Annotated in this window: 103 protein-coding genes and 2 pseudogenes (2 of these 105 running past the window's edge); 60 read left to right on the top strand and 45 right to left on the bottom strand. The window is 54.1% G+C overall.

Annotation, left to right across the window (positions count from 1 at the left end; translation table 11 throughout):
• Both GN112_RS27550 and GN112_RS27545 read left to right on the top strand, forming a co-directional pair.
• On the top strand, window positions 1–550 hold the 3' portion of the coding sequence (locus tag GN112_RS27550) for an enoyl-CoA hydratase-related protein (protein WP_155313103.1). Its footprint begins 245 nt before the window's first position; 550 of the gene's 795 nt are visible here — the last part of the coding sequence; the start codon falls outside the window, past its left edge; its stop codon occupies window positions 548–550.
• A gap of 62 nt (window positions 551–612) precedes the next feature.
• Window positions 613–1482 carry a 3-hydroxyacyl-CoA dehydrogenase family protein gene (locus tag GN112_RS27545; protein WP_155313102.1) on the top strand — a complete coding sequence of 290 codons (870 nt, stop codon included), beginning with the start codon at window positions 613–615 and terminating at the stop codon, window positions 1480–1482.
• A gap of 381 nt (window positions 1483–1863) precedes the next feature.
• Here GN112_RS27545 and GN112_RS27540 read toward each other — a convergent pair whose 3' ends face one another.
• Window positions 1864–3369 carry a sigma-54-dependent Fis family transcriptional regulator gene (locus tag GN112_RS27540; RefSeq protein WP_231717152.1) on the bottom strand — a complete coding sequence of 502 codons (1506 nt, stop codon included), beginning with the start codon at window positions 3367–3369 and terminating at the stop codon, window positions 1864–1866.
• A 394-nt stretch (window positions 3370–3763) separates the two neighbouring features.
• On the opposite strand from GN112_RS27540, the gene GN112_RS27535 reads away from it, so the two are divergent.
• Genes GN112_RS27535 through GN112_RS27525 form a run of 3 tightly spaced genes read left to right on the top strand, consistent with a single transcriptional unit; the run spans window position 3764 to window position 6254 of the window.
• The gene (locus GN112_RS27535; RefSeq protein ID WP_155313100.1) at window positions 3764–3964 is read left to right on the top strand and encodes a hypothetical protein; all 201 of its coding nucleotides are present in this window, start codon (window positions 3764–3766) and stop codon (window positions 3962–3964) included.
• Window positions 3965–3996: 32 nt separating this feature from the next.
• Window positions 3997–5268: an efflux RND transporter periplasmic adaptor subunit gene (locus GN112_RS27530; RefSeq protein WP_155313099.1), complete on the top strand. Its 1272-nt coding sequence runs from the start codon at window positions 3997–3999 to the stop codon at window positions 5266–5268.
• On the top strand, window positions 5265–6254 hold the full coding sequence (locus GN112_RS27525; protein ID WP_155313098.1) for an efflux RND transporter permease subunit: 990 nt from the start codon (window positions 5265–5267) through the stop codon (window positions 6252–6254). Before GN112_RS27530 ends, GN112_RS27525 begins: the two co-directional genes overlap by 4 nt.
• A gap of 68 nt (window positions 6255–6322) precedes the next feature.
• On the opposite strand, the gene GN112_RS34620 is transcribed toward GN112_RS27525, so the two are convergent.
• Window positions 6323–8227 (bottom strand): IS1634 family transposase, encoded by a 1905-nt coding sequence (locus GN112_RS34620; RefSeq protein ID WP_155309797.1) that lies wholly within the window; start codon window positions 8225–8227, stop codon window positions 6323–6325.
• A 129-nt stretch (window positions 8228–8356) separates the two neighbouring features.
• Between GN112_RS34620 and GN112_RS27515 the strand changes: the two genes are divergently transcribed.
• The 10 genes from GN112_RS27515 (at window position 8357) to GN112_RS27470 (ending at window position 18738) form a co-directional block, all read left to right on the top strand.
• Entirely contained in the window at window positions 8357–10432 is a 2076-nt protein-coding gene (locus GN112_RS27515; RefSeq protein WP_155313097.1) for an efflux RND transporter permease subunit, read from the top strand.
• Window positions 10429–11199 carry an enoyl-CoA hydratase/isomerase family protein gene (locus GN112_RS27510; protein ID WP_155313096.1) on the top strand — a complete coding sequence of 257 codons (771 nt, stop codon included), beginning with the start codon at window positions 10429–10431 and terminating at the stop codon, window positions 11197–11199. Before GN112_RS27515 ends, GN112_RS27510 begins: the two co-directional genes overlap by 4 nt.
• Window positions 11200–11318: 119 nt before the next feature.
• Window positions 11319–12671 (top strand): TolC family protein, encoded by a 1353-nt coding sequence (locus GN112_RS27505; protein WP_155313095.1) that lies wholly within the window; start codon window positions 11319–11321, stop codon window positions 12669–12671.
• Between the two features lie 141 nt (window positions 12672–12812).
• On the top strand, window positions 12813–14162 hold the full coding sequence (locus tag GN112_RS27500; RefSeq protein WP_155313094.1) for an HD-GYP domain-containing protein: 1350 nt from the start codon (window positions 12813–12815) through the stop codon (window positions 14160–14162).
• Window positions 14163–14197: 35 nt separating this feature from the next.
• Entirely contained in the window at window positions 14198–14971 is a 774-nt protein-coding gene (locus GN112_RS27495; protein ID WP_155313093.1) for an ABC transporter ATP-binding protein, read from the top strand.
• Window positions 14968–16116, top strand: a complete 1149-nt coding sequence (locus tag GN112_RS27490) for an MlaE family ABC transporter permease (protein ID WP_155313092.1) — start codon at window positions 14968–14970, stop codon at window positions 16114–16116. Before GN112_RS27495 ends, GN112_RS27490 begins: the two co-directional genes overlap by 4 nt.
• A gap of 96 nt (window positions 16117–16212) precedes the next feature.
• Window positions 16213–17250 carry an MlaD family protein gene (locus GN112_RS27485; RefSeq protein WP_155313091.1) on the top strand — a complete coding sequence of 346 codons (1038 nt, stop codon included), beginning with the start codon at window positions 16213–16215 and terminating at the stop codon, window positions 17248–17250.
• A gap of 4 nt (window positions 17251–17254) precedes the next feature.
• Window positions 17255–17887 carry a PqiC family protein gene (locus GN112_RS27480; protein ID WP_155313090.1) on the top strand — a complete coding sequence of 211 codons (633 nt, stop codon included), beginning with the start codon at window positions 17255–17257 and terminating at the stop codon, window positions 17885–17887.
• 318 nt (window positions 17888–18205) lie between these two features.
• Window positions 18206–18466, top strand: a complete 261-nt coding sequence (locus GN112_RS27475; protein WP_155313089.1) for a type II toxin-antitoxin system RelB/DinJ family antitoxin — start codon at window positions 18206–18208, stop codon at window positions 18464–18466.
• Window positions 18466–18738 carry a type II toxin-antitoxin system YafQ family toxin gene (locus GN112_RS27470; protein WP_155313088.1) on the top strand — a complete coding sequence of 91 codons (273 nt, stop codon included), beginning with the start codon at window positions 18466–18468 and terminating at the stop codon, window positions 18736–18738. The genes GN112_RS27475 and GN112_RS27470 overlap by 1 nt, the downstream gene beginning before the upstream one ends.
• 105 nt (window positions 18739–18843) lie before the next feature.
• Here the strand turns inward: GN112_RS27470 and GN112_RS35450 are convergent, their stop codons facing one another.
• Window positions 18844–19032 (bottom strand): hypothetical protein, encoded by a 189-nt coding sequence (locus tag GN112_RS35450; RefSeq protein ID WP_197743422.1) that lies wholly within the window; start codon window positions 19030–19032, stop codon window positions 18844–18846.
• A 402-nt stretch (window positions 19033–19434) separates the two neighbouring features.
• On the opposite strand from GN112_RS35450, the pseudogene GN112_RS35575 reads away from it, so the two are divergent.
• Window positions 19435–19792, top strand: a pseudogene (locus tag GN112_RS35575) (transposase); the annotation flags it as partial.
• A 332-nt stretch (window positions 19793–20124) separates the two neighbouring features.
• Here the strand turns inward: GN112_RS35575 and GN112_RS33880 are convergent.
• The 3 genes from GN112_RS33880 to GN112_RS27445 all read right to left on the bottom strand — a co-directional run bounded on the left by GN112_RS33880 (window position 20125) and on the right by GN112_RS27445 (window position 24408).
• Window positions 20125–21432: a histidine kinase N-terminal 7TM domain-containing protein gene (locus GN112_RS33880; protein WP_155313086.1), complete on the bottom strand. Its 1308-nt coding sequence runs from the start codon at window positions 21430–21432 to the stop codon at window positions 20125–20127.
• 127 nt (window positions 21433–21559) lie between these two features.
• The gene (locus GN112_RS34615; protein ID WP_231717151.1) at window positions 21560–22510 is read right to left on the bottom strand and encodes a transposase; all 951 of its coding nucleotides are present in this window, start codon (window positions 22508–22510) and stop codon (window positions 21560–21562) included.
• A 221-nt stretch (window positions 22511–22731) separates the two neighbouring features.
• The gene (locus GN112_RS27445) at window positions 22732–24408 is read right to left on the bottom strand and encodes an IS1634 family transposase (RefSeq protein ID WP_155310853.1); all 1677 of its coding nucleotides are present in this window, start codon (window positions 24406–24408) and stop codon (window positions 22732–22734) included.
• 697 nt (window positions 24409–25105) lie between these two features.
• On the opposite strand from GN112_RS27445, the gene GN112_RS27440 reads away from it, so the two are divergent.
• Window positions 25106–25543, top strand: coding sequence for a hypothetical protein (locus GN112_RS27440; protein WP_155313084.1), 438 nt, complete (start codon window positions 25106–25108; stop codon window positions 25541–25543).
• A 251-nt stretch (window positions 25544–25794) separates the two neighbouring features.
• Window positions 25795–26367, top strand: coding sequence for a hypothetical protein (locus GN112_RS27435; protein WP_155313083.1), 573 nt, complete (start codon window positions 25795–25797; stop codon window positions 26365–26367).
• Here GN112_RS27435 and GN112_RS27430 read toward each other — a convergent pair.
• The 5 genes from GN112_RS27430 to GN112_RS27410 all read right to left on the bottom strand — a co-directional run bounded on the left by GN112_RS27430 (window position 26361) and on the right by GN112_RS27410 (window position 32999).
• Window positions 26361–26729: a PilZ domain-containing protein gene (locus GN112_RS27430; protein ID WP_162459145.1), complete on the bottom strand. Its 369-nt coding sequence runs from the start codon at window positions 26727–26729 to the stop codon at window positions 26361–26363. The genes GN112_RS27435 and GN112_RS27430 overlap by 7 nt on opposite strands.
• Window positions 26730–26854: 125 nt before the next feature.
• A complete protein-coding gene (gene rapA / locus GN112_RS27425) occupies window positions 26855–29674 on the bottom strand; it encodes an RNA polymerase-associated protein RapA (protein ID WP_155313081.1) in 2820 nt (939 codons plus the stop codon).
• Window positions 29675–29929: 255 nt separating this feature from the next.
• Window positions 29930–31075: a TRAP transporter substrate-binding protein gene (locus tag GN112_RS27420; protein ID WP_155313080.1), complete on the bottom strand. Its 1146-nt coding sequence runs from the start codon at window positions 31073–31075 to the stop codon at window positions 29930–29932.
• Window positions 31076–31140: 65 nt separating this feature from the next.
• Entirely contained in the window at window positions 31141–32466 is a 1326-nt protein-coding gene (locus GN112_RS27415; RefSeq protein WP_155313079.1) for a TRAP transporter large permease, read from the bottom strand.
• Window positions 32466–32999, bottom strand: a complete 534-nt coding sequence (locus GN112_RS27410; RefSeq protein ID WP_155313078.1) for a TRAP transporter small permease subunit — start codon at window positions 32997–32999, stop codon at window positions 32466–32468. Before GN112_RS27410 ends, GN112_RS27415 begins: the two co-directional genes overlap by 1 nt.
• Window positions 33000–33289: 290 nt before the next feature.
• On the opposite strand from GN112_RS27410, the gene GN112_RS27405 reads away from it, so the two are divergent.
• The 8 genes from GN112_RS27405 (at window position 33290) to GN112_RS27370 (ending at window position 46319) form a co-directional block, all read left to right on the top strand.
• Window positions 33290–35167 (top strand): bifunctional acetyl-CoA hydrolase/transferase family protein/GNAT family N-acetyltransferase, encoded by a 1878-nt coding sequence (locus tag GN112_RS27405; RefSeq protein WP_155313077.1) that lies wholly within the window; start codon window positions 33290–33292, stop codon window positions 35165–35167.
• A gap of 93 nt (window positions 35168–35260) precedes the next feature.
• Window positions 35261–37228, top strand: a complete 1968-nt coding sequence (locus GN112_RS27400) for an ASKHA domain-containing protein (RefSeq protein WP_155313076.1) — start codon at window positions 35261–35263, stop codon at window positions 37226–37228.
• A 538-nt stretch (window positions 37229–37766) separates the two neighbouring features.
• Window positions 37767–39074: an acetyl-CoA decarbonylase/synthase complex subunit delta gene (locus tag GN112_RS27395; RefSeq protein WP_155313075.1), complete on the top strand. Its 1308-nt coding sequence runs from the start codon at window positions 37767–37769 to the stop codon at window positions 39072–39074.
• Between the two features lie 2 nt (window positions 39075–39076).
• Window positions 39077–39493: a hypothetical protein gene (locus tag GN112_RS33875; RefSeq protein ID WP_176603547.1), complete on the top strand. Its 417-nt coding sequence runs from the start codon at window positions 39077–39079 to the stop codon at window positions 39491–39493.
• Between the two features lie 41 nt (window positions 39494–39534).
• Complete coding sequence (gene cooS, locus GN112_RS27385) at window positions 39535–41568, top strand: anaerobic carbon-monoxide dehydrogenase catalytic subunit (RefSeq protein ID WP_155313074.1); 2034 nt, start codon at window positions 39535–39537, stop codon at window positions 41566–41568.
• Window positions 41569–41607: 39 nt separating this feature from the next.
• The gene (gene acsB / locus GN112_RS27380) at window positions 41608–43821 is read left to right on the top strand and encodes an acetyl-CoA decarbonylase/synthase complex subunit alpha/beta (RefSeq protein WP_155313073.1); all 2214 of its coding nucleotides are present in this window, start codon (window positions 41608–41610) and stop codon (window positions 43819–43821) included.
• A 107-nt stretch (window positions 43822–43928) separates the two neighbouring features.
• The gene (acsC, locus tag GN112_RS27375) at window positions 43929–45266 is read left to right on the top strand and encodes an acetyl-CoA decarbonylase/synthase complex subunit gamma (protein ID WP_155313072.1); all 1338 of its coding nucleotides are present in this window, start codon (window positions 43929–43931) and stop codon (window positions 45264–45266) included.
• Window positions 45267–45422: 156 nt separating this feature from the next.
• Window positions 45423–46319, top strand: coding sequence for a dihydropteroate synthase (locus tag GN112_RS27370; RefSeq protein ID WP_155313071.1), 897 nt, complete (start codon window positions 45423–45425; stop codon window positions 46317–46319).
• Window positions 46320–46437: 118 nt separating this feature from the next.
• Here the strand turns inward: GN112_RS27370 and GN112_RS27365 are convergent, their stop codons facing one another.
• The 5 genes from GN112_RS27365 to GN112_RS27345 all read right to left on the bottom strand — a co-directional run bounded on the left by GN112_RS27365 (window position 46438) and on the right by GN112_RS27345 (window position 50810).
• Window positions 46438–47217 (bottom strand): 2Fe-2S iron-sulfur cluster-binding protein, encoded by a 780-nt coding sequence (locus GN112_RS27365; protein WP_155313070.1) that lies wholly within the window; start codon window positions 47215–47217, stop codon window positions 46438–46440.
• A 3-nt stretch (window positions 47218–47220) separates the two neighbouring features.
• The gene (locus tag GN112_RS27360) at window positions 47221–47670 is read right to left on the bottom strand and encodes a CBS domain-containing protein (RefSeq protein WP_155313069.1); all 450 of its coding nucleotides are present in this window, start codon (window positions 47668–47670) and stop codon (window positions 47221–47223) included.
• A gap of 52 nt (window positions 47671–47722) precedes the next feature.
• Entirely contained in the window at window positions 47723–47935 is a 213-nt protein-coding gene (locus tag GN112_RS27355; RefSeq protein ID WP_155313068.1) for a hypothetical protein, read from the bottom strand.
• Window positions 47936–47967: 32 nt separating this feature from the next.
• Window positions 47968–50124, bottom strand: a complete 2157-nt coding sequence (locus GN112_RS27350) for an FAD-dependent oxidoreductase (RefSeq protein ID WP_155313067.1) — start codon at window positions 50122–50124, stop codon at window positions 47968–47970.
• Between the two features lie 170 nt (window positions 50125–50294).
• Window positions 50295–50810 (bottom strand): 4Fe-4S dicluster domain-containing protein, encoded by a 516-nt coding sequence (locus GN112_RS27345; RefSeq protein ID WP_155313066.1) that lies wholly within the window; start codon window positions 50808–50810, stop codon window positions 50295–50297.
• Window positions 50811–51468: 658 nt separating this feature from the next.
• Between GN112_RS27345 and GN112_RS27340 the strand changes: the two genes are divergently transcribed.
• The 6 genes from GN112_RS27340 (at window position 51469) to mutY (ending at window position 57954) form a co-directional block, all read left to right on the top strand.
• A complete protein-coding gene (locus GN112_RS27340) occupies window positions 51469–52632 on the top strand; it encodes a sulfite exporter TauE/SafE family protein (RefSeq protein ID WP_155313065.1) in 1164 nt (387 codons plus the stop codon).
• Between the two features lie 295 nt (window positions 52633–52927).
• Window positions 52928–53338 carry a hypothetical protein gene (locus GN112_RS27335; protein WP_162459144.1) on the top strand — a complete coding sequence of 137 codons (411 nt, stop codon included), beginning with the start codon at window positions 52928–52930 and terminating at the stop codon, window positions 53336–53338.
• Between the two features lie 71 nt (window positions 53339–53409).
• A complete protein-coding gene (locus GN112_RS27330; protein WP_155313063.1) occupies window positions 53410–53892 on the top strand; it encodes a hypothetical protein in 483 nt (160 codons plus the stop codon).
• Window positions 53892–55412 carry a two-component system sensor histidine kinase NtrB gene (locus GN112_RS27325; RefSeq protein WP_231717150.1) on the top strand — a complete coding sequence of 507 codons (1521 nt, stop codon included), beginning with the start codon at window positions 53892–53894 and terminating at the stop codon, window positions 55410–55412. The genes GN112_RS27330 and GN112_RS27325 overlap by 1 nt, the downstream gene beginning before the upstream one ends.
• 3 nt (window positions 55413–55415) lie before the next feature.
• On the top strand, window positions 55416–56816 hold the full coding sequence (locus tag GN112_RS27320; protein ID WP_155313061.1) for a sigma-54-dependent transcriptional regulator: 1401 nt from the start codon (window positions 55416–55418) through the stop codon (window positions 56814–56816).
• Between the two features lie 61 nt (window positions 56817–56877).
• Window positions 56878–57954, top strand: coding sequence for an A/G-specific adenine glycosylase (mutY, locus tag GN112_RS27315; RefSeq protein WP_155313060.1), 1077 nt, complete (start codon window positions 56878–56880; stop codon window positions 57952–57954).
• 43 nt (window positions 57955–57997) lie between these two features.
• Here mutY and GN112_RS27310 read toward each other — a convergent pair whose 3' ends face one another.
• The 5 genes from GN112_RS27310 to GN112_RS27290 form a co-directional block, all read right to left on the bottom strand.
• Window positions 57998–60703 (bottom strand): PAS domain S-box protein, encoded by a 2706-nt coding sequence (locus GN112_RS27310; RefSeq protein WP_162459143.1) that lies wholly within the window; start codon window positions 60701–60703, stop codon window positions 57998–58000.
• Window positions 60704–60910: 207 nt separating this feature from the next.
• Window positions 60911–61402 (bottom strand): SoxR reducing system RseC family protein, encoded by a 492-nt coding sequence (locus tag GN112_RS27305; RefSeq protein WP_162459142.1) that lies wholly within the window; start codon window positions 61400–61402, stop codon window positions 60911–60913.
• A 227-nt stretch (window positions 61403–61629) separates the two neighbouring features.
• On the bottom strand, window positions 61630–62478 hold the full coding sequence (hisG, locus tag GN112_RS27300; protein WP_155313057.1) for an ATP phosphoribosyltransferase: 849 nt from the start codon (window positions 62476–62478) through the stop codon (window positions 61630–61632).
• Window positions 62479–62584: 106 nt separating this feature from the next.
• Window positions 62585–62848 carry a phosphoribosyl-ATP diphosphatase gene (locus GN112_RS27295; protein ID WP_155313056.1) on the bottom strand — a complete coding sequence of 88 codons (264 nt, stop codon included), beginning with the start codon at window positions 62846–62848 and terminating at the stop codon, window positions 62585–62587.
• A 331-nt stretch (window positions 62849–63179) separates the two neighbouring features.
• Window positions 63180–63578: a helix-turn-helix domain-containing protein gene (locus tag GN112_RS27290; RefSeq protein WP_155313055.1), complete on the bottom strand. Its 399-nt coding sequence runs from the start codon at window positions 63576–63578 to the stop codon at window positions 63180–63182.
• A 495-nt stretch (window positions 63579–64073) separates the two neighbouring features.
• Here GN112_RS27290 and GN112_RS33700 point away from each other — a divergent pair, with 495 nt between their 5' ends.
• From GN112_RS33700 to GN112_RS27260, 7 genes are all read left to right on the top strand, one after another.
• A complete protein-coding gene (locus tag GN112_RS33700; protein WP_162459141.1) occupies window positions 64074–64601 on the top strand; it encodes a hypothetical protein in 528 nt (175 codons plus the stop codon).
• A gap of 1 nt (window position 64602) precedes the next feature.
• Window positions 64603–66192, top strand: coding sequence for an apolipoprotein N-acyltransferase (lnt, locus tag GN112_RS27285; protein WP_162459140.1), 1590 nt, complete (start codon window positions 64603–64605; stop codon window positions 66190–66192).
• A 106-nt stretch (window positions 66193–66298) separates the two neighbouring features.
• Window positions 66299–67397, top strand: a protein-coding gene (gene prfB / locus GN112_RS27280) for a peptide chain release factor 2 (protein WP_231713965.1) whose coding sequence is annotated in 2 segments (ribosomal slippage) — window positions 66299–66367 and window positions 66369–67397 — 1098 coding nt in all. Because the reading frame shifts where the segments join, the coding sequence is not laid out codon by codon here.
• A gap of 8 nt (window positions 67398–67405) precedes the next feature.
• Window positions 67406–68023: an HD domain-containing protein gene (locus GN112_RS27275; protein WP_176603546.1), complete on the top strand. Its 618-nt coding sequence runs from the start codon at window positions 67406–67408 to the stop codon at window positions 68021–68023.
• Window positions 68017–68661, top strand: a complete 645-nt coding sequence (gene thiE, locus GN112_RS27270) for a thiamine phosphate synthase (protein WP_155313053.1) — start codon at window positions 68017–68019, stop codon at window positions 68659–68661. Before GN112_RS27275 ends, thiE begins: the two co-directional genes overlap by 7 nt.
• A 25-nt stretch (window positions 68662–68686) precedes the next feature.
• Window positions 68687–69694 carry a potassium channel family protein gene (locus tag GN112_RS27265; protein WP_155313052.1) on the top strand — a complete coding sequence of 336 codons (1008 nt, stop codon included), beginning with the start codon at window positions 68687–68689 and terminating at the stop codon, window positions 69692–69694.
• A gap of 47 nt (window positions 69695–69741) precedes the next feature.
• On the top strand, window positions 69742–70833 hold the full coding sequence (locus GN112_RS27260) for an NAD(P)H-dependent oxidoreductase (RefSeq protein WP_155313051.1): 1092 nt from the start codon (window positions 69742–69744) through the stop codon (window positions 70831–70833).
• A 35-nt stretch (window positions 70834–70868) separates the two neighbouring features.
• Here the strand turns inward: GN112_RS27260 and GN112_RS27255 are convergent, their stop codons facing one another.
• The 4 genes from GN112_RS27255 to priA all read right to left on the bottom strand — a co-directional run bounded on the left by GN112_RS27255 (window position 70869) and on the right by priA (window position 76634).
• Window positions 70869–72446, bottom strand: coding sequence for a SidJ-related pseudokinase (locus GN112_RS27255; RefSeq protein WP_155313050.1), 1578 nt, complete (start codon window positions 72444–72446; stop codon window positions 70869–70871).
• A gap of 53 nt (window positions 72447–72499) precedes the next feature.
• Window positions 72500–73123, bottom strand: a complete 624-nt coding sequence (locus GN112_RS27250; RefSeq protein ID WP_155313049.1) for an HAD family hydrolase — start codon at window positions 73121–73123, stop codon at window positions 72500–72502.
• A gap of 98 nt (window positions 73124–73221) precedes the next feature.
• Entirely contained in the window at window positions 73222–74010 is a 789-nt protein-coding gene (locus GN112_RS34935; RefSeq protein ID WP_268815390.1) for a DUF1573 domain-containing protein, read from the bottom strand.
• Window positions 74011–74168: 158 nt separating this feature from the next.
• On the bottom strand, window positions 74169–76634 hold the full coding sequence (priA, locus tag GN112_RS27235; protein WP_231717149.1) for a replication restart helicase PriA: 2466 nt from the start codon (window positions 76632–76634) through the stop codon (window positions 74169–74171).
• A 210-nt stretch (window positions 76635–76844) separates the two neighbouring features.
• On the opposite strand from priA, the gene GN112_RS27230 reads away from it, so the two are divergent.
• From GN112_RS27230 to GN112_RS27220, 3 genes are all read left to right on the top strand, one after another.
• Window positions 76845–77150 carry a hypothetical protein gene (locus GN112_RS27230; RefSeq protein WP_155313047.1) on the top strand — a complete coding sequence of 102 codons (306 nt, stop codon included), beginning with the start codon at window positions 76845–76847 and terminating at the stop codon, window positions 77148–77150.
• A 123-nt stretch (window positions 77151–77273) separates the two neighbouring features.
• Entirely contained in the window at window positions 77274–77900 is a 627-nt protein-coding gene (gene upp, locus GN112_RS27225; protein WP_155313046.1) for a uracil phosphoribosyltransferase, read from the top strand.
• Between the two features lie 88 nt (window positions 77901–77988).
• Window positions 77989–78561, top strand: a complete 573-nt coding sequence (locus GN112_RS27220; protein WP_155313045.1) for a cob(I)yrinic acid a,c-diamide adenosyltransferase — start codon at window positions 77989–77991, stop codon at window positions 78559–78561.
• Between the two features lie 92 nt (window positions 78562–78653).
• On the opposite strand, the gene GN112_RS27215 is transcribed toward GN112_RS27220, so the two are convergent.
• Window positions 78654–78842, bottom strand: coding sequence for a CooT family nickel-binding protein (locus GN112_RS27215; RefSeq protein ID WP_155313044.1), 189 nt, complete (start codon window positions 78840–78842; stop codon window positions 78654–78656).
• Window positions 78843–79076: 234 nt separating this feature from the next.
• Between GN112_RS27215 and GN112_RS27210 the strand changes: the two genes are divergently transcribed.
• Both GN112_RS27210 and GN112_RS27205 read left to right on the top strand, forming a co-directional pair.
• A complete protein-coding gene (locus GN112_RS27210) occupies window positions 79077–79568 on the top strand; it encodes a rhodanese-like domain-containing protein (RefSeq protein WP_155313043.1) in 492 nt (163 codons plus the stop codon).
• Window positions 79569–79737: 169 nt separating this feature from the next.
• The gene (locus tag GN112_RS27205) at window positions 79738–81414 is read left to right on the top strand and encodes a HEAT repeat domain-containing protein (protein ID WP_155313042.1); all 1677 of its coding nucleotides are present in this window, start codon (window positions 79738–79740) and stop codon (window positions 81412–81414) included.
• A 66-nt stretch (window positions 81415–81480) separates the two neighbouring features.
• On the opposite strand, the gene GN112_RS27200 is transcribed toward GN112_RS27205, so the two are convergent.
• Window positions 81481–82428: a universal stress protein gene (locus tag GN112_RS27200; RefSeq protein ID WP_155313041.1), complete on the bottom strand. Its 948-nt coding sequence runs from the start codon at window positions 82426–82428 to the stop codon at window positions 81481–81483.
• A 328-nt stretch (window positions 82429–82756) separates the two neighbouring features.
• On the opposite strand from GN112_RS27200, the gene GN112_RS35445 reads away from it, so the two are divergent.
• From GN112_RS35445 to GN112_RS27170, 7 genes are all read left to right on the top strand, one after another.
• On the top strand, window positions 82757–82840 hold the full coding sequence (locus tag GN112_RS35445) for a hypothetical protein (RefSeq protein ID WP_414736153.1): 84 nt from the start codon (window positions 82757–82759) through the stop codon (window positions 82838–82840).
• Between the two features lie 87 nt (window positions 82841–82927).
• On the top strand, window positions 82928–84292 hold the full coding sequence (gene rsxC, locus GN112_RS27195; protein ID WP_155313040.1) for an electron transport complex subunit RsxC: 1365 nt from the start codon (window positions 82928–82930) through the stop codon (window positions 84290–84292).
• A gap of 42 nt (window positions 84293–84334) precedes the next feature.
• Window positions 84335–85312, top strand: coding sequence for an RnfABCDGE type electron transport complex subunit D (locus GN112_RS27190; protein ID WP_231713962.1), 978 nt, complete (start codon window positions 84335–84337; stop codon window positions 85310–85312).
• A 12-nt stretch (window positions 85313–85324) separates the two neighbouring features.
• On the top strand, window positions 85325–86008 hold the full coding sequence (locus GN112_RS27185) for an RnfABCDGE type electron transport complex subunit G (RefSeq protein WP_155313038.1): 684 nt from the start codon (window positions 85325–85327) through the stop codon (window positions 86006–86008).
• A complete protein-coding gene (gene rsxE / locus GN112_RS27180) occupies window positions 86001–86621 on the top strand; it encodes an electron transport complex subunit RsxE (RefSeq protein WP_155313037.1) in 621 nt (206 codons plus the stop codon). Before GN112_RS27185 ends, rsxE begins: the two co-directional genes overlap by 8 nt.
• Before the next feature lie 15 nt (window positions 86622–86636).
• Complete coding sequence (locus GN112_RS27175) at window positions 86637–87485, top strand: electron transport complex protein RnfA (protein WP_155313036.1); 849 nt, start codon at window positions 86637–86639, stop codon at window positions 87483–87485.
• On the top strand, window positions 87473–88384 hold the full coding sequence (locus GN112_RS27170; RefSeq protein ID WP_155313035.1) for an RnfABCDGE type electron transport complex subunit B: 912 nt from the start codon (window positions 87473–87475) through the stop codon (window positions 88382–88384). The genes GN112_RS27175 and GN112_RS27170 overlap by 13 nt, the downstream gene beginning before the upstream one ends.
• 10 nt (window positions 88385–88394) lie before the next feature.
• Here the strand turns inward: GN112_RS27170 and GN112_RS27165 are convergent, their stop codons facing one another.
• Window positions 88395–89135 carry a 16S rRNA (uracil(1498)-N(3))-methyltransferase gene (locus GN112_RS27165; RefSeq protein ID WP_162459139.1) on the bottom strand — a complete coding sequence of 247 codons (741 nt, stop codon included), beginning with the start codon at window positions 89133–89135 and terminating at the stop codon, window positions 88395–88397.
• 203 nt (window positions 89136–89338) lie between these two features.
• Here GN112_RS27165 and GN112_RS27160 point away from each other — a divergent pair, with 203 nt between their 5' ends.
• Both GN112_RS27160 and GN112_RS27155 read left to right on the top strand, forming a co-directional pair.
• Window positions 89339–91276: a DUF294 nucleotidyltransferase-like domain-containing protein gene (locus GN112_RS27160; RefSeq protein WP_155313033.1), complete on the top strand. Its 1938-nt coding sequence runs from the start codon at window positions 89339–89341 to the stop codon at window positions 91274–91276.
• Window positions 91277–91282: 6 nt separating this feature from the next.
• The gene (locus GN112_RS27155) at window positions 91283–92044 is read left to right on the top strand and encodes a 3'-5' exonuclease (protein ID WP_155313032.1); all 762 of its coding nucleotides are present in this window, start codon (window positions 91283–91285) and stop codon (window positions 92042–92044) included.
• Between the two features lie 204 nt (window positions 92045–92248).
• On the opposite strand, the gene GN112_RS27150 is transcribed toward GN112_RS27155, so the two are convergent.
• The 11 genes from GN112_RS27150 to nifA form a co-directional block, all read right to left on the bottom strand.
• On the bottom strand, window positions 92249–92644 hold the full coding sequence (locus tag GN112_RS27150; RefSeq protein ID WP_155313031.1) for a hypothetical protein: 396 nt from the start codon (window positions 92642–92644) through the stop codon (window positions 92249–92251).
• A gap of 43 nt (window positions 92645–92687) precedes the next feature.
• On the bottom strand, window positions 92688–92990 hold the full coding sequence (locus tag GN112_RS27145; RefSeq protein WP_155313030.1) for a (2Fe-2S) ferredoxin domain-containing protein: 303 nt from the start codon (window positions 92988–92990) through the stop codon (window positions 92688–92690).
• Between the two features lie 111 nt (window positions 92991–93101).
• Window positions 93102–94364: a radical SAM protein gene (locus GN112_RS27140; protein ID WP_155313029.1), complete on the bottom strand. Its 1263-nt coding sequence runs from the start codon at window positions 94362–94364 to the stop codon at window positions 93102–93104.
• 17 nt (window positions 94365–94381) lie between these two features.
• Window positions 94382–95746 (bottom strand): nitrogenase component 1, encoded by a 1365-nt coding sequence (locus GN112_RS27135; protein WP_155313028.1) that lies wholly within the window; start codon window positions 95744–95746, stop codon window positions 94382–94384.
• An 11-nt stretch (window positions 95747–95757) separates the two neighbouring features.
• Window positions 95758–97110 (bottom strand): nitrogenase iron-molybdenum cofactor biosynthesis protein NifE, encoded by a 1353-nt coding sequence (gene nifE / locus GN112_RS27130; RefSeq protein WP_155313027.1) that lies wholly within the window; start codon window positions 97108–97110, stop codon window positions 95758–95760.
• A gap of 16 nt (window positions 97111–97126) precedes the next feature.
• Window positions 97127–98509, bottom strand: coding sequence for a nitrogenase molybdenum-iron protein subunit beta (nifK, locus tag GN112_RS27125; RefSeq protein ID WP_155313026.1), 1383 nt, complete (start codon window positions 98507–98509; stop codon window positions 97127–97129).
• 187 nt (window positions 98510–98696) lie between these two features.
• Window positions 98697–100373 carry a nitrogenase component I subunit alpha gene (locus GN112_RS27120; protein WP_155313025.1) on the bottom strand — a complete coding sequence of 559 codons (1677 nt, stop codon included), beginning with the start codon at window positions 100371–100373 and terminating at the stop codon, window positions 98697–98699.
• An 11-nt stretch (window positions 100374–100384) separates the two neighbouring features.
• Window positions 100385–100765, bottom strand: coding sequence for a P-II family nitrogen regulator (locus GN112_RS27115; RefSeq protein WP_155313024.1), 381 nt, complete (start codon window positions 100763–100765; stop codon window positions 100385–100387).
• Entirely contained in the window at window positions 100762–101118 is a 357-nt protein-coding gene (locus GN112_RS27110; RefSeq protein ID WP_155313023.1) for a P-II family nitrogen regulator, read from the bottom strand. The genes GN112_RS27115 and GN112_RS27110 overlap by 4 nt, the downstream gene beginning before the upstream one ends.
• 74 nt (window positions 101119–101192) lie before the next feature.
• The gene (gene nifH / locus GN112_RS27105) at window positions 101193–102017 is read right to left on the bottom strand and encodes a nitrogenase iron protein (protein WP_155313022.1); all 825 of its coding nucleotides are present in this window, start codon (window positions 102015–102017) and stop codon (window positions 101193–101195) included.
• A gap of 459 nt (window positions 102018–102476) precedes the next feature.
• Complete coding sequence (nifA, locus tag GN112_RS27100; RefSeq protein WP_155313021.1) at window positions 102477–104072, bottom strand: nif-specific transcriptional activator NifA; 1596 nt, start codon at window positions 104070–104072, stop codon at window positions 102477–102479.
• A gap of 474 nt (window positions 104073–104546) precedes the next feature.
• On the opposite strand from nifA, the gene GN112_RS27095 reads away from it, so the two are divergent.
• The 4 genes from GN112_RS27095 to GN112_RS27080 all read left to right on the top strand — a co-directional run bounded on the left by GN112_RS27095 (window position 104547) and on the right by GN112_RS27080 (window position 109304).
• Window positions 104547–105332 (top strand): IclR family transcriptional regulator, encoded by a 786-nt coding sequence (locus tag GN112_RS27095; RefSeq protein WP_155313020.1) that lies wholly within the window; start codon window positions 104547–104549, stop codon window positions 105330–105332.
• A gap of 198 nt (window positions 105333–105530) precedes the next feature.
• Complete coding sequence (locus tag GN112_RS27090) at window positions 105531–106061, top strand: (2Fe-2S)-binding protein (RefSeq protein ID WP_155313019.1); 531 nt, start codon at window positions 105531–105533, stop codon at window positions 106059–106061.
• Window positions 106054–108333, top strand: coding sequence for a xanthine dehydrogenase family protein molybdopterin-binding subunit (locus tag GN112_RS27085; RefSeq protein WP_155313018.1), 2280 nt, complete (start codon window positions 106054–106056; stop codon window positions 108331–108333). The genes GN112_RS27090 and GN112_RS27085 overlap by 8 nt, the downstream gene beginning before the upstream one ends.
• Complete coding sequence (locus GN112_RS27080) at window positions 108333–109304, top strand: FAD binding domain-containing protein (protein ID WP_155313017.1); 972 nt, start codon at window positions 108333–108335, stop codon at window positions 109302–109304. Before GN112_RS27085 ends, GN112_RS27080 begins: the two co-directional genes overlap by 1 nt.
• Window positions 109305–109310: 6 nt before the next feature.
• On the opposite strand, the gene GN112_RS27075 is transcribed toward GN112_RS27080, so the two are convergent.
• Entirely contained in the window at window positions 109311–110156 is an 846-nt protein-coding gene (locus GN112_RS27075) for a creatininase family protein (RefSeq protein ID WP_162459138.1), read from the bottom strand.
• 317 nt (window positions 110157–110473) lie between these two features.
• Entirely contained in the window at window positions 110474–111832 is a 1359-nt protein-coding gene (locus GN112_RS27070) for a transposase (RefSeq protein ID WP_155310081.1), read from the bottom strand.
• Between the two features lie 111 nt (window positions 111833–111943).
• Between GN112_RS27070 and GN112_RS27065 the strand changes: the two genes are divergently transcribed.
• Window positions 111944–112174: an AbrB/MazE/SpoVT family DNA-binding domain-containing protein gene (locus GN112_RS27065; RefSeq protein WP_197743420.1), complete on the top strand. Its 231-nt coding sequence runs from the start codon at window positions 111944–111946 to the stop codon at window positions 112172–112174.
• A gap of 3 nt (window positions 112175–112177) precedes the next feature.
• Window positions 112178–112570 (top strand): type II toxin-antitoxin system death-on-curing family toxin, encoded by a 393-nt coding sequence (locus tag GN112_RS27060; RefSeq protein ID WP_155313015.1) that lies wholly within the window; start codon window positions 112178–112180, stop codon window positions 112568–112570.
• 235 nt (window positions 112571–112805) lie between these two features.
• On the opposite strand, the gene GN112_RS27055 is transcribed toward GN112_RS27060, so the two are convergent.
• Window positions 112806–113090 (bottom strand): chromate resistance protein ChrB domain-containing protein, encoded by a 285-nt coding sequence (locus GN112_RS27055; protein WP_231717262.1) that lies wholly within the window; start codon window positions 113088–113090, stop codon window positions 112806–112808.
• A gap of 57 nt (window positions 113091–113147) precedes the next feature.
• Between GN112_RS27055 and GN112_RS27050 the strand changes: the two are divergent.
• Window positions 113148–113366, top strand: a pseudogene (locus tag GN112_RS27050) (hypothetical protein); the annotation flags it as partial.
• On the opposite strand, the gene GN112_RS27045 reads toward GN112_RS27050, so the two are convergent.
• The 3 genes from GN112_RS27045 to GN112_RS34605 form a co-directional block, all read right to left on the bottom strand.
• The gene (locus tag GN112_RS27045) at window positions 113363–113818 is read right to left on the bottom strand and encodes a creatininase family protein (protein ID WP_155313012.1); all 456 of its coding nucleotides are present in this window, start codon (window positions 113816–113818) and stop codon (window positions 113363–113365) included. The pseudogene GN112_RS27050 and the gene GN112_RS27045 sit on opposite strands and share 4 nt — an antisense overlap.
• A gap of 169 nt (window positions 113819–113987) precedes the next feature.
• Window positions 113988–114122 carry an acetyl-CoA hydrolase/transferase C-terminal domain-containing protein gene (locus tag GN112_RS34610; RefSeq protein WP_231717148.1) on the bottom strand — a complete coding sequence of 45 codons (135 nt, stop codon included), beginning with the start codon at window positions 114120–114122 and terminating at the stop codon, window positions 113988–113990.
• A 20-nt stretch (window positions 114123–114142) separates the two neighbouring features.
• Window positions 114143–115343 carry the 3' portion of a hypothetical protein gene (locus tag GN112_RS34605; RefSeq protein WP_231716904.1) on the bottom strand. 56 nt of this gene lie beyond the right edge of the window, so 1201 of the gene's 1257 nt are visible here — the last part of the coding sequence; its start codon lies beyond the right edge, outside the window; the stop codon is at window positions 114143–114145.

Here is a 115343-nt window from a genome sequence, read left to right as displayed (position 1 = left end):
GCTGCCAGTGGAAGTTGGTTGGCAGACCGTGTCCCATCTGATCCGGACCATTCCCAAGCCGGTCATCGCCCGGGTGAATGGCTACGCCATCGGGGGCGGGCACGTATTTCAGGTTGTCTGCGATTTGTCCATTGCCGCCGAAACCGCCAAACTGGGCCAGGCCGGGCCCAAGGTCGGCAGCTTCGATCCGGGATATGGAACCGGTGATCTGGTAAGGGCGGTCGGATTAAAGAAGGCGAAGGAAATTTGGTATATGTGCCAGCTGTACACGGCCCATGAGGCACTTGAGATGGGGTTGGTCAATAAGGTGGTGCCCCTGGATCAGCTGGACAGCGAAGTTGACCAATGGTGTCAGGCACTTTTGGAAAAAAGTCCCACGGCCCTTAAAATGCTCAAATATGCCTTCCACGCAGAAACCGACGGGGTTGGGGGAATCACCAATCTGGGTGTTGGCGGATTGAGTATGTATTATGGAACCGATGAATCCCTGGAAGGCAGAAATGCCTTTATGGAAAAACGAAAACCCGATTATTCCAACTATCGTAAATAAAAGGGATGGAAAAATATAGTTCAAGCGGTCTTTATCCCAATGTGCCGCGAAGGAGGCAATCCATGAAGATCCAGAATATATTCGTTGTTGGTTCCGGCCTGATGGGCAGCGGGATTGCCCAGGTTTTTGCCCAAGCCGGCATGACCGTGATCCTCAGTGATGAAAACCGGGAAGCGTTGCAAAAGGCTCAAGAAAATATTGCCTGGTCGGTGGGCAAGCTTGTCGAAAAGGGTCGGCTCAAGGAACCACAGGATACCATTCTCGAACGGATTCAACCCTCCGGCGATTTGAAAAAGGCCGAAAATGCGGACCTGGTGGTTGAGGCGGTTTTCGAAAACATAGACCTCAAGCAGGATATTTTTCGGCGTCTGGATGAGATCTGCAAACCGGATACATACCTGGCCAGCAACACCTCCTCAATACCGATTACCGAACTGGGGGCGGTTACCCGGCGTCCGGAAAGGGTGTTGGGGCTCCATTTTTTCAGCCCGGTTCCCATGATGCGAGCGGTGGAGGTGGTCAGGGGCGTGAGTACATCCGAGGAGACCATGCTGATGGGGGCCGCCGTGGTTCGGGAATTGGGCAAGGAGCCCATCCGGGTGGAAAGCGATCTGCCGGGTTTTTTGCTCAACCGAATCAACCTGGTGAGTTACGTCGAAGCCATCAAGCTTCTGGAACGAGGCGTGGCGACGGCTGAAGATATCGACAAAGGGGTCCGGCTGGCGTTCGGCCGGCCAATGGGTCCGTTTGAAACCGGGGATGTCGTGGGGCTCGACGTCTCTTGCAATGCGCTGAAATCGATATACCAGGAAAGCCGTGAAGATCGTTATTATCCGCCCCAGCTTTTGAGACGAAAAGTGAGAGCCGGGCAGCTTGGCAAAAAGAGCGGTCAAGGGTGGTACCGGTACGATGAAAATGGTCAGCGTTTGTAGGCGCCACCATAGTCGGCTATCTTTACCCACGGCCGTTCTTTTTTAAAAATGGAAGACAACGGCCAGGGTTGGTCGGCGGCGGTCTGATTGTTCCTTGGGTGGCTGGTCGGTGGTCAAATCCCTTCGCCGCAACGGGACTCGCGAAAGGGGCGATGCACATATCTTGGGCTCCGGCGATTTCATTAGTTGAATGAAGTGAGAAATGTCCTTGGTGTTTCGGACCATGGCGTCGTATTCGGATTGAATTATCCCTTAAACCGCTCTTTTCGGCCCCCAAAACATCGATTTAAGGCCGAAAAACGCCTTTGTCTTTAACCTGAGCCGTCGTCAATCAAGCAACCAGCTTGGTTTGACCTTTATGCCCCCATGGAACCCTTCAGTTTACGAATGCCGCTTATTAAAATTCATGATTCTTGTTGCCAGACCGTTTTTTCCACAGGGAATCCCTAGCTTTCTCATGCGCCCACGCAAGGTGCTGGGATTGATCTTGAGCAATCTAGCCGCTCCCTTACCGCCTTCTATCCTTCCCCCTGTTTGGCTAAGCGCCTTTAGTATGTGAGCCGTAACGGCTTCATCCATCGATAACATTCTGCCAGTTGCAGGACGTAGACTCGGGGTGCCAATGTAATTTTCCGGCGCGACGGTTTTGTTAAAAGGTAACGGGTCTATTTTATTTTCTATCCCGCCTTGAATCAGGGTACGCTCCACGAAGTTTTCGAGTTCCCGAACGTTTCCTGGCCAATAATAGGACTGAATTTCTTCCATAGTCTCTTTGGAAATGATGGGCAGGTTGTCTATCCCTAATTCTCGTGATTTGTGTTCAAGGAAATGACTGATCAAAGCAGGAATATCATCTACTCGATGGCGTAGGGGAGGAATCGTTATGGGAAAAACATTCAAACGGTAAAACAGATCTTCGCGAAATGTGCCGGATTTAACCATCGCCTCCAAGTTCTGGTGAGTGGCACTGATGATACGGACATTTACCGGAATAGTCTCCGTCCCCCCCACCCGTTCAATCTCATGCTGCTGAAGAACTCTCAGTAGGCGTACCTGAGCGGCCGGAGGCAACTCCCCCACTTCATCCAGAAAGATCGTTCCATTGTTTGCGCGTTCGAAACGTCCCCGCTTGCTTGATATCGCTCCGGTAAATGCACCCTTCTCATGCCCGAACAGTTCGCTGTCTATCAGGTTTTCCGGGATCGCACCACAATTTACCCGGATGAAGGAATTGTTTTTTCGCTTTGATGAATAATGAATCGCGTTGGCGATTACCTCCTTGCCGACACCGGTTTCGCCCAATAAAAGCACCGGGCTATTCAACAGCGCAACCTGCTGCACCATCTCCATTACCCCACGAAGTCCAAACTCAGCGCCAATAACAGTATCTCCAGTAATTTCCATCATTTGATTCCGAAGATAGTTATTGTCGTCGGCTAGCATATCTTTAAGACGCAAGATCTCTTGGTGTTGCAGGATATTGGATATCGCGATGGCAAACGGTTCGTGAAGCAAGGATAACAAGTCAGCATGGGATTGATCGTAGCGGTTCTTGCCTTCTACAAAAAGATGAAAGAGACCGAGGCGTGTTTTCTCCAACCAAAGTTCCATACTCAGGTGGGAGGTGTTCTCAGGCCAAAGCATGGAAAAAAGGCTCCTTTTGGGTTCCCCCTCGTTGTTGATATCGTTGATGATTTGAATCTGGTTCTTATTCATCCATCGTTTTTTCAACCATCCCCAGTACGCCTTCGGGATCACCATTGTTTTACTAGGTTTGGCGATGTTTGACGGCCATATCGCTGAAAGCATTCGTCCTACATTCAAATCTGGATCATACAGCGAAAAGAACATACCGGAAACCGGTATGTGATGTTTGATGTATTCCATGAATCGCCTTAATGCCGTTTCAGTATTAAGGCTGCTGAAAATTTGCAGTGTGGCCTGTCGGTAAAATTCGTTTCCATTAACCATTGTTGTCTCGCCTCTTGCATTGAAAACTATCTTATTTGAAAGATTATGCCACGAATCCGTTTTATTTGACAAAATAAATTTTGTATTTAACAGATTAAAATCAATGTTTTATATAACCACTTGAATACTATAGCAAATTAAAAATGGCATGATTTTGGCTGTAATGAATCAGTAAAAAATGTTTTTCAGATGGAAAGATAATATCATGGATCGGTTGGAAATCATTCATCTACGAGGCCACTCACACCGGGAAAAAAAAGATCCCATTGTGGCTTTCAGGCAGCTGTCAGTTCCCAGAAGAATCAACAATTTGAAGGAGATATCGCTTTTTCAGGATCATGCGCTGGAAAATGATCTGAAGATCATTATCCGCTGGCAGGGCTGCACAGAACATACAGGCAAAAGCCCGTTGGGTCTGCAACTGGCGGCAGCGTTTTCCGAATTCGGGCAGATCCGCCACACGGCCTGGGAGCCTGTGATGGGTTACCTTACACAAAAAGCAAAAAGTTGAAGGTTTTTTATATCATAAAGGGATTACCCGCCATGAATGATCGTATTTTAAAGCTCGTCGGTTTACTAACCGTCCTTGCATTTCTGGGATGTTCCGGTTCATCCCATAAGGACCAATACGCCCCTGAACCCGTCCGGCCGATCAAGGCAATGGTGGTTAGCACTTCTCCGAGTAAAGATATTCGGACATTTCCCGGAATCGTCAGAGCTTCGCGCGAGGCCGAACTGGCCTTTCGCGTCGGCGGCCCAGTGGTTGAATACGACATCCATATCGGGCAAAAAGTGACCGAGGGCAGCGTCATCGCCCGTATCGATCCACGGGATTTCGAGGTCGAGGTTTTACAGGTGTCGGCCGAGCTGGAACAGGCGCGGGCCAACCTGAAAGCCATGAAAAAAGGGGCCAGGGCGGAGGATATCGCTCGGCTGGAGGCCGAAAAAATGGCTGCTGCGTCCAGAATGGAAGAAGCTCAAATAAACTTTCACCGGCAGCAAAACCTTTTAATGGAGTCCGCAACCGCCAAAGCCCAGTATGACAACGCCAGAACCGCTTTGGATACGGCCAGAGCCAATCTGGAAATAGTAGACCAGGAATTGAAGAAAGCTCGACAAGGAGCGCGAATAGAAGATATCGAGGCGGCCGAGGCTCATATCAAGAGCCTTACAGCAAATCTCACAGCCGCACGTAACGCCCTGGCCGATACCACTCTGGTGGCCCCTTTTGATGGTTACATCAGTCGAAAATACATAGAAGCACATGAAAATGTGCCAGAGGGACAACCAGTCGTGGCCTTTCTGGATTATTCGAACATGGAAGTCAAAACGAGCCTGCCGGAAACCATCATTGCCCGTCGAAGGGACATCACCGATCTGTACTGCACACTGGACAGTTTCCCGGGACGAACGATCAAAGCTGCCATCAAAGAGATCGGTAGAAAGACTGACTCCGCAAACCAGAGCTATCCGATGACAGTGGTACTCGATCAATCTGATGCAAGCATAGCTGAATCAGGTATGGCTGCCACTGTCCATCTCGTTTTGGAAAACATTAATCCAACAGCTGCGATATTTATGCCCACCGTAGCCCTTTTCTCCGATGGAAACGGCAATACCTGCGTCTGGCGGATCGATCAAAAAGAGATGCGGGTATCAAAGACACCGGTAACCGTCGGTAACTTGCGTGGCGATACCATCCAGATTGTTTCCGGGTTACAAACCGGTGAAATGGTTGCCACCGCAGGAGCCAGGTTTCTACGGGAGGGCCAAACAGTCCGCATTATTATCGACACCGAAAAGGAGCCGGTTTGAAAATAACAGAATATACCATTTCCAAAAAAACCGTCGCCTATTTTTTAATCCTGCTCATCATTGGGGGTGGTATATGGTCCTTTCAGAAACTTGGCAAGCTCGAGTTTCCCACATTTACGATCAAAACCGCCCTTGTCTCAACAGCGTACACCGGCGCATCGGCCGAAGAAGTGGAACAGGAAGTCACCGACCGGCTGGAGATCGCTATTCAGGAAATGTCCCAAGTCAAAGAAATACGTTCCCTCTCCAAAACCGGCCTTTCAATCATTTATGTCGATATTAAGAATAAATACGATTCCAGCGATATTCCCCAGATCTGGGATGAACTGCGCCGCAAGATTTCAGACGCCCAGTTATATCTTCCAAATGGTGCCGGTCCCTCAGTCGTCAACGATGATTTCGGTGATGAATACGGTGTGTTCTTTGCTCTGACCGGAGAAGGCTATACCTATGAGGAACTGAAGGACACGGCCGATTTTCTCAAACGGGAACTGCTTCTGGTCGAGGGTGTGGCCAGTGTAGAGTTGTGGGGTAACCAACAGCAAGTCGTTGAATTGGAGCTATCGAGAGCCCGTATGGCAGAATTGGGAGTATCCATCGGCTCTGTCCTCGACACTCTCAACAAGCAGAACCAAGTATCCGATGCGGGACGAGTAGAGGTCGGCAATGCCGATATACGAATCATCCCAACCGGAATATTCCCTTCGATTGAGTCATTGGGGGATTTGCTGGTGAAAAGTGATGACGCCGGCAATCTTGTATTTCTCAAGGATGTGGTCACCATCCGCTCCGGTTACCAGGACCCTTCGGATTGGTTGTTGCGATTCAACGGTCAACCCGCCATTGGCCTGGGGGTGTCGACTGTGGATGGTGGCAATGTCGTACACATGGGTGAAGCTGTGCGTCAACGCATTCAAGAGTTGATGACCAATATTCCCATTGGCATGCAACTGGAAACGATAGCCTATCCCATCTTTTCCGCTTGAATTTAATATTTACTGTAATTTCTAATAGTTGAGTCATACGCTAAGGCGTTTATGGCACTACTTATTTTTTATACCTCATATTTTACCACTTTTCCTGGACTATGAGGCACACCCAGTGCATCATAAATTTTTAGTTGACGAGACTCTGCTTTTGTGCTTTTTCTAACATGTATTGTCTCGCCATTTTTACTTCTCATTACTGCTGTTGTTCGATTTTGGCCGTCTAATTCTTTTCTCAAATCGGACCAACTTGTATGAATCCCATTTTCTTTAAGTCTAAACCTGATTGTATGAACGTGGTGATAAGCTAATAATGTGATAAAGAGATGTCCTTTTACTCTCCTCGTTATTTGATGAAACACCGGCCGTAAACCCAACTCCGATTTTAAACTTCGAAATACAGCTTCAAGATCAGTCAACATCGTATATGTACGCCAAAGAATAGTTTCATCCAGATCGTTCAAGTTTGTTCTCAAACAATAAACGCCTGGATTTGAATCTGAAGAGTCAGAATTTTTTTTTATCTTCCAGGTAATCTTTGTCGCCTTCTTTGATCCTTTATCTTTATGGATGGTAATCTCATAATTTTTAGCAGCTTTGGTATATTTTTGTTTCAGCCGTCCTACTTTTTCAACAACCTTCTCATAAATCTTTAGCCGACCTTTTTGATTTAAACCATCGTTCAATGATTTTAAGTCTGCTTCAAATCTTTCTGAAAATCGATTTTGAATGCTCTGATCCTTTTTTTCTCGCTCACTTGAATGACAATAAATTTCAGTCTCTTCTGTTTCCTTGACATATTTTTTGTACGCTTTAACAATGTAATCCTTATCTCTTTTTACTTCAACAGCTTTATCATGATCAAATTCTCTATATCTTTTCCTGCTGACAACAAGGTATCGGTAATGATTCGCCTGCAACCATTGTACATTATCGTTTGTTGCTATCCCGGCATCCATTACGACAACTGGTTTCTTTTTATCAAAAACACTCATCTGCTTATCGTCTTCTAATGAACTTTCTGATGGTTTATTCAAGCTTGAAATCATTTCTTCCAGTGTTGATGGCTCACTAACGTTTCCGGAAAATATTTTACTTCTTCTTGGAAAGCCGCTACTGTCCAAAACTAAAGCCAAAGTTACCAAGGGACAGTCTGAGCGTTTTTCTTTTGATTTTCCATGCTTGCCAAGTTCATTATACTTACAGCTTCCCTCAAAAAATGTGTTTGTCAAATCATAAAGTGTAATTATTTCTTCAAAACCAAACAAAAAACGTTCTCGGTTGTATAAATGCCTTTCAATCGCTTCTTTGTCTTTGTAAATACGGTCAGATATTTCATAGATTCGTTTTAGCGACATACTTTCATAGTCATAGCCGATTAATTCGCCTAAACCGCTTCGATTTTGCAGCCAGTAATGCGTTGATAACTCACTGCCGGGAACCGCCATTCGACCAACTATACTTCCGATTGCAGCTGCTATTTGATGATTATTATATCCAAGACCTTCAAATATTTTATCCAATTGTAATTTGAGAAATGTTTCATGTGATACATGTTCAATACTAACGCTACGCGGTCTTATAAGTTCAAGACTATCGATATCAATCAAACGGTAATCGGGGGCATCTATACTATCGTTTTTGTCTGTATTGTTGTTTTGACTCGACCGGGTTTGTATGATTTGTGCAGCATAATGCTGTGCGGCTTGCTCAATTTTTTCCGGCAATTTAAACAAACTTGATTGACCATTAATAATTCCCTCAACACGACAAGCAATATCTGGCCATTGTTCTCGTGGAAAAGGAAAATTTTTACCGAGATTTATAATAGTGCGCTGCTTCACCTTATTTCCAACTCTAACTGATTCAACAAGGCGATGAGTGAAATATGTTTCGCCATCTTTTTTGCTCTTAATTGTTGTTCGTCGGATATACATGCCATCTTGAATTACAGAAAAAACACCGATTGTCAATACTTCGGTGAATTTTATGGCACTACTTTGGCCGGTAAAATTTCAACATATTGTAATTATAAATAAAATAATTTCATATGTAGTAAAAAACGCGGTTTTTCAGCAATTTTCCGGAAAAAAGTGACAAAGATGGGCTATCAGTCGGATTTGGTAGCCGCCTCGGTCAAGTCTTTTTTAATCGAGCTGGTGGAGGCGGTGGTTATTGTCATTTTGGTGCTGTGTATCACGATGGGGCTATCCAGTGGTTTACTGATGGGAGCTATATTGTTGCTCACTATTTTCGGCACGTTGATCGGCATGAAATTAATGGCAATCGATTTCCAAATGATTTCTTTGGGGGCATTAATTTTGGCACTGGGCATGCTCGTTGACAACGCCATCGTTGTCACCGAGGGAATCCTGGTCAAGTCCCAACAAGGTATGAGCCGCCGGAAAGCGACCCTGAACACGGTATCCCAAACGGCATGGCCGTTATTGGGGGCAACCTTCGTTGCCGTCCTGGCATTTGCCGCCATCGGTACATCTCAGGACACCACCGGGGAGTTCCTGAAAAGCCTTTTTCTGGTAATGGCGATTTCCCTCTTTTTAAGCTGGGTATTGGCGATTACATTAACACCACTGTTTTGCGTTCAGTTCCTGCCCAAAGCAAAAACGAACCGTACGGCGGATCCTTACACCGGCAAGTTGTATCAATGGTACCGCAATATCCTGGTCATATGTTTGCGGCATCGCATCCTTTCACTGGTCATCTTGGCAGGTACTCTTGTGGCAGCCCTTGTAGGCTTCAGCCAAGTGGAAAAAGATCTGTTTCCACAGGACAGCCGAAACCAATTCATGGTCAATTATTGGCGGCCGGAGGGCACGCGGATTGAGGAAGTCTCTAAAGATCTCGGCCAACTTGAACATCTTCTAACCAAATTTGACGATATCACCGCGACAGCAACCTTCGTCGGCCAGGGTACCTTGCGCTTCGTGCTGACCTATGAGCCGGAAATGCCGAATACAAGCTATGGTCAGATTCTCGTAACCGTCAAAGACTCTGAACATATCGATCGATTGATATCTGTCCTTCGTCGGGACCTGCCCGATCGGTTTCCCGACGCCCGCATTGAATTGAAAAAATTTCGGCGTGGGCCGGGTGAAGGTGCCCAGATTCAGGCTCGTTTCATGGGACAGGACATCTCGATCCTACGGAAATTGTCGAATCAAGCCGAAGCCATTATGGCTGAAGATCCTTTGGCCATCGACATCCGTAATGATTGGCGTCAGCCCGTGTTGACTTTTCGGCCACAGATCATCGAAGCTGCCGCGCGGCGTTTGGGGATCACCAGACCCCAAGTCGCCGATTCCCTGGCCATGAACTTCTCGGGCAAGGTTGTTGGAATCTATCGTCAGGAAAACACCCTGATTCCAATCAAAATACGGGCACCAAAGGAGGAACGTGAATCCGTGGATAGACTTCATGATGTCGTCGTTTTCAGTCCGGATACGGGAAGCGCCGTTCCACTGCAGCAGATTTCCAGCGAACTGAAAACCAAATGGGAGGATCCCATTATTCGCCGACTTGACCGGCGACGAACCATAACTGCGGGGTGCAATCCGCTTCATGGAACCGCTGATACGCTCCTTTCCAAGTTGCGGCCGAAAATAGAGGCGATCCCGCTTCCACCTGGTTATGCGCTGGAATGGAGCGGAGACTATGAAGACACAATCGATGCCCAAGAAGGATTGTTTCAAATGGTGCCGGTGTTTTTCTTGGCCATGGTCTTTACCGTGGTCGCATTGTTCAACGGTGCCCGGCAGACAATCATCATCTTTCTCTGCCTGCCATTGGTGAGTGTCGGGGTCACAGCCGGATTGTTGATCACCGGCCAACCTTTCGGATTCATGTGCATCCTCGGATACCTGGGGCTTTCCGGAATGATCATCAAGAATGCGGTTGTGCTCATCGATCAGGTCGATGCCGAGATTCGTTCAGGGAAGGATGCTTATGCGGCAATACTCGATTCTGCTGTCAGCCGTCTGCGTCCGGTTTCCATGGCCTCGATTACCACGGTGCTAGGCATGCTCCCTCTGCTGCAGGATATTTTTTTTGTGGGCATGAGTGTCACCATTATTGGGGGGCTGACCTTCGGGACTGTACTGACACTTCTGGTCATACCCATCCTATATGCTCTTTTTTTTAAAGTTTGGAGGACAATATGAAGGCATCGACATCGGAACTGAATTGCGAAAATGACTACTTCCGTGTGCATTGCTATGGACCCCTTGCCGTTTTTCGTTTCAAGGGTAACTTCCTACTCAATTTGACCATATTGAAAGCCAAGGAGAGTATTTTATCGTCTTTTAGCAGATTCGCAACCCATCCCGAGTTAAAAATAGTGATCATTTTGTCCAATCCGCGCAAAGCCAGAAGAGAAGAATTCCTTTCTTTTTTTGATATGATCAAATCCTCACGATTATCCAAAAATGCAATTCTGCGGCTATATCGAACCATCGATGAAGTTATTTTGCACATCATCGAATCGAATCTTTTTTTTATCAATGCCAATTGCGGGGAAATCTTGCCGATGAACACCAACATAGCCCTGGCATGTGATTATCGAATCATCGGTGAAAATACTGTATTTCAAAATCCGGCACTTGAATTGGGGCTGGTATCCAAGGGCGGTGGGGTATGGTTCCTAAAAAATAGCCTGTCAAAAGGCAGGTTATACGATCTGCTGTTATCCACGCAACAGATTACCGCAAAAGAGGCCATTGCCATGGGACTGGCCGACATCTGTGTGCCTGCCGCCCAACTTGAAAGCAAAGCGTTTGAGATTGGACAACAATTTGCAAAGCAGCCGATTTCATCCATAAAGCTCGCAAAACGATTAATCAATCATTCCATGATTCGTCTTTCTGATTATCTGGAGTATGAAAACTGTCAGTTGATGGAAGTGATGCATGAAAGAAGAATATTCAAATAGTCTTCTTGAATTATCATCTTCTCGATAGGCGTATTGGTTAATAACTATACACAAGTTCTCAGGTAACTTGCAGACAAATATATAATGCAAAGATTAGAAGGGCCGGATTGGAAAATGAAATGATGAAAAAAACAATTTTAGCGTGGCTGGTCGGGACCATGATTTTTTTCGCCAGTTCGGCAAAGGCAGATAAGGCCGCCATTGATCGACTAACCGTATCCAAGGCGGTTACCCATGCGCTGGCAAACAATCCTATTATTCGGGAAGCGGACGAGCGAATCCACGCGGCTATAGCCAGCGTAAAAAGCAGCCGCGCAGATTTGCTGCCAGAAGCATCATTGAACTATAGCTATCAACGCCAGCGGGATGCACCGATCATGATGTTTAATGGCAATGTGATTCAGACTGCTCATCGGCGACTGTATAATTGGAACGTAACTGTAATCCAACCATTATTCTCTGGTTTCGCACTTGCTTCAAAATTGAATATATCCAAGCTGGATGTTACTGCCCGGCAATTGGAGAAAGAGCAGACTGTTCTGGATTTGATCCGGGACGTTAAAAGTGCTTGTTACCGCCTGTTGCTATCCAATCGGCTATTAAAGGTCAGCGACCAGGAAATTGATGCGCTGTCTGCACATCAGCGAAATGCTGAGCTTTTTTTCAGAGAAGGACTGGTCCGGCCCAACGACGTCCTTCAGGCACAGGTTGCACTTGCCAATTCGATTCAGCAACGGGAAAAGGCCATTGCCGAGGTGAAAAAGGCCGAAGCCCGTGTAAACCGTCTTCTGAATCGCCCCCTGGATGAAGCCATTCAATTAATGGATATAGCTTCTTTTTCTAAATCAATGTCGTTGCTTAATGGTAAGGCCTTGAGTCAGGAAGCATTAACCAACCGTCCGCTCATAAAATTACTGGATATCAGTCTGGAGCAACTTCGTCAGTCCCTGCGAATAGCGAAAAGTGAATGGTATCCCACGATTTCTCTATTGGGTCAGTATGACCAGAGCGGAGACAATCCCGGTGCCACGCAAAACGATTATACCAATGACCACAATACCAGCATAGGCTTCCAGGCCCAATGGAAATTCTTCCAAAGCGGAAAAACGCGTGCCGAAACCGATCGTGTACGCCGTCAGATCAAAGCTCTCGATGCAGGAATCATAAGATATCAAAACCAAATCCGCGAAGAGGTACGTAATGCGATATTGGATTGCCATACCGCCCACAAAAATATCGCTACAGCCAGGGCTGCGCTTCATCAGGCAGTGGAGAATTGGCGGATTACGGTCCTGCAATACAAGCAACAGGTCTCTACCGCGACTGATGTACTTGATGCAAGGGCTTTTCTAACCCAGGCGGAAAGCAACTATTTTCTTGCTAATTATGACTATCTTGATGCGGTTGCAGGTCTTAACCGGGCCATTGGCAAAAAAAGGGTTAGGAATGGAGCTGAAATAAATCGCCCCTAATAGCGCCGGGCTTGGGTTCGTCTTCAAGGCGCATCAACGGTTGCATACTCAAACTATTGAACTCTATTCGAGTATGTTTGAACACATACCCAATTCTATGAAAGTAACTACTGAAATCAAAAAGCCTGCCATAGATACCGCTTGATTAACATCAAATACAAAGAGTCACATGCTTTTATGGATTCGTTTACCAAACGTCGAAAATGGTGTTACCTGAAAACATCAAAAATTAATAATGTCTGGAACAACATTATTTCCAACTTCCTTTTCCGGATGATGATTAGCGGTGTACTGCTATCCGTATTTTGGGGTTGGTTGGTCTATGTCTATCAAACCAATCAGGTTGAAAAAGAATTGTTCTTTCAGTTGAAAAAAGCAAGCCAACGCCTTATAAAAGAAAAAACTGTGCCCTTCGAAAAAATAGACAATTTTGAATTTGAACATTTTGTTGATTTTTATATCCATCAGCTTGCCGATTTTCGTATGGTTATATTGGACATATACAGCATCAACGGTCAACGTATTTTCCACTTCAACAACGGCTTTAAAAACTTAGAAAAATATAAAGGAATTCTTCTAACTCAATCACCACATAGTAAGGACTATAAATACAATATATTTAAATTGGGAGGCGAGATTTATTTTCAGACTTTTAACCCCATATACAAGGGCGAACAACACCTTGGCGCTATTAATATCATCGTTGCGGTGGGAAAACAGATCGTGCATCAATTCAGAAAAGCAATGATCGTAGCAATACTTCATGCAATCGGTACAATATCGACAATGACATTGGTTTTATTTCCTCTGATTTATAGTTCGTATAAAAAGCTTCAACACAATCAAAGTGAACTGACAAAAAGTCACCTTCAAACCATAAAGGCACTTGGAAATGCCATTGCCGAGCGAGATAGTGATACAGATGCACACAATTATAGGGTTACTTATTTAAGCTTAGGTCTGGCTGAACGATTGAATTTATCAGATCGGTTCATGAGATCACTTGTCAAAGGCGCATTTCTTCATGATATTGGAAAGATTGGCATTCGCGACAACATTTTACTGAAAACTTCAAGCCTTTCCAATGAGGAAATGGCTATTATGAAAACTCACGTTGAACAAGGAGTTAAAATCATAAACAACATTCCTTGGCTGGAAGATTCGATAGACGTTATTCGTTTTCACCATGAAAGATATGACGGAAGTGGATATCCTTCAGGAATTCGTGGCGAACAAATACCTATCGTCGCCCGTATATTTGCTGTGGTGGATGTTTTTGATGCCTTAATCTCTAAACGGCCATATAAACAAGCCATATCATGCAACGATGCGATTGAAATCCTAAAACAGGATCACCTAAAATTTGATCCATTGGTATTATCCATCTTTTTGGAAATTTCAAAATCCCAATGCAATAATGCCATCACAATGGAGAAGGAAGAGTTGGAAATGCACTTGACTAAAAAAATATCTAATTATTTTGACGTATAGTTATTGGAAATATGAAGTTAAGGGAGGATAATTCGATGGCGGCAAAAAAAGGACCGCACATCGTGGTCAAAAACATGACCCTGGTCTATGGCAGTAATGTGGTTCAGAGAGACGTCAACTTCACCGTCAACCGCGGAGACGTGTTTATCATCATGGGCGGCAGCGGCTGCGGCAAAAGTACGACCATGCGAGGCCTCACCGGACTTAAACCGCCCTTGACCGGAGAGATCCTCTACAATGGGGTTAACTTCTACGGCTCAAGCGACGCCCAAAACCGGATTCGCCGGAGCTTTGGCGTGATGTTTCAGAGCGGTGCCTTGTGGAGTTCCATGACCCTGGCCGAGAATGTGGCCCTACCGCTGGAGCAGTACACCGACCTCAATCCCGGCCAGGTCCGAAAGATCGTTTCGTTAAAGCTGTCGCTGGTCGGATTAAGCGGCTTCGAGGATTACTATCCATCCCAGATTAGCGGCGGTATGCGCAAGCGGGTCGGCGTGGCCCGGGCCATGGCCATGGACCCGGAGGTCCTGTTTTTCGATGAGCCGTCGGCGGGCCTTGACCCGGTCAGTGCCCGCCTTCTCGACGACCTGATCCTGCAACTCCGGGACAGCCTCAAAACCACCATGGTTGTGGTGACCCACGATCTGGCCAGCATCTTCTCAATCGGCAGCAACTCGGTTTTCCTGGACTCCGAGACCAAGACCGCCATCGCCCACGGCGACCCGAAGAAACTGCTGGTAAAATCCAACGATCCCAAGGTAATTAATTTCCTGACCCGCGGCCAGGGAAGGAAGGCGGCGGGCGCATGAAAACAAAACCTGCCCAAACGACGGCAGCATTGGCCATCGAGCAGCCTTCCGCGGACACGCTGTCGCTGAGACTCTCCGGAAGCTGGCGCATCGGCGAACGGATCCCTTCCATTGATGAAGTCGGTTGCCAGCTTTCCGCCATGGGGAGTGTCAGGGAAGTTATGTTCGACGCCACCCATTTGACCGACTGGGACAGTGAATTGCTCGTCTTTCTGACCGACCTGAAAGGACAATTGGCCGAACACCGGGTCGAGCTCAACCCCACTGGCCTGCCCGACGGCGTCGGCAAACTTCTGACCATCGCATCGGCCGTCCCCGAGAAAAGTGGCAACGGTGGCGAATCGCCCAACGATTCGTTTCTGGTTCGGGTGGGCAAAGATACGACCGATTTCTTTCGCACCGTTTCAGAAATGCTGGCCTTCATCGGCGGTGCCGTGCTCGCATTGATCAGGCTGCTGATCGGCAAGGCCGATTTTCGACGGGTTGATTTCGTATTGCTGCTGCGTGAATGCGGTGCCGACGCCCTGCCCATCGTAAGCATGATCAGCCTGCTGGTGGGGCTGATCCTGGCTTTCGTGGGCGCCATCCAGCTGATGATGTTCGGTGCCCAGATTTACGTGGCCGATTTGGTGGGCATCGCCATGGTCCGCGTGCTGGGGGCGGTGATGACCGGCATTATCATGACCGGGCGTACGGGAGCCGCCTTTGCCGCCCAGTTGGGCACCATGCAGGTCAACGAGGAACTGGACGCGCTGGAAACGCTGGGCATCTCACCCATTGATTTTCTGGTGCTGCCGCGCCTGCTTGCCTTGACGTTGATGATGCCTCTGCTCTGTCTTTACGCAGATCTGATGGGTATTTTGGGAGGGATGATGGTCGGTATCACCATGCTTGATATCAGCGTGGTCGAATACTACGAGCAAACCAAAAATGCCATCGGGATGACCAATTTGTGGATCGGCCTGTTTCACGGCGTGGTGTTCGGCGTCTTGGTATCCCTCTCCGGTTGTCTGCGCGGCATTCAATGCGGCCGGAGCGCATCGGCGGTGGGTCAGGCGACAACATCGGCGGTGGTAACCGGGATCGTGAGTATCGTCGTCGCCACGGCCTTGATCACGGTGCTGTGCAATATTATCGGCATTTAACTTAACCATAGAGCAGAGAGAAATGAGGTTACCGGCAACCTTAACCCCAACACCCTACCTGCTCGGCCGATACCAACTCGCCAGGGGAGCGTGAATATGAATGATACGTTAAGAAACCAATCGGTTATTGGTGCATTTGTCGTTGGTGCGGTCTTGCTTGCAGTGGTGGGTGTGATCGTTTTAGGCAGCGGCAAGCTGTTTCAGGATGTTGAAAAATTTGTCTTGTACTTCGAGGGATCGGTAAAGGGGTTGAACGTCGGAGCGCCGGTGACGTTTCGCGGCGTTAAGATCGGCAGCGTCACCGCCATCACCATAAGCACCAACCCGACGACACTGGAGGTTCGCATCTCGGTAATGATCGAGATCGAGAAGGCCAGGATCGATAGAACGGTTGAAATGCCCGATGCCGGATCGGAAGACATTAAACTCCTGATTGAGAAAGGATTGCGCGCCAAGTTAGACCTTCAGAGCATGGTCACCGGTCAACTGCAGATCAATCTGGAATTCCTGCCCGATGAACCCGCCCGTCTCTCCGGGTTCAAGCACCAGTATATGGAAATTCCCACAGTACCCACTACGTTCGAGCGTTTTGCCAGAAAATTTGAGAGGTTACCCATCGAGGACATGGTAAACACGGCATCATCGTCCCTGCAGGCCCTGGAAAAATTACTCAACAATCCGGCATTGCCGGAAATGGTCAGCCGTTTAAGCCAGATTAGTGCCAACCTGGAAAACTGGACTGCGAACCTTGGCCAACGAACCACGCCGTTGGTGGATTCGTTGCAGCTGATCGCCGACCACGCCGATCAACTGATTCTCCACATCGATTCCCGGCTCCAGCCACTGGCCCGTGATGCCGATCAGGCGTTGAGCAGCGTGAAGACGGCTGCCGAAAAGATGGGCCGTGCGGCCGACGAATTCACCGACCTCGCCGAAGGTGCCCAACCGACCATCGACCAGACCCTTGCCAATGTGGCCGACCTGACTTCCGCAAACAGCAGGGAACGCAACGAACTGCGCAACGTACTTAAGGAACTGTCCGAGGCGGCTAGATCCATCCGTTTGTTGGCAAGCTATCTGGAGCGGCATCCCGAAGCGCTGATCACCGGTAAGGGTAGACCCAATAGGAGGTGAAAAGATGAACGTTTGTATGGCTCGATTCAAATGGACAGCAACAATCATTTTTTGTTTGAGCATCGTCGCCTGCGTGGGTAAGGTCTCGGCACCAACCCAATTCTACATGATCGATCCGGTGCCACCGACATCGGCCCATCCGGTACCGGTTTCCGGGAGTCTGACTGTGCGGGTGAACCTCGACCCGGTCGAAATCCCCGAATATCTGAACCGTCCTCAGATCGTCACCCACCTGGATCGCCCCGAATACCAGATCGACGAATTCCATCGATGGCTGGAACCGCTGCGAGACAACCTGACCCGCGTGATTGCCGAAAATCTCTCGGAAATGCTGGGCACCGAGGGCATCGACGTCGTGAGCATGTCCCTACCCGTGGAAACGGATTTTAGCGTCGTTGTTCAGATCCTGCGGCTGGATGGAAAGATCGGTCAATTCATGGTGCTGGTGGCCCGCTGGTCCCTGTTCGACCGGACGGATAACACCCTGTCAATGACCAAACGTTATGTCATCCAGGCCGCGATGGACGACGACAGCTATCAGAGCCTGGTCAAGGTTCATAATCGCCTCATCGAATCCCTGAGCCGTGAAATTGCCTCCGGCATCCGGCCCATTGTGCTGCACCCTACCGGACCGTGACGGGAAAAGGAATTAGCCGTCTGAGTTTAGTGCTTGGTTCTGCCCGTCATATTGAGGAGACCATTGAATGATCCTGATGACAGATTTATTAGCTCTGTGACAGTGACAGATCATAAGTAAACGCATCTTGGCACTAATGCCTAACAGGCACACAACAACCGCTCTTGGCGGATGCCGGGAGTAATGCCGCCCTTTGAATGTGACAATTTTACACCGGCGCCGCACAGCCGGAACGTTGGGCCTTCTGACGAATATAGAATTCCTTGACAATGTACCCCATTTGAGCTACATTTATTTAAACTTAAATGGAGGCCAATCATGGGAAAAACTTCCACTATCAGAGCTCGGATTGAACCAGACTTAAAGGGTAAAGCTGAGCACATATTTAAGCAGCTTGGACTAACCACAACCCAGGCAATTACCTTGTTTTATAAGCAGGTTGAACTTAAAAAAGGGCTGCCTTTCGACGTAGCTATTCCAAACGAAATTACACGTAAGACGTTTTCCGATACAGATGCCGGACGTGACCTGATCATTTGCAGCGACACTGACGATATGTTCAAAAAGTTGGGCATCTGATGCTCACCCCTGTATATACCAGACAGTTTGAGCGGGATACCAAGCGGATGAAAAAGCGAGGGAAAAACCTTGATAAGCTGAAGATAATCATCAGATCTATAGTCTCGGAAGAACCACTTGACGCGATTCATCGGGACCATAAGCTAATTGGCAATTGGAAGGGGCGACGGGAATGCCATATAGAAACGGATTGGCTGTTGATCTACATGGTTGAATCCGATCGCGTTGTATTCGAGCGAACCGGAACACACTCAGATTTATTCCAATTATAAAGAGTATTAATGCCCATCGGAATAGGGAGTAGCCTCGCGGCTACCCCCTCCCACACCACCCGGCATACGGATCGCGTACCAAGGCGGTTCGGCTGATCAGGAAGGTTATTGAGCAGGCAGGAATAGTCCTCGTTCGAAGAAGTAACGGTTTGGTAGAGCAAAAAAGGTCGGGTCCCAGATCTGCTCCAGCATCTGAGCGATCGCCTGTTGGATAAGCCGGTCCAATACCGTGGGAATACCAAGCAAACGGATACCGCCATCGGGTTTATCGATCTCCTTCCTTCTGATGTTCATAAGTACACGCCTCCTACTGATCATTTTCATTTACCCGTACCATTCGGTCCGGACACCGTTCGGTACGTAAGCGCCGAGTATACGAGCACTGCCTATGATGGATAGAGGACTTAGGCGATTGGCGGAAAAGAATATACCAGTATGCGCAGGATTTTCATTCGTATTCAAGGCGGGCTTTTTTACGCATAGTGGGGCTATGAAATACGGGGACGTTGTCGACAAACTATACAAAATGCCGCTTTGTTTTCAACTTAAACCTTCACCAATTAAGCATCCAGCTTGGTCCGCCCCCCTATCTGAAATACGGGGACGTTGTCGACAAACTATACAAAATGCCGCTTTGTTTTCAACTTAAACCTTCACCAATTAAGCATCCAGCTTGGTCCGCCCCCCTATCGGTAACAGTTGCGGGCATTGGCCAAGCGTTTACCAAAACAAATCTACTCCATTTTTTTCTGTGCGTTGCCGGTAACCTCAAGGATTTTGGATTGAACCCCAAGCATCAGGGGGCCGAAATCGGAATGACCATGGTGCTGCATACCAACAGTCGAAGCCTGAATTATCATCCCCATATTCATGTGATTGTGCCCGCTGGCGGCATCATCCGATCAAGGAAACAGTGGAAAAAGAAAAAGGGGAACTACCTGTTCAGACAGAAAAACCTCTCCAAGGTCTTTCGTGCCCGCTTCTTGGCGGAACTGAACAAATGCGGCTTGCCCATTCCAACAGCCCCTGCGAATGGATCGTCGATTGCCCCCGGTGCAAATCGCCCATGGCGGTCATCGGGTTTCGGTTGGAACCGGGATAGTCACAACATCGGCAAAAGCCTGCCGTTCACGATGAATACAGGAGGACTCACCAACTTTATGAAAAATGTCGATGACCGCCATGCCTGCTCAAGGCCGTCGCATAAGTACGCCCAAAAAAAGCTTCGATTTTCAAAGAACTGTATTCCCAGCCTTCTTCCGAAAAAGATATTTCCTTTATAAATAGATCCACCAAGAAAGTCATCAGCTTTCGTCATGACACACTAGCGCAGCGGATGTTAATTTGCCTTGTTGGGCGAGTTAAATATTACTTGTTATTTTCCTTTCAGGGTTTATCTACGAATTCCGGATACAATTTCTTCATACATTCCGGACAAATTCCATGGCTAAAATCTGCCTCAGAATGATTTCGAATGTAGACGGCTACATCGTGCCAATACCCCTCATCATCACGAACCTTTTTACAATTGGCACAAATAGGAAGTAGACCCCGCAATACCTTTATATTAGAGAGAGCGTCTTGAAGCTCCTTAATCAAACCTTCTCGTTGAGACTCAATTTGCTTTTGCTCGGTGATATCTCTTGCGATAATCACATATCCTGCGACCGATCCGTCCCGATTCCATAGTATTGATACGGCCACACTCACAGGGACCTTTTTGCCACTTTTTGTGATCAGTATCCCTTCCAGGTTTCTAACGGGCTTCTTTTTGATTGTAACGGTTGAAATTGATTTTCCGTCTATCATTGCTTCTGTAAAAAAAAATTGTTCTGTAACGTCTCCCGACAATATGCTTGTGACAGGTCTTCGAATAAGGTCCTTCTCATAATATCCCAGGGAATCTGTCACTGCCCGATTAATAGACAAGATCTTCCCTCCTGGGTCCAGAAGTATAAAATTGTCCGATATAGTAGCCACAATATTATTTGCCGCAGTTGCCGGATTAATCGCAAATAAATCATACTTCCAAATAGCAAAGCCGATGAACGATGCTTGCAAGGTTGTACCTATGGTCGTGAGTTCAGGTATCTGGACATTGAACATGGGTAAGAAGAATTGAGAAATATTGGCCAATACAATGGGAGAGATGATGCCCATGGCCACTAGAAAGGTTTGTCTTTTTTCATTACGATTATGAGTCTTGACTAAGTGGTAAAGGATAAGAATGATATCGCATGAATTAATGATAACTAACCAAAGTATAACAATATTACGTGGAATAGAACTAGGCGCTAAAACTGGCGCATACCCCCATGGCATCTTGATCATAGAAGCAAACATATAATTATGAAACAGGAGTGATATTGATATAGCAATAACAGAAATATAGAGTGCGGCCAACACCCATTTTTTTTGTAAAAAGAAGACTCTTCCTGTGTATAATACTGCAAAATGCAATCCTACTGGTATGACTACAATGACAAATACATAGATCTTAAGCCATAAAAAAGCATCATTTACATCTGATGCCTGACGAAACATGAATTCTGTGAATCCCCAATAAGCATTGAAAAGACACAATATGAAAAATAATTTATGAACAGGTTTTTTACTGCTATGGAAGTATACGATATTACCAATAAACATGCTTAAAAGGCCACTGAAGAAAGAAACCGCAGAAAACATAAACATGGGAATAATCCTATCTCAATTTTATAATGAGATTTTTCAACCCAATCGCCCAACGGGCTGCTGTGGGGCGCACGCTTTTTGTGTATTATGGGGACGTGTATTATGGGGACGTTGTTTACAAATTATACTAACTTTTACGTCGCAAAATTTGAGCAACGCCTGATGTGGTCAACCCCAATTTTCTGCCTGTTTCAGCCATTGATAGGCCAATCTTATTGACCAGCATAAGTGCCAATTGACTTCTTTTTGATGAGACCGCTCGCCGCCGGCTGCCGCTGTGAAGTACATCAATAGAAATATTGTGCTCGAGGCAATAATCTTTAATAAGCTTTTCCGCCCTTTCTATCAGATCATCGGCGGCCAATTGCCGCCGAACCTTTTGCTCAGCCTCATTGATAACTTGCGCGACGAAATCGCCAGATCCCAAAATACGTGCATCACCTTTTTCCTGGGCACCGCTGCGACGTAAGGATTTGACAACCGACCATCCTCCCAGGGAGCGAATCAGGCCACCGCCAACCAACTCCGGTCGTTTTCCCTGCGCTATGCCTTTTTGCATAAATTCACGGTAAGCTCGCTTAGCCCTGCCCTCTGTCCGTCCGAACCATTTCAAAACATAATTTCGATCCTGCCAAGCGGCATCGCATCTGCCCATTACCACTCCATGGCCACACCACGGGTGGCGATCCAATTTTGATAGACTTTCCACGATACCCGCGCGCAGTGGATTTAGATGGATATATCGAACTAGTTCCGTAAAGTAGGAGTCTTCTTCACAGATGATTGATTTATACCGGTTTTGAAAAAGATGACCGTAGCGATGATGACGGCGATTGTAGAAAATCGCGTAGCCGGTCAGCAATCGCCGCATAAAGGTCGAGATGCCTGAAAGGCCGCTGCGCATGAGGATATGAGCATGATTATCTAACAAGGCCCAGGCATATATCGCTGTGCGGCTTTCTTCGGCAAGCCGTCCCAAACGACTGACAAAGCTTTCTCGATCCAGATCATCATCAACGATGTCACGCCGTTCGATGCCGCGTAAAATAACATGGTGAAGGGTTCCCGGTGTGTCCAATCGTGCGCCACGTGGCATATCAAACAGCCTTTTGGAAATCGATATTGGTAGAAGCTGAAAAAGGCCTATAACAGCGTTCTGTATAGTTTGTCAACAACGTCCCTAATTACGCCTTGGATCACCTATTCAACTGAACCAGTGCCAAAAGCATTTTAACTTACATTTCGCATGGCGGGCGAATAATTTTTTAATTTTCTTATGTTTTTGTTTTTTAAAATCAATCAGGTAGCTTTAAATTGCCACCAGCCATCTTGAAAATAATTGTAGATCGCCTCGGGTATCTCCAACAACCGGTTGATAAGTTTGTGCATGTCACCGATTCCCTTCACCACTGATTGTATACATACGCCATTCCGGATTATCTGCGAGAAGTGGACATTACGATAGAAATAACGGATGTTATTCCAAGTCGGCTTTTTTGTATTCATCCCTTGGGGTAATATGGGCAGCTTGTCTATCTCCTCGGCTGTCATATTCATCCGTATCTTTCGTTCGATAAGGGACACAATCATCAAGGCTATAAAATATAAAAAGAGCATGGCTTCAATACGGTGCTCCTTTTTTAAAAAAACAGGCGCTACTTCCAGAATCGATTTTTTGGTATACATCCGTTTTTCAAGGAATGGTTGGTTTTTATATTTTCCTAATACCTCACTGGCTTCAAGCTGCGTATTAGTAATCAAGGGAAAAACGCCATCAGTTCGCGATGCTTCGGTAAGAGATTGTTCGTTTAACTGCCACTCAATGCGGTGGGTATATTTCCATTTATTTTTGTAGATGCTTTGTGGAGACGGTCTGCCGGGAGATACTTTCACCTTGATCTGTTTGCGATCGGTTACTATCCGGACCTCTACAAACTCTTTAACATCCTTGACAATCTTATCGATAGCGGCCTTGATTTCCCTTTTGGTTTTCAAATGATACGCATTGAGTTTAGGTGACAGGCTTTCTAACTGTTCAATGGCCTTATCGATCTTTTTCTGTCTTTTGGCTTCGTCCTCTTTTTGTTTGGAACTGCTGTGAACAAAAATGACCCGAAAGCCTTCTTCGGTCAGTTCGGTCTCATAGGTGCGGTAAACGGTAAACTCACCTTTCTTCCGTGAGTTTTCAACGCTAACGGCGTCTTCCCAAGGCACTTCGTTTTTTTTCAGATATTTGATGAACTGGATGTATTCCTTGTGATTCTTCGGAACGATGGTGATAAACAGCCCTCCTTCACCAGCGATGTGCTTTAGATTCTTTTCGGTTTTCAACTTGCAGTCGGCGATGTAAATGAAATCCTCTTTTCCCAACAATGTGCGCAGGCCGTTCCAGTTGGGAATATGGGTCACATCATCGGTCGTATTCCCGTCAAATAGCTGATAACTGAGTGGAACATGTCCGTCCGCCGTGATATTCAGACCAAATACAACTTGTTTGCAATCGGGTCGAAAATCCTTGTTGTGCCCATGCTTAAGCTTGACCGCTTCCGGATCGGGAGTTTTGTATTTGCCGATGAAAGTCACGGATGTGCTATCATTATGTATTTCCTCCGTAAGTAACTGGTGTACCGATATGGCATTGCAAGAAGCCTCGGTCATCAGCGTATGGCGGTCTGCATGAAATAATGCTGATAGTGCCCTGGCAAGACGATCATCGTTAAAAAAATTTGGCTCGACCGGTTCTGTTACAAGTCCATCTGTATATTGGCACAACCATTCTTGAATCTTGTATAGTGGTTTGTTGTCACATATGATGTTGGCAATTAAGATACACAAGCTTTGCGCATGCTCCGCAAGACTTCCGTCGGATGCCGGAACATACTTGGAAAAAAGGTTGAAAAGGTCAAGCTGATCCATGAAATACTTGACCATTGGCAATACATCAACTTGCTTGAATCGAGTTTCAAATTGCTCCATAACGCCTCCGTAGTCTCGGTTATGAGGCGCTTGGATATAGATGAAGGAATCATTTTACCAGCCTCATACATTGTATGCATAACAGATAAGGCCGGAATTGTCCAGTGCTTATTTAATTCATTTTTTCAATATGTTATAGACTTGCCCCGCCTTGAGCAATAAATTTGATAATTACCGTTTCACTCGTGCGAAATGTAAGTTTTAATAAGCACCGATGTCATTTTAACCGCCGCAGCTTTTTTTTATAAGTACCTTGACGATCTTTTCGAAAAAGAACAATTGCACCCCTTCATCGCTGTCCATTTATAGGTTATCGGGTTTGCCTGTTTTCAGGTTTTATCGCTTCGCAACACATAGGTATGAGGTCCGCCATGAAACGGTCAAAGGCAGTTATCATATAATAATTCGAAAAACAGGCTGCGACCCTAACAAGCCGTCATTGAACCGTTTTACCGGAAATTCGGTGACAAAGCGATTGGTCAGATCACATCGGATGAAATTCTAACGTTGAAAAGATCGGACTTGCCGAGTATTATCTGAATCGTCAGGAAGATACACAAGTGCAAAACACTCTTGAAAAAATACGAGATCTGGCAGGACTGTCCCAATGTGGAGATCTTTCAGGTGAGCAAGGCACAATCATTTTTTAGCGTTGTTGGAACATATTTTACGTGATGCAATCAGTTGGGAACTACTTATGTCTGAATTTTCGAAATTGATTGAAAAACTTAAACTTATTGAAGCCCTCTATTCTGGTGCAACCACCCCTGGCGAACGCTCCGCTGCTGAAAATGCAAGACAAAGAATTAGGAAGAAGATTGAACAGCACAAAGAGATGGATCCGCCTCTCGAGTATAAATTTAGCTTGCAAAATATGTGGTCCAGAAAGCTCTTTGTTGCCTTACTGAGACGTTACAACGTAAAGCCGTACAGGTATTATCGTCAACGACATACTACTGTAATGGCTAACGTTTCTAAAACGTTTGTGGACAAGACCCTATGGCCTCAATTTCTCGAACTCGATAAGGAACTTACTGCTCACATAAACGATACCGCTGAGAAAATAATCAATGAAGCTGTCTTTGGTGACAGTTCAGAGGCAGAAGAAATCAGAGCAATTGCTCATGAAGGATAGCATAACCACACAATGCACAGGATTATAGCATTCAAGATAATGTTTTTGGGCTACGTTATCGGTCGTCGCGGTATGGTTTATACAGCTTCCTCCCCTCTGGTCTTGCTAAAAACATTATCTTAAAGAGTATAGCAGGCCCGGGTGACGGTAACCCACTCAGAGGCAGGTGTTAACGTGCCGTTTTTAAAGTCAGCATCCCCTGCTCTCCAGTAATGGCGGGCGCTGGGCAATGAACCCAACCGGAGACCCAAATGATGCTCAAAATCAACCAACACCGGCTTGTATGGCCGTTTTTTCTTATCGCCGGGCTCCTGCTTTCGGGGGCCATCGACCGGCAGACCCGGGATGCGCTCAAGGTCCAGCACATCTTGAAAACCATCGAACGCCAGCCGCCCCAGACAGACGACAAGGAGCGCACGGCCGAAATCACCCAGTCGGAACTCAACGCCTACATCGCCTGGCGTCTGGCCCATGAAACGAACACGGTGATCAACACCATGACCGTGGATCTTCTGGACAACAACCATGTGACCGGAAAGATTCGTTTCGACGCCGCCCGGCTGAACCTCGATGCGGTCCTGGGGGAGGCTCTGGATTTCGATTTCAAGGGGGTCCTGGTCAACGGCGACCGCAAAGCGCGTCTGGATCTGATCGCCCTGTCGCTTTGCGGGCAGCCGGTCAAACCGCAGGTGCTGGCTTTCGTGCTGCAGGCCGCGGCCCTTTACTACGGTTCAGCGGTCAGCGGCCTGAATGACTGGTATGAACTGCCCCCGGGGGTCCGGCGGATTGGGGTAAGAAAAAAGGGCGCCGTCTTGTACTATTGACCGCTTTTGCGCTCGCTCTCGTGGACAATTTCAGGGAAACGCCCCTCCTTGCAGATCAGTCCCTCGATGGGATGGTCGAACACCACGGAAAAGCCCTTGGGTCCGCTCCGGACCACCGTGCCTGAAATGCTGAGGGTATTGTCGAAATCAAAGACCGGAAAACGCAGTTGGATGGACTGACCCGCGGCAATGCGGCGCCAAGTGTTCACGAAGATGCCCGTGGCCCCGATATTCTTGATAATATCCCGAAAGCTGCCCTCGTTTACCGTATAGCTGACAATAATAAATGCCGCCCGGCGGGGAAATCGGCGCTGGTTCTGGTCACTTCGGGCAATCAGCAATTTCGACATGTCACTTTTCATCAGCCGTATCCACATCGGTACGTTCAATTGCAGCGGCAAAAACAAGATTCCGTTAAGTAATGCTTTGTCTAACACGCCCGCGCGCGAATGCCAACTATAGCATTCAAGATATGCGTAAAACCGGCTCAGGGGAAATCGCCCCGGGTCACCAGGCGAAGGGCGTCCAGGCGAACGGTTGCCGCGTCCATGGCTGCCAGTACGGCATCCCGATCTCCAATGGCCTCATCGATCTCCGCCTGGCCGATGGCCGCATTAACGCGGCTGAGGGTCTGGAGGCGGCTGACCGTATCGTTCATGGTCTGATGGGCGTTCTGCCGGGCGGCCGCGATGACCGGCTTGGCCGTCTCCTCGGCGATGCTCTGGCCCGCGGCCACCATATCGGGAATCAGGCGCGAAACGACCGGCAGCAGCCGGGCAAAGCGCTTCGCCGATCCATCGGCCATGCCCGTTGAATCAGGCAGCGCGGCCGATCCGTCCCTGAGGAGATGATCCACCACCACCCGGATGGGGGCCGGCGGCAAAAAGGCGCTCACAAAAGGGTCGGTCGCGGCAGTGGATTCGATAACGAAAAGCATCTCCAGGAAGATTTCCGGGACCCCGTTGCCGGGAACATGGCTGAAGGCCGTACTGCCCTTGCCGCTGCCCAGGTACTGGTCCATGGCCCCGGTCACCAACGGATGGTCCCATGTGAGAAAACCCAGATCCTCACGGGCCAGCGCCAGGGAGCGATCCAGGGTCACGTTCATGCCCGACGGCCGGAATCCCGGCAGCGGATTGGCATAGCGATGGTCCGGAGTGAGCCGGAAAGCACCATCAGCCAAAGGTTCCATGGTAATTCCCCAGATGTCCAAAAGTGGTTCGATCAATTCCTGAAAGCACGGATCGCCGTCGACCGCACGGATGCGGTCCAGCAATTCGGCAACCCGATCCGGTGGCAGGGCATCAAGTTCCAGCAGGCAATCACGCCCGGTGTCGATACGCCGCTGCTGGCGGGACACGGCCACCCGGCTACTGCGGATGATCCGGTTCAGCCGGACCGGATCGACCGGACCGGCAGGATTGTCAATCAGGGCCATGAGTACCTTTCGCATGCGCTGCATGACCCATCCGGATGCCGGTACGGTGGCCTCAAAAGCGCCCATGGCCTCATGGTACCAGCGGGCCAGCACCTCACCGCCGGTGCCGCGGACGTAAGGCACCATCACCTGAACCACCCCGGTCTGGCCGATGCGGTCCAGCCGGCCGATGCGCTGCTCCAGAAGCTCAGCATCCCAGGGAAGGTCGAACAAAACCAGGTGGCGGGCAGACTGGAAATTGCGTCCCTCGCTGCCGATCTCCGAACAGAGCAGCAGCGTGGCCCCCTGGGGGTCGGCAAACCAGGCGGCGTTGCGGTCGCGCTGCACCAGGGTCATCTGTTCGTGGTAGCGGCCGATGGGGGCGTTGATGCGCCGGTCCAGCGCATCGTACAAGGCGTTGACCTTGTGTGCCGTGCGGCAGATGAGCAAAATCTTGGCGTCCCGGTGGGCACGCAGGTAACCGTCCAGCCAGGCGACACGGGGATCGGCCGTAAAATCGACCGGGAGGCCCGCTTTGTCGTCCCGGCCATCGTCCAGGCATTCACGGCTCAGCCGGCGACGGTCCGCGTCATCGGCAGCGTCTGGATCCAGAGCGATCAGATGCGCCCGCCGACCGGGAAAACCGGTCACCGTACGCCGGGTGGTCTTGAACATCACCCGGCCGGTACCGTGCCGGTCGATCAGCAGGTGCATCAATTTTTGCCGGCCCGCCTCCCGGTTCAGTTCCGCCTTCAGGCCTGCCGGCGGCATGTCAAGCAGACGTCCCAGCCGTGCCTGTGCCGCCGGGTCGATTTCACTTCGGCCATCCAGCATCCGGGCCATCCGGGCGAGTTCTCCGAAAGTGGCGCTCTCCGTCTTGAACCGTTCATAATCGCCATACCGGTGGGGATCCAGAAGACGCAGGCGGGCAAAGTGGCTGCGCGCGGCCAGGTGTCCCGGGGTGGCGGTAATCAGAATCATGCGCGGCGCCCGCCGGCCCAGGCGCTGGATCCTTTTGAAAAGCGGATCGCCGGGCTGCATGTGATGGGCTTCGTCGACCACCACCATATCCCATTGTCCATCGAGAAGGCGTTCCTGCACGGCGGGGGACGCCTGGCGCACAAATGAGAAACCGCACAATCCCAACGGTTCCTCGGCAAAGGGGTTGTCCACCGTGGGCGGAGTCGGGGCCGGCGTAGCAGGAATGGTCTCTTCGTCGAATATGCGGAACTGCAGGTTGAAGCGGCGGGCCAGCTCAACGAACCACTGCACCACCAGGGCATCGGGAACGATGAGCAGGGCCCGGTGAATCCGCCCGGTGAAGACGAGGCGATGCAGAACGAGTCCCGCTTCGATGGTCTTGCCCAGTCCGGTTTCATCGGCCAGCAGCACCCGTGGAAAACGGCGGCTGGCCACTTCGGCGGCAATGGCGAACTGGTGGGGAATCAATTCCACCCGCCCCCCGATAAACCCCTGTGCGGCCGCCCCGGTCATCCGGCAGCGGTAATCCAGAATGCGGCGGCGCAGGTCAAAATGGCTGGAAAGGTCCCGCTGGCCGGCGAGGAGCCGTGCCTTGGGCGTATCCAGGGCCGGGGTGCCGACCAGGCGATCCTCGGTCAGTCGCATCCCGTCACCATGATAAACGGTCAGCCCGTCCACGGTCTCGACCCGGGAGACGGTCAAGGCCGCCCCGTTCTCACCGGTCACCCGGTCACCGGGATGGAAGACCGCGCGCTGCAGGGGCGCGCTGTGAGCCGCATAGATTCGCAACAGGCCGCTGTCCGGAAAACGCAGATGCACCCGCCGGCCATCCACGGCATCGACAATCCCGACGCCCAGTTCGGGCTCCATTTCGCTGCTCCAGCGCTGCCCCGGTACAAAATCGAACATGGTTGCCTTTTGCCCCCTAATCCGTGCCTATCCAGAAATGGCCAATTTGCCCGATATCTTTGTTGCGCGAAAAATTTTATCCTCTGAATATCAGCCATATGCCTGCGGTAAAATTTTTCGTGCGCCTCGATCTCGAACAAATTTTCCTATTTCTGGATGGGCACTAATCCGTCTAAAAAAAATCGGTTCCGGGAATTGTTCCCGGAACCGATCATATACTAACCAAACTGACGTTCTTTTCAAGGGGTCTTTTGTCTATCCCTTGAGTGAAAATTTGGGTTGAATGATATCATAATAGGCCTTTTCCGACACCGTCCCCCAAGTACCGACCACCTTCTGGAAATTCTTGAACGCCTCGTTTACCTTGGTGGCGATAGGCGTCTTGGCGGCTTCCTCCGCAATCACTTCCTCGGCCAGTTTACGCAGGTCGGCCAGGACCTGATCGGGGAACTGTACCAATTCGACCTTTTTTTCGTTGATCAGGGTCTGTAGGGCTTCGCCGTTACGGGCCTCGAACTGGGACAGTACCCAGTGCTCGGTCTCGACACAGGCCGCGTCGATGATGTGCTGCAGGTCCTTGGGCAGCCCCTCGTAGATTTGTTTGTTGAAGAAGTACTCCAGATAGGTGCCCGGCTCGTGCCATCCCGGATAGTAGTAGTACTTGGCCGCCTGGTAGAAACCCATGCGCAGGTCGTGCAGGGGGCCGACCCACTCGGTGGCGTCGATCACGCCGCGCTCCAGGGAAGTAAAAATTTCGCCACCGGGCAGCAGCACCACCGTTCCGCCGGCCTTGGCGATGACCTTCCCGCCCAGGCCCGGAATTCTCATCTTGAGGCCTTTGTAGTCGTCGATGCTCTCGATCTTCTTGTTGAACCAGCCCCCCATCTGGACGCCGGTGGAACCGCCGGGCCGCGGAATGAGGTTAAACGGCGCGTAGGTTTCCTCCCACAGTTTCAAGCCGTCGCCCCCATGAAACCAGGCGCTCATGCCCTGGCCGTTGAGGCCGAAGGGAACGGCCGCAAACCACTGCGTGGCCGGTTCCTTGCCCGCCCAGTAGTAGGCCGCACCGCTGCCCACCTCCACGGTGCCGTCGGATACCGACTGAAAGCTCTCCAGGGCCGGAACCAGTTCGCCGGCGGCGAACACCTGGATCTTGATGCGGCCGTCGGACAGCTCCTCGATGCGCCGGGCCAGCCGCTCGCAGCCGTCCTGGAGGACCGGCAGTTTGGGCGGCCAGGTGGTCACCATGCGCCACTGATAGGTTTTCTTTGTAACGACCGCCGGCGCCGCCACTTTCTTCTCTTCTTCTTTTTCCTTGGTACAGCCGATAAGACCTGCTGTTGCCGCTGCTGCCGCAGCTGCGCCGACACCCGCATTCTTCAGAAAATCCCTTCTTTTCATCAATGAGTCCTCCTTTTTTGGGGGGATGGGTGAAAAGCACGAACAAATCATCTACACGTTTTACTTTAGGGGCCGAACACCACTTTCGGCAACCAAGTGGCCAGCTGGGGGAACAGAACCACAATGGCCAGGCCGACAATCTGCACGAGAACAAAGGGAATAATGCCCCGGTAGATATGGCCGGTGGAGATCTCCGGGGGCGTGACCGCCTTCAGGTAGAAGAGCGAGAACCCGAAGGGAGGCGTCATGAACGAGGTCTGCAGGTTCACCGCAATCAGGATACAGAACCACACCGGGTCGAAACCGAACTCGATCATGATCGGCGCCAGCACGGGCACATGGATAAAGGTGATCTCGATAAAATCGAGAAAAAAGCCGATCACGAAAATCAGAGCCATGACAATGGCCAGTACCATGTTGTGGCTGTACTGATGGGCCAGGGAACCCAAAAACTCCCTTACCAGCCCGTCGCCGCCAAGGCCCCGGAAAACCAGTCCGAACGCTGCGGCACCGCACAGGATGATGAACACCATGCAGGTCAGACGCACCGTGGTCTGCATCACCTCATGGAGAATCTGCATGGAAAATTTGCGGTTGGCCACGGTGAGCACGGTGGCGCCCACCGCCCCCACGGCGGCGGCTTCGGTGGGCGAGGCGATTCCGGCAAAGATGGATCCCAGCACGGCCACCATGAGAAACAGGGGCGGGAAAAGCGCTTTGCCCATGCGGGCCACCAGCTGGCGCCGGGTAATGGCGTCCAGTTCCGCCTTTGGCATGGCCGGCGCCCAGCCAGGTTTCAGGAAGGAAATGACGGCAATGTAGAAAACAAACAGCCCCACCAGCAGCAGACCGGGAAACACCGCGCCCATAAACAGGTCACCGACGGAAACGCCAACGATATCACCAATGAGCACCAGGACAATGCTGGGCGGAATGATCTGCCCCAGGGTCCCGGAAGCCGACACGGTACCCGTGGCCAGCTCCTTCTGATAGCCGCGCCGCAGCATGGTGGGAACGGCCAGCAGTCCCATGGTCACCACCGTGGCACCGACAATACCGGTGGACGCCCCCAGAAGGGCGCCCACCACCACCACGGAGATGGCCAGCCCACCGCGTATGCGGCCGAAAAGCAACCCCATGGTGTCGAGCAGCTCTTCGGCCAGGCCTGAGCGCTCCAGCATCACCCCCATGAAAACGAACAGGGGCACGGCAATCAGGGTGACATTGGTCATCACCCCCCATATTCTGAGGGGCAGGAGATTGAAAAACGACCAGCCGAAGCCGATCAGGCCGAAACATAGGGCGGTTCCCATGAGGGTAAAAGTGACCGGAAAACCGGCCATGAGCAGGATGGTCAGGGCCAGAAACATCCACGCGGGCAGAAACTCCATCAGGCGTTCTCCTCATCGACCGTTTCAACCCCCAGAATCTGCAGCAGGGCATGCATGCCCATGGAAATACCCTGCAGCAGCAGCAGGACGTACCCCACGGTCATGGTTCCCTTGACGATAAAGCGGTAGGGAATGCCGCCCGGATCCGGGGACCCTTCGAGCATGGAGAAAGAGTTGCCGACAAATTTCCAGGATGTGCTGATCACCAGGTAGCAACCGGGAATGAGGAAAACGATGACGCCGATCAGGTTGATCCAGGCCCGGCCCTTGACACCCAGACGCTGATAAATGATATCCACGCGCACGTGTCCGTCGTGAAGCAGAGTGTATCCGGCACCGATCAAAAAAATGAAGGCAAACAAATGCCATTCCAGTTCTTGGGTGAAAACGAAACTGGTTTTGAACAGATACCGCATGACCACATCCACAAAAACCACCGCCACCAGCAGCAGGGTTATCCATGAAACCCCACGGCCCACGACTTCGTTGGACCGGTCGATCACACCGCAGATTCCCTTCAGCAAATTGACCATACCACCGCCTGAATTTAACGCTGAACGTCCGCATGCGCATTGGTGCGCCCGATCGTTCGTCGCCGGGCCACCCAACGATGCGAGCATTTACTAAATTCTTCAAATTGTTATATAGATATATAATCTTGTTTACGTCAAGAAAAAATGAATATCGTTCAGCGATGTTGGCCTATTGCCAACGCCCGGATAACGGGTTATTGATACAGGTTCGGACGGGAATATTTGTACTCCCTATATTAATAAGGAGTACAACACGGGCGTCGGCCCGCACCCCACCGGAGGAAACAATCATGGCAGGCAGTCCATACTGGGCGGATAGTTACGTACAGAAGTGTTGTACGGCGGAAGAGGCCATCGGACGCATCCGTCCCGGCCAGCGCATTTTCATCGGTTCATCCTGTGGAGAGCCCCAGCATCTGGTGAAAGCCCTTGCCGAGGCCGCCGGCGGATTCACCGATCTTGAAATCGTGCGTCTCATGTCCATGGAAACCACCTCCTTGAGTACCATTGCCGAGCGCAGCCGCGGTCAACGCCTTAACATCCGCTCATTTTACATGGGATCGGCGAAATCGAAGGGGTTGATCGAGAAATCCCGCTTTATTACCCCGCTCAATCTCTTTTCCGTGCCCCGGCTATTTAAAAGCCGGCAGTTGCCCATCCACGTAGCCCTGATCCAGGTCACCCCGCCAGATGATTTCGGCTGGATGAGCCTGGGGGTATCGGTGGACATCACCCTGGCCGCGGCCAATTCGGCGGATCTGGTCATTGCGCAGGTCAACCCGCAGATGCCCCGGGTGCTGGGCCGCAGTTTCATTCATGTGAACGACGTCCATCTGGTGGTCCAGAAAGAAGAACCCATCCTGACCTTGCCGGAGATCGTCGAATCCGAGGCAGCCGGCACCATTGCCCGGTTTACCGCACGGCTGATCAAGGACGGGGCCACCCTGCACATCACGCCGGATGCAGCGCCACAGGCCATCGTTGCCAATCTGGCCGAAAAAAACGATCTGGGCATTCACACCCAGTTTCTGACCGATGAAATCATGCAGCTGTTTGCCCGGGGAGTGGTCACCAACCGGCACAAGGGACTCAACAACGGAAAAATCGTGGCCAGCGGCGCCATCGGGTCGGCCAACCTGTACGAATTCATCAACGACAACCCGGCCATTGAATTTCACCCCTCGGATTATGTCAATGCGCCGGCTGTCATTGCCGCCCACAACAACATGGCATCCCTTTGCGTGGCCATGGCCATGGATCTGACCGGACAGGTGGCCGCCGACGCCATGGCGTTCAACAAGTTCTCCGGCGTCACCGGGATGTTCGATTTTGTCCGCGGCGCGTTTCAGTCCGAGGGCGGCCGCAGCATCATCGGCCTGCCCGCCACCGCCCGGGGAGGAACACAGAGTCGCATTGTCCCCATGCTCGAAGATACGGTGGTGGTTGTCCCACGCAGCGATGTCCATTACGTGGTCACCGAATTCGGTGTCGTCAACCTTTTCGGCAAGAGCCTCCAGGAACGGGCCATGGCCATGATCAGCATTGCCCACCCCGATTTTCGGGACGAGTTGATGGCCCAGGCCAAAAACATGAACCTGATCGGCAGCGACCGGACGCTTTTGGGCAGCCTGCATGGGGTCTACCCCATCCGCCTGGAGGAAACCGTGGTGATCGACGGAAAAACCGTCACCATTCAACCGGCAACCCTGGTTGACGAACGGCGAATCCAGGAGCATTTTTATGCGTTGGACAAAAGCGATGTCCTCTCACGGTTTTTCCATGAGAAAACCACATTCGCCTATGACGATGTGGGAAAGGCATCCCAGGTGGACTATATAAAAAATCTTACCATTCTCGCGCTGATTGGCGATGTTGGTTTTGGCCGGGTGGTGGGCATCGGCGAATACCTGCTGGATCCGGCAACCAACCTGGCCCGGGTGGCCTTCTCCGTCAGCAGTTCCTGGAAACGCAAAGGACTGGGAAAACGCCTGATGGAAAAGCTTTTCGAGGGCGCCCGGGACAATGGCATCAAAGGGTTCACGGCATATGCCGTTCCCGAGAACCTGGGCATGGTCAACCTGTTCAAAACGCTGCCGTCAGAGGTGACAACATCAATCGAAGACGACATGATCATGCTGCAGTGCCTATTCGACGAACCGCGAAACTGAAACGAAATGCGGGTCTTCGGCCACTTGAGAAATGAAGCAATCACCGGCGACCATCCACCACTATAAAATCCAAAACACAGGGGGGAATAATTCATGACCACCACCCATCGTATCCAATTTCTGCCCCATAACCGGGAAATCGAGGTCAAGGACGGCGAAAACCTGATTCGCGCTGCCATGGAAGCCGGCGTTCATATCAACGCCTCCTGCGGCGGTGAAGGCGTTTGCGGCAAATGCCGCGTTATCGTGGAAGCCGGTGAAGTCACCGGCGGCATCAGCGAGAAGCTGAGCGCGGCAGATCAGGAAAAGGGTTATCGGCTGGCCTGCCGATCCCTGGTACACGGGGATCTGACCATCCGCGTGCCGGTGGAGTCGACCATTGATGCCAGTGTTCTTAACCAGCAGACGGTCCCCCGGCGCACGGCCCGGATCCAGCAGAAGGACTTGAACGATCTCAAGGAGGCCGGACTGTTCCTGCCCCCGGTGGAAAAAATCTATCTCACACTGCCCGAACCGGACAACCAGGATCACCTGCCCGACGTGACCCGCCTGGTCAGCCATCTGAAACTGCACCACAACGAACATCGCCTGACGGTTAGCCTGCCGGTGATCCGCAAGCTTCCCGACGTGCTGCGCAAGGACGGATTCAAGGTGACCGCCACCCTGGCCCGGCCGGTGATGGAGAGCGGCAAAACTGAAATCGTCAATGTCCAGCCCGGCGATACCAGCGAGCGCAACTATGCCATCGCCATGGATATCGGCACCACCACGATCTATGGTCAGCTGATCGATCTCAAAAGCGGCGAGGTTCTTGCCGAGCACGGTGATTTCAACGGCCAGATCAGCTATGGCGAGGATGTGATCAGCCGGATCGTCTATGCCGAGAAAGAGGGGGGGCTGGAACGTCTGCATCAGGTGGTGACCGAAACCATCAACACCATCATCAAAAAAATCGTCCGCCGAGCCAAGGTGGATGCCGAGGATATCGCCGCCATCACCCTGGCCGGCAACACCACCATGACCCAGCTCTTGCTCAAGGTCAACCCGCGCTACATCCGCAGATCCCCGTATGTGCCGGCCTCGACCCTCTACCCGCCCATCCGGGCCGTGGATATCGGTCTGGCAGTGGACGATTATGTGACCGCCTTGGTCTATCCGGCCGTTTCCAGCTACGTGGGCGGTGATATCGTCGCCGGGGTCATGGGCGCGGGCCTTTATCTCGATGAGCAGCTGACCCTGTTCATGGATATCGGCACCAACGCCGAAATCGTCATCGGCAACCGTGACTGGCTGGCCTGTGCCGCCTGCAGCGCCGGCCCGGCCTTCGAGGGGGGCGGCATCAAACATGGCATGCGCGCGGCCAAGGGCGCCATCGAGGATTTCTCCCTGGACCCGGTTACCTGGGAACCGATGCTGATGACCATCGGCAACGTCCGCCCCAAGGGTATCTGTGGGTCCGGTCTGATTATCATGACCGCGGTGATGTTCGAGATGGGGCTGATCAACAACCTGGGCAAATTCAACCGCGACCTGCCCACCCCGCGCCTGCGCGAGGACAACGGCGTATGGGAATACGTCCTCGCCTGGGACGACGAAACACAGATCGACAATGACATTGCACTCACTGAAATCGATATCGAAAACCTGATCCGGGCCAAGGGTGCCATCTACAGCGGCTGCATGACCCTGCTCACCGAAGTGGGCATGGGTATGCAGGATCTTGACCGGATTGTCCTGGCCGGCGGATTCGGCAGCTATGTGGATCTGGAAAAAGCCATGACCATCGGTCTGTTGCCGGAAATCGATCCCGAGAAAGTGACCTTTATCGGCAATAGCTCCCTGATGGGAGCCAAAATGAGCAGCCTGACCAACCGCATCCGCAGAGACGTGGTGGAGGTGACCCGCAACATGACCAATTTCGAACTCTCCGAGACCCCATCGTACATGGACAATTATGTGGCCGCCCTGTTTCTGCCGCATACGGATCTGAACCATTTTCCGCGTCTCAAAACGCGGCTGGCGGACCGGAAAAAAAATGGGGAGGCCTCTCCCGGGGCATAACGCCCCATTTGAACGGACGCGCAAAAAAAGCGTATCCATCGCAAACGCTGTGAGTGCCCTCCACCAGCCACCGATCGCTGAATCCGATCCAGTGGGAATTTTGGATTTATCGCACTCATCTATTGACAAATCAGTCATCTATCAATAAGAATACCGACTGATTTTCCGCCTTCGGGAAGCGGGTACCCGTCGTGGCCAAGACGGTTTGAGGCAGATGTTATTTTACAAGTTGTTCATTCGACAAACAAATTAGTTATTGTTTGCATACCAGAGGATTGTATTGCCGATGAGGCGTTACCTGAACACGAGGCATAATAACCATCGCGTTGACCATATCCGCTTCCTGTGTCCCCCCATACCCTTCCGCTTCATATCTACCGTTGTAGATACCGCATATAAAAAAAATTACCTTAAGAAAGGGGGCCTGAAAACACCAGACGCTGGCCGTGTTTCTGCGCACTGGCCATAAAACGCAACGCATTACCGCAATACTTTAGTCAACCTCAATCATTAACCGGTAGCTGATAAGGAGGTAACTTTGAGTTTCGAATTTTATAAAGAATCCTATGCAGGGGGGATCAAGCCGATCTCCATCGGTAAGGGCGACAAAGCCATTACCGTCGGAGGCGAGACCTGCTACCCATTCTACCAGTTTGAGGGCGAAATGCCCCACAAACCAAAAATTGCTATGGAAATCTGGGACATGGCACCTGAAGAGTGGCCGGCAGCAGCCTTGGAGCCCTTCAAGGACGTGGTGTCCGATCCAGCCGCATGGGCAAAAAAATGCGTGGACGAGTTCGGTGCCGAGCTCATCGTCCTGCAGCTCAAAAGCACGGATCCCAACGGTACCGATGCCAGCCCGGCGGATGCTTCGGCCACGGTTAAAAAGGTGTTGGGTGCCGTCGACGTGCCCTTGATCATTTGGGGGGTGGCCAACCACGAGAAAGACGAGGCGGTGTTCAAACAGATCGCCGAGGACTGCCAGGATGTGCAGCTGACCATAGGGCCGGTGGAGGACACGAACCACAAGGGCATCGGCGCCGCTGCCATGGGTTATGGCCATGCCATCATCAGCTCGTCTCCCATTGACGTCAACCTTGCCAAACAGGTCAACATCCTGCTCGAGAACCTGGGCATGCCTATGGACCGTGTGATCATCGATCCGACCACCGGCGGCCTGGGATACGGCATGGAGTACAGCTATTCGGTCATGGAGCGACTGAGAATGGCCGCCATGGCCCAGGGGGACGACAAGCTGCAGATGCCCATGATCAACAATCTGGCCAATGAAGTCTGGAAGTGCAAGGAAGCCAAAGAGACCGTGGAAGAGGCCCCGACTCTGGGAGACCCGGAACGCCGCGGCATCCTCATGGAAACCGTGGGGGCGGTCACCTACCTGATGGCCGGTTCCGACATCCTGATCATGCGTCATCCCGAATCCATTCGCCTGGTCAAGGCCTATATTGACGCCATCATGGATGGTGGCAGCCTGGCCGATCTGGCGCCCATCGCCAAGCGCCTGGAAGGGGTATCCGTGGACCTGGCCGCCTTGGCACCGGAACCGGATCTGACCATCGAGGAAGAAAAGAAGGCCGCCAAACCGGCTGCCAAGGCCGCACCGAAAGCCGCCGCAAAACCGGCGGCACCTGCGGCTAAACCGGCTGCACCGAAAGCCGACGAGACACCGGCTCCGGAACGTGAAATCGATACAGTCGCCAAAAACCTCGGCCTGGATCTCGAAAAATTGCTGGCTGCCAAAAGCTGTACAAGGGAAGACATCGAGCACACGGCCGAGCAACATAACTTGACGTTGGAACAAACGCTTAAGAAATTAGGAGGGATGTAGTCATGGCAAAGGATCTATTTGCAGACGAGCCAAAGGATCTCTTCGCTGCCGAAGAAACAGGGCCGTCCAAAGAAGAGCTGGAAGCCCAGGCCAAAGCCAGGGCCGAAGCCGAGGCCAAAGCCAAGGCCGAAGCTGAAGCCAAGGCCCAGGCCGAAGCCGAAGCCAAGGCCAAGGCTGAAGCCGAAGCCAAGGCCAAGGCAGAAGAAGAGGCCAGAGCCAAGGAAGTCGCCGAGCGCGAAGCCGCCGAAGACGCCCTGCGCCAGAAACGGGCCGCCGAACGCGAGAAATTGGCTGCCAAGCATGCAGCCGGGCACAAGGACAAGGCCATTCTCATGACCGCCGCCGCCGTCCAGAAAACCGAGCACGAGAAGATCCTGGATAAGCTCAACTGGGTCCACCGGCGTGTCGCGTTGTACTAATCGTTAACCCTTGCCAACATTAATACGAGGAGGAACCTCTAATGGCAGAAATTAAGAAACCCGTCGCGAAAAAAGCCGCGGCCCCTAAATTGGCCGATCCCATCGCCGCAACCATCGATCCGGCCAGCCAGGAAATGATTGTCCGTGCCCAGAAAATGGGCATCGATACGGTCTTCGATCGTGCCGTTCAGATGAAACCCTGTAATATCGGTGTTCAGGGCATCTGCTGCAAGAACTGCTCCATGGGACCCTGCCGCCTGCCGCTGCCCAAGGGCGGCATCGAAGGCAAAGATACCCGCAAAGGCCTGTGCGGTGCCACGGCCAACACCATTGCCGCGCGTAACTTCATCCGCATGATCGCCGGCGGCGCCTCGGCCCACTCCGACCATGGCCGTTGCGTGGCCGAAGTGTTCTTGAGTGCGGCCCGCAAGGAAACCGACGCGTATAAAGTCAAAGACATCAACAAGCTGCTGCAGATCGCTCCGGCGCTGGGCGTCGCAATCACGGTCGAAGAGGACGGCGAGATCAAGGACCGCGACATTGACGAGATCGCCCTGGAAACGGCCGAAGCCGCCATGAACGAGTGGGGCAAACCCGAGGGTGAACTGCTTTTCGCCAAACGCGCACCGGAAGCGCTGTACGAAAAATGGAAGAAAAACGGCGTGATTCCACGCAATATCGACCGTGAGATCGTCGAAATCATGCACCGCACCCACATCGGCGTTGATATGGACTACAAGAACCTGATGAAGCAGGGCACCCGCGCCGCCATCGCCGACGGCTGGGGCGGCTCCATGCTGGCCACCGACCTGCAGGATGTGCTCTTCGGCACCCCGTATCCCCTGCAGTCCGAGGCCAATCTGGGCGTCATGAAGGAAGACCACGTCAACATCGTCGTCCACGGCCATGAGCCGGTACTTTCGGAGATGATCGTCGCCGTCTGCCAACGGCCCGAAATCATTGAATACGCCAAGTCCAAGGGTGCCAAGGGGATCCAGCTCAGCGGCATCTGCTGCACGGCCAACGAAATCCTGCAGCGCCACGGCATCCCGTCGGCCACCACCTTCCTGGGGCAGGAACTGGCCATCATCACCGGCGCCTGCGACGCCATGGTGGTGGACATCCAGTGTATCATGCAGAATATCGCCAACGTGGCCGAGTGTTTCCATACCAAACTGATCACCACCCACCCCATCGCCAAGATGGAGCAGGACAGCGTCATCCACATCGAATTCGACGAACACCACGCCCTGGAAGACGCCGAGAAGATCGTCCGCATGGGCATCGACAATTTCCAAAACCGCAGCACCGAGGTGATGATTCCCCAGCAAAAAGCCACCCAGATCGCGGGTTTCGGCGTGGAATCGATCCAGTATCACCTGGGCGGCACCTTCCGCGGCACCTACTACACCCTGAACGACAACATCATCAACGGCCGCATCCGCGGCATCGCCGGCGTGGTGGGCTGCAACAACGCCCGCACCCGTCATAACCAGGCCCACATCGAGGTCGTCAAGGAGCTGATCAAAAACGACGTCATCGTGCTGACCACCGGCTGCAACGCCATCGCCTGCGCCATGGAGGGCCTGCTGACTCCGGAATCCGCCTCCGTGCACTGTGGCCCGGGTCTGGCCGAAGTCTGTGAAACCGTGGGTATCCCGCCGGTCCTGCATCTGGGTTCCTGCGTGGACAACAGCCGCATCCTGCTGGCAGCCACCGAAGTGGTCAAGGCCGGCGGGCTGGGCAAGGACATCTGCGACATTCCAGTGGCCGGCAGCGCGCCCGAGTGGATGAGCGAGAAGGCCATCTCCATCGGCCACTACTTTGTCGTCTCCGGTGTGTACACCGTCTTCGGCGTCACCCTGCCCACCTCCGGTGCACCGGTGTTCCACAATCACATTTGCAAGGAATATGAAAAGCTCTACGGCGGTATGTGGGATATCGAACCCGATCCGATCAAGCATGCCCAACTGATGATCGCCCACATCGACAAGAAGCGCAAGGAACTGGGCATCGACAGGGCCCGGGAACGCGTCCTCATGGATATGGCCGACCGCCAGGCCCTGGAAGGGTAATTATTATCAACCAGATCCTCAACGAAGGAGGAATACGATATGTCTAAATTGATCGCATTTGCCGCCATTCAGGGTGGGTACAAGGTGGTTTCCGCCACTGAAGGGCTCTACCGCAAGGCGCTGGATACATACAACGCCGATACCAAGATCGGCTTTCCCAACACGGCCTACTACCTGCCGGTGATCTACTCCTTGACCGGCATGAAGGTCGAAACCCTGGAAGACCTGAAAAAACCCCTCGAGTTCGCCCGCGGCCTGCTGCCCCCGCACATCAAAGGCAAGCACCACCTGCCATACCTGGGGCCCCTGCTGGACGCCGGCATGGCCGCCGTTTTCGCCTACGAGATCATGGAAGCCCTGCGCATCCTCGACCAGCCGGATTTCTACATCCCCGAGGAAGACCCGGACATCGAGGCCGGCAAAATCTGGGTCGGCCCAGCCGACGACACGATCCTGCGTAAACGCGGCGTGGAGTTCGTGGACGGTTCCGCTCCCGGGTTCGCCGCCGTCGTGGGTGCCGCCCCCACAGCGGAAATCGCCAAGGACATTATCGAGGACTACCAGAAACGCAGTCTCTACATGTTCTGCGCGGCCCGTCATAACGGTACCTCCGTTATCGAGCAGTTGATCAGCCTGGGCGTCCAGATCGGCTGGAACACCCGTATCGTGCCCTTCGGCCCGGATATCTCCTCGGCCGTCTTCGCTCTCGGGTTCGCCAACCGCGCCGCCATGGCCTTTGGTGGCGTGCAACCCGGCGACCATAAAAAAATCCTGCTTTACAACAAAGATCGTATTTTTGCCTTCGTCAACGCCCTAGGCGATGTCGGCACCGAGTGGGGCGTGGCCGCCGCCGGTTGCGTCAACTGGGGTTTCCCGACCCTGGCCGACAGCGACATTCCCGAGATCCTGCCCACGGGTATCTGCACCTACGAGCATGTGGTCGCCAACGTGCCTGTTGACGAAATCTGCCAGAGGTCCGTGGAAGTCCGCGGCCTCAAGACCATCGTCTCCGACATCGACATCCCCTGCGCATTCGGCCCGGCTTACGAGGGCGAGCGCGTGCGTGGCGCCGACCTGCACTGCCAGGCCGGTGGCGGCAAAACCCAGTGCACCGAGCTGGTAAAGATGGCCGAGATGAACGAGATCGAGGACGGCAAGGTCATCCTTGACGGTCCGGATGTTACCGACCTGAAAAAGGGTGACACCTTCCCGCTGGGCATCTATGTTCAGGTGGCCGGCCGCGAATTTCAGCCCGACTTCGAACCGATCCTGGAACGTCAGACCCATCACCTGGTCAACTACATTCAGAGCATCATGCATATCGGCCAGCGCGACATCGCCTGGGTACGCATCAGCGATGCCGCCATCGAGAAGGGTTTCAGTATCAAAGATATCGGCGTGGTGCTGCATGCCAAGTACCATCAGGATTTCGGCAAAATCCTCGACAAGGTCCAGGTAACCCTGATGACCAATAAGGAAGACGTGGACAAGCTGACCGCACGGGCCCGCGCCGAGTACAAGACGCGTGACGAGCGCGTCGAGAAGATGACCGACGAGGACGTGGAGGTCTTCTACTCCTGCACCCTGTGCCAGTCCTTCGCGCCCAACCACGTGTGTTCGGTCAGCCCAGAGCGGACCGGCCTGTGCGGTGCCTACAACTGGATGGACTGCAAGGCCTCCTACGAGATCAACCCCACCGGCCCCAACCAGCCCATCGAAAAGGGCGAGTGCATCGATCCGGTGCTGGGCCAGTGGAAAGGCGTCAACGACTTTGTCTACAAAGCCTCCCGCGGCGCCGTGACCCACTACAACTTCTACTCAATGGTTATCGACCCCATGACCACTTGCGGGTGCTGCGAGTGCATTGCCGCCATGCTGCCCTCGTGCAACGGAGTCATGACCGTCAACCGCGACTATGCCGGCGAGACCCCCTGCGGCATGAAGTTCACCACCCTGGCCGGTGTCATGGGCGGTGGCGCTTCGTCTCCGGGTTTCGTGGGCCACTCCAAGTTCAACATCACCCAGAAAAAGTTCATCAAGGGTGACGGTGGACTGCACCGCATGGTCTGGATGCCCAAAATCCTCAAGGAAGAGATCAAGGAGCGTATAGAAAGATATGGCGAGGAAAATGGTATCCCCGGTTTTTATGATATGATCGCTGATGAAACCGTGGGCATCACCGAGGAGGAGATCCTGCCCTACCTCCAGGAAAAAGGCCATCCGGCCCTGTCCATGCCTCCAATCATCGGCTAAACGAAACGACGATGAAGCGGGTGCGGGTTGCACCCGCTTCATCCAACCGAACCGATTCCCCGGCATGCGTGGCCGGGTGAATTGCCCATACAGACAAGGAGAAACGTATGGCATTAACCGGTATTCAGATTTTCAAACTGCTGCCCAAGACCAACTGCAAGGAGTGTGGGGTACCCACCTGCCTTGCCTTTGCCATGAACCTGGCATCGGGTAAGGCTGAGCTGGACAGTTGCCCCTATGTTTCCGAAGAAGCGCGGGCTCAGCTTTCCGAAGCCTCGGCCCCGCCTATTCGTCCGTTCACCATCGGCAAGGGTGTGCGCAAGGCTGCCACCGGTGGCGAAACCGTACAGTATCGTCATGAGAAAACCTTCTACAGCCCGACCTTACTGGCCGCCCAGGTAGGCAGCGATATCGCCGCTGCGGACCTGGAAGCCAAGCTCAAAGCCTGGAACGCGCTTCAGTTCGAACGTGTGGGTCTCAATCTGCGCCCTGAACTGGTAGCCGTTAAAGACGTGAATGGCGACGCTGGCGCGTTTGCCGCCGTGGCCAAACAAGTTGCCGAGACATCGGAATTCAACGTCATCCTGATCACCGAAGACGCCGCCGTGATGAAGGCCGGCGTGGACGCCTGTGGATTCAAACGCCCCTTGATGTACGCGGCCACGGAAGCCAATGCCGATGACTTCGGCGCCATTGCTAAGGACAACGACCTGCCCCTGGCCATCAAGGCCGATTCCGTCGACGGACTGACCGCCTTGTCGGAAAAGCTCACCGGCATGGGGATCAAGGACCTGGTCCTGGATCCCGGCTCCCGTGATCCCAAACAGTCCAATCAGGACATGATCGGTATTCGCCGCGCTGCCCTGAAGGACGGTAACCGCGCCGTGGGTTTCCCGACCATCGCCTTTCCCTGCGAGATGGCCTCGAATATCGATGTGGAGACCATGCTGGCTGCCATGTACATCGCCAAATACGGCAGCATTGTGGTCCTGTCCGATTTTACCGGTGAGAACGTCTTCCCGCTGCTCCTGGAACGGCTCAACATTTTCACCGACCCGCAGCGGCCCATGACCGTGACCGAAGGCATCTACCCGATCAACAATCCGGATGAGAACTCTCGTGTTCTGGTAACCACCAATTTTGCTCTGACCTACTTCATCGTTTCCGGTGAAATTGAGGCCAGCAAGGTTCCCACCTGGCTGCTCGTGAAGGATTCCGAGGGACTGTCGGTCCTCACTGCCTGGGCCGCAGGCAAGTTCGCCGGCGACGACGTGGGTATGTTCGTGAAAAAATGCGGGATCGTGGACAAAATCAAAAACCAGGAAATTGTCATTCCCGGCTATGCTGCCGCCATCGTTGGCGACGTGGAAGAGGAACTGCCTGGCTGGACCATTACCGTTGGCCCCCGGGAAGCTGCACATATCCCCGGGTTTCTCAAAGCGTAACCGCTACATGATCAAACGGTCGGAGTCGTGGTTGAGCTTTTCGTCTCTGACCGTCTTTTCCTGGCCGGTCTGCCGGCCATTCATTGGCAATCGCGTCATTCGTGGCCAAGGTATTGGCCGGAACATGATGCCGAGTAAAAGAAAGGAAGTGAGAGTATGCTACTGATCGGCGAGAGTTTGAATGTCATTTCAAAAAAGATCGGCCGTGCGTTCAAGGAACGCGATCCCAAACCGATCCAGGAAGAGGCCCTTTTCCAAAAAGAGAAACGAATGGACTACATCGACATCAACCTGGGACCGGCCAAAAAAGACGGCCATGAATTGATGCCCTGGGTGGTGGAAGTGGTACAGGACGTGGTTCCCGATCTGCCCCTGGCCCTGGACACGTCCAATATCGATGCCATCGAAGCGGCGCTGAAGGTGATCAAGCAAGTCCCCAGCGGTACCCCGCACATCGTCAACTCCATCATGTGCCGACCGGAGCGTTACGAGCGCATGGTTCCCATGACAGCCGAATACAACGCCGACTTCGTCGCCCTGATGTGGGGACCCGACGGCCTGCCCCGTGATGAAAACGAGCGCGCCGCCCTCTGTGTGGAGCTGCTCTACTTCGCCAACGAAGCCGGCATCCCCAACGAAAAGATCTGGGTCGACGGCATTGTTACCCCGGTAAACATTCAGCAACCCCAGGCCATCAGCCTGATGGAGTTCCAGAAAATGATTCCGGATATGGCACCGGGCGCCCGCAGCACCTGCGGCCTGTCCAACATTTCCAATGGACCGCCCGATCACCTGCGCCCCATCATCAACCAGACTTACACCGTGATGCTGATGAAATGCGGCATGGAATCGATCATTACCGATCCGCGGGATGAAAAGCAGACCGCCATCTGCAAGGGCGAGCGTCAGGATATCATCGACCTGATCTACGGCATGCTGGACGGCACCGAGCCCGATCGCGGAAGTCTCTCCAAGGAGCTTTTGGACTACGCCAAAACCGTGGATGTCATCCTTGGCAAGACCCTGTACTCTGACTCCTGGCTGGAAGTGTAGGCGCCAGTCGCAATTAAGTTCGAATAAAAAACGCCCTTTCCCATTTGGAAGGGGCGTTTTTTATTCGAAACCGCGAATGGCGCCGATTTCAAATCTCAAATTTCAAATTTGAAATCACTTAGTGGCCGGGCATGAGCACTTTGATCGAATGTTCGGCGGCAGCCCGGGTGCGGTCGGAAAACAGCTTGGCGCAGGTCGGGCAGTAGATATGGCTCTCCTTGACGTGGGGGTGAGGCGCGGTACGCTGCTCGATAAAGTGCATGAAGCGGGTCGTCGCGAACCAGCGGCCACACCCTTGGCAACGTTCCAGCGGATGCTTGCCGATGGTCTCGCCGCGAATCAGGATCGATCGGACATTCTCGTTGTCTTCCACCCGGATCGCACCGGTGGGACAAAGGTTGGCGCAGGTACCGCAGCCGATACAGCGATCCGGTTCGGGCGTGACAAACGGCACGCCGTCGATCTTCTTCATTTTGAGCGCGCCGGCTCCCACGATTTCCTTGCATACCCGGATACACAGCCGACAGCGCACACAGCCATCCGGCGGTGCGCCCAGGTCCACCCCGTACTCGGCGGCCATGCGGCGCAAGCGCGCGGATTGGGGAGCCATGCGCAACAAATTCTTAAACGCCTTGGTCCGGGCCGCATCCACGATGGGTCCCGTGGTTTTGATTTCCAGGCCCTCCGAAACCTTGAGGATGCAAGAGAGCATGGCAATCTGGCGACCACCGGTTCGACCGGTCATTTCCACCGCGCAGAGCTTGCATGCCCCGGAAGGCTTCAATGCCGGGTGATAGCACAGGGTGGGAATATTGATATTGTTTTTACGGGCCACCTCGAGTGCGGTCTGTCCCTCTTCTGCCGGATAGGCAGTGCCGTCGATAATTATATTGATCATCGTCTAATCCTGTACGGCGTCCTGAAGATCGGTAATATATTCCTGAAGGTAATGGAGTTCGGCGGTCAATTCACCCACATGATGCTTGACCAGATCGGAAATGGCGAGCATACCGTTGATGCACTGATCCTCCACCACCGGCAGATGCCGGATATCGGCCTTGATCATCATGGCCATGGCGCTGCTCACCAGATCATCGGGTTGGGCTACGATCAGCTTATGGGTCATTGCCTCCCGAAGCGGCATTTCACGGAACAGGCGGCCCCGCCAGGCCACATGACAACGTAGCACGTCCCGCTCGGTAAAAATGCCCACGGGCCGGTCTCCGCCCATGACGATCAGGGCCGATGTACCACTTTCGGTCATCTGGACAATGGCGTCCTCGGCGGTCCGCTCAACCGGAATGGTGTGGACCTTCCGGCGCTTCTGTTTCATCACATCCTGAACCCGCATGGCGAAAATTGCTCCTTTTTCCGGATCCTGACCCTGACGCCTGGATCCTGGTTTACGAATCGATGGGCCGCAGGCAATCCTGGGGCAGGCGGTGGGTCCCCTTGCCGTCCAGGCTCACCTCCACCAGGGCATCGGGATCATTGATGGCGGTATCCGGATCCGTGATGATTCCGTGCAGACCGATAAACCGATCCATGTAATCTTCCCAACTCTCATCCTTGCTCGCCTGGTACACTTCGACCTTCTGTCCCCTTCGAAAAACCATGGTCGTTCCCCTTTCGAATCTCAAACAGTCTCTCAGACCGGCAGCGTATCCACATTAAACCGGGCGCTCTTTTTTCGGGCGCAATCCTCGCAAACCAAAACTTGTTCAGACGCATTGCCAACTGATTTGACACGCTTGTTGATGAAATCAAGATATTTGCGTGGCCCCATGGCCTTACCGCAGGAATCGCAGAAAACAAGCTTTTGCCGGTTCAGAATCGTACCGCACAGCAGCAACAGCCGCTCATCTCCCCGATCCTCGATGCGCATGGCACCGGTGGGGCAATTGGCTGCGCAGGCACCACAGGTAATGCAGCGTTCCTCGGTAATGCGCAGATCCGTGGGGCCGGGATGGTCGAAATTCAGGTAGCCCAACTGCAGGGCACTGATGCCCATTTTGTCCCGACAGACCTCCACACAACGGCCGCAGCGGCGGCAGATATCGCAACGCAAACACCGGCGGGCCTCTTCACGAACCATGTTTTCCGTATAGCCCAGCTCCACCTGCTGAAACATGGTTCGCCGACGATCCAGGTTGAGCATATCCATCACCGGACGCTTGATGACGGTTTTGGTGCTGGCCGGAACTTCAATACAGGGTTCACGGCGCCTGCGCACCGGTACCGGCGGCATCTGTGGCTGGGGAATGCCAAGAAGGTAGCGGTCAATGGCCTCGGCCGCCCGCTTGCCCCCGCCGATGGCTTCGATCACCGTGGCCGGCCCGGTCACCGCATCGCCGGCGGCAAACACACCGTCGATAGACGTCTGCATCGTCACCATGTTCACGTCAATGGTACCACGCCGGGTCCATCCCATGGTTTTCATTTCCCCCAGGCACAGCTGATCCACCTTCTGACCGATGGCACTGATCACCACATCGGCGTTCATCGTGTACTCACTTCCCAGAATAGGTACCGGAGACATGCGGCTGCTGCCCTCCCGCTGGACTAGTTCGGCACGGACGCAGCGCAGCCCTGTAATGCGGTTATCCTGGCCCACGATCTTGCCCGGAATGGTAAGAAACGAAAAGCGCACGCCTTCTTCCTCGGCCTGCTCGACCTCTTCCTCGTCGGCCGGCATTTCATGGCGCGTACGGCGATAGGCAATGGTCACCTCGGGACACCCCAGCCGCAGGCAGGTTCTGGCCGCATCAATGGCCACGTTCCCGCCACCGACGACGACCACCTGTTTTCCCGGCATGCGCCGCTCCCCCAGGGCCACACGACGCAGCAGGTCGATGGCCTCCATGGTCTGGGGAAAATCGTCCTCTCCCGGAATACCCAGTTTATAGGCTTTGTGCGCGCCGATGGCAAAGAAAAAGGCATTATAACCCTGGGACTTCAGTGCATCCAGGGTCACGTCCACACCAAAGCGGGTGTTGAAGGCAAATGTGACCCCCAGCTCTTCCAGCATGGCCACTTCCCGGTCGATCACCTCCCGGGGCAGCCGGTATCGGGGAATGCCCACCATGATCATCCCCCCGGCCATGGGCAGGGCTTCGATGACATGGACCCCGTAGCCTTTGAGAGCCAGGTAATACGCCGCACTCAAGCCCCCGGGGCCGGCACCGATCACGCAGATGCGCTTGCCCTTGTCCGCCTCTTTTTCCGGATTCCGGTAGGTCCCCTCGGACATGGCCCGCTCGGCGGCAAAGGCCTTGAGAAATTTGATGGAAACCGGCGTATCCATCCGTCCGCGGACACACATGAACTCACAGGGACGGGTGCAAACCAGCCCGCAAACCCACGGAAACGGATTGTCGCGACGGATCACATCAATGGCCTCGGCATCCCGGCCCTGACCGATCAAGGTTACATAGGTGGGCACGTCGATTCCTGCCGGACACGCCATCTGACAAGGTGCCGGCGTCAGCCATTCGCAGGTTCCCGTCGGGCAGTTGTGGGTCTTGACATGGCTTTCGAACACCTCACCGTGAGTCGTCAGCGTCTGATGGAGGTGCTGACCCAGGCGATAGCCTTCCTGCTCGTCCTTCCCGCGCATCAGATCCTGGATTAACTCCCGAATCGCCGGCAGATGATCGTCGCCGGCACGCCCCCAGGCAACGTCATCCATCAGGCTGTGGATCTCCTCGGCGATTCTCCGGCTGCGCGGGTGCTTCAACCCCCCAGTGCCGATGAGTTCATCGATAGAATGAATGCTTTCCGTAACCGGACATTGGCTATTGGACATTGCATGACCTCTTGCTGGCCCCAAAAACCGCCCTTGCCCATGCCCCCGACCGCATCGAAGCACAGATCGTCTCAGCTCCGGGCGTCAGAGGGGTGGTCCCTCCGGGACAATCCCGGAGGGACCTGGAGGGAGGGGATTGGGTGCTAGGAAAATCGAAAAAAAAGGCTTCCTCAGAATGCGGTATGCTCCAGCGAAGCCACCGTCTGGGCATGGCGCTCCCGGCGGATCTGAGTCATATCCTCCACCTTGCCGAACTTCAGGCATTGGGTGGTACAGGTGGTCACGCAGGCCGGCTCCAATCCCTGGTCAATGCGATCCATGCAGTAGTCACACTTAACCACCTTACCGGTTTCCGGATCCCATTGCGGAGCGCCCCAGGGGCAGGCCGAAATACAGGTTTTACAGCCCACACAAAGGCTGTGATCAACAAAAACAATCCCGTCGCTGTTGCGCTGCTGCATGGCACCGGTCGGACAGGCGGCAACGCACCAGGGGTTTTCACAGTGAAAGCAAGGCATGAAGATATAAGCCGCCCGGGGCAGCCCGCCGATCATTTTCGGACCGACCTGAATGATCTGACACAAACGGGGACCGATCGGCAGATTCTTGTTTGCCTTGCACTGCACTTCGCAGGCATGGCACCCGATACATTTTTTCGTATCCTGAAAAAGATAGTATTTGCTCATAATCCTCGCATCCTGATTCCGGCCTGCAGGAATATTCCTCCGGCAGGCAATGGTTCATATCAAGCTCACTTTTCTGGGGGGCCGCATTGCTGACACCTTCTAAGCAACTATCGTACCAACCCGCCAAACACCATCAATGCAAAAAAAAATTATCATAAAAAAAATCCATTTTTATTTCAACCCGTTATACTCCCATAAAAAATCCCCAAGGGTGACCGATGGTCGGCGTTCGGGATGTTTCACCATACCAGTGCAATTATTTTCTTGCTATGTATTAATTTTATTGCATTTCAAATTTATTATGCAAAGATAGTATATTCAATAGAATAGGCAAACAGCAATATATATATTGCATCTAAACTCCTGCGGATTCAATTTATTCATCATGCAAACGGTCACAGACGGTCTATCCAATTGCATATCTATTTGTTTTCATGACATTATATACACAGCCCATTCTGTTCTGCAAACGTTTTCCACTGGCATGCAACTTGCTGTTCACCGGTCAACCCTTTTACCATCAGAAGGATGGGAGGTGATGTCCGGAAATCTAAGCAAGCAATCGATTATTAAGGCGGATGAACAGCTTTCATCCTAAATAATTCAAGGTGGCCGAAATGACGTTCGGCCAGAACCATTCACATCCGGGAGGATAAGCATGAAAAAGAAGTGTATTTTGCCTGTTGTATTGTTGTTGCTGTTATCGGTTGTGGTTGCACCGGCATTCACCGACGTCAACGCCTATGCCGGAAGCCTGGAAGACGCAATTTCTGCCACCCCGCAAGGAACCGATCCCGGCCAGCTTGATCCCAACGCCAAGCCCGGATTTTTGGGTATCCCCGGCGCCCCCTCACCCAACCTCATCGCCGGGTTCTTCTGGGCGATCTGGGTGGGCTGGATTTTCTCCACCGTGGGCGCCTTTGGTGGCATCATGTCCGGCGTGGGCCATATCACTGTTTTTGGCTTGGCCGATTATGGCAAGGGGTTTAAGCAAACCTCCCCCATGCTCAATAAATTGATCACCGACAGTATCCGCGTTTCCAACCAGTGGATGGTGGGTCTTTCCGGTGCCGTCTCGAGTTGGAACTACTACAAGATGGGGCGTCTGGTGCTACCCTTGGGCCTGATGCTGGCCATCGGCTCCATTTCCGGTAGTTTCCTGATCCCCGTCATCACGGCTGGCAAAATTTCCCTAAAAGCCTATCTGGGGTACTTCGGCCTCGTGGTGTTCGTCATCGGTGGCTTTTTGTTTTATGAAACCACCCCCAAAGGCCAAGCCGGCAAGAAAGAGGCCAAGGCGGCGGCCAAGGCCTTCGAGGATTCCCACATGAAAGGCGGATCCAAAGTGGACGAGGCCGAACAGGGTGTCAAGGTGAAGTCCTGGGGTTTTAAGAGAATCACCTTCACCTTTTACGGTGTCGAGTTCGGCTTCAACCCCATCGTTCCCATCATTGGTGGGTTCCTTATCGCCGCTCTGGCTTCTTTCCTGGGTGTCGGAGGCGGATTCCTCTTCGTTCCGTTTCTGACCAGTGTTGCCGGATTGCCCATGTTTCTCGTGGCCGGCACCTCGGCCCTCACGGTTCTGGTGGGCATGATCATCAGTATCTTTACCTACATGGTCGTTAAAGGTGTGCCGGTTTTCTGGCCCCTCATCGGGGTCGAGCTGATCGGCATTTTCGTCGGCTCCATGATCGGTCCGCGGACCTCCAAGTATATCCCGGACATCTGGCTGAAACGGCTTTTCGTCGTCCTGGCCGTTTACGTGGGGCTGCGATACACGACCAAGGGTTTCCTGGGCTACAGCATCGTTCCGCCGTTTTGATGGATATCCCCACCGTCCAAAAATAAGACAATTGGAATCTCCCGGGTCGGCAATCCCTGCCGCCCCGGGATGATTCCGGAAGATACCCCCAATGGAAATACTTAGCGCCATATACTACGGAGTCGATGGCTTCTTGATTTCATTCTATCGCTTAAGCCAGATTCCGATCCTTGGATACTACATCGGCACCGGGGTGTTATGCCTGATCTGCGTGCTCATCGGTCAGATGACCTATTGTTGGATCTACCGCCGCAATCACCGGTTTTTCAGCTCGGACAGCCAGGAAATGATCCATATGCACAATTTGTCCATCAAGGCCCTTGGCGCCAAAAACAAAACGGCATACAAAAGCTGTAACAAGCAGGCCAACGATGCCTTCGGAAAATATTTCTTCGCCCAAGCGGCCATTGGTATTTCGTCGCTATGGCCGGTTCCTTTCGCCTTGGGATGGATGCAAAGTCGTTTTGTCCAGGTCGATTTCGCTCTCCCTATCCCCCTTCCCGGCTTTGGTTCGTCAGTAGGGTTCATGTTTACATTTTTCCCTATCTACGTATTGGTTTACATCTTGTTCGGAAAAATCAAACACAAACTCCCTTACTTTTCATCTTTCGAGCAATGGCGCCAGGCGAGCCATTCAGAAGCCGAGGAAATGATGAGCTTTTCAGATCTGGCCGGCCCCAAGGCACCAGGTCCAACCATTTCATAATCTGCCACTCGCCATTTTCACTGGTCAAATCATGCTGTTGGGCGAGCTGTTGAAGACCGGGATGAAAATCTATGCAACCGACCACGCACAAGCTGCAATGGCTGGTAGTCATCGTCTGCCTCTTTTGGCCGGTGGATGGGTTGGCCACCCAGGCCCATGCCGGTATCGAGGGGGTATGGGTCCATCAATTCGCCCACGTCTTTTTTCTTTTCTCCATGGGGTTGTTAATTTTCTGGCTTCGCCAGGCGGAATTGGTCAAATTGCCGGGATGGCGCTACATCCAATATGCGGCCCTTTTTTTTATCCTCTGGAACCTTGACGCCATTTTGGTGCACCTTTTGGACGAGCAGATCCTTGCGGTAACCGTCAACACCATCGGCCCCTGGCACATCCGCATCAATGCCGCTGCCGGGCGCGATTGGCTGGCGACGGTGTATTATCTGGCCAAGCTGGATCATCTGCTATGCGTCCCGGCCATGGTGTGCCTGATGCTGGGGCTGCGCCACATGCTGCAGGAAAATCGCCGGTCACAGTCGGATGGGAGATTACGGTAATGGTGACCGTCAGCTCCTTCCCCATCTGGTTTGTCGATGTTGTTGGATCGGTTCTGATGATTGTTTTTACCTTCGTCAGCCTGGGCTATTGTCTGGAACTGAAAAAAAACGAGCCCACCGACATCATCATCATCAACTACCTGTTGTGGGTGTGCGTAGCCCTGGCCGTGTTTGCCATCTCCCGCTCTGCCGGCCATCTACTCAAACAAATCTTCCTGCTCTCCGGCCACCAGGCGCTGTGGACGGCGACCCAGCCCTTTTCCGGCGCCATCAACACCTTCACCTTCATCGTCGTGGCCTCGGTGACCCTTTTTTTCGAGCGCACATGGGCCATTTACGGGACCATCCTAAAGGATCGTCAAGCGTTGCAGACCGCCCATGAGGAGTTGATTTACCTTAACCAGAACCTTGAAGGGCTGGTTGAAGAGCGCACCGAAGCCCTGGCGATCTCCGAACAAAAATACCGGCGTATTTTCGAGGTATCCAGGGACATGATCCTGGTTACCCGAACGGACGGCCGGATTCTTAATATCAACCCGGCCGGCAAACAATTGTGTGGTTTGTCCACCGCGAGCGACTCGGCCATCGAGGGACAGCTTTTCCAGAACTATCTTTCGGGTCCCGATGACTGGAAAAACATCAACCAGCACATCGAAAATCGGGGCTTTATTTCCAGCGAAGAATTCGATCTGCTCCTGGAAGACGGCAGTCACCGCCGGGTGCTGCTCTCCGGCAGCTTGGCAAAAACACCTTCCGAAGAAGGCGAAACAATCCATTTTCTGGTCAAGGATATCGAGCAGCGCCGATTGATGCAAAAGCAGATGGCCCAGGCGGACAAACTGGCTTCCATCGGCGAGCTCTCCTCAGGGATCGCCCACGAGATCAACAACCCACTGGGCATCATCCTGGGATATACCCAATTGCTGCTGCGCGGTGAAGACCCGCAATCGGACCGTTACAATGACCTTAAAACCATTGAAAAACACGTCCGGTCCTGCAAGGCCATTGTCGAGGACCTGCTCAATTTCGCCCGGACGTCACACCCGCACAAGGAACAGATTGACATTCACGCGGTGATCACGGATGTGGTCCATTTCGTCCGCCATCACAGCAACCTGGAAAACATCCAGATCGAAACCGCTCTGGCCCCCAAGTTGCCTTCGGTGTTGATGGACGAGAAAAAAATCAAGCAGGTGCTGATCAATCTGTTAATGAATGCCATCCATGCCGTCGGACGCAGCGGGACCATCAGAATCGCTACCGGAACCAATACGGCTGCCAACCGAATCACGGTGGAAGTGGCCGATACCGGGCATGGTATCGCCAAGGAGAATCTGCCCCGGATCTTCGATCCGTTTTTTACCACCAAACCCACCGGTGAAGGAACCGGCCTGGGACTGTCGGTCAGTTACGGCATCATCAAGGGCCACGGTGGTCATATTATCGTAAAAAGCGAGCCGGATCAGGGCGCCGCGTTCACCCTCTCACTGCCCGTCTCACCGGCGATTGCGGAGAGGTAAGCCATGACGACATCCCACCTTCTGATTGTCGATGACGAACCGGATATGCTGACGCTGCTCAAACGCAGCCTGCAACCCGACCTGGATTGCCAGGTGGACACCGCACCTTCCGGTGAGGCGGCCCTTGAAATGATCCGCACCAGCGAATACGATCTGGTGCTGGCAGACATCAAAATGCCCGGCATCAGCGGCCTTGACCTTCTGGAACAGGTAAAGGCCGAGTACGGCGAGGCGATCACCATGGTCATGATGACGGCCTACGGCCACATCGAGATGGCTGTCGAAGCCATGAAACGCGGCGCCTACGATTTCATCACCAAGCCCTTTGACCACGATGCCCTGGTGATGCGACTGGAAAAGGCATTCGAACGCAGCCATCTGCTCAAGGAAAACGAGCGGCTGCTGCACGAGTGCCGCTCCTCGAACAGGTTTCAGGAACTGGTGGGAAAGAGCTCCCAGATGCAACGGGTGTATGAAACCATCCAGATGGTCGCCAAAACCGACCTGACGGTCCTGATCACCGGCGAATCCGGGACCGGCAAGGATCTTACCGCCCGTGCCGTCCATGCCTTGAGCAATCGCAGCCAGCGCCCGTTTATCGCCGTGAACTGCCCGACCGTACCGGAACACATTCTGGAAAGCGAACTCTTCGGCTATAAAAAAGGGGCCTTTACCCATGCCACGCGGGATAAGAAAGGCCTTTTCCAGGAAGCCCACAAAGGGACGATTTTCCTGGATGAAATCGGCGACATCACCCCCACCATTCAGACCAAACTGCTGCGCGTGCTTCAGGAAAAGGAGCTTAAGCCACTGGGGGATGCCAGGCCGATTCAGGTGGATGTGCGCATTATTGCCTCCACCAACCAGCCGCTGGCCGAGAAGATCAAATCCGGAGAATTTCGTGAGGATTTTTTCTATCGTCTCAATGTGCTGCCCATCAAACTGCCGCCGCTGCGCGAACGGGCCGAGGATATTCCCCTGATCGCCAACCATCTTCTGGAGAAACACTGCACCAAGCTCGACAAACCTCCCAAACGGATATCGGCCGAATTGATGGACGCCTTTGTCAACCGTCGCTGGGAGGGCAATGCGCGGGAGATGGAGAACATGATCATGCAGGGGATCCTCTTCTCCGGGGGAGATGAAATCACCCCCAAGGACGTGGGTATCGGCCGGCCGACAACCGCCAGCACCGTGGCGGAGATCACTTCGCTGCTGGACATGCCCTACAAGGAGGCCAAAGAGAGCAACCTGCAGACGTTCAACGCCGCCTACATCGGGCATATGCTGACCCAGAGCAAGGGCAATGTCACCCAGGCGGCCAAGGCCAGCGGTCTGGAGCGCCAGGCCCTGCAGCAAATCATGCGCCGCTACGGCATTTCGGCGGAGCCGTACCGTCGTTAATCACGCAACAGATCGGGCAGGTTCCGCCCCCTCCCGCAGCGGCCCCGAGGAACCGTTGGCCATGCAACCGGAGGCCATCGGCCAGAACTTGCTGGACTGGTATGCGGCCCATCAACGCCGCCTGCCCTGGCGGGAAACATCGGATCCCTGGGCCATCTGGATTTCAGAGGTGATGCTCCAACAGACGCAGGTGGCCACGGCCATTCCTTACTACCATCGTTTCATGCACCGCTTCCCGACCCCCCGGCATCTGGCCGGGGCCAACGTCCAGGAGGTCCTCAAACTGTGGGAAGGGCTTGGATACTACTCGCGGGCCAGGCATCTGCACCGGGCCGCCGGTGTGGTGGTATCCCGTTACCATGGGCAGGTGCCGGACGATCCGGCCATTTTTCGAACGCTTCCCGGTGTGGGCGATTATATTGCTGCCGCAGTGCTGAGTATTGCCTTCGGCCGGGTGATCGCCGTTGTGGACGGCAACGTCAAACGGGTTCTGGCACGCCTGTTTGAGCTGGAACATCCCGTCAACCGAAGCGGATCCCACAAGTTTTTTCAGCCGCTGGCCGACCGCCTGATCACTCCCCACCAACCGGCGGATTTCAACCAAGCCATGATGGAGTTGGGGGCGCTGGTCTGCCGGCCGAAAAACCCCGACTGCGGCCATTGCCCTCTGTTCGGGCTCTGCCGGGCCAACCGGAATCGAACGACTGCCGACTATCCCAGGCGGGATGCGGCACGCAAGAGACCCCACCGCCATCTGGCCATCGGTGTAATTGTAAAAGAAGACAAACTTCTGGTGGTCCAGCGGCCCATGGACGGTTTTCTGGGAGGGCTGTGGGAATTTCCGGCAATCCCCGCCATGCCGGGAGAAAATGCCGACCGGGCCATTGAAACGGAACTGGCCGATGAGATCGGCCTGCGGATCGGCATGGATCGGTTGTTGACCCGTATCCGGCATGCCTATACCCATTTTACGCTTTCCGCCGATGTCTATCTGTGCCGATACCTGTCCGGCCGGATCCGTCTGAAGCGTGCCCAGTCCCACCGCTGGGTAACCTTTCGGTCATTGCAAAGGCTGCCGCTTCACAAGGCCAACCATAAATTCTTGGAGGATTTGAAAAATGTTCTGGGAAAAGGCTGAACAACGACCTGGCGCCAAGGACCGTTGAAAGGGGGCATGGCCACTAGTTCCCGGCAGAAGTTTCGGAGTGATCCAGCACCCGGCGGATGGTTCGGGCAAGGTTCTCCACAGACATCGGCTTCATCAAGAATGCACGGATACCCAGGGCCCTGGCCCGTTCCGAAGACATTCGCTTGCTATAGCCGGTACAGATGATCACCGGGATGTCTGCCCGTCGTTTCAAAATCTCTGCGGCCAGCTGGTCGCCGGTCATGTCGGGCATGGTCATGTCCGTGATCACCAGATCGAACTGGTCCGGCCGGGCGGCAAACAGGTCCAAAGCTTCGATGGCATTGGTGGTGCCGACAGCGTCGTACCCCAGATCCCTGAGCATCTCCCCCCCCACCCTTACCAGGAGTTCCTCATCGTCCACATAGAGAATACGCTCGTTACCCCTGGGATACGTGCTGACCGGTTCCGAGACCGTCGTGGCCGGGCTTTCCAGCAAGGGAAACAGGATCCTGAAAACCGATCCTTTCCCCGATTCGCTTTCCACAAAAATCCGCCCTTCGTGGTCGTTAATGATCCCGTGCACCGTGGCCAGTCCCATGCCCGTGCCTTCACCCACGGCCTTTGTGGTAAAGTAGGGGTCGAAAATGCGGTCCATCACGGTTTGTTCCATGCCCGTCCCCGTATCTTCCACGGATAGCTGCAGGTATGGTCCAGGGGCCATGTCTTCACCGCCGGGCACCGCAGCGGGCTCGATCCGGATACGCTCCAGAGTCACGGTCAATTGGCCGCCGGACGTCTCCATGGCATGGGCGGCATTGGTGCAAAGGTTCATCAGCACCTGATGAATCTGGGTCTGGTCGGCCATGACCGGGCCCAGGCCGGAAGGGATGTCATGGACGATGCTGATCGTGGTCGGGATGGATGCGCGAATCAGTTTCAAGGCCTCTTTGAGAACAATGGATATGTCACTGGGAATTTTCTGGGATTTGCCCTGCCGTGTGAAGGTGAGTATTTGCTCCACCAATCCCTTGGCCCGCTCGCTGGCCTTGAGAATGTTGTCGACATACCCTGTGATGCGCGGATTGTCACCGGCATGCATCTGGGTCAGCTGGCTGTACCCGTAAATAGCCCCCAAGATGTTGTTGAAGTCGTGGGCGATACCGCCGGCCAGGGTGCCAATGGCCTCCATTTTCTGGGCCTGCTGAAGTTTCATTTCCAGATGCTCCCGCTCGGCTTCGGCTTTTTTGCGGTCACTGGTGTCGAGAATGATTCCGACCATGGTCTCCGGCCGACCGTCATCGTCCTGGCGAACGACCCTGGCTTTGGTATGAAACCAGCGCCAGCCACCATCCATGGCGAGCAATCGGAATTCGTGATCAAACAATTCCGCCTCACCGGCCATATGCCGGTTGAAGTTTCGTTGAATGGCGTCCCAGGCTTCCGGTGTCGTCTTTGATCGGATAAACTCCAGCCCCATAGCAAGATCCGATTCGGTGTACCCCAGCAGGCTATAGATGCGTTTGTCCACCCGCAGGGCACCGGATTTCAGGTCCAGCTGCCAGATGCCGGCATCGCTCACATCCAGGGCCAGCAGGAGGCGCGCCTCGCTTTCCTGACGCCGGGACTCCATTTCGCGCTGCTCGGTAATGTCCCTGGCAATCCCCTGGGTCCCCACGAAAACACGCAGGCCGGACTCTAAAAAGACATAAAGGCCTTCCGCATCCACAAGAAGCACGGGGTTGCGATCGGACGCACCCTCCTCCGAGCGCCTGCCGCGCCGGCAGTATTCTCCAAAGGCGTGAATCGCAAGCCGTTGCGTACTGCGGCTGCCCGTGCGCCGTTCGTTGATCCGGGACTGGGCGAGTTCACGGTCATTTTCGTGAACGTAGTCCAGAAACGGTTTGCCAATCAGTTCCTCAGGCGTCACCCCGTATCGACGGATCGCCTCACTGACAAAGGTGAAACGGCCGGCGGTATCCAAACGGTAGATGACGTCCGGGGTGGCCCGAATGATCGAATCCAGCTCCTGCTGGGAGTTCAGCAGGGCCGCTTCGGCATCGCGGTGTTCGGCAATTTCATTCTCGAGGCGCTGGTTGACCTCTTTCAGGGATTGTTCACGATACCGGATCTGTTCGGCCATGTGGTTGAACCGCGATACGATGGTTCGGATTTCCTGCTGCGGAGCCTGAAGATCCACAAACTCGTATTCTCCGCGTGATATCTGCTCGGTACGCCGGATCAACTGGTCGAGCGGCGCGAAAAGAAACAGTTTGAGAACAATTCTCAGGGTTATCGCCAGCACCAGGATAACTATCGCCAGTGCAATCAGCCCGATCCACATAAGCTGGTGCTGGCGCTCATAGAGCGCCTGAACATCGAGGGAGATTTCAAAATGACCGACAATCTGATCACCGTGGGTAATGGTGACCCGTCTTACGGATTTGCTGTCCTGATTGCCACGCTGCCGTTCGAAAAGAACCTTGCCCTCACTGTCCACAACGATCAGCTTCTCGACCAGAGTGTTTTCGAAAAAAGAGTTACATATTTTTCCGATCCCCTCATCATCGTAATTCCAGATCGGCAGCTCCAGGGAGTCCTGAAGATAGTCACTGAACTCCATCAAAATCGTTTCGCTCTGGGCTTTGGTTTTATGGGAGATATAGAAATAGCCAAGCGACGCCACCAAAATGGAGATAACGGTGACCACGAGAACGATGCTGACAATCAGATCGTTGTAAAGGGTTCTGCTGCCTTGCACGGTTGAACGGTTCCGGGGGAGCGCTTTTGAAAAATCGTGGTTTGGCATTTCGGTGATGGCTATGTGTCAGTTTTAAAAAATTCAGGAACGATAATGGCGATGGTTTTATTTTTTTATCATAGCACATATCGGCATGCAGGGGGGGAGACAATAGAATTTTTTGGTGAATTCTGTTGATTCCGGGAAGGAAATCCTCATTTTGAGGGTTTAGTGCTTTCCGTACGAACACCCCTCTGTTGTCCCGGCCGCGGGGAAATTGGATTTGGCATTGATGATGCGGGTAATCACCGGAACAACCGGCCGGCGCGACGACCAGATTCGGGAAATAAAAACGGAAACCGCAAAACCCAGCAAGAAACCGGCCAGACTGAAGGCGATGCTGTGACCGTTGCCGGCGCCATTTTCCGTACTCGTGGTAAGCATGCCCATGAATGCGCCGGCCAGCATGCCTCCCACCGGAACCAGATAGAGGACCGCCAGTCGGGACAGGAGAGTTCCTGTGGCCACCGTCAGGGTCACCCGGTCGCCCACGGCGGCGTGGGCCTGATTGCGCGCTGCGGACCGTTCACCCTGGCCGGCCCGGCCGCCATGGCATTGTCCAAACGCACCGCAGCTGCCGCACCCCTGACGCTTTTCGGCCACCACCATTGCCTGACCGTCATCGCCCGTTTCCACCACGATCGCAATCGTCTGAGCCATGGGACACCTCCTTTGATACCACAATGTGGTAAACATAAGAACGGATTTTCCTTTTTCAACAGGATTGAATCCGGCCACGGTGTATGAACAAACACGGATATTTCTGGAAGCTGGGAAGCGGGTCCCGCTCCCAGGCCACCGGCATGGATGGCGTCGGGTAGCAGACAGCAGCATCGACCTGCAATACAGGGCAGTGGTCAGCCTGAAAAGACAGAAGGGTACCGGGGCTAAATACGGCAGGTCCGAATATCGGTAACGATGATCCCCTTGGCGCCGAGCTTGGTGAGTCGATCCATGATCGGGTTGACGTCCTGCTGGCGGGACATGGACTTGACGGCCACCCACCCTTTTTTGCTCAGCGGCGAGACTGTTGGGGATTCGATTCCAGGGGTGACCACACAGGCCATTTCCAGCATGGCCTCGGGGATGTCGTACTCGACCATCACGTATTCCCGGGCCACGACAATGCCACGGATGCGCTCGATAAACAGATATACGGCCTCGTTGGCGGTAATCGCCTGGCTGCGGGCCACCAGGATTGCCTCGCTTTGCAGGAGCGGCTCCCCCACGACTTTGAGCCCGGCGGCGTGAAGGGTCCGACCGGTCTGCACCACATCGGCAATGGCATCGGCTACCCCCAGACGGACGGAGATTTCCACGGCACCGTCCAATCGGATAATTTCCGCCTGGAATCCGCGGCGCTGGAGATCCTCGCTCACCAATTGGGGATAGGACGTGGCAATGCGCCGGCCGGCCAATTGGTCCGGTGTCAGCCCGGTGTCATCCGGCACGGCATAGCAGAAATCGGATCGACCAAACCCCAACGGAAGCAGTTCCTCGACATCCGCGCCGCTGTCCTGGGTCAGGTCCCGGCCGGTCACGCCCAGATCCAAAATACCCTTGCTCACATAAATGGCAATGTCACGGGGACGCAGAAAAACAAATTCCACCTGGTTGCGGCTGTCACAGATAATCAGTTCCCGGCTGTAGCGACGACAGTTATAGCCAGCCTCCCGAATCAGTTGGACGGCGTCTTCGGAAAGGGAGCCTTTGTTGGGAAGCGCGATTTTCAACATGGTCGTATCTATCCTTTAAGCAAGCGGAATCGGTGATCGCAGGCATGATCATAATCACGCATGGTTAGCAGGGTGTGAGAACAAGGTGATCATTTGATTACGTCACCTACAGATACCGGTAGACATCTTCCAGCTCCAGACCGCAGGCGATCATCATCACCTGGATGTGGTAAAGCAGCTGCGAAATCTCTTCGGCCGTCCGTTGGCGACCTTCGTGCTCGGCGGCCATCCACACTTCACCGGCCTCTTCGATCACCTTTTTGCCAATGGTGTGGACCCCTTTTTCCAATAGTTGAACCGTTCCCGATTGGGGATCCTGGCAAGCTGCCTTGGCCTGGAGTTCGGCAAAAAGGGCTTCAAATGATTTCATGGCCATGGGTTGTCCTTTATCTTTCCATTGTAACGAATCCGCAGACAGCCCGGGCGACACACCTGAACCGCCATTTTGCAACGCGCAGGCCCGACACGGGTCGGGTCGGTTTTGGCGAATCTGTCACTTTTAACAGAAAACCGGTTGGCAAACAATGCCAGGCAACAAATCCTGGGGATCATAAAAGGTAGGACGGCTCTGCCGGTGTGGGGTAATTTGGCAGAGCCGCCGAGGGTAGAGGGATTGAGTAGTGCATATGGGGTGTTAGATACAACAATAAGGGCGTCCCCCATGACTGTCAAGCAGAAAATTACCACAATGTGGTGTTTTTTTAATATGGATGGGCGTCGATTTTTTTCAGAATCGCTTTGAACACAGCACAGGTATGGCACAACTCCATTTTCTCTTTCCATGAATTATGCACGACGCCGTCACAGATGGTGCCGTTGATGAACCAGCAGTGCTCGCCGCCGTTAAACTCCCAGGCCGGGCACAGTTCCCGCTGCTCCGGCTCACAGTGCCGCTGGGTCCAGCAGGGGCCGTCGCCGTTGTCGGTACACAATTTCTGAGTGAGCAGAAAATAGAGCTGACGTTCCACATGCACGGGGATGGACCGCCAGCCCTGTTCGTAGCTGTGGATGGCCTTGATGGAGGTGCCCAGCAGCTGAGCCATCTGTTTCTGGGTTTTGTTCAGTTTTTTTCGGTAGGTGCTGAAAAGTTTGCTGTCCATGGGCCTCAGCTTACAAATAACCGTCTCTGCACGGCAGCCAGCCGGCAGGATGGGTGTTGGCAATACGATTTCACGCCACGGGTCGTGCCACCAAGCGTTGCCGGCCACACCCTTGCGGCCAGCAACAAATGAGCAAAAGACCAAGAAAATTCTGGTTGCCACAGTGTGGTACAAATGTCAACCGGTTTTATCAGCGGCCGGTCTCCATGCAGAAAATCGCGAAGGAATCAACTGACATCGCGGCGGATGTCGATGCCATATTTTTCCATGCGCTTCCAGAAGGACGGTACCGGTCATCAATGGCCCATTCGGGTTTTCACCGGTCATTAAGGCTGCTTGACTTGCCGCTACGGCTGAATTAAAGTGACGCCGATTTCAATGGCCGCGGGGCGGGCTGTCCGGGATAGCGGGCAATGCCGGCCGCCGCATTCGCACTTAGCGTTGTCGCCGTCGGTATCGACGGGCAGACCGCACAGCCTTCTGATATGAAAATCGATGAGCGATACCGAAAATACGGACAATGATGTACCCCGGGCTGGCAATGAGCTGTTCCAGTTTGCCATCGACCGGGGTGATATGAACACGATTCTCGATCGCCTGCCGTTTGATGTTCCGGAAAAACGGGTGGCCCTCGAATACGAAATTCAGATCCTGCGGATTATCTCCGTGGGTTGGGCCATCGCCTTTTTCCTGGGCGACAGCGCCCTCAAAGCCCCCCTTGGCCAACAGTTCTGGGAGCATGTGCGGGCTTTTTCGGAAACCCTTTCCAGTTCGGCATCCTTGACCGTGGGAACGGACATCGACTACTTCGATATTCTCAAACAACGTCTCGACTACTATGTCGCTGCGCTGGATTCGGCTGAGGGGATCGACCAGCCGGCGCTGGCCATCGGTCCCGCGTTTGCCGGCGTCTGCGGCGACAGGGACGATGCCTGCACCATTCTGGCCGGCAGCAAGATGTTCGTCCATACCATCGACGCGGTACGGGAGTACCTCGGTCCGGCGGTTACGGTCGAGGGTTGACGTGGCCACCGGATTGAAAAAAGCCGGGACGTTGGCCGGTCTCAGCGGGATTTTGCTCACCGCGGCCTTTCCCAAGATCGGAATTTCGCTTCTCGCCTGGTTTGCCCTGGTTCCCCTGCTGGCGGCGCTTCGGGGGCTCACGCCCACGGCGGCGTTCAGGACCGGGATGCTCGCGGGCCTGGCGCACTACCTCACCCTACTGTACTGGGTGGTGTTCACCATGCGTGTGTACGGCTACCTGCCCTGGTGGCAATGCGTCTCCCTGCTGGTGCTGCTGGCCGCCTATCTGGCCCTCTTCCCGGGAATCTTCGCCATGGCCCTGGTGCGGTGCTGTCATAAGCCGGTTCATCTGATTCTGCTGGCACCGGTTTTCTGGGTGGCTCTGGAATATGCGCGCACATTTCTGCTGACCGGTTTTCCATGGTCGCTGGTGGGATATTCCCAGTTCAACCGCTTGCCGATCATTCAGATCGCCGATATGTTCGGGGTGTACGGCATCTCTTTTCTGGTGCTGCTGGTCAATGCAGCCATTTACCTGTTGCTGCTCTTTGCTGCCGGTAAAGCCTGGAACGGCGTCGTGCTGGAACGGCGGCAGGTGGTCAGGGCCGCCGCCCTGGCGCTGGTCCTGATCGGCCTCAGCGTCCTCTATGGCCGGCACCGGATTGCCGCAATGGATGCAGCCATGGCGGTTGCCCCATCGACGCGGGTGGCCGTCATTCAGGGCAACATCGACCAGGCCGTCAAATGGGATCCGGCATTTCAGATCCGCACCACCAAAAAATATCTGGACCTGACCCGCTCGGCAGTCGCCCGCCAGCCGGACCTGGTGGTGTGGCCGGAAACGGCGACACCCTTTTATTTCAAAGCCAGCCCCAAACTGACCGGCATGGTGACCGATGCCGTGCGGCAGTCGGGGGTTCCGCTGCTGGTGGGCAGTCCCAGCGTCCAGAGAGGGACGGCCGGCCGGCCTGAATATTACAACAGTGCCTATCTGGTGGCGCCTGACGGCAGTGTTGCCGGCCGTTACGACAAGGTACACCTGGTGCCCTTCGGAGAGTATGTCCCCTTAAAGGGGCTGTTGTCCTTCGTGGGCAAAATGGTGGCCCAGGTGGGTGATTTCTCAGCAGGCGAGAAGGGCCGCACACTTGCCTGGGGACCGGACCACCCGAAAATCGGGGTACAGATCTGTTTTGAAATCATTTTCCCGGGGCTTTGCCGCTCCCTGGTGAAAAACAATGCCGGGCTGCTGGTCAATCTGACCAACGACGCCTGGTTTGGCCGCAGCAGCGCCACCTACCAACATTTTAGCATGGCGGCGTTACGCGCCGTCGAAAATCGCCGCAGCCTGGTGAGGGCGGCCAATACGGGGATCAGCGGAGTCGTGGATCCGGTCGGCCGCGTTGTGCGGCGTACGGATCTGTTCGCGGATGCCGTGATCGTCGACGATGTTCTCGTGCTGTCTGAAAAAAGCTTTTACACCCGCATGGGCGATCTGCTGCCCCTGGTATGTTTATTTGTCATGGGAACCCTCATGGGGCTTGCCTGGCGGGCGGCAGGAAACGATAATAAGAAAAAGAACGCCCGTCCATAAATGACCCATTTGTCCATGTTTTGGACAGGCACGGATAATAGGCCGGTTCAATGGTGAACCGGATCAAACAACACGTCAACCGCGGTTGACCGAAGGAGATACAAAGATGAGCACGGAAGCCAAACAGACCATCAAAGACCATCGACAAAAACTTGACCAGCTGAAGGAGTATCTTTGACCTGGACAGCCAGGAGAAACGACTCCAGGAGATCGAAGCCGAAATTGCCCGTGACGGGTTCTGGGACAACCCTGACGCCACCACGGCGATTCTGAAAGAACGCACCCTGCTCAGCCAGCGCATTGATACGTTCCACACATTGGAAAAAGACCTTGAGGATGCCGGTATTCTCCTGGAACTGGCCGTTGAGGAGGCCGACGCCGACACCACCCAGGAGGCGGCGGATCAGATCCATGAACTGGGGCGGCGGATTCACCAGTTCTCCTTGAATACGATGCTAGACGGTGACGACGATGCCAACAATGCCATCCTTTCGATCAACGCCGGTGCCGGTGGTACCGAAGCCCAGGACTGGGCTGAAATGCTTTTTCGCATGTACCTGCGTTGGGTGGAAAGCAAAGGGTTCAAATCCAATGTCATCGATTTCCAGCCGGGTGACGAGGCGGGCATTAAAAGTGTCACCTTCACGGTAACGGGCCAGTTTGCCTATGGCTACCTCAAATCGGAGAGCGGGGTGCACCGCCTGGTCAGGATTTCGCCCTTCAACGCCAGCGGCAAGCGCCACACCTCCTTTGCTTCCGTTTTCGTCTATCCGGAACTGGACAACGAGATCGCGATCGACGTGGATGATAAAGACCTGCGCATCGATGTCTTTCGTGCCAGCGGCGCCGGCGGCCAGCATGTCAACAAGACCAGCAGTGCGGTGCGCATCACCCACCTGCCCACCGGCATCGTGGTCCAGTGCCAGCAGGAAAAATCCCAGCACCGCAACAAGGACATGGCCATGAAGGTCCTCAAGGCGCGCCTTTACGAAGCGGAAAAACGCAAACAGGATGAGCGCCTGCAGGAAATCCACGACGGCAAGGACGACATTGCCTGGGGCAGCCAGATCCGCTCCTACGTGCTGCACCCCTACCAGATGGTCAAGGACCATCGCATTGGCCTGGATGTGGGCAATGTGAACAGCGTGCTGGATGGGGATATCGATGTGTTCATCGAGGGCGTGCTGCTGTCGGGAAAGGCCTGATCGGTAAAATGGCTGACATCATACCGGATCCGGAAACCATTATCACGGAGCTTTACCCACGCGGAAGTTTGACCCGGAAGCTCTTGCTGCAGCACGGTGAGCAGGTGGCCGCCAAAGCCCTGGCCGTGCTCGATCGGTCAGCCTGGCTGGATGCGGACCGCACGTTCGTCTACCAGGCGGCCATGCTCCACGATATCGGTATCGGCCGTACCCACTGCCCCTCATTGGGCTGTACCGGCCCCCTGCCCTATGTCTGCCACGGCGTTGAGGGCCGGACGATTCTCAACCGCCTGGGGCTCATTCGACACGCATGGGTCTGCGAGCGTCATGTGGGCACGGGAATCACTGCCCGGCAGATCAAGGCGCAGAACATCCCCCTGCCGCTGCGGGAGATGCTTCCCATCACCGTGGAAGAACGCTTGATCTGCTATGCCGACAAGTTTTTCTCCAAGAGTGACAGTGGCCGGCATGAAAAGAGTGTCGATGAAATTGTCTCCGGACTGACGCGCTACGGGACGGACAACGCGCTGCGATTTGACCGCCTGCACCGCTTCTTTACCGTCGAACCGGCTGTTTCCGGCCGCCTCGCGGCAACCGGACACCAACAGGAAAAAGCACCATGCTGAAACCGGATGCGCTTCGCCGCCGACTGCGCTTTTATTTCATTACCGACGACCAGGCGGAGGGGTTCTCCGCCCTGGAGCAAGTGCGCGTGGCCATTGAGGCCGGGGCCACCATGGTCCAGTATCGCAACAAATCCTTTCAGCTGACGGACTATGCAACGGTCGAGGCCATTTGCCGGTATTGCCAGGTGCGGCGGGTGCCGTTTGTGGTCAACGATCACCCCCTTCTGGCCCGAGCCGTTGGCGCGGATGGCGTTCATGTGGGCCAGGACGATACACCGCCCCAGCTGGCCCGGCGGATTATGGGGCCCCGGGCCATCGTGGGGGTATCGGTTTCCTCCCTGGCCGAACTGGAGCGCACCGAACTGACCGATTGCGACTACATCGGCACCGGTCCGATCTTTCCTACCGGCACCAAACCCGACGCCAAAACGGTGCAGGGCCTGTCGGGTTTGCAAAGCATGGCGGCGCGGTCCCCCTTGCCCGTGGTCGCCATCGGCGGCATCGGGCCGGGTCGCGCACGGGACTGTTTTGCCCATGGGGCGGCCGGCGTGGCCGTGATCAGCTGCATCAGCCGCGCCGCCAATCCCATCAAAGCGGCAACGGCCATGGCCGACGCCTGCAACGTCTCATCGGTTTAAGGGTCGCGGAAAAAAGATTGATCCCATGGGAATCCGAAAACGGCTATTTTTTGCTGCCGCCAGCCTTGTCGGCACCATGCTGCTGGGCAGCACGGGTTACTATTTTCTCTTCGAAGGCAAGTCCAGCTACATCGACTGCCTGTACATGACGGTCATCTCACTCACCACGGTGGGATTCGGCGAGGTCCTGGGGATCACCGGCAACGTCCGCGCCCAGATCTTCACCATGCTGCTGATCACCTTTGGCATGGGAATTATCCTATACTGCATCAGTACCCTGACGGCCATGCTCATTGAAGGAGAGCTGACCGGTATGCTCAGGAGAAGGAAAATGCAAAACAAGATCAATGCGCTGACGGGCCACTACATTATCTGCGGCGGCGGCGAAACCGGTTTCCCCCTGGCATCCGAACTGATCACCAGCAAGGTCAAGGTGGTGATGATTGAAAATGACCGGGCCGCGGTGGAACGGATTCACCAGATCAAGGGGTTGTTTCATATTGACGGTGACGCCACCGAGGACGCCAATCTGATTGCCGCCGGAATCGAGCGGGCCATGGGCGTGGCCATCTGCCTGCCGTCAGACAACGACAACCTGTATATCACCATGACGGCCCGCATGCTCAATCCCAGGGTGCGAATTATCAGCCGCATGACCAACAGCCGGTTGGAAGCCAAACTGCTCAAGGCCGGCGCGACCTCGGTGGTCTCTCCCAACACCATCGGTGCGCTGCGCATGGCCTCGGAGATGATCCGGCCGGCAGCCATCGAATTCCTCGATAATTTCCTGAGAAGTGAACGTGGCGGACTGCGCATCCACCAGATTCCGGTCAACACCCACTCACCGCTCACCGGCAAATCGATCATGCAGTCCGGCCTGCGGGATCAATTCAACCTGCTGCTGCTGGGTGTGCAGCGCAAGGATGGCGAGTTTGAATTCCGGCCGCCCAGCTCATTCGTTCTTGAATCGGGAATGACGTTGATCGTCATGGGGGATATTGACAATATCAACAGCGCCAAGGATATGCTTTAAAAACACTTGTTCCCATCATTAAATGGAGAACAACCGGTGAGACGTTTATGACAACAGACGATTGGCAGGAAAAACGAAAAGACAGGCGTTTTCCCTTTTCAAAAAAAGATGCGGTCTATTGTGTCGTGCTGCGAGCAAAATCGGCGGGAACGACCATCGCACTGTCCACTGTGGATTTTAGTGAGTCGGGGTTTCAGTTCGCCATTATCCCCAATCTGAAGGAAGATTTTTTTACCGGTGAGCGGCTCTATCTGAAAGCCATCGTCGGAACCCGTAACCTGACGTTCAAGGAGCCCATTGAACTGGCCATCCGATGGCAGCGTCACGACAATGAATCCGATGCGATCAGGATTGGATGTGAAATCTGTCGGATCGCCACCGAGGCGGAGAAACAGTTCATCGAATTTATCCAGGCCGAGGTAAAATTCAAAGGCATCCGGGCCCAGGCGTCACCGCGTGGAAAAACAAACGCGGTTGGCCGCACCCATCCCGATGCCGCCCCGCGAATCCAGGCCGATCCGTCGGCCACGGATGTGGTTTCCATTTTTGGCGGAGACAGCGCGACCGACGACTCGGCGGCCGTCCTGGGGTGGGTGGAAAATGAACTGACTTCGCTCGGACATCGGGTCGAACGGATCGACCTGTTTGCCAAAGCGATCCATGGCTGCAGCGGATGCCTGCGATGCCAGGACAATCCGAACGCACCCGGCTGCATCCAGAACGACGATATCGCGACAATCCTCAGGCGCATGCTTGACGCGGAATTGATCATCTATACCTCGCCAATCTATTTCACGGGTTTCAGCCTGCCGATGAAAGCATTAATGGACCGCTCGTTCTCCCTGTTCAGGAAAAGCGGCGGCGACCTCGCGCACGCCTCCTTTATGGAAGGCAAACGGCAAGCCTTGATCGCCACTGCCGCCGGATCGTTTGCCGATGATGCAACGCCGGCATTGGCCGTTTTTCATCGGCTGGGGCGTTATCACAAGGTGCGGACAGCAGGTTCGCTGTTGGTGTGCAACTGCCGTGACGCCGAACGGTTTGAGGAAGAGATCAGATTCCAGGCCAAGAAATTTGCCCATCAACTGTTGGACCCGGCGAAAAAGCCACACATCATCATGATACCGGGTGACGCGTAAAGCACCTTTACCCGGCACCCCGTCCGGTTGCCGCGTCAATGGCGGGCGGCCAAAAAACGGCCCATCACGCAGACGGCGGACATGGCCGCCACGGCCTCGATGAGTTCGGTCAGGGAAATCTGGCGGTTGAAATCACCCAGATGGGGACCGCTGGCAATCAGGATGTCCTTCTCTGCGCGTTTCAGCTGGCCAACGGTTTCATCCGGGACCCCTTTGGACCTTAAAAAATCATGGAACTGCGTGTCGCTCATCTGCTGCTGGTCAACGCGGCGGAGCCGTTCGGTCATGTATCGATCCATGCCCATCTCCTCGATCATGCGGGCGACCAGCCGGTCCGGATCCAGCGGCAGGTCCGGCGGCGGTGCCGTCCCCGCAAATCCGCTGTAGTACCCCCCGAAAATATCGCCAATCATCGATTTCAGCAGGTGCGGATCGAACAAATCCCGAGTGTCCACGGGGGTGCCTGTTTCGGTCAGGCCCTTTCTGGAACTGTCACGGCAGCGGAAATGGCTGCCAGCCACCAGCAGCAGACTTAAAAAATGGCTGCCGATCTGACGGTACAAGAGGTGGCTTTCGCCACCAACGGATTCCAGGTGCTCGAAATCGCGCAACCCGGACAACCCCAGATTCGGAAAGGCGCAGGAATCCAGCCACTGGTCCAGGCGGCCGGCACGGAACCACTGGTAGCGTCCCTGGTCGTTACGGCGCATGCGTTGGGTACGGTTGTGAAACAGGGGGATCGGTGCATCGTGGATGATTCCCCGGGCAGCGAGGTGGCCCATGAGAAAGGCATTGCGGGCAAGCATTTCCCGGGCACACGGGCCATCGACCCGGGGATGGTTGGGGTAAACAAAGTAGTCGCGATGGGCCACGAAGGCGATGGCCAGTTTCCCGGGATGCCGCGTAAGCGTGCTCGGAGGGGCCAGGGGGAGACGAGCCAAACGAAACACCGGCTGCCGGCGGATCCTCAGTGGTTCCGGAATGTGGAAACGGCAATCCACCGCGTAGTCCGGCCGATGCAGCGTTTCCATCCATTGGATCTCCTTTTGCAGGTCTTCAACCCGATCATCCTTTTTTGCCAGTTTGACCACCAGCAGCCGGTTTTCCCGGGACAGCGGAGTGACCAGGCTGCGGCCGATGTACCAGGGCGTTCCAACCGGGGTCAGCGCTTTGGCCTCGAAAAGTTCCCGCCAGGCGACGGGCGGGGTCGATGACGGCCGGTTGCCCACTGGTTGCGGGCCGTGAATGTTTACCGGCAGGCTGCCCAGGGCTTCGGCCACACCACGGTGGGCACTCCCTCGGGTTTGCCGGAGCAGGCCCTCGAGGCTGACCAAGGCCCGGGATCGCATGCCGTTTGCACCCGGTGCGCAGGCCATGTCGCACATGACGCATGCGGCCTCCCGGAAGAGAAAGTAGCTTTGCCGGACCCGGCTGAAGGCATCCGATCGCAGGAGCTGTTCCAGCGCGGTGATGGTCTCCCGGTCAAGCGTCCCCGGTTCTTTTCGCGCCAGGCGTCGCAGGTCGGTGACCGCATGGTACTTCGCGATAAAATCGAAGTGGACACCGGTCAGCGCCGCTTCGGCCTGCTTTTTGATGGAATGCGATGGGGGCATCGTTCAATACGTGAATCGCTTTTTTAAAGGGGGCAGCAAAATCGACCGAACGGTTATCCCAAGCCGAGCATGGCCTCGATTTCCGCCAGCCGGTCGATATGATGATCGGCCTTGAGATCCGGATTGCGGTAAGCCACAAAAGCGATCCCGGCGGCGATGGCGGCGGTTTCATCCACCTCGGAGTCGCCGATATAGAGCACCTCTTCCGGTCGGACACCAAAGTGGTCAACCACCTTATTGAGGGATTCGGGGTGCGGTTTGGGAAACCGGACATCCATGGCACAGACCACCAGGTCGAAAAGATGCTCGATATGGTTATCGGCCAATACGCGGGCCATGGTGTCGGTGCGGTTGGTGGCCACGGCGGTTTTGTAGCGCGGGCGTAATTTTTCCAGCAGGGGCACCAGCCCCGGCTCCATCTCCATCAACCGCAGAAAGGGCAGGTAGCCCATCTGTTTGCGAAAAGCATGCGCCGCCTGGCGGGCGGCCTCATCGGGAATCATGTATGCCAGGGCGGCGTCAACGGTCTGCATGTGGCTGTAATTGGCCTGATCGGGGGTCATCTCCGGCAGACCGACATGACTGAGCACATGGTTGTAGTATGCCTGATTGGCTTTGCGGGAATCGAACATGACCCCATCACAATCAAAAGCGACGACTTTCGGATGCTGCTTCACAAAAAGGCTCCTGTAGGCGAATAAAAAGCACCGACCGGGCGGTGTCGGTGCTTTTTGATGGCTTGTTGTGGGCGGGGTTATCGCCGGGCAACCGCCTTCTAACTGCCGCTGGATTGCGGCTTGGACGGATCCGGGTTTGCCGCCGGTGGTGCCGCTGCCTTGATCTGCCCGTAAATCGGCACGCTGATGGTGGGCTTGATGGTGCTGTCCGTGGTCAGGATCACCGTGTCGGCATAGCGACCGGCAGCGGTTTTCTTGTTCTCGATGGTCAGCAGATACCCGTCCCCTTCGGTGGCTTTGAGTTCTTTCAGGGCAAAGGCGATGTCCTTACCGTTACGCGCCTTGGCCTCGACAATGCGAAACGGATAGGCCTTTTCGCGGGTAATGGTGATCGACTTGCTGATATGGCTGCCGGCCGGGCCAACCAAGCGTGCGTAAGCCGGATTCAAGCGGACAAATTTGAGAACGGATCCGGTCAGGGTCAGGGTGATCCGCCGATTGTCCGGATCGTTGGTGTAAACCGCTATATTCTTTTTAAGGTCTCTGCCACCGTAACCGCTGGTGTTGACTTTGATGCTGATGGTTCCCTCGCCACCGGCGGGGATCTGCCTCGGGTAGGAGGCGACCGAGCAGCCTCAACCGGTTTTTACCTGGTGAATGTCCAGCATGGCGCGGCCGTCATTCTTGACCTTGAAATCGTGGGTGACCTGGGTTCCATCCACCACCGGCTCAAATTTATAGTGTCGATCGGCCATCACGGCGCCGGGACGCTCCGCCGGGGTCGCCGCTGCCGGCGGGTCGGCGGTCTGGCTGGATGCGGAAACGGCCGCCGGAATCGTGGCCAACATTATCAATGCGCTGGCCAGCGCAAACGTTCGCAAGTTCATGTTGTTCTCCTTTTGGGGAAAAGACGCTTTCCCGTACCTTCATAAATACTTGGTTCCTATGTTTAAGCCGTGCCTCCAGTCCTGTCAAGCAATGCGAAAGGAAAAAATGAGGCACCGGTGGCAACGTCCGGTTTACCGGCAGGATGAGGCCAGGGGATCTACATCAGGGAAAAGGGGTCCACATCGATGGTCACCCGCACATCGCGCCTGGTGGGGAGCGCGTTGGGACCCAGCATCAGTTGGTTGACGAATCGGTGCAGGCGGGCGGTGTCCGGGCTTTTGATCAACATCTGCCAGCGATGCTGGTTGGCAATCCTGGCCAGGGGCGCTTCAATGGGCCCCATCACCTGGACCTGCCGGTGAAACGGGCCTTCGGGGTGGAGCAGGTCCTGGCAGGCGCTTCCCAATGCCCGCGCATGGATACCAGTTTGCCGGGGATCCCTGCCGGACAGCCGCACGGCGATCATACGGGTAAACGGGGGGTAGCCCAGGGCCTGGCGAAAACCGATCTCCTGATTGAAAAAAGTGACGAAATCCTGGTGCTTGGCGGCCGTGATGCTGAAGTGGTCCGGGTTGAAGGTCTGCAGGATCACCTTGCCCGGCTGCTTGCCGCGACCGGCCCGCCCCGCCACCTGGGCGAGCAGCTGAAAGGTGCGTTCGCCGGCGCGGAAATCCGGGAAATTGAGCGTCAGGTCGGCACACACCACGCCGACCAGGGTAATTCCCGGGAAATCGTGCCCCTTGGCCACCATCTGGGTCCCCACCAGGATGTCGATGTTGCGGTTTTTCAGGTCCTTGAGCAGTTTCACGACGGATCCTTTGCGGGTCATGGTGTCCCGGTCCATGCGGGCGACCCGCGCCTGGGGAAAAAGCTGGACCATGGCCTCCTGAATTTTTTCGGTGCCTGTACCAAGCAGTTTGATTTTGTCGGAGCCGCAGGCCGGGCAGGTGGATGTGGCCGGCCGGGAAAAGCCGCAGTAGTGGCAGCGGTACGCATTGGCCTGTTTGTGCAGGGTCAGCGAGATATCGCAATTTTTACAGCGTAGCGGCTGGCCGCAATGGGCGCAGATGGGGAAGACGGAAAACCCCCGCCGGTTGAGAAAAATCAGCGTCTGGTGTCCGTCGTCCAGGGTCTTCTGGATCTCCTGCTGCAAAAGGGGAGTAATGTAGCGGCGGATGCCGCGTTCGTCCCGGATCTGCGAAAGATCCACGGTCTGGATGACCGGCAGCGGCTGACGGTTGACCCGCCTGGTCAGCCCGACCGTCGAATATTTACCGATGGCCACGTTGTGCCACGACTGCACCGACGGCGTTGCCGACCCCAGCACGGCCAGTGCGTTCTGGTGGCGCGCGCGGACAACGGCCAAATCCCTGGCGTTGTAACTGAGGCCGCCATCCTGTTTGTAGGCGGCGTCGTGCTCCTCGTCGACAATGATCAGCCCCACTGTTTCAAACGGTGCGAAGATGCAGGATCGGGCACCAATGGCGATGCCGGCCTCGCCCCTGGCCACACGCAACCACTGATCGTAGCGCTCCCCCCGGCTCAGTCCGCTGTGCAGCACGGCCACGGTCTCACCGAAACGGGCCCGGAAACGGCGTTCAGTCTGGGAGATAAGTGCAATTTCCGGAACCAGCACCAGGACATGCAACCCCCTGTCAACCGCCTGGCGGGCCAGCTGCAGGTATACTTCGGTCTTGCCGCTGCCGGTCACGCCGGCCAGCAAAACGGTCCGAAACCCTTTTCCCAGAAGCGGTGTCATCCGGTTGACCGCCTCGGCCTGCTCGTCGGTGAGCACCGGCGGCCGATCCGGATCGATGGGATCTCCGAAAGGATCCCGGTAAACGGGATGATCCTCGATGCGGACCATCCCGGCCTTTTGCATGGCCCGCACCAGGGACGCGGCGGTGGGAACCCGCTTGCTGAGATCCGGAACACTCAGTCCCCCCTGTTGCCGCAGGAGGTCCAGAATCGCCTGGCGTTGGGGAGAGATCTTTCCTGACTCGGCAACGCCTTCGGCAAGGCGGACCATGCGGATCGTTTTGCGGCGGACCTGTCCTCCCTTGATCTGGCGTTCCACCACCAGCCATCCGCGCTGACGCATCTGATGAATCAATGCCCATGGCACGCGCTGCCCCACATCTTTCTTCAGTTGACGGAAATCCATGGGCCGCTTTGTTAGCGCCGTCAGAACCGTTTTCTCCAGAGGGGAGACGGCATCCGAGGTGAGGGCGGCCATCCCCGGCGGACAGAGGGTCATGACGGCGATATCGGTCAGATTCAGGCCGGCCGGCAACGCCGTGCTGATCACCTGGCCCAGGGGATACATGTAATAGGTGGCAATCCACTGGAAAAACGGGACCATCGCCGATGAAAAAAGCGGTGCGTCGTCAAGAACGTCGAGGATGTGCTTGAGCGTGGTGGAATCCGGTTCTGAGCTGGATCCGATCAGATAGCCGGTGACCGTGCGGCTGCCGAAGGGAACCAGGACCCGTTTTCCCGTGCGGATCAGCGCCAAAAGATGGTCCGGAACTGTATAACTGTAACAGTCCATGACCGGCAGGGCCACGGCAACGGAAACAATCGGTCGATGCGGACGGATTGGTTTTTGCTTGACAGGGGTCACGGCATATTTTATTTATGAATTCATCATGTTGCGGACGTTTTGCGTGATTTTTAACGCTATTGGCTACCCCTTTTCGACGGTTTCATTGAAAAGGCCCTGATCATATCACGCATTGAAAGCGTTCCCAATACCTGCTACGTTTTTTGCATGGGACCGATCGTCGCCCATCCGGCGGAGGGTCCGCATCCACCAACCATGGAGGAAAATGGTATGAACGAAATCATTACATTCAAACGCCTGATCGTCCTCATCACCGTGCTCAGCCTGATCGCGGTGCCCTGTGCCAGTTGCTTTGCCCAAAACCTGGAACAAGACCCTGAAATCATCGCCGGGACAATGGCCGGTGATGCCCTGCTGGCCAGGCCGCTGGGATTTTGTGCATTGGTCATCGGTAGTGCGCTATTTGTCGTTTCACTGCCATTTTCCGCGACAGGCGGCAACGTCAAACCCGCTTTTGACCGGCTGATGGCGGATCCTGCCATGTTCACCTTTAACCGGCCATTGGGCGAATTTTAAGATCCACCGCTCCAAGAATCGGGCAGGCGCGCCATCCCCGACCGGGTTCCGACGCCTTTGTTTTTCAATTCACCCCCAAAACGATTCCCGCGCATTGACCGTCGGGTATAAAAAGGAGGCCGTGTGCCCGTCCATCTCGTCAAACACCCACTGATTCAACATAAAATCGGCCTGATGCGCGTTCATGACATATCTACCAAACAATTCCGCGAGTTGGCCAGCGAGGTGGCCGCGCTGCTGACCTATGAGGCCACCAAGGACCTCGAGACGGAAACCATCACCATCAAGGGGTGGGCCGGCGATGTGGTGGTTGAAAACATCAAGGGGAAAAAAATCACGGTCGTACCGATTCTGCGTGCCGGCCTGGGCATGATGGACGGGGTGTTAAACCTGATTCCTTCGGCCAGGGTGAGTGTGGTAGGGCTCTATCGAAACGAAGAGACCCTGGAGCCGGTTCGCTATTACGTCAAGATGACCAGCAATGTGCAAGACCGGATCGCCCTGATTCTGGATCCCATGCTGGCCACCGGCGGAACCCTTATGGCCACCATCGATCTGTTGAAAGAGGCCGGCTGCACGCAGATCCGGGGGCTTTTTCTGGTTGCGGCCCCCGAAGGCCTCGACCGGCTGACCAAGGACCATCCCGACGTGGATGTATATGTTGCTGCAATAGATGAAAAACTTAATGATATCGGGTATATTATTCCTGGCCTGGGCGATGCCGGAGATAAAATTTTCGGTACCAAGTAACCCCGGCGGTATGGTGTTTAAAACGGATGTATGAAAACGCCCGGCGGCAGCGGGCGTTTTTTTACTTGGCCGCATTGAGGGAAAAACCATGAAAATTTATACCACTACCGGCGATCGGGGAAAGACCAGCCTTTTCAGCGGCGAGCGGGTCCTGAAAAACAATCCCCGTATCGTTGCCTATGGTGACCTGGACGAACTCAATTCGGTGATCGGTTCCGTGGTCGCCGCCATCGGTCAGGAACACCAACCCGTCAAGGATGAGCTGCAGGGGGTGCAGGGTCTGCTTCTGGACGCCGGCGCCTGGCTGGCCACCACACCGGGCGCGGCCTCGGCCCGATTTCTGAAACCCTTTGACGACAAACCGGCCAAACAGCTTGAGGCGGCCATCGACCGAATCAGCGACGAACTTCCCGAACTGAAACAGTTCATCCTGCCCGGCGGGCATCTTTCCGCCGCACTGGCCCATGTGGCCCGCACCGTCTGCCGGCGCACCGAGCGGCGGGTCCTCGACCTCGTCGAGGGGGAAGGCGAAGATGCCGGTCTCACCGGAACCATGCAGCAGATCCTGGTGTTCCTCAATCGGCTTTCCGATTATCTCTTCTTGGTCGCCCGCTATTGCAATCACCTGCATGGGTGCGCGGACACGCTGTGGAAGGCGTAATGCATCCAGACCGTTTAACGGCTCTTTGTCGAGACCTATGATTGATCTGCGCCCACGGCGAGTTGCTGTCGGATGGAGGGATGGCGCACCGCTTACAGGGGCTGGAAGACCATCCGTTTCTCACTGTTGTTGTATTGGACCATTTTGGCCTTCAGGGTTTGCTCCTCCCCGAAAATGTTGACCAGGTGCATCCCGTCGGCCACCTCTTCGATCAGATCCACATTCTCCATGATTTTCTCTTCCGCGCCGTTTTTCATTATGAAAACATTGACATCACACATAAGGGTCTCCCTGCCGGTTATGCTCTGCGCCGTTGGCTGACAAAGCGGATGGTTGTTTCTGACGGACCATTGGAATCGGGTGCATTGTGGACAAAATGGCGATCAAATGCAATACTCGCTTCGGCGGAGTGGTTAGAAATAAAATGGTGATGATTAAAGTGAAATCAAGCCATCCGGTGTCCGTGGCATGATAAAAAAGCACGGGTTCTGCAGAATCCGGTGGGATGGGTCAATATGATAATCAAACACGCTGCCAAAGAGGCATTGGTGATCGTTCTGGCTGCCGTGGTGGTCGCCATTGCGGTGTATGCCATCCGGCCGGATAAAATCGGAATCCCGGTGGCCGTCCGGACCGGTAGCGAGGACGCCGATCACGCTGCCCAGCCGGCCATGCCATCCGGTTTCTCTGAAATTGCTCTTGATGAGACGAAGCGGCTGTTCGATGCGAATGCGGCTATTTTTGTCGATGCCCGGCAGGATGTGGATTTTGACGCCGGGCATATCCGTGGTGCGCGCAATCTGGTGTTTGCCGATCAGGACCGCTGGCTGCCGGACTTCCTTGCCACCACCGATCCGGCGACTGTGATCATCACCTATTGTGACGGCGAGCACTGCCATCTCGCGCCGGAGCTTGCGGATCTTCTCTTTTTCAACGGATTCGATCATGTCTTTTACTTGAAAAATGGCTGGACACGCTGGCGGGAAAGCGGGTTTCCGGTGGAATAGATATGATTTGTCCCACACCGGCATAACGGTGGCACAGTTCTGATCAAGTATCTCCCCCAAACGACGATAATGGCATTATTGGAAAATCATTGGATGGATGGTTTCCCCGTCCGTCGGTCACCTCCTGAACTGACAGGGAACCCAACAGATTCAGAAAGGATAATGGGGAATGACACAGGTCAACGCCAAGGATTTTATCGAGGAGCTGCGTTTCGATATCCGCGAAAAGGATATGATCAAGGCCAAATTGGTTCTATCCAAAATCGAGTCCGTGGATGACAGTATCCGCAAACTGGCCCTGTTCGAACTCAACCGGGCGGATGACCAGTTTGCCATCCCCCTGATCGTGAGTCTGATTGCCGAGTACCGCAACCTGGCCCGAACCTATCCCCAGCTGCGCGAGATCCTGTACGCCAAGGCACTCTACCACCCGCAAATGCTGCTTTCCATGCTGACGCGGGAATCACGCCGTGAAGACCGTGTGGTGCTGGTGGAGGTGGCCGGAGAAATGCGTCTTGAGGGAGCCGCTTCCCAATTGATGGGAATTCTCAATGAAGACGGCGATGAAGTCGTTATCAAAGCGGTGGTCATGGCATTGGGAATGATCGGCGAGACCGCCGCCACCACCGCCATCTCCGAATATCTCTATTCCGGCAGTCTGGAATTGACCATCGCCGCCATTTATGCCCTGGGCCAGTTGGCCAGTCCCACGGCATTTCAGCGCCTTTCCGAAAAGCTGGGTGCCGACCCGGACCTGGACATCATGATCCTCGACGTATTTGCCACGGATCAGAGTCCGGCGGCCATCGACCGCCTCAACGAAGTGCTCTCATCCCATTATGCCCACCTGCGCAATGCCACCAAACAACGGCTCAGAGAAATGGGTGGCAAAGCCGTGCCCAGCCTGATCGGCAACCTGCTGCACGATGATCCGGACCTGCTTATCCATACCCTCAATGTGCTGGGGGAAATCGGCGACGAAAGCGCCATTGTACCGATCCGTAAGCTGCTGCACAATGAACCGAAAAATGCCAATGTCCGCTTCGCCGCCTATGAGGCCCTGGGAATGCTGCCCGTGGAAAAAGGTGCCTTTGCCCTGGCTCAGGGCCTGGCCGACCCGGTCCAAAATGTCCGCGCGGCGGCGGCGGCGGCCATCGACCGGAACTATAACACGATGCTGGCCGCCGGATTGAAAAACATGGTCCGTTCGGGAGGCATCGAAACCCGTCAGGTGACCGAAGCGGTACTCAATGGCGGTTGTGACGCTATTTTTCTGGATCTTCTGGAAGAAAAATCGTTTCAGGCCTGCGCACTGGACTTTCTGGGCACCACGGTTCATCCGGACGTACGCAGTCGTTTTGTGGACCTGATGCGCAAAAACGGCCATGATGCACTGGTTGCCCGGATCGGTGATACCAATGGAAACACACCCTCAGCGGCATTGACGGTCTTTGCCGTTGACGATTCAAAAATGATCCTGAACATCTATCGCGGCGCACTGCACAGCCTGGGCTGCGCGCCCCGACTGTTTGAATTTCCCGCCGAGGCCGTGAAAGCCGTAACCATGGACAAACCGGATGTGATTTTCACCGATCTGAACATGCCGGAAATTAACGGCATCGAGCTCATCCGGGAAGTGCGTCGGCATTACGACAAAACAGATCTACCGATCATCATGGTCACCACGCAAAACGAAACCCAGGACAACGATGCCGCGACCGAGGCCGGCGTCAATAAAATCTTGCACAAACCCTTTACGGCAGAGAACTTGGGGAATGCGTTGAACGCGCTGGGGATCATCCCGCCAAAAACCGAGAAGAAAGATGACCACAAGGCCGTCGGTTGAGAATCGATGTTCAGGCCGCCCCATTGGAATCATCAATGGGGCGAAGAAAACAGGCTTGAAATCGCCTTAAATGATCCAGAGCGCCAATTCATCGGCCAGCTTCAGCACTTTGTCACTGACCCGGCCGATAAAATATTCGTCAATGAAGGTGATCAACTCACGACGACTGATGACAACACTACCGTAATCGTTTCCCCTGGCCTCCTCGACGATGCGATAGCCTCGCTCTCGATCGACGACGGAAATCTTTGCAGAAATCTGCTCCGGGGCCAATCCCGCGTCCACCAGCCGTTGTCGCGCTTCACCCAGTTGCTGTCCGAGTTCAAACGATCCGGTGTCAATGGGCCCATTAAAATCGGCAGGGATGTAAACCGGTGAACTGCCCTCCCAGAATTTCTTTTCCGCATTGATCATGCTGTACAATTGCAGCCGGTGGTCCGAACGGCCGACAAGAGAGCCCGCATACGCCACCCCTTTCATGGCCTCATGGCTGCCATTGAAGGCGACAAGCATGTTCTTTGCATCCGGATGCCCACCCACCACGATAATTGGAATATGCTTGACTTTGGCCACCAGTTTCATGGCCGTGCTCTTGAGCACCCAATCCTTGAACCGGCTGGTGCCGGTCCTTCCGACGATGATGGCCTCATAACCGTTATAGGATTCCTTGACGATATCCTGGGCCACCCCCAGCATCTTTGTGGGGGTCATGGTGGAAATGGCCTCCTCTGGGAATCCCTTGCTGCGAAAGTGGGCAACAATGTTGTCCAGCGTTTCGCAGATTTCCGATTTCTGCTCGGTGGTCCAGCGCTTCAGGCCGGTCATGCTACGTTTGAAGTGGGGATAGGCACCCAAATCGGAAAAAAGGTCGAACAGCTGCGTCTGAACGTTGAAGAGGACGAAATGGGTTCGATCCGTCGGAAAAAGGTTCGCTGCATAATTGATGGCGTTTAACGACTGCTCACTACCATCAACCGCGATGAGAATTTTGTTGGGGGGAGCGGTTTCCTGCACGGCATTTCTCCTTTGTTAAGAGTCTTGACGCTAACGGAAGAGAACAAGCTGTATGATTCATATACTATCCCGCAGGACAGCTTCCGTCAACAAAGGAGATGCACGGCACGTGGAAAATACAGATTAATCATCTCAAATTCTCTTAGGTGGTTTCAGCATCTGAAGACAAATTCGCAGGTCGGCGGTCGCATCCCTTAGGCTGAATCTCTTTTGCCAAATGGCATCGAGGCAGGCGACCCCGATGACATGGAATTGGATATGCGGCATCCAATGGTCGCGGAAAATAACACATAAACCATCCAATAATAGCTATATTGTAACTTGACGCTTGACTTTTTCAGAAAAAGGGAAGATAAGCTTTGGTGTCTTTCCATTCGGCTTCAACGAGTCGTATTGTACCAAGATTTCCTAGCGGGAAATTTTTTTATTTTAGGGTACAGGAAAAACGCAGAAAAAAATCCCACAAACAAACAAAAAGAATGAAATTCATGGCGGAAACATGGCACTGAAACTCGAAGGTTACGAGGGGAACGGCACTTTCTCCCATGGCATCCATCCACCGGAGCGCAAATCCATATCCAAGGATGCTGCCATACGGGTGATGCCTACTCCGGACACGGTAGTGCTTTCCCTGCACCAGAACATCGGCGGCCCCTGTGAGCCCTTGGTAAAACCCCGCAAAAAAGTCGCCTGGGGAGAGTTGATCGGCAAGGGCAAAGGTTTTGTATCAACGACCCTGCACGCCTCGATCCCCGGCGTCGTCCAGCGGCCCATACGCGTCACCCTGGCCAATGGCCGGCACATGGACACCATGCCCATCAAGGCCGAAGGCGATATCCCCACCGACCAGGATCTTTGGGACGAAATTTTTGGCGGCGAGTGGCCGACAACGGGTTTGGATGCCTATGATCCAGCCCAGATCAGCCAGGATATCAGCGCCGCCGGTCTCGTCGGCATGGGCGGGGCGGCCTTTCCCACCCACGTCAAAATCATGCCCAACGACAAAAAGCCGGTCCACACTCTGATCGTCAATGGATGTGAATGCGAGCCGTATCTGACGTCCGACTATCGGCTGATGATGGAAGCACCGGAACCGATCATCACCGGCGCGCTGTTAGCGGCACGATCCCTGGGGGCCGGGCGAATCGCCATCGGTGTGGAAGACAACAAAATGGCGGCCGTGGAGACGCTGAAAAGAGTGGCTGCCGGCACGGGCATCGAAATCGCCGTACTCAAGACCAAATACCCCCAGGGAAGTGAGAAGCACCTGATTCAGTCCGTCATCAAACGGCAGGTGCCCTTGGGCGGTCTGCCTTCGGATGTGGGCGTAGCCGTCAGCAATGTGGGCACCATGGCGGCCGTGGCCCGCGCCGTGATCCACAAAAAACCGTTGACCCACCGCGTGATCAGCGTGACCGGCGGCGGCATCGCCAATCCCCGCAACGTCCTGGCCCCCATTGGCGTCTCCTTCGGTGAATTGATCGACTTCTGCGGCGGCCTGAAATCCAGCGCGGCCCGGCTGGTGGCCGGCGGCCCCATGATGGGATTCGCCTTCACCAACCCCGACACCCCGGTGACTAAGGGAACCAGCGGCCTGACCGTCATGTCCCGTGAAGAGGTCAGGGCCGGCGAAGAGACCCATTGCGTCCGTTGCGGCAAATGCGTGGATGTTTGTCCGATGCGTCTGGTACCCACCAAAATCGCCATGGCGGCCAGATACCAGGACATCGCCCTGTCCCTTCGATACAACATCATGGCCTGCTTCGAATGCGGCAGCTGTGCCTATACCTGTCCGGCCCATATCCCCCTGGTCCAGCTGATCCGGTCGGGGAAGGCGCGCATAGCGGCGATGGATCGGAAATGACCACGGAAGCACGGAGAAATAACCAAAATGCAGGAAAGTGACGTGAATATCAACGATACTAGCGGATCGACAACTCCGGTTATCCACGTATCCCCCTCACCCCATCTGGTGCAAGCCGCTGCGAGCACCCGCCGGATGATGGTGGATGTGTTGATCGCCTTGGCACCTGTGGTGGGCATGTCCTTATATATATTCCGCGACTACGCCCTCTATCAGCTGATTGTCTGCCTGATGGGATGTCTGCTTGCTGAACTCATCTTCTCCGGCATGCGCGGCCGCAAGGAGACTGTCAAGGATTTCTCGGCTGTCGTTACGGCCATCATCCTGGCCATGTCCCTGCCCGGCACGGCGCCATGGTATGTCGGCTTCATCGCCTCGTTCGTGGCCATCGGCATCGGCAAGATCATCTTCGGTGGATTGGGCATGAACCTGTTCAATCCGGCCATGGTGGGGAGGGCGTTCGTCATGATCTCTTTTGCCGGCGCCCTGGCCGCATCCGGATATGAGAGCGCCACCAGCGCCATCGATGCCATCAGCCAGGCCACGCCCATGAATGCCTACAAGATGAACGGCGTGGTCACCCCCATCGCCCATCTGTTCTACGGAACCACTAACGGCAGCTTGGGGGAAACCAGTGCGATTGCCTGTATTCTGGGAGGTCTCTACCTGATCATCCGGCGTACCGCATCGTGGGAAATCCCGGCCGGCCTGCTTTTGGCCGTGGCGGCCATCGGCGGTTTGGCCGATTTGATGGGCCCGGCCGACGGTTGGACGACACTGCATCATCTGCTTGGCGGATCGGTTCTCTTCGGGGCCTTTTTCATTGCCACCGACCCGGTGACCAGCCCCTTGACCCCCAAGGGAAAATTCATCTTCGGTTTGGGTACGGGCCTTTTGATCATGGTGCTGCGGCTTTTTTCCGGATACCCGGAAGGCGTCATGTTTGCCGTCCTGTTCATGAATGCGTTGACCCCTTTGATTAACCGGTGGACCATCCCCACACCTTTCGGTGGGCAATAGAGGTAGCGGAAAATGGATGCTGAAAAAAAACAACCCGCCGGCGGCCTGAAAGCCAACTATCTGGTCCAGGCCTGGCTGGTGATCTTCCTGGCAATCGGGTTCGGTGTCTCCCTGGCCGGCGTGCAACTGGCCCTTGGCCCGGTCATCGAACAGAACAAAATGAACGAAACCCTTCAAAAAGTGCCGGAACTGGTGCTTGGCCGCGAGGCGACCCAGAAAATGGCCGCTGAAAACCAAACGCTTGAGATCACGCCCAAACAGATCGCCGTAAAAAAACCGACCAGCGAGAAATTCTACAGCGTCTACCAGGCCAGTTATCAGGGGGCGCCCAAGGGCTGGGTGATCAAGACCAAGGGCCAGGGCTATGCCGATAACATCGAGCTTTTGATCGGCCTCACGGCGGATCTCAAGACCATCACGGGTCTGTTCGTTCTCGACCAGAAGGAAACGCCCGGTCTGGGCAACAAGATCATTACCGATGCGTGGCGCGGCCAATTCATCAACGCCCCGGCAAGCGCCCCCCTGGTGGTGGTGAAAACCGGGGCCACCAAACCCGGTGAAATCGATGCCGTCACCGGCGCCACGATTTCCTCGAAAAGCGTCACCACATTGATCAATTCCGCCATCACGGACCTGCGCCAACCGCTTACCAGCGGCGCTGCCGAAACGGGGAAAGGGGGGAAGGCCAATGGCTGATCAGCCCACCGCCACTGAACGGTTTATTCAAGGAATCCTGCCGGAGAACCCGGTCTATCGCCAACTGCTGGGCATGTGTCCCACCCTGGCCGTAACCAACAGCCTCATGGCGGCGCTCACCATGGCCGGTGCCGTCGCGTTCGTGCTCCTGTGCGCCAACGTGATCACCAGCCTGATCCGCGATCTGCTCAAACCGCACCTTCGCATCGTCATCTTCACCCTGACCATTGCCACGTTCGTGACCATCGCCGACCGTGCCCTGGCCGCCTATCTCTACCAGATGAGCAAAACCCTCGGGCCCTACATTCCGCTGATCATCGTCAACTGTATCATTATCTGTCGTTGTGAAGTGGTGGCATCCAAGCAGTCGGCCTTTGTTGCCGCCGCCGACGCCATCGGTCAGAGTCTGGGGTTCGGTCTGGCGCTTTCCAGCATCGCCGCCGTGCGAGAAATTCTCGGCACCGGATGCCTGTTCGGCATGCGGGTGCTGCCGGTAGTATGGCCTGACTGGGTCATCATGGTGCTGCCGCCCGGAGCATTTCTCACCTTTGGCCTGCTGTTGGGTTGCGTCAACTGGTTTACCGCTCGCAAGAGCGCCAACAAAGAAGCGTAGGGAGCCGACCACACCATGAACTATCTAATCGATATCCTGCTCATCGCCCTGGGGGCGGCCCTGATCAACAACTTCGTGTTGTACTATTTTGTGGGTATCTGCCCCTTTATCGGTGTCTCCCGACGGGTCAGCATGGCCGTTGGCATGGGGGCCGCCGTGACATTCGTCATTACCATTGCCGCATTCATTTCCTGGAGCATTACCACGTTCGTGCTGATGCCCGGGGCACCGCTCACCCGGATGGCAGCAAGTCTCTTCATGTCGGCCGAATCTGCCGCCGGAGTCGATTTGACCATTTTGAGCTACATTGTCTACATCTTCGCCATCAGCGCTTCGGTGCAGTTTGTCGAGATGTACGTACGTCGATTCTTTCCCATACTGTACAAGGCCTTCGGCGTTTTTCTACCATTGATCACCACCAACTGCGCCATCCTCTTCGCCTGCCTGACCATCATGAGCCATGTGGTCGGTGCGGAGAACCCGGCCGACCGCTGGGATCTGGGCCGGTCCCTGACCTTGGCTTTCTTCGGCGGTGTCGGATTTACCATCGCCATTGTCATTATGGCCGGCATCCGTGAGGAACTGGAACTGTGCGATATTCCCAAGCCGTTCCGCGGGGCCGCCATCGCCCTGGTCGTCGGCGGTATCCTGGCCATGGCCTTCATGGGATTTACCGGTGTGGACTCCGGCCTGCGCAAGGCCATGACCGCCAAGCCGGCCGCGATCGAGCAAGAACAAACATCCGATGCCTCTCCGGTTCTCAAGAAAGAGACGATTCTGTCGTGGGCGCCTGACTGCCAGCCTGCTTCGGTTCCGGTTAACCAACCCATCAACACGATTCTGGGGGAAATATGTCTTGGGTAATTATCGGCCTGGCCGCCACCACCATGCTGGCCATGGCCCTCGTGCTGTCATTTGTCTTGGGCTGGGCCAATCGGGCCTTTCATGTGGAAGTGGATCCGCGTATCGATGCCGCCATCGAAGTACTGCCGGGCGCCAACTGCGGTGGTTGCGGCTATGTCGGGTGCGGTGAATACGCCGAATCCATCGTTTTGGAAAATGCCCCGGTAAACAAATGTACCGTCGGTGGGGACAGTGTCATGAAGGCGCTGGCCGATGTAATGGGCGTGGATGCCGAGGCCAGCTTCCCTTGGCGCCCGGTGGTGCACTGCGGCGCCCACCTGGAAGATCGCCTGGGCCGTAACCCCTATATCGGTGAGCAGCGCTGCGCAACCGCCAACCTGGTGACCGACGTCCAGGGATGTACCTACGGTTGCCTCGGATTTGGCGACTGCACGCGGGCATGCTCCTTCGACGCCATTCATGTGGAAGATGGCCTGGCGCGGGTCGATTATGAAAAGTGCGTCGGCTGCGGTGCGTGTGCCAAGGCTTGCCCGCGCAACATCATCACCATGGCACCGTTCAAGAGCGAACGCATGCTGGTGGTGGAGTGCTCCAACCTGGATGCGGGCAAGGATGTCAAAGCGGTTTGCAAGGTCGGCTGCCTGGGCTGCAAGGCCTGCGAACGCATTTCCGACATGTTCGCCCTGAAAAACAACCTCTCGACCATCGATTACGAATGCTACGATCCGGAGAATATGGAAGATTGCCTCAAAGCTGCTGACAAATGCCCCCGCAACCGGCTGGTCTTCGTGGGCAAACCCACCGAGAAGGACCTCAAGGCGGTGGCTGACGAGGAACTGCCCGATGTGGTCGTGCCGGACTTCAAGACCACCGTGGACGATACGGAGTGGCGCGGATAGAAACCCGGCGTTATCTTCCCATATCCCCGAAACAATACTGAACCAGGGTACAGGCGGCCAGCGTGGCGGTCTCGGCGCGCAGGATGCGCGTCCCCAATCCGGCGGTGAGAAATCCATGCGTTCGGGCGCGCTGGATTTCGTCGGCACTGAACCCGCCTTCCGGCCCCACCACCACCAGGATCTGATGCGGCTGCCGGGGCGCCGTGTCGGGAATCCGGAAAGCCCCAAGCGTCTCCTCCCAGAAAATGATCTTCAGGTCGAACGACGCCGACGATGCGATCACGGCGTCAAAATCGTCCACCGGCGCAATTTGAGGAAGGCATCCGCGTCGGCACTGCTTCACGGCCTCCAGGGCAATCTTCTCCCAGCGTGCCAGGCGTGGGCCAAGCCCCTTGCTTCCCGGCACCGGGATCGACCGAGCAGCATAAAACGGCATCCAGGTATCGATCCCCAGTTCGGTCAACTGGCGGATCAGAGCATCCATCTTACGATCCTTGAGCACCCCCTGGGCCAGGGTGATATGAACGGGCGACTCCGCCAGCATAGCAAAGTTCTCCTCAATAGCCACAGCAACCCGTTTGGGCGAGCATGTGACAATCCGGGCCGTATACCCCCTGCCGGTGCCGTCGAACAGCTCCACGGTGTCGCCGGATGCCAGCCGCAGCACCCGGCAAATATGGGCGGCATCCGATCCGGTGATTTCCGGCTGCACGGCACCAGCCATCTCTGGCGGTATATAAAATCGTCTCAAGGCCATAATTCTTTTGATTTCACCAAACCATCTGTTAAGTCAAGGCAATTGTTCTATACCGGTTACCATCTTGAATCCCGCTTGTTATAGCATTCAAGATAATGTTTTTGGCAAAGCCTTAAGGGAGGAAGCTGTATCACCCATACCGCTTTCGACCGATAACGCCGCCCAAAAACATTATCTTGAATGCTATCAGGAGCGCCATGAACGCCTATCCTCTGCCCGGAATCATCGATTTTCTGAAAACGGTGGTGCCGTTCAACACCCTTGACGAGGCCACCCTCGAGCAGGTGGCCAATACCATCGAAGTGGCCTTCTACCCGGCCGGCCAACCGATCATCCGCATGAACGAAGCGGCCGGCGGCTATCTCTATATCGTTCAGACCGGCTGTGCGCGGATCTCCATCACCGATGAATCCGCCGATGAACTGCTGGTCGACCTGCGAGGCGAGGGTGACAGCTTTGGTGCGGTGAGTTTGCTGGAAGGAAAAAGCGCCCTGTTCAACATCACCGCCCAAGAAGACATGATTGCGCTGCTGGTTCCCAAAGCGGCGGTGGACCGGCTGCTGGCCGCCCATGCGCCGTTCAAACGCTACTTTGGTTTCTCCCTGGCCCGCAACTTCAGGGCCGTTCGCAAATCCGCCGATGAACAGCTCAGTCTGTTGACCAGTGACAGCCAGATCCAGTTCGATCAGTTCATGACCGGCAAACGGGTCAGCGACCTGATGTCCACGGCGCCACTGACCTGCGGACCGGAAACGACGGTCCAGCAGGCAGCGCGTTTCATGAAGACACGCGGTGTCGGCTCCATTGTCGTCCAGGACGCCGAAGGACTGCCGCTGGGAATTCTCACCGATACCGATCTGCGCAGCCAGATCATTGCCGAGGGTCGCGACCTGAGCACACCGGTGGAGGCAATCATGAGTGCTCCTATCCGCAGCGTCGCACCGCACGCCTTTGCCTTCGACGCCCTGCTGGACATGAGCCGCTTCGCCATCAGCCACCTGGTCGTCACCGAAAACCGGAAAGCCGTGGGAATCCTCAGCGAGCACGATTTTCAGCTGGCCGCAGGCACATCGCCGGTGGGAATGATAGGAGATATTTCCAATGCCACCAGTATCGATGAACTGGTCGGCAAACGCGCCCACATCGACCGGGTGCTGGAAATGGCCATGCAGCGCAGCGGCGCGGTTAAGCCTATGGTGGCCCTGATCGCCGAGTTGAACGACCGCGTTACACGCCAGTTCATCCGCGTGGTCGAAAAAAAAATGGCCGACAGCGCCTGGGGGCCGCCGCCGACGGATTACTGCTGGCTGGCCATGGGCAGTGAAGGGCGCCGGGAACAAACCCTGTACTCGGACCAGGACAACGCCCTGCTCTATCAGGATGTTGGCCAGGAAGACGAACCTGAAGTCCGGCGCTGGTTTCTGGCCATGGCCGAACAGGTGGTGGATGCCCTGGCCCGTTTCGGTATTCCCCGCTGCCAGGGCGGGGTCATGGCCAGCAACCCCAGGTGGTGCCTGAGCCTAGAGCAATGGCGTGAGATGTTTGGCGGCTGGCTCGACACGCCCACGCCGGAAAGCATGCGCCTGGCCACGGTCTTTTTCGATTTCCGCAGCATTACCGATGGATTCGACGGCGCCCTGCGGCTGCGCCAGTGGCTGACCGAAACGGCGGCCGGCAAGAGGCATTATGCCCGCGAACTGGCCGGCAACGCCCTGTACAACCGGCCGCCCATCGGATTTCTGCGCCAGTTCGTGGTGGAGACCTCCGGCGAACACAGCCGCGGCCTCAATTTGAAGCTGCGCGGCCTGACACCGGTGGTGGATGCCGCGCGGGTCATGGCCCTGGAGCTGGGTATTGCGGAGACCAACACCGTGGCGCGCCTAAAGGCGGTTACCCGCAAAAATGGTCTGGATGCCGAATTTGCCGCCGCCATTGACGACGCCTACGATTACATCAACTTTATCCGCATCAGCCATCACCTGCGCAACAGGACCCAGGGCCAGCCCCTGAACAACTTCGTCAACCCGGCCCTGCTCAATCCCATGGAGCGCAAAGTGCTCAAGGAAAGTTTCTCCATCATCAGCCAGTTGCAGGAGCTGCTGGCCGTGCGCTACCAGATCTGGGGCACCCGGTAGCCGGCCATGGGGACCCTGTTTACGGCCCGCATGATGAACCGCCTGCTGCAGCTGCGCCTGCACAAGCGGCGCCTGCCGCCATTGGCCGCCGCCAATCTGGCCTCCCTGGCCCATCTGGATGCGTCCCGCCCGGCCGGCAAATACGCCTATACGGTCGTCGACCTGGAGACCACCGGCCTGGATTTCAGGAAAGACCGCATCGTCAGCATCGGTGCCGTCAAGCTGATCGACGAACGCATCCACCTGGGCCGAATGTTCAACCAGCTGGTCAATCCGGGCCGCCACATGCCGGCACAAGCCATCACAATCCACGGGATTGTCCCGTCCATGCTGGCCTCCGCGCCCTCGGGCATGGACACGCTGGACGGTTTTCTGGACTTTCTGGGCAGCGATATTCTCGTGGCCCATCCGGCCTGGTTCGATGTCGCGTTTCTCAACCGTCTGATGCAGGCCCGCTACGGCTTCCGGTTGCAGAATCTGACAATCGACAACCGTCTCTTGTGCGAACGGCTCCTGCTGACCAAAATGCTGCCGGCGCTGCCACGCAAACCCGGCCTTTTGGGAAACGACGCGGCCGATCCGGAACGACACCGGAAGCAGCCCGACCTCGAGAAGATCGCCCACCAGCTGGGAATCCGCATCTATCAACGGCACAGTGCCGTGGGCGACGCCCTGGCCACCGCCATGATCCTGCAACGCTGCCTGGCAAAACTGGCGCAGACCGGCCGGGGCCGGCTGAGAGACCTGATCCGGTCCGGCACCGTCTGATATCCATAAAAAGAACCGGCCGGGTGTGGTTTATTCAACCACACCCGGCCGGTTTGGCTGGCAAGGATTAAAACGCTGATGGTCAGGGTCTATTCCAAGCGCCCGGTTCGCCCAGGCGTGCGGCCATGGAACTGTGTGGAAGCCAAGCGGCGGCAGGGGAGGATGGCGATCAACTCATCGCGCGGGGGAGCAGCATTCCGGCTCTCAAGCCGCACAGGGCAGATGGGCAGACGCCAAATCACGGAGTTGCTCACCGACCTGAATCATGGCCTGCAGCTGTTTTCCCGTCAATGTGGCCTGAAGCGGAGTGGCCGGATCACACAGATTGAGCACGCCGTCCATTGCCTCGATCGCCTGGAGCAGATCGCTCGGAAGGTCCGCAAAATCTGCTGCCTCCTGTGCCATGCGAGACAGGGTATTGTGCTGGGGAATGGCATTGTAGCAGCAAAAAATTCCCATGAGATACTTTTCGATACTGAGGCACACGACATGGTAAATCATCGTGCCGGTAAACACCGAACCGCGGCGATGGCCGTTTCTGGCGGTTTCCAGATAGCTGTTGCCGGCCTCAATCAAACTTGCACAATCATTCCTGTTCATGGCCTGTACTCCCTTCTTTGTTGGGATCTAATCGCGCATCCGCCTACAAGGCGTATTCATCCGCGACTTCGCCATCTTCAAGGGCATCGAGGATCTCGTCAACGATCTCTTCGCTCTCCACGCCGCCGTACCAGAGACCCTTGGGATAAATCACCATCACCGGACCATGGTCACAGGCCTTCATACAGCCGGTGCTGGTGATCTGGGCATTCAGTCCACGATCGAGAATTTCATTTTCGATGTAAGGCAAAAGGTCGACCGAACCTTTTTTTTTGCATACTCCCTTGGCATCGCCATCGGCACGAAAACTGGCGCAGACAAAAATGTGGTGTTCCGGTTTTTCCATTTGTAAATCCCCTCCTTGTTAACAGTTTACTTATCGTTTCTTTCAACAATTGACAGTTTCGTAAAACGTCCGATATCTGCGTTACCCTTCAGAGTAACTCTTATTTCAGCATCACATGCACCCCATCCCCGCCATCGGGTGCTGCTTGTTGCACGCTTTGATGTCCCGCCGGACCATGAAGTTCATGCTGTGCCCTTCGAAAACAGCTTCGGCAGCCTCTTCAATCATTCCGTCCAGTTCCAGGATATCGATCTTCTTCTTGCTGAGCACACGCCGGGGGTTGTCGCCGATCCCGGCGACCATCAATGCCCGGCAATCGCTGAGGATTTTGCTGAGGTCCTCCCAGCGTTGCAGACCGCCGCCCGGCTCGGGTGTTTTGCGAGATTCGACCAGGTAAATTTCACCGTTGTCCCGCCGCCCATAGATAAACAGTTCCTCGGCTTTACCGAGTTTCTGGTTGACCAGTACGCCCTCCTGGCTGGCAACCGCCACATAAGGCCGCGTCTCGTTGAATATCTCGGGCATCTGGGCGCATTCCTGCAATTTCTCGTTGATTTGGCAACCGTTTTCCTCACCCAGAATCCCCACGGCATCGGCCCGGCAGCGTTTGCAGTGATACATCTGAGGAATATGCTGGGCCGCCTTCTTGCGAATTTGGATCACGCTTTCTTTGGACGGTTCCGGAATATCCGCAAACTTGGCCCCCTTATTGGGGAAAAAGGGGATACAGTTGAGGATGTCCACCTTCAGCTCGGCCATTTTTTCGGCCACCGTTTCAATGTGGTCTTCATTGATTCCCGGCAAAATGATCGTGTTGACTTTGGTGGTCACATTCTTTTCCTTAAGGCGAATGATCGCCTCGAGTTGCTTTTCCAGCAACACCTCGAAGCCGGCTTTGGGGGCCAGCACCCGCTTGCCGTGACGAACGAAGGAATAAATCTGAGAACCGATTTCCGGATCGACGGCATTCAAGGTAATGGTCACATGGCTGACATTCATTTCAGATAGTTCATCGATGTACGGACCGATGCCCAGGCCGTTGGTGGCCAGACAAAGAATTATTTCGGGGTATTTTTCCCGTACCAGCCGAAGTGTTTCCATGGTTTCATCGGGGTTGGCGAACGGATCACCCGGGCCGGCGATCCCCACGACCGAAATGTTTTTCACTTCTTCGAAAACATAGTCGAGATAAGTCATGGCCTGACGCGGTTTCAGTACCGCGCTGGTGACCCCGGGCCGGCTTTCGTTGACGCAATCGTATTTTCGATCGCAGTAATTGCATTGAATATTGCAGCGAGGCGCTACGGGAAGGTGCACCCTTCCGTATTTGCCTCTCATTTTGGCATTGAAACAGGGGTGGTTGGCTAGATCCATTGTTCTCTCCTGGTTGCTTACATGTAAAAATAACCGACAGGCGATGAATCCTGCCTATTAGCAATAATTGTGTTGGTAATGGTATCAAACAGCTGCTGGGCACCGCGGTATCCCACGTGAACGATTCTCGCCCCGCCCATACGATCGTGGATGGGAAAGCCGATGCGAATGAGCGGCTTTTTCATGGAGCGTGCAATTTTGTACCCCTTGCTGTTGCCGATCAGAAAATCGGGGTTGACCTTCTTGGCGATCTCGCCGATCTCGACGAAATCGATGCCCTCTTTTACCTGGATCTGCTTGGCGTCGAAATCGTCGATAACCTGACGAAGCTTTGCTTCAAGATGGCCGCTTTTCCCGCCGGATGCGCAAAGCGCCGGCACGATGCCGATTTCCGACAAGAAAGATGCCATACCGATCACCAGATCTTCCTCGCCGTAAACAACGGCCCGGGCCTCGAAGACATACTTGTGCCCGTCCGCATAAGCGTCGATCAGACGCGCCCTTTCCTGAACATATTTTTCCGGTATGGGCTTACCGCTGATTTCTGAAATCCGATCGAAAAGCACATCCGTCTCTTTGATGCCGATGGGCAGACCGATGCGATGATTGGGAATTTCAAATTTGTCGGCCAGCAGTTGACCGGCACTTTTTGTTTCCGCGAGAATTCTTCCCAATTCGATGCTCGCCACTGCGTCGCCCATGGCGACGATCCGCTTGACGGGCGTCCCCCCTTCCGGAATCTTATGGTATTCGGTCCACATGGGGCCGTCCAGGGTTTGCGAGTAATCGGGGAGCATATTGTACGCCACGCCGAAATCTGAAAAAATTTCGTGAAAATGTCTGTGATCCGCCGGCGACAGCATGCCGGGAAAGAAATTGATACCTGCCGCATGGCTGCTTTGCTTTTGGGCCACCGTGTCCACCGTCGCCCTCACCGCAGCATGGAATCCGTCAATGTGGGTTCCCGAATAGCTGGGTGTGGAGACAGGGACAATCACCGTACCATTTTCTTCACGGTTATTCTTGAGATAATCCCTCAAAATCATGGGAACATCATCACCGATCGTCTCACTGAGGCAGGTCGTTCCCACACCGATCATTGCCGGGTGATACTGCTGGATGATGTTATCCACTGCCAGTTTCAAATTGGCGCCGCCGCCGAAGACAGCGGTTTCCTCGGAAAAATTTGACGAGGCGATATCTATCGGCTCGTTATAATGGCTGATCAGGTATCTTCGAATATATGTAGAACAGCCCTGGGATCCATGGAGCAGAGGGATGGTGTTTTCAATTCCTCTGAAAACCAGTGACGCACCCAATGGACTGCAATGCTTGCATGCATTGCTGGTGGCTTTGTATTCTGCCTTTTGCTGGGTTTTCATTTCAGGCACCTCTATTGATTTCTTTGTGGCGCGAATTGCCAGACCGGACTGGTGACCGACGCATAAACTTCTCTGGCGAAATTGATCATGCCGCTGTATCCGGCCAGCGAGAGCTTCCGCTCATGGTTGTGATCGCAAAAACCGATTCCCAGTTTGAACGCCATGGGCCTCTCTTTGACACCGCCGACGAAAAGTGAGACTTTCTTTTCGATACTGTACTTGGAAAGCTCAACAGGATTGGCATCATCCACAATCACCGTTCCGTCGTCACACATGTCCTTGAGGACCTGGTAATCTTCCTTGGTTCCGGTTTGCGACCCCGCCAGCACGACATCCATTCCCAGCGTCCGCAGCGCCTTGATCATGGAGAAGGCCTTGAACGCGCCGCCGACGTAAATGGCGGCCTTTTTCCCATGAAGCTTTTTCTTGTACTGCTTGAGGACCGGATGGATCTTCTTGACTTCCTCCCGTACCAGTGCCTGGGTCCGCGGCAGGACCTCGGGATCAATATCCTGGAAATGTTCGGCCACATCATAGAGCGCCTTGGACATATCCTCGATTCCGAAATAGGAAACCCGAATATAAGGGATTCCGTATTTTTCTTGCATGTGCTGCGCCAAATGCAGCATCGAACCTGAGCATTGCACCACGTTGAGGGCAGCGCCATGGGATCGTTTGATATTTTCGACCCGGCCGTCCCCGGTGAAAACCGACACCACCTCGAGACCCATCCGTTCGTAATAGTCGCGAATGACCCAGGCCTCGCCGGCAATGTTGAATTCGCCCATGATGTTGATGCTGAGCGGACTGATATCTTTTATTGATCCGGTACCGACAATGTTGGCCATGGCATCACAGGCCGCTTTGTATCCGTCCTTTTTGGTGCCTTTGAAGCCCTCGGAATGAACCGGCAGAACCGGGATACCTTTTTCTTCGGACATCTTCTTGCAGATGGCATCGATATCGTCGCCAATCAAACCGACAATACAGGTCGCGTAGACAAACGCGGCTTTGGGTTTATATTGATCGATCAGCGTGTCCAGTGCGTTGGTTAATTTTTTCTCACCGCCAAAGATAATATCTCTCTCCTGCAAGTCGGTGGAGAAACTCATGCGGTGCAGTTGCGGACCGGATGAGAGCGAGCCGCGGATGTCCCATGTGTAGGAGGCACAGCCAATCGGGCCGTGTATGAGATGCAGCGCATCGGCGATGGGGTAAAGCACCACCCGAGATCCGCAAAACACACACGCCCGCTGGCTGATGGAACCGGCCAGACTCTTTTTATCACACGACATATCAAAGTCTTGACTGCCTTTTTGGTAAATCTGCTTTTCTCTGCCTTTAAGTATAGAGATGCTGGCCATGTTTCCCTCTTAATAATTACATTACAAGGTCAAATTCAATTTCTGAAGAATCCCGATCCTGGCGATCCATCAATGCATCCAAAATTTTTTCCAAAAGCCGCATTCCCCCCTGATACCCCACGGTGGGAAAGTAGCTGTGGCCGATGCGGTCCATGATCGGAAATCCGAACCGGATAAAGGGAATATCTTCATCCCTGGAAATATATTTGACATAGGTATTGCCAAACATCAGATCCACGGGCTCATTTTTGATCAACTGATGAAAATGAAACATATCTGCGCCGTAACCGCTTTTCACATTCACCTTGCAAGGCAGGTCTGCGGTGAGCTCCTGGATCCGTTGTTCGAACTTCTTATCCCTGGTACCGGTGATGATATGAACCGGCAGCATATCGATATCGATTAGAAACTCGGTCAGTGCTTCCAACTGATCCGGGTCGCCGACCAAAGCGACTTTTTTGTGGTAAAGATAGGCCTGCATGTCGGTGATAATGTCCAGCATCTGCCCACGTTCCAGATTCAACGAATCCGGAACCGTAACGCCGGCCATTTTTCTCAAGGCATCCACGAATCGATCGGTGGCCTTGAGGCCAATGGGCAGATCCAGAATCTCGCAGGGCACCTTGCATTTCGCGTCCAACGCCTTGGCAGCCGGTCCGGACGCCAAACGACCGAGGGCGATGGTTCCCCGGCTGCTCCCGGTTTTTTTCAACTGATCAATGGTGACGCCGCCCTTGGGGTACATGGTAAACTTACCGGTTTGCGGCCCATTGAGCACATTTTCCGTATCCGGGAAAAGGATCGACTTGACGCCCATCTCAAAGGCAATGCGTTTGATTTCCTTCATATCCGAAGGCTCCACCCAGCCAGGAATCAGGTTGACACACTTCTCCTTGTGGCCGTTGGCGGTTGCAAAATAATCAACCATGGCCTTGGTCATGTTGGCAAAACCGGTCACATGGGTGCCCACATAGCTGGGGGTGTTGGCATGCAGCACATACTTGCCGTCCGGAATCTTGCCTTCATTCTCAGCTTTGGCGAATATCTGGGGGATATCGTCCCCGATGGTTTCAGACAGACACGTCGTATGGACGGCGATAACGGCCGGATCATATACGGTAAAAATATTGTTGATGGCCTGCAAAAGGTTGGCCTGGCCGCCAAACACGGAAGCGCCTTCGGTGAACGAGCTGGTTGCCGCCAAAACCGGTTCTTTGTAATGCCGGGTCAAGCAGGACCGGTGGTAGGCATAACATCCCTGGGAGCCGTGGCTGTGGGGCAGACAGCCGTGAATCCCCAAAGAGGCGTACATAGCGCCGATGGGCTGGCAGGTTTTGGCCGGGTTGACGGTCAGAGCCTTTCGCTCGGGTATTTCTTTGGGTGTGTGTCGCATTAACATCTTTTACGTTCCTCTCTTAAAATGAATACAAGGTCTTTATCCAGTGCCCGTTCAGAAATAGGCAAATTTGGTTGAGATCAAGGCGCGCGAAAAATTTTACCGGAGGCATATGGTTGATATTCCGAGGATCAAATTTTTCGCGCAACGCCGATATCGGGCAAATTGGTCATTTCTGGATGGGCACTAGCTATTCATTCGCATACATGGCGGCTAGCTCGGGGTTTTCTTCCCAGGGAGCCCGGATGTGGCCCCACACCTTGCTGTTAATCATACGGTCGATTTCATAATAAAAATTGATCGCTCCTTTGAAGACGGCGTAGGGTCCACCGGAATCATAGCTGTGCAGCTGTTTCATCGGCATGCCGTGTTTCTGCACCATGTATTTCTCTTTGATGCCCGCGCAGAAAATGGCCGGTTTGTAAATCTCGATCATCTTCTCGGTTTCGTACTGGCTGATATCGTCAATCGAGTAGGTAAAGTTTTCCTCCATATCGGGCATCATGCCATCATAGGTCTTCAGCTTGATTCCGTGTCGTTCCTCTTGTTCCATTTCATCTTCGGGAATTCGCGGATTGTATCGTGTTGGATCTTTTTCAACGTCGAGTTCTTCGATGTTCCGACTGTCGGAGTCTACCGTGATTGACGGCAGGACATGGCGCCCTTCGTAATCGTCACGATGGGCGAACTCGTAACCGGCGGCAATGGTCTGCATACCCATCTCGTTGAACAACTCTTGATAATGATGCGCGCGGGAGCCGCCGACGAACATCATGGCCAGCTTGCCTTTCAGCCTGGTCTGGACATCGGCCTGGGCTTTTTCCACGTCTACCATTTCTTCAGCGATGACCTCTTCCACGCGGTCGATGAGCTTCTGATCCCCGTAATACTGGGCAATCTTACGCAGAGAAGCGGCAGTCGACTTGGCCCCCAGAAAATTGATTTTCATCCAGGGGATACCATACTTCTCTTCCATCATGTCGGCCACATAGTTGATGGAACGGTGGCACATGATCAGGTTCAGGTCGGCCGTGTGGGAGTTTCTGAAATGGTCGACGCTGGAGTTACCGGAAAAGGTGGAAATAATTTTGATACCACACTTTTCGAACAGTTCATCAATGATGAATTCATCCCCGCCGATGTTATACTCTCCCAACAGGTTGACTTTGTATTCGCCTTCCTGAACCGTGTCATCCTGGCCGATGACATGCATAAACAATCCGTTATTGGCCACATGGTGGCCGGCGGACTGGCTGACCCCCTTGTATCCCTCACAACTGAAGCCGAAGATGGTGATACCGAGTTTTTCCTGCATTTCCCGGGTGACGGAATGAATATCGTCACCGATCAATCCGATCGGGCAGGTGGAAAACACGGAGATCATTTTGGGTTTGAAAATATCAAAGGCTTCCTGAATGGCTTGTTTCAGCTTCTTTTCTCCACCGAAAATAACCTCTTTGTCCTCTATGTCGGTCGAGAAGCAATAAGTCATGAAGTTATGCCCATCCGGCGTCGTGGATGGATCGGTCTGGTTGCGCCGGGTCAGCCAGGAGTAAAACCCGCACCCAATGGGGCCGTGTGTCAGATTGATGATGTCACGCGTGGGCCCCATGACCACGCCCTTGCACCCGGCATAGCAGCATCCCCGCTGGGATATAATCCCGGGGATAGTTCTCACATTGGCTTGAATTGGCTCGTAGCTTTGCTCATCTTTCTTCTTATTGACGACAAAATGCTTGGATCGTTTGCGCGCCACCTTGGGGGGGTATTTGGCCATGATCCCTTTTTTTACTTCTTCAGGATCGAGCTCCCGCCATGATGTTGCGCTTTCTTCATATTCGGTTTTTTTGTCGGGCATAACCGTCATGATTATTTCTCCTATAAATCATCTAAGGTGGAATCACCGTCTTCGGCGGTTCTTACGCTTATCGAATCGGCTACCGGCAGCACGAATATCTTTCCGTCACCGGGTTTGCCGGTCTGGTTCACTTTGATGATGGTTTTTACGATTTTATCAACATGCTTATCCTTGGAAACAATAATGATCATTCGTTTGGGAATCAGCCGATTGCTTTGGCCGAGCTGGGATATGGCCTCTTCGTATCCCTGTTCGGCGCCCTTAAGCAGGCTCATGTCAACCAAACCGGCGCCCCGCCCCAGGGCATCGTTGGCCGTCATTGAAGAGACACCCACTTCGGTCAATGCCTTCCGGGTTTGATTGATCATATTCATTCGGACAATGGCCATTATTTCTTTCATATTTTTACCTCTTCAGGCTCGCCGGTTTCCGTTTCTTTGATTCCCGAACTGATGGTGTAGGATTCGTCTACTGGTGTAATGAAAATTTTTCCATCGCCAAAGGCGCCTTTTTCTCCGGTCCGCGCCGCATCCATAATGGTTTTGATGACAAATTCCTTAGCGCCGTCTTTCACCACGGTAATGAGCATTTCCTTAGGAATCTTATCGTAGGTAATTTCACCGATTTTGATACCCCGCTGCTTACCCCGTCCAACCACGGAAAGCCTGGTAACCGCTGGAAACCCAGCTTCCATCAATGCGGCGAGAACATCATCTGCCTTTTCCGGCCTGACGATCGATCGAATCATTATCATGGTAACCAATCTCCTTGATTATTCTATTTCTTTTATTGTTTAGGTTACTGTTTTCCAGTATCGGCTTTGCCGGATTAGTCCATAAAACCGTAGTCGATCAGCAGTTTTTCGAGATCTTCTATGGCCATCGGCGTGGGGATCACCTTCAGTTCGTTCTCCGCAATCTTTTTGGCCAGGGCCCGGTATTCATCCGCCTGGGGATCCTTGGGATCAAATTCGATCACGGTTTTCCGATTGATCTCGGCCCGCTGTACCACGTTGTCCCTGGGAATGAAGTGAATCATCTGGGTGCCAAGCCGTTTGGCAAGCTCCTCGATCAAGTCCTGCTCCTTGTCCACATTACGGCTGTTGCAGATCAGTCCACCCAGGCGCACCCCGCCGGCTTCCGCAAACTTCACAATTCCCTTGCAGATGTTGTTGGCCGCGTACATGGCCATCATCTCGCCGGAGACGACGATGTAGATTTCCTGGGCCTTGCCCTCGCGGATGGGCATGGCGAAACCACCGCAAACCACGTCGCCGAGAACATCGTAGAAAGCATAATCCAGCTCTTCGCTGTCCGCATAGGCACCGAGTTGTTCAAGCAGGTTGATGGAAGTGATAATCCCCCGACCGGCGCAGCCGACACCCGGCTCCGGCCCCCCAGACTCCGTACATAACGTTCCGCCAAATCCAATCTTGCGAACATCTTCCAGCTCGACATCTTCGCCTTCCTCACGAAGGGTGTCCAAAACGGTTTTCTGTGCCAGCCCGCCCAACAAGAGCCGCGTGGAGTCCGCCTTGGGATCGCAACCAACGACCATCACTTTCTGTCCCATTTCTACCAAACCCGCCACCGTATTTTGTGTGGTTGTGGATTTGCCGATTCCGCCTTTGCCGTAAATTGCTATTTTCCTCATTTTACTTTCCTTTGCCTATCAGGGTTAGGGTTAATCAAGTCGTTTTGTGCTCTATCGTAGCAACCCATGTACCAGCAGGTTAAATCACCATCAGAAAAATTATATCCACCTGTATATTCAAACAATAATTTTATTCTTGAGCAGCGATCAATCCCTCGTTGCCCACGAGTCCACAATCCACATCTACAATCATGTAGATGAGCAATCTACAATAGTGTAGATATACACAACGTTGCACCAGTGTTAATGAAAAGTTTATTCTTCTTCCGGATGGTAGTTTTTTAACATCGAAAAAAAAATATTTTCATCGTTAGAAAGCCTTACCATCCGGGCAATCATGAATAAAGCGAGTCTACGTGCAAACAACAAGGGAGCTTAGAGAGACGGGATCGTTTTTTCTCACAAGGCGGGAAACTGAAAACAGTACCGATACTACGATAAACATCCCAAAGAATCATGTCAGGTTGAGAGGTCTTTGAACTGCACATTGCGCTGTTTGTTTTCGCGGATAATCTTATCCAGTTTGAATTTCTTCACCCGATAGCCCATCTGGCGTAGCGTCAAGCCAATTTCGCGGGCCGCTTTCTGTTGCACCCAGTCATTCCGCGCCAGGGATTCCAGCAGCGCTTCCCGCTCCATGACTTCAAGCCTGGATGTCGTTGGTGTGGCGGCAGAAAGGGGAGCAGAAGGTTGTGTTTCGTAAGTGGCTTGCTGAGAATTGCTGTTGAACAGATAGGCCGGAAGCATGCTGGTTTGAATTTGGTTGCTTTCAGCCATGATGGCGACACGCTCAATGAGGTTTTCCAGTTCCCGGACATTTCCCGGCCAATTGTAGGCGGCCAGAATTTCCATACACTCGGCCGAAAAGAAAAACTGCCGACCATACTCGCGGGCGGTCTTGGCAATGAAATAATCGACCAGCAGGGGCAAGTCCGCTTTTCTTCTCCTAAGTGGAGGAATGGAGATGGGGAAGACATTCAGGCGGTAAAACAGGTCAGAGCGGAAGCGGCCCTCCTCAACGGCCTTATTCAGGTCGATATTGGTAGCGGCGATAATGCGCACATCCACCTTGCGGGTCTGCGTGCTTCCCAGGCGCTCAAAATCTCTTTCCTGCAGGAAGCGCAGCAGTTTCGCCTGAACCGGCATGGGCAGCTCTCCAATTTCGTCGAGAAAAATCGTGCCGGTGTCGGCTTCCTCAAGGCGCCCCTTCTTCATCTGGGTCGCTCCGGTAAAAGCGCCCTTCTCATGCCCGAACAGCTCAGATTCAATGAGGTTGTCCGGCAGTGCGGCGCAATTGACCTTGGCGAATGGATTTCTGCGCCGCTGACTTAACTCATGGATGATCCGCGCAGTGAGCGTTTTCCCGGTTCCGGACTCACCGAGCAACAGCACCGATGCGCGGCTGGGAGCCACCTTGCGAATCATTTTGTTCAGCGTTTGCATCGCCGGGCTGACGCCCACCGCAAAAAAATGATTGTACTTGGCCGAAACCTCGGCCCGCAGGCTGCGGTTTTCCGTGAGCAGATGTTCCTCACGCCGCTCGACCTGGCGGTTGAGTTGAACAAATTGCGCCATCAGTGTGGCAACAATGGTCAGAAAACGGATATCCTCCTTGAAATCGATCTCGGGGCCAAAAAGCCGGTCAACGCTGAGCACGCCGATGGGTTCATTGTTCAATACAATCGGTACGCCGATAAATGCAATGCTGTTTTTGGTCAGGTTACGCGCCTGGGTGCGGTTCAGAAAAAGCGGTTCCTTGCCGATGTCAGGAATCGCAAACGGCTGGGCTGTTTCAAAGATAGCCCCGGTAATGCCCTCCCCCGGATGGTAGATGCCACGCTTCTGCTCAAGCGGATCCAGCCCGTGGGAGGCAATGATTTTGAGAAGACCGGTATCTTTCTCTTTCAGGGTAACGGTCCCCCGCTCCATGGTAAGATTCCTGGAAAGAATCTCCAGAATGGACATCAGCGTGTGATCCAGATCGAGGACCTGGCCAAATTTCTGGCTGATGGCGTAAAGGGTGTTTAATTCAAGTTCAAAAATCTTGTTTTCCATGCGATCGTTTTATACGTTTGAATTCAGCTACAAAATGTAAACATGTTGTCGTTCAACCCATGCAAACCACTATGCCTGACCACCGGCGACATCCGTGCCTACAGGTGTTCAACATGCGTGCCATTGGGCTGAAATATCTTAAGTGGTTTGATTATCACCATTTCGGGAACGCACGCAATAATTCCGAAAGTCAGTATAAAATTTTTTTATTACTTTAATGTATTATATAATAGTTTTTTTTACATTTTTGTCCGTCCGCACTATTTCAAAACGGGCATGCGCACAGTTGATGTCCATTCAGAAAACGGCCAATGGGGTCAGGATCATGACTTTCGATGTGATGAATGGAAGGATGACTGCGGATTCCGCGGGCCTCTGATTTTACTGCTATCTTTTTATTGACAGCATCCATTTTCAGATGGTATGCGATCTTCATTTATTTCATAAAAAACTATAGTTTTATATACAAAACTCATGAAAAAATCCACCAAGAAGACATCCAGAGACAAATACATGGTTCCGGCCGTTGAGCAGGCGCTGAAGGTACTGTTTCGCATCGCCCAGAGCGAATCGGCGCACATGAACCTGACCCAAATCTGCGAGCAGACGGAGATTCACAAAGGCACGGCTTTCTGCATCCTTCATACCCTGCGCAAATACGGCATCGTTCAAACCGCCGGCCGGGGCAAGGGCTACACCCTGGGCCCCGGGCTGATCGGTCTCTCGCGGCGATTTCTCGATTCGCTCAGCCCCACCAAGCTGGCCGAACCGCTGCTCAGGGAACTGGCCGTAAAGTCAGGCGCCACGGCAGCGCTGGGCCTTATCGCCGACCAGAACGTTTTTGTCGCGGCCAAGCACGAAGGCGGCAATCCGCTGGGTCTTACCATGCGTGTCGGCCACCGTTTCCCGCTGACCTACGGATGCCATGGAAAGGCCATTGCCGCTTTTCTTCCGGAAAAGGACCTCGACGCCCTGCTTCAGGAAGAAAAACTTTATTTCCATGGCAACCCGTCCAAATTCGATCGCAACAGGCTGGAAGCGGAGATCATCCAATGCCGCGAGCAGTGGTTTGCCGAAGATATGGAGGAGACCGTTGCCGGCCTCAATGTCATTGCATCGCCGGTGCTCGGTCCCAATCAACGTCCGATCGGCTACATCGCAATCCTCGGACTCCCCTCCGCCGAAGCGGCAAGGCAGTGCGGGGAAATGGTCGCGGAAGCGGGAAAAGCCCTGTCCCGGCAAACGGGTGCCGTTGTTTAGGCTCCCTCTGCAATTACCTCCGAGGTTAACTCAGCTCAGGCACCATCAAAGCAGAAGATAGGAGAATTCATTCCCAAACGATAAACCCGATACCGGAGGATTTGACATGCAAAACGAGCGTTCAACACCCCACAGCGTCCGGCACTGCTTTTCCGGGATCAGGTGATTTCCTACCTGTAAAATGAGAGAGAGGAAACGATGAATACGCAACAACAACAAAGCCAAACGCGTCACACCATTCACCTCAACGTCAACGGAACGGACTACGCCCTTGCCATCGGAGAGGCCGTTGGAACGGTGGCCCCGTCAGACACCCTGGCCCATACCTTGCGCGAAACGCTGGGCCTGACCGGCACCAAGATCAGCTGCGATCAGGGATCCTGCGGGGCATGCACGGTCATCATGAACGGCAAACCGATTCTTTCCTGCATGACCCTGACCGTGGAATGTGACGGCGCCCGGGTGGAAACCATCGAGGGGCTGGAAGATGCCGACAGCGGAGAATTGCATCCCCTGCAGCAGTCATTTGTGGACAACAGCGCCTTTCAATGTGGATTCTGCACCCCGGGAATCCTGATGAGCACCAAGTCACTGATCGACCAGGATCCGCACCCCACACGGGACTCCATCAAACAGGCGTTATCCGGTCATTTCTGCCGCTGTATTTCTCACTACGAGGTTATCGACGCTGTGTGCGAAGCGACTGCAAAGGGAGGCGACCATGAGTAGAGGCTTAAGACATATCGGCAAAGAAACGGCGCGCAAGGATGCCCGGGACATCGTTACCGGCAAGGCCCGGTTTTTTAACGATGTACAGCTTCCCGGGATGCTGCACGGTAAAGTTCTCAGAAGCCCCCATGCCCACGCCAATCTCACCCGCATCGATGTTGACCGGGCCCGGACCATGCCCGGCGTGCGCGCCGTCCTGACGCACACGGACATCCCCCGCTGGGAGTGGGGCATTCCCAAACACATGCCGGTGCTGGACGACAAGGTCCGCTTTGTGGGCGATGCCGTGGCCCTGGTGGCGGCAGACACGCCGGACATCGCCGAGGCCGCCCTGGAACTGATCGATGTGGAATACGAGACCTTGCCGGCAGTCTTTGATGTGGAAGAGGCCATGACCATCGATGCGCCGCCGCTTTATCCCCAGTACCCGAACAACACCTATCCCGATGAGGCGCCGGTGTACGAGCCCCATCTGCTGCAGCACCTGCGCCTGGGGGATGTGGAAAAAGGGTTTGCCCAAGCGGATTACATCATCGAGGATACCTGCGGGTACGAAATTTTTCCCAATCCCCTGCCCCCCGAACCGCCCGGCGTGATCGCCACCTGGGAAACGCCGGACTGTTTGACGATCTACACCCCCTCCCAGTCCATCGCCTTTTTCCGGTTCATCGGCATCCCGTTCATCGATATGGCCGACATGCGCGCCATCAGTACCCAGTGCGGCGGCAGCTACGGCACCAAAAACGCCAACCTGACACCGGTGGGCTATGCCGCCCAACTGGCCAAAGCCACCGGCAAACCGGTCAAGATCTACTACACCAAGGAAGAGCATTTCCACAGCTACTCCATGCGCCTGGGCTCCCGGGTAAAAGCCAAAGTGGGCATAAAAAAAGACGGCACCGTTACCGCCATCAGCGGCGTATGGATGGTCAACACCGGTTCGGGCTCGGAGTCCGGACCGTTCCAGATTGCCGTGGGACTTGGCGAGGTGCAGTTGAACCTGCGCTGCGCCAACTGGGACCTTGCGGGCAAACTGGTCTGCACCAACCGCTCGCCGTCGGGCATCGTGCGCGGCTACGGGGGGCAGGAGCTGGAGAGCTCGATCCTGCCGATCATCGGCAGGGCACTGGAAAAAGCCGACATCGACCCGATCGACTTTTTCAAGAAAAACAGCGTCAAGCCGGGCGACGGCTATTTCTGGCGCGAGGGCAACTGGTGGACGTACCGCGGTGTCGATTTCAACACGGCCATCGACAAAGGGGCCGAGGCATTCGGCTGGCAGGAGAAGTGGCAGGGCTGGGGCAACCCCACCGCCGTCAACGGCACCAAGCGTGTGGGTGTCGGTGTGGGCGTTCACAGCAACGCGGATGTGGGCGAGGACTCGTCCGAAGCGTTGATCAAACTTACGCCGGACGGCCGGGCCGTGCTTTACTGCTGTGTGTCCGAGGCCGGACTGGGTCAGCGCAGCAGTTTGTGCAAGATGGTCGCCGAAGTCTTGGACATGCCTTTGGAACGGGTCGACATGTCGCCCCCGGACACCCATCTCAACCCCTTCGAGTTTGGCCTGATGGGATCCCGCGGCACCTACGCCGTGGGCTCGGCGGTCATCGCCGCGGCGGAAGATGCCCGGCAGAAACTGCTTGAGCATGCAGCGATTCAATTAAACGTTACGGCCGAACAGCTGGAGACGAAAAACGGAAAAGTTCATATCATCGGCCGCCCCGAGAAAAAAGTTCCTTGGCACCGCATTTTGGGGCTCTACCGCACGATTACGGGCAAGGGCCGCTTCGAGCCGGATTACTCGCTGTGCAACTTTTTGATGTCTTTTGTGGAAGTGGAAGTGGATACCGAAACCGGCCAGGTAAGCCTTACGAATGTGGTCAATGCCACGGATTGCGGTCAGATCATCTCGCCCAAAGTCCTCAACGGCCAGCTCCACGGAGCTTTTGGGTCGGCCGGGCTGGATACCGCCCTGTTTGAGGAGAGCGTTCTGGATGAAGCCAGCGGCCGCATGCTCAACGGCAACATGGTGGATTACAAATGGCGGACGTTCACCGATCTGCCCAATTTTACCAACGTGATCCTGGAAACGCCCATACCCAGCCACCGCTTCAAAGCCGTCGGGGTCGGTGAAATCGCCACCTCGCCCGGTCCCAGCGCCGTGCTCATGGCAGTTTACAACGCCATCGGTACGCGTATCACCAGCTATCCGGTAACCGCCGACAAAATTCTCAATGCCTTGGGGAAAATAAAAGAGAAGGGAACAACGTGATGAAGACATTCCAGCACGCAACGGTAAGCAGCGTGACCGATGCCATATCCATCCTTTCAAAACATGGCGATAACGCCAAATTGATGGCCGGTGGCACCGATCTTATCGGCTTGCTCAAAAGCAAGGCAACAACCAACTATCCGGACGTGGTGGTGAATATCAAACCCATCACGGGCCTGGATCAGATTAAACAGGAAAGCGGGGGGCTGATCATCGGTGCCTTGACCCGCCTGTCGGACATCGTTGATTCAGAGGCGATCCAGGACGCGTATCCGATTCTCGCCGAAGCCGCGGCTTCGGTAGCCATGCCCCAAATTCGCAACGTGGGCACCCTGGGCGGCAATCTGGCCCAGGAGACCCGCTGCTGGTATTTCCGCTACCCCCATTCCATCGGTGGCCGCATCATGTGCAAGCGCAAGGGGGAAGGCGCCTGCCTGGCCGTCAAGGGGGACAACCGCTATCACGCCATTTTCGGGGGCAAAAAGTGTTTTGCCGTCTGCCCGTCCGATATGGCCGTGGCCCTGGCCGCCCTGGATGCCGAAATCCAAATCAGCGGTCCCAGGGGCGAACGATCCGTGGCGGTAACGGGTTTCTATCGTCCGTTGGGCAACGTGCTGGAAACGGATGAGATGATCACAGGGATAAGGGTCCCCCGCCCGGCCCAGAATAACCGGCAGGTATTTATCAAGCATCGGGTACGCGATGCCATCGATTTCGCCACGGTCAGTGTGGGCCTGGTGGTGTCCATGGATGCAGAAACCGTCGCTGACGCCCGGGTGGTTCTGGGTGCGGTGGCGCCCGGGCCTTACCGGGCGACTGAGGCAGAAGCGGCTTTGGTCGGCCGCGAACTGGACCAGGCCGTCATCGGGAAAGCCGCCGAAGCCAGTGTGGCTGGCGCCGTGCCATTGAGCGGCAATGCCTACAAGATCGAAATCGCCAAAACACTGGTGCGCCGCGCACTGCGAATCTGAAAATGTTCATTCCAGCTTGACCTGCTTGTCCAGAAACGCCTCGATTTTTGGATGGATCGGCGGCAGCGCTTCTCCGTTGACGAGTTTCATGGCCAGTTCCACGGTCTGACGCACGGCCACGTCCAGGTAGAGTTGTCCATACTCGGCATCGCCCGCCCGGGGAGTGCCGAGATAGCCCAAGGCGGCGCCCATCTGTTTGAAAGTGGTGTAGCCGTCACGCATGCCTTTTTTCACATCGATCCGGACCGGGTCGAGATCGGCCGCCGCCTCCGCCCGGAACAGCTCCGGTCGCCGATACTGGATGTAAGCGGTTTCCTTGGCATCGGCATGGATCTCGTAGCGCATGTCCAGGCCCATGGCCCGGCCGCGGGTAATGGCCTCATTCTCGGCACCGGCATACACCGTGCGGCTCATGGTCTCGGCAATGCGAATCTCTGATTCATCTTCCACGGCTCGAATGGCCGACAAAATTGCCTTCATGTGCACCGGATCCAGGTGATGGTTGCAGATCAACAGGTTTTTGAACCCATGCCCCACCCAGGCCCGGCAGATATCACAGACCACGGCTCTCAGGGTCGACCCCCTCAGGGAAAGGGTACCGGGAAAATCCGCCGTGACGGCCGCACACCCCAACGGCAGGGCCGGCGACAGCACCACCGGACGCTGCGGATCCTCGTCATTCAGCCGGGCGGCTGCCTGGGCGGCAATGTCGGCTGCGGCAATGATGTCCGTGCCCAACGGCAGGTGCGGTCCATGCTCCTCGATGGGACTCAAGGGAATCATGACCAGTGCTTGCGAACGGTTTATCTTGTCCAGTTCCGTCCAGGTTATCGTTTCCAATTCGACGATCATCTGTTGAGATCCTTTACGTTCGGAAGGGATCGTTTGCGTTTTAACCATTTGTTGGCCCAACCCCTTTTTAAGATTGTGCCAGTGGATGTTCAATAAATGGCTCTCGCCAACCAGGCCTATAAACGCTTCGGCAAGGGAAGACATCCAGTAAAACTCAATTATGGTGACCTGTTTTCATACGCCCCATTTCTTGACTGGCCATCAGACAAGTTGTAATATTGTATAAACAATGTGGCTACATGATTTCTGTTAATAATGTAAACTCGAGTTTTCGAAAAATAGTTCTTTGACAAATTGTGATTATGGCACTTTCATTGCTATGCAGCCTCTTGGGGATTGAGATTCTGGTTCCGTTCGAGCAACTCCACTTCTTTTCTCGGTTTGCGGAACCTGAAGATATTTTTCTCTTCCACTTCTAACCACTTGCGATAAAAATCTTCGTCCGCCTTCAGTCTCTCAAATACTGCCTTGAAATTTTCGTATTGGGATTGACGTATAATTGAGGGGATCGTTAATGATCCCTTTGACAGTTTTCCAGCAGTGCTTTGCTTGTAGTTTTCAAAATGGAGGAGGGAGTCAATCCAGGACACCAGGCATATCGTTATTGATACGCCTTGCTCACTCCTGATAGTGGCTCCCTCCATATCGGTTAGCTGCTTCGCATTCCTGAAAAACTCTTCAATTACCCATCTATGGCTGTAAGTGATGAGAATTTTACCGGCTTCCCAAGTGAGTTGATCGGTAAGTAAATATTTCGTGGTTTGAGTGGTGGGATCAACACTTTCAACAACACAATGCTTGCCAGTTATAGAATTTAAACGAAGCGTCTTAGTCTTCGTGTGATAAAGAACTTTTTGAGCTTTACCAGTTGCCGGGTCTGCTGTAAAGCCGTATTTTTCAACGTAAGAAATGGATTTATAAACCTCGGGCAGGGACCGCGTGTAATATTGATTTTTTGACAATCGCCCTTTGGGGGTGAGCTTAGGGGGCTGGCATGGGACCCTGACCGTGTAATTGGGTTTGAGTTCGATAATATAACTGAGCTCAAGGCGTTTAAGTTCTTTGATAAACGGCCCTGTGCAAAACCAGGAATCCGCTAACACCATGGAAGGGGGGAAACCGACTTCCAATGCCCACTCCAGTATCTCGACGGCAAGCGCATACTTGGTTTTGTATGGATGGGCTTTCCCTCTTTGCCAAGGCATCGTCCCCGTTTCTTTGTGAAACATTCTGAAATTGATTGGAAATTTGATAAGGTTTCCATCACTGTAATACACAAAAACAAGGCAGGTTGCCTTCATGTTCGTTCCAAAGGCATGATCGAATAAAACAAACACACCGTGAATCCATTTGCAGAATTTGGTATGGTGTTTCATTGTGTCGTCGATCAGAAAATAACCTGGTTGAAGGGTGTACATTTGCTGGATGCGTTTGGCATAAAGCAATTGCAACTCGGGGATGTAAAATTTTGCATCGGATAAAAAATAAGAAAGCGTGCTAACCGCCTTTTCTTCCAACCACATTCGACTAATGCGGCTCAGGTTGAATCCAGAACCCAATACCAAGGCCGTTGCGACCAGTATCATGTTATCAAATTGAATGTTGGTTAGCCCTGGTTTCAAAAAGGACAGCCCGGTGACAAGGAATGCGAGCGGCTTAGCGCACGGAATCTTCATCCTTATTATCCCTTCTATTTCAGCACGTTATACACCTCCAGAAATATTATCGCACATATTGAGAATAATGTCCCGCACTATTTTTCGAAAACTCGAGTGTAAAGAGGCAGAATGATGATAAAGACATTAACCAAACATGGCAACAGTTTAGCTCTCGTCATCGAAAAACCGATTCTGGAACTGCTTGGCGCAGATGCTGAAACGCCGTTTGAAGTCACTACTGATGGACGGGTACTTGTTCTGTCTCCGATAACGGACACCAAACGCAGCGCTGATTTCAAATCTGCGTTAAAGAAGATTAATGACCGATATCCAAAAGCGCTGAAAAAGCTGGCGGAATAATCGATGTCACCTACGTTTCTCAGCCTGACAGAGGTATTGGAAATTCATCGAGACCAGATATCCCGTTATGGCGGAGCATCGGGTATCCGTGATATGCAGCGGCTCCATTCCGCCATTGCCATGCCGGCCGCAACATACGGTGGTGAATTTCTTCACACGGATATCCATGAAATGGCGGCGGCGTATCTCTTTCACCTGGTCATGAACCATCCTTTTGTGGATGGCAACAAGCGGGTGGGGGCCGTGGCAGCCCTCATCTTTCTCGCCTTGAACGATTATGATTTCGACGCTCCCGAAGATAATTTCGCTGACATGGTAATGGCTGTGGCGCGCGGAGAACTTGGAAAGGCCGATGTGGCTGTATTCATCCGTCGCTGGTCTAAAGAAATAAATTAGGGGGCGTTTCGGTTTCGAAATCGAAAAACAAAATAAAGCCGACAACGATAAAAACGCAGGCACAGCGCGATAGACTTTGTTTTTCGCATTTACGAATCGTTGTCAGCGAAGCGATTGTCGTTTGCTTAATCGAAATACAAAAGCAGTCTTTTTCTTACCACGAAGACGCGAAGTACACGAAGAGGGAATGAGAAATTCATCATTTTTTTTCTTCGTGTACTTCGTGGTGTAAAATTTATCTGCTATAAAGTCGATCAAAAAAACGGAGTCCTTTTTTAATGATTTCATCTGAGGTGGAAGATTCGATGATGATCTGCTGAATGGCATCGATCGTCGGACGGGATTCCTGCATGACCTTTCTCTCCCAGGTGTTGATCTCGATGTCGTGGACGATTTTGGAAATATACCGGCACCTCGGATCCTCTACCTGGTAGTGTCGTCTGAACATTTCATAGGTGGAAACGTTATGATAACGGCGAAATTTCGCATCCGGCGTGTCGAAGGGGATCCCTTCCGTGATGGTCTCTCCTTTGGGGTAGAGCTTGATAACGGCATCCGGGTCGATAAAGCGCTTGATCAGCGCATGGAAGGTACGGGTCGCCGATGGTCAATAAATGGTGCTGAAGCAACTCTGCTCTTAAGGTCAGTTTATACAAGCGATGATTGGGATGATTATTGGATAGCCCACATGAAAAGAGAGAGAAAGCTTCTTAACCAAAGATCGTTTGATGGTTTGGGTTACCCGGACGACTATAGCTTCTGGAATTGGCAATGTGAAGAGATGACCGGAACTTAGTATCTGATATCATGATCGATAACTGCATACGCAAAAAGGTTACACTCATTTAACCGGATAGCCGACAAAATCGCTTTCATGTGCACCGGATCCAGGTGATGGTTGCAGATCAACAGGTTTTTAAACCCGTGACCCACCCAGGCCCGGCAGATATCACAGACCACGGCTCTCAGGGTCGACCCCCTCAGGGAAAGGGTACCGGGAAAATCCGCCGTGATGGCCGCACACCCCAACGGCAGGGCCGGCGACAGCACCACCGGACGCTGCGGGTCCTCGTCATTCAGCCGGGCGGCTGCCTGGGCGGCAATATCGGCTGCGGCAATGATGTCCGTGCCCAACGGCAGGTGCGGTCCATGCTCCTCGATGGGACTCAAGGGAATCATGACCAATGCTTGCGAACGGTCGAGCCGGTCCAGTTCCGTCCAGGGAATCGCCTCCAAGTTGAATATCATCTTCCGATGCCCCCCTTAATTGGCTTAGAGCCTGTTTGAGAAGTCTGGATCAGGCCCGATAACAAGGCGGAAAGTGGCTCGAAAGCTGAGCATATACGTAATATGTGAGCATTTTGAGACACTTTCCAACGCCGTTAGCGGGCCTTAGACGGATTTATCAAACAGGCTCTTAGATAATTTTGATCTGCTTGGCTGCATGGCGCAGCTCATCGCGGAAATCCGGATGGGCGATGTCGATCAGCGCCAGGGCTCTTTGGCGCATGGATTTTCCACGCAGCTTGGCCACGCCGTATTCGGTGACCACATGGTCCACATAATTTCTGATTATATCGGATTTTGGGGAGGTCTCCGGTACCCACCCAAAGAAGCCGAAACGTACAAGTTTTGCAACCAGTTGTTGTGATATCTGAATTGGTTTAGCTGTTCCGCCGGACTTTTAAATCCATTGTGCAACTTAACCGTTCGAGGATTGTATGGTGAAAAATTATTGATGAGCGTCCATCCTCGAATACTCAACTGCGCTGCATCCATCGATCCATGAAAATATTGGGTACTGTACAGGTGGCGATCCATTCTTTGCATCAACCGGTCAACCATGTTACTGGTTCGGTGTGCTTTAGGATGATCGTAGGCAACACGATAGGCGGCAATGTTTTTCCGTAACTTCGTTATGGGATCTATGATAACGGATGGCACAGCATTCTTTTCGCACCATTCGTACAACCTTCTTATTCTTTGGGAAAACGATGCCTTACTTTCAGCGCGATAACACTCCCATAGCTTTGATGCGGCGTTTTCAAAAATATCTCGGTATTTCTTTTTGGCACGGTCACGAATTTTGATAAACACATGAAGAAAACAGCAAATGATAACTACTGCCGGGAAGAGGAATTGCCACGCATTTCGGGTGGCTTTCCAGCCGTCCATATTCACGGTTTCCGGTGAATATTCCGGCTTTATACACTGGGCCTCTTGTTTGTACACTTGATACGCATCTGTTAACGCTTGTTCTCCGGCGTCTTTGGCAACGGCTGCACCGAGAATACAGCCATCACCAACTGTCGTGGCCACATACGTTTTTTCACCTAAAATTCGAGTATGCTTTTCATCAGCGGCAAGATGTTCGGGAACATCTTGAGGATTTCGGACAGTTGTTCCGACAATGCTGTTTCGCCCGATAGATTGTTCGATTCGATACCAATACATGGGATCTTTTCCGAAAACACGACTTATGGCCCAAAATGGTATGTCGAACTTTCTAAAAAACATTGCATCTTCGATTTCGTCAACAAATCCAACGAGGTATGGCAGTACAAATGAAGGACGAATGGTGTAAGCAACACCGGATATTTTAATTCGACGGATCCATATGGATTGTTTTTTTGAGTAATAAAGATCCTTCATCCGATATCCATTTTCGATTTCAGCCGGGAATAATTCCGGAAACAGTTCGATCCTTTTGTTTACGGAAGTTCTGAAATCAACCGGGTTGAGTATGTTGCATTCATAATTGCCTTGAGAAAAG

It is taken from the genome of Desulfosarcina ovata subsp. ovata (genome assembly GCF_009689005.1).
GTDB classification, from domain to species: domain Bacteria; phylum Desulfobacterota; class Desulfobacteria; order Desulfobacterales; family Desulfosarcinaceae; genus Desulfosarcina; species Desulfosarcina ovata.
This window is presented reverse-complemented; position numbering and strand designations above follow the sequence as displayed.

Bases quoted from the DNA above. Each gene is read 5' to 3' on its own strand.
- GN112_RS27545 (WP_155313102.1), top strand. From the start codon at position 613: ATGAAGATCCAGAATATATTCGTTGTTGGTTCCGGCCTGATGGGCAGC.
- GN112_RS27540 (WP_231717152.1), bottom strand. From the start codon at position 3,369: ATGGAATACATCAAACATCACATACCGGTTTCCGGTATGTTCTTTTCG.
- GN112_RS27530 (WP_155313099.1), top strand. From the start codon at position 3,997: ATGAATGATCGTATTTTAAAGCTCGTCGGTTTACTAACCGTCCTTGCA.
- GN112_RS27515 (WP_155313097.1), top strand. From the start codon at position 8,357: ATGGGCTATCAGTCGGATTTGGTAGCCGCCTCGGTCAAGTCTTTTTTA.
- GN112_RS27510 (WP_155313096.1), top strand. From the start codon at position 10,429: ATGAAGGCATCGACATCGGAACTGAATTGCGAAAATGACTACTTCCGT.
- GN112_RS27505 (WP_155313095.1), top strand. From the start codon at position 11,319: ATGATGAAAAAAACAATTTTAGCGTGGCTGGTCGGGACCATGATTTTT.
- GN112_RS27495 (WP_155313093.1), top strand. From the start codon at position 14,198: ATGGCGGCAAAAAAAGGACCGCACATCGTGGTCAAAAACATGACCCTG.
- GN112_RS27490 (WP_155313092.1), top strand. From the start codon at position 14,968: ATGAAAACAAAACCTGCCCAAACGACGGCAGCATTGGCCATCGAGCAG.
- GN112_RS27485 (WP_155313091.1), top strand. From the start codon at position 16,213: ATGAATGATACGTTAAGAAACCAATCGGTTATTGGTGCATTTGTCGTT.
- GN112_RS27480 (WP_155313090.1), top strand. From the start codon at position 17,255: ATGAACGTTTGTATGGCTCGATTCAAATGGACAGCAACAATCATTTTT.
- GN112_RS27475 (WP_155313089.1), top strand. From the start codon at position 18,206: ATGGGAAAAACTTCCACTATCAGAGCTCGGATTGAACCAGACTTAAAG.
- GN112_RS27470 (WP_155313088.1), top strand. From the start codon at position 18,466: ATGCTCACCCCTGTATATACCAGACAGTTTGAGCGGGATACCAAGCGG.
- GN112_RS35450 (WP_197743422.1), bottom strand. From the start codon at position 19,032: ATGAACATCAGAAGGAAGGAGATCGATAAACCCGATGGCGGTATCCGT.
- GN112_RS33880 (WP_155313086.1), bottom strand. From the start codon at position 21,432: ATGTTTATGTTTTCTGCGGTTTCTTTCTTCAGTGGCCTTTTAAGCATG.
- GN112_RS27445 (WP_155310853.1), bottom strand. From the start codon at position 24,408: ATGGAGCAATTTGAAACTCGATTCAAGCAAGTTGATGTATTGCCAATG.
- GN112_RS27440 (WP_155313084.1), top strand. From the start codon at position 25,106: ATGTCTGAATTTTCGAAATTGATTGAAAAACTTAAACTTATTGAAGCC.
- GN112_RS27435 (WP_155313083.1), top strand. From the start codon at position 25,795: ATGATGCTCAAAATCAACCAACACCGGCTTGTATGGCCGTTTTTTCTT.
- GN112_RS27430 (WP_162459145.1), bottom strand. From the start codon at position 26,729: ATGAAAAGTGACATGTCGAAATTGCTGATTGCCCGAAGTGACCAGAAC.
- rapA (WP_155313081.1), bottom strand. From the start codon at position 29,674: ATGTTCGATTTTGTACCGGGGCAGCGCTGGAGCAGCGAAATGGAGCCC.
- GN112_RS27420 (WP_155313080.1), bottom strand. From the start codon at position 31,075: ATGAAAAGAAGGGATTTTCTGAAGAATGCGGGTGTCGGCGCAGCTGCG.
- GN112_RS27415 (WP_155313079.1), bottom strand. From the start codon at position 32,466: ATGGAGTTTCTGCCCGCGTGGATGTTTCTGGCCCTGACCATCCTGCTC.
- GN112_RS27410 (WP_155313078.1), bottom strand. From the start codon at position 32,999: ATGGTCAATTTGCTGAAGGGAATCTGCGGTGTGATCGACCGGTCCAAC.
- GN112_RS27405 (WP_155313077.1), top strand. From the start codon at position 33,290: ATGGCAGGCAGTCCATACTGGGCGGATAGTTACGTACAGAAGTGTTGT.
- GN112_RS27400 (WP_155313076.1), top strand. From the start codon at position 35,261: ATGACCACCACCCATCGTATCCAATTTCTGCCCCATAACCGGGAAATC.
- GN112_RS33875 (WP_176603547.1), top strand. From the start codon at position 39,077: ATGGCAAAGGATCTATTTGCAGACGAGCCAAAGGATCTCTTCGCTGCC.
- cooS (WP_155313074.1), top strand. From the start codon at position 39,535: ATGGCAGAAATTAAGAAACCCGTCGCGAAAAAAGCCGCGGCCCCTAAA.
- acsB (WP_155313073.1), top strand. From the start codon at position 41,608: ATGTCTAAATTGATCGCATTTGCCGCCATTCAGGGTGGGTACAAGGTG.
- acsC (WP_155313072.1), top strand. From the start codon at position 43,929: ATGGCATTAACCGGTATTCAGATTTTCAAACTGCTGCCCAAGACCAAC.
- GN112_RS27370 (WP_155313071.1), top strand. From the start codon at position 45,423: ATGCTACTGATCGGCGAGAGTTTGAATGTCATTTCAAAAAAGATCGGC.
- GN112_RS27365 (WP_155313070.1), bottom strand. From the start codon at position 47,217: ATGATCAATATAATTATCGACGGCACTGCCTATCCGGCAGAAGAGGGA.
- GN112_RS27360 (WP_155313069.1), bottom strand. From the start codon at position 47,670: ATGCGGGTTCAGGATGTGATGAAACAGAAGCGCCGGAAGGTCCACACC.
- GN112_RS27355 (WP_155313068.1), bottom strand. From the start codon at position 47,935: ATGGTTTTTCGAAGGGGACAGAAGGTCGAAGTGTACCAGGCGAGCAAG.
- GN112_RS27350 (WP_155313067.1), bottom strand. From the start codon at position 50,124: ATGTCCAATAGCCAATGTCCGGTTACGGAAAGCATTCATTCTATCGAT.
- GN112_RS27345 (WP_155313066.1), bottom strand. From the start codon at position 50,810: ATGAGCAAATACTATCTTTTTCAGGATACGAAAAAATGTATCGGGTGC.
- GN112_RS27340 (WP_155313065.1), top strand. From the start codon at position 51,469: ATGAAAAAGAAGTGTATTTTGCCTGTTGTATTGTTGTTGCTGTTATCG.
- GN112_RS27335 (WP_162459144.1), top strand. From the start codon at position 52,928: ATGCACAATTTGTCCATCAAGGCCCTTGGCGCCAAAAACAAAACGGCA.
- GN112_RS27330 (WP_155313063.1), top strand. From the start codon at position 53,410: ATGCAACCGACCACGCACAAGCTGCAATGGCTGGTAGTCATCGTCTGC.
- GN112_RS27325 (WP_231717150.1), top strand. From the start codon at position 53,892: ATGGTGACCGTCAGCTCCTTCCCCATCTGGTTTGTCGATGTTGTTGGA.
- GN112_RS27320 (WP_155313061.1), top strand. From the start codon at position 55,416: ATGACGACATCCCACCTTCTGATTGTCGATGACGAACCGGATATGCTG.
- mutY (WP_155313060.1), top strand. From the start codon at position 56,878: ATGCAACCGGAGGCCATCGGCCAGAACTTGCTGGACTGGTATGCGGCC.
- GN112_RS27305 (WP_162459142.1), bottom strand. From the start codon at position 61,402: ATGGCTCAGACGATTGCGATCGTGGTGGAAACGGGCGATGACGGTCAG.
- hisG (WP_155313057.1), bottom strand. From the start codon at position 62,478: ATGTTGAAAATCGCGCTTCCCAACAAAGGCTCCCTTTCCGAAGACGCC.
- GN112_RS27295 (WP_155313056.1), bottom strand. From the start codon at position 62,848: ATGAAATCATTTGAAGCCCTTTTTGCCGAACTCCAGGCCAAGGCAGCT.
- GN112_RS27290 (WP_155313055.1), bottom strand. From the start codon at position 63,578: ATGGACAGCAAACTTTTCAGCACCTACCGAAAAAAACTGAACAAAACC.
- GN112_RS33700 (WP_162459141.1), top strand. From the start codon at position 64,074: ATGAGCGATACCGAAAATACGGACAATGATGTACCCCGGGCTGGCAAT.
- GN112_RS27275 (WP_176603546.1), top strand. From the start codon at position 67,406: ATGGCTGACATCATACCGGATCCGGAAACCATTATCACGGAGCTTTAC.
- thiE (WP_155313053.1), top strand. From the start codon at position 68,017: ATGCTGAAACCGGATGCGCTTCGCCGCCGACTGCGCTTTTATTTCATT.
- GN112_RS27265 (WP_155313052.1), top strand. From the start codon at position 68,687: ATGGGAATCCGAAAACGGCTATTTTTTGCTGCCGCCAGCCTTGTCGGC.
- GN112_RS27260 (WP_155313051.1), top strand. From the start codon at position 69,742: ATGACAACAGACGATTGGCAGGAAAAACGAAAAGACAGGCGTTTTCCC.
- GN112_RS27255 (WP_155313050.1), bottom strand. From the start codon at position 72,446: ATGCCCCCATCGCATTCCATCAAAAAGCAGGCCGAAGCGGCGCTGACC.
- GN112_RS27230 (WP_155313047.1), top strand. From the start codon at position 76,845: ATGAACGAAATCATTACATTCAAACGCCTGATCGTCCTCATCACCGTG.
- GN112_RS27220 (WP_155313045.1), top strand. From the start codon at position 77,989: ATGAAAATTTATACCACTACCGGCGATCGGGGAAAGACCAGCCTTTTC.
- GN112_RS27215 (WP_155313044.1), bottom strand. From the start codon at position 78,842: ATGTGTGATGTCAATGTTTTCATAATGAAAAACGGCGCGGAAGAGAAA.
- GN112_RS27210 (WP_155313043.1), top strand. From the start codon at position 79,077: ATGATAATCAAACACGCTGCCAAAGAGGCATTGGTGATCGTTCTGGCT.
- GN112_RS27205 (WP_155313042.1), top strand. From the start codon at position 79,738: ATGACACAGGTCAACGCCAAGGATTTTATCGAGGAGCTGCGTTTCGAT.
- rsxC (WP_155313040.1), top strand. From the start codon at position 82,928: ATGGCACTGAAACTCGAAGGTTACGAGGGGAACGGCACTTTCTCCCAT.
- GN112_RS27185 (WP_155313038.1), top strand. From the start codon at position 85,325: ATGGATGCTGAAAAAAAACAACCCGCCGGCGGCCTGAAAGCCAACTAT.
- rsxE (WP_155313037.1), top strand. From the start codon at position 86,001: ATGGCTGATCAGCCCACCGCCACTGAACGGTTTATTCAAGGAATCCTG.
- GN112_RS27175 (WP_155313036.1), top strand. From the start codon at position 86,637: ATGAACTATCTAATCGATATCCTGCTCATCGCCCTGGGGGCGGCCCTG.
- GN112_RS27170 (WP_155313035.1), top strand. From the start codon at position 87,473: ATGTCTTGGGTAATTATCGGCCTGGCCGCCACCACCATGCTGGCCATG.
- GN112_RS27160 (WP_155313033.1), top strand. From the start codon at position 89,339: ATGAACGCCTATCCTCTGCCCGGAATCATCGATTTTCTGAAAACGGTG.
- GN112_RS27155 (WP_155313032.1), top strand. From the start codon at position 91,283: ATGGGGACCCTGTTTACGGCCCGCATGATGAACCGCCTGCTGCAGCTG.
- GN112_RS27150 (WP_155313031.1), bottom strand. From the start codon at position 92,644: ATGAACAGGAATGATTGTGCAAGTTTGATTGAGGCCGGCAACAGCTAT.
- GN112_RS27145 (WP_155313030.1), bottom strand. From the start codon at position 92,990: ATGGAAAAACCGGAACACCACATTTTTGTCTGCGCCAGTTTTCGTGCC.
- GN112_RS27140 (WP_155313029.1), bottom strand. From the start codon at position 94,364: ATGGATCTAGCCAACCACCCCTGTTTCAATGCCAAAATGAGAGGCAAA.
- GN112_RS27135 (WP_155313028.1), bottom strand. From the start codon at position 95,746: ATGAAAACCCAGCAAAAGGCAGAATACAAAGCCACCAGCAATGCATGC.
- nifE (WP_155313027.1), bottom strand. From the start codon at position 97,110: ATGGCCAGCATCTCTATACTTAAAGGCAGAGAAAAGCAGATTTACCAA.
- nifK (WP_155313026.1), bottom strand. From the start codon at position 98,509: ATGTTAATGCGACACACACCCAAAGAAATACCCGAGCGAAAGGCTCTG.
- GN112_RS27120 (WP_155313025.1), bottom strand. From the start codon at position 100,373: ATGACGGTTATGCCCGACAAAAAAACCGAATATGAAGAAAGCGCAACA.
- GN112_RS27115 (WP_155313024.1), bottom strand. From the start codon at position 100,765: ATGAAAGAAATAATGGCCATTGTCCGAATGAATATGATCAATCAAACC.
- GN112_RS27110 (WP_155313023.1), bottom strand. From the start codon at position 101,118: ATGATAATGATTCGATCGATCGTCAGGCCGGAAAAGGCAGATGATGTT.
- nifH (WP_155313022.1), bottom strand. From the start codon at position 102,017: ATGAGGAAAATAGCAATTTACGGCAAAGGCGGAATCGGCAAATCCACA.
- nifA (WP_155313021.1), bottom strand. From the start codon at position 104,072: ATGGAAAACAAGATTTTTGAACTTGAATTAAACACCCTTTACGCCATC.
- GN112_RS27095 (WP_155313020.1), top strand. From the start codon at position 104,547: ATGAAAAAATCCACCAAGAAGACATCCAGAGACAAATACATGGTTCCG.
- GN112_RS27090 (WP_155313019.1), top strand. From the start codon at position 105,531: ATGAATACGCAACAACAACAAAGCCAAACGCGTCACACCATTCACCTC.
- GN112_RS27085 (WP_155313018.1), top strand. From the start codon at position 106,054: ATGAGTAGAGGCTTAAGACATATCGGCAAAGAAACGGCGCGCAAGGAT.
- GN112_RS27080 (WP_155313017.1), top strand. From the start codon at position 108,333: ATGAAGACATTCCAGCACGCAACGGTAAGCAGCGTGACCGATGCCATA.
- GN112_RS27075 (WP_162459138.1), bottom strand. From the start codon at position 110,156: ATGATCGTCGAATTGGAAACGATAACCTGGACGGAACTGGACAAGATA.
- GN112_RS27070 (WP_155310081.1), bottom strand. From the start codon at position 111,832: ATGAAGATTCCGTGCGCTAAGCCGCTCGCATTCCTTGTCACCGGGCTG.
- GN112_RS27065 (WP_197743420.1), top strand. From the start codon at position 111,944: ATGATGATAAAGACATTAACCAAACATGGCAACAGTTTAGCTCTCGTC.
- GN112_RS27060 (WP_155313015.1), top strand. From the start codon at position 112,178: ATGTCACCTACGTTTCTCAGCCTGACAGAGGTATTGGAAATTCATCGA.
- GN112_RS27045 (WP_155313012.1), bottom strand. From the start codon at position 113,818: ATGATATTCAACTTGGAGGCGATTCCCTGGACGGAACTGGACCGGCTC.